This is a genomic window from Vibrio sp. HM8-C (assembly GCF_058630515.1).
The window spans coordinates 173,015-259,662 of sequence record NZ_JBMMKS010000005.1 but is presented as its reverse complement, the minus strand read 5'-3'; the positions used below and the strand labels follow the sequence as shown (position 1 = coordinate 259,662).

The 86,648-nt window shown below is 42.1% G+C and carries 83 protein-coding genes (1 of these 83 cut by a window edge); 43 read left to right on the top strand and 40 right to left on the bottom strand.

Annotated features, from left to right (window positions below):
* The 6 genes from ACOSVQ_RS08845 to ACOSVQ_RS08820 form a co-directional block, all read left to right on the top strand.
* Positions 1-912: virulence factor TspB C-terminal domain-related protein (locus tag ACOSVQ_RS08845; protein ID WP_491982178.1), on the top strand; the 912-nt coding region annotated here is incomplete at its 5' end.
* Between the two features lies 1 nt (position 913).
* Entirely contained in the window at positions 914-1,243 is a 330-nt protein-coding gene (locus ACOSVQ_RS08840) for a DUF2523 domain-containing protein (RefSeq protein ID WP_491982177.1), read from the top strand.
* 12 nt (positions 1,244-1,255) lie between these two features.
* Entirely contained in the window at positions 1,256-2,584 is a 1,329-nt protein-coding gene (locus ACOSVQ_RS08835) for a zonular occludens toxin domain-containing protein (RefSeq protein WP_491982176.1), read from the top strand.
* Positions 2,584-3,771 (top strand): type II secretion system protein GspD, encoded by a 1,188-nt coding sequence (locus ACOSVQ_RS08830; protein ID WP_491982175.1) that lies wholly within the window; start codon positions 2,584-2,586, stop codon positions 3,769-3,771. The genes ACOSVQ_RS08835 and ACOSVQ_RS08830 overlap by 1 nt, the downstream gene beginning before the upstream one ends.
* Before the next feature lie 51 nt (positions 3,772-3,822).
* Entirely contained in the window at positions 3,823-4,986 is a 1,164-nt protein-coding gene (locus ACOSVQ_RS08825; RefSeq protein WP_491982174.1) for a hypothetical protein, read from the top strand.
* A 1-nt stretch (position 4,987) separates the two neighbouring features.
* Entirely contained in the window at positions 4,988-5,509 is a 522-nt protein-coding gene (locus tag ACOSVQ_RS08820) for a hypothetical protein (protein WP_491982173.1), read from the top strand.
* A gap of 329 nt (positions 5,510-5,838) precedes the next feature.
* Here ACOSVQ_RS08820 and ACOSVQ_RS08815 read toward each other — a convergent pair whose 3' ends face one another.
* The 11 genes from ACOSVQ_RS08815 to ACOSVQ_RS08765 form a co-directional block, all read right to left on the bottom strand.
* Entirely contained in the window at positions 5,839-6,087 is a 249-nt protein-coding gene (locus ACOSVQ_RS08815; protein ID WP_491982172.1) for a regulator, read from the bottom strand.
* A 295-nt stretch (positions 6,088-6,382) separates the two neighbouring features.
* Positions 6,383-6,670 (bottom strand): regulator, encoded by a 288-nt coding sequence (locus tag ACOSVQ_RS08810; RefSeq protein WP_491982171.1) that lies wholly within the window; start codon positions 6,668-6,670, stop codon positions 6,383-6,385.
* An 865-nt stretch (positions 6,671-7,535) separates the two neighbouring features.
* The gene (locus ACOSVQ_RS08805) at positions 7,536-7,694 is read right to left on the bottom strand and encodes a YoaH family protein (RefSeq protein WP_491982170.1); all 159 of its coding nucleotides are present in this window, start codon (positions 7,692-7,694) and stop codon (positions 7,536-7,538) included.
* A 42-nt stretch (positions 7,695-7,736) separates the two neighbouring features.
* Entirely contained in the window at positions 7,737-8,906 is a 1,170-nt protein-coding gene (locus ACOSVQ_RS08800; RefSeq protein ID WP_491982169.1) for a conjugal transfer protein TraF, read from the bottom strand.
* A gap of 59 nt (positions 8,907-8,965) precedes the next feature.
* On the bottom strand, positions 8,966-9,844 hold the full coding sequence (locus tag ACOSVQ_RS08795) for a DUF2861 family protein (protein WP_491982168.1): 879 nt from the start codon (positions 9,842-9,844) through the stop codon (positions 8,966-8,968).
* A gap of 3 nt (positions 9,845-9,847) precedes the next feature.
* Complete coding sequence (vxrB, locus tag ACOSVQ_RS08790) at positions 9,848-10,507, bottom strand: response regulator transcription factor VxrB (protein ID WP_491982167.1); 660 nt, start codon at positions 10,505-10,507, stop codon at positions 9,848-9,850.
* Positions 10,482-11,936, bottom strand: a complete 1,455-nt coding sequence (vxrA, locus tag ACOSVQ_RS08785) for a sensor histidine kinase VxrA (protein WP_491982166.1) — start codon at positions 11,934-11,936, stop codon at positions 10,482-10,484. The genes vxrB and vxrA overlap by 26 nt, the downstream gene beginning before the upstream one ends.
* 219 nt (positions 11,937-12,155) lie before the next feature.
* Positions 12,156-13,532 (bottom strand): Re/Si-specific NAD(P)(+) transhydrogenase subunit beta, encoded by a 1,377-nt coding sequence (pntB, locus tag ACOSVQ_RS08780; protein WP_491982165.1) that lies wholly within the window; start codon positions 13,530-13,532, stop codon positions 12,156-12,158.
* An 11-nt stretch (positions 13,533-13,543) separates the two neighbouring features.
* Positions 13,544-15,088: a Re/Si-specific NAD(P)(+) transhydrogenase subunit alpha gene (locus ACOSVQ_RS08775; RefSeq protein WP_491982164.1), complete on the bottom strand. Its 1,545-nt coding sequence runs from the start codon at positions 15,086-15,088 to the stop codon at positions 13,544-13,546.
* A 281-nt stretch (positions 15,089-15,369) separates the two neighbouring features.
* Positions 15,370-15,645 carry an HlyU family transcriptional regulator gene (locus ACOSVQ_RS08770; RefSeq protein WP_491982163.1) on the bottom strand — a complete coding sequence of 92 codons (276 nt, stop codon included), beginning with the start codon at positions 15,643-15,645 and terminating at the stop codon, positions 15,370-15,372.
* A 9-nt stretch (positions 15,646-15,654) separates the two neighbouring features.
* Positions 15,655-16,032 carry a late competence development ComFB family protein gene (locus tag ACOSVQ_RS08765; protein WP_491982162.1) on the bottom strand — a complete coding sequence of 126 codons (378 nt, stop codon included), beginning with the start codon at positions 16,030-16,032 and terminating at the stop codon, positions 15,655-15,657.
* 227 nt (positions 16,033-16,259) lie between these two features.
* Between ACOSVQ_RS08765 and ACOSVQ_RS08760 the strand changes: the two genes are divergently transcribed.
* The gene (locus ACOSVQ_RS08760) at positions 16,260-17,495 is read left to right on the top strand and encodes a GGDEF domain-containing protein (protein WP_491982161.1); all 1,236 of its coding nucleotides are present in this window, start codon (positions 16,260-16,262) and stop codon (positions 17,493-17,495) included.
* On the opposite strand, the gene ACOSVQ_RS08755 is transcribed toward ACOSVQ_RS08760, so the two are convergent.
* Positions 17,492-18,466 (bottom strand): Solitary outer membrane autotransporter beta-barrel domain, encoded by a 975-nt coding sequence (locus ACOSVQ_RS08755; RefSeq protein WP_491982183.1) that lies wholly within the window; start codon positions 18,464-18,466, stop codon positions 17,492-17,494. The two genes, ACOSVQ_RS08760 and ACOSVQ_RS08755, sit on opposite strands and share 4 nt — an antisense overlap.
* 249 nt (positions 18,467-18,715) lie before the next feature.
* Between ACOSVQ_RS08755 and ACOSVQ_RS08750 the strand changes: the two genes are divergently transcribed.
* The gene (locus ACOSVQ_RS08750) at positions 18,716-20,176 is read left to right on the top strand and encodes a sensor domain-containing diguanylate cyclase (protein ID WP_491982160.1); all 1,461 of its coding nucleotides are present in this window, start codon (positions 18,716-18,718) and stop codon (positions 20,174-20,176) included.
* Between the two features lie 53 nt (positions 20,177-20,229).
* Here the strand turns inward: ACOSVQ_RS08750 and ACOSVQ_RS08745 are convergent, their stop codons facing one another.
* The 5 genes from ACOSVQ_RS08745 to ACOSVQ_RS08725 form a co-directional block, all read right to left on the bottom strand.
* A complete protein-coding gene (locus ACOSVQ_RS08745; RefSeq protein WP_491982159.1) occupies positions 20,230-20,463 on the bottom strand; it encodes a thioredoxin family protein in 234 nt (77 codons plus the stop codon).
* Positions 20,464-20,474: 11 nt separating this feature from the next.
* The gene (locus tag ACOSVQ_RS08740; protein WP_491982158.1) at positions 20,475-21,470 is read right to left on the bottom strand and encodes a permease; all 996 of its coding nucleotides are present in this window, start codon (positions 21,468-21,470) and stop codon (positions 20,475-20,477) included.
* Between the two features lie 123 nt (positions 21,471-21,593).
* A complete protein-coding gene (locus ACOSVQ_RS08735) occupies positions 21,594-22,151 on the bottom strand; it encodes a sigma-70 family RNA polymerase sigma factor (RefSeq protein ID WP_491982157.1) in 558 nt (185 codons plus the stop codon).
* Between the two features lie 176 nt (positions 22,152-22,327).
* Positions 22,328-22,750: a DoxX family protein gene (locus ACOSVQ_RS08730; protein ID WP_491982156.1), complete on the bottom strand. Its 423-nt coding sequence runs from the start codon at positions 22,748-22,750 to the stop codon at positions 22,328-22,330.
* 174 nt (positions 22,751-22,924) lie between these two features.
* A complete protein-coding gene (locus ACOSVQ_RS08725; protein ID WP_491982155.1) occupies positions 22,925-23,803 on the bottom strand; it encodes a LysR family transcriptional regulator in 879 nt (292 codons plus the stop codon).
* Positions 23,804-23,897: 94 nt separating this feature from the next.
* Here ACOSVQ_RS08725 and ACOSVQ_RS08720 point away from each other — a divergent pair, with 94 nt between their 5' ends.
* Both ACOSVQ_RS08720 and ACOSVQ_RS08715 read left to right on the top strand, forming a co-directional pair.
* The gene (locus tag ACOSVQ_RS08720) at positions 23,898-24,215 is read left to right on the top strand and encodes a DMT family transporter (protein ID WP_491982154.1); all 318 of its coding nucleotides are present in this window, start codon (positions 23,898-23,900) and stop codon (positions 24,213-24,215) included.
* A gap of 307 nt (positions 24,216-24,522) precedes the next feature.
* Entirely contained in the window at positions 24,523-25,722 is a 1,200-nt protein-coding gene (locus ACOSVQ_RS08715; protein ID WP_491982153.1) for a type III PLP-dependent enzyme, read from the top strand.
* Between the two features lie 80 nt (positions 25,723-25,802).
* On the opposite strand, the gene ACOSVQ_RS08710 is transcribed toward ACOSVQ_RS08715, so the two are convergent.
* Positions 25,803-26,462 (bottom strand): pyridoxamine 5'-phosphate oxidase family protein, encoded by a 660-nt coding sequence (locus ACOSVQ_RS08710; RefSeq protein ID WP_491982152.1) that lies wholly within the window; start codon positions 26,460-26,462, stop codon positions 25,803-25,805.
* A 95-nt stretch (positions 26,463-26,557) separates the two neighbouring features.
* On the opposite strand from ACOSVQ_RS08710, the gene pdxR reads away from it, so the two are divergent.
* A complete protein-coding gene (pdxR, locus tag ACOSVQ_RS08705; RefSeq protein ID WP_491982151.1) occupies positions 26,558-28,012 on the top strand; it encodes a MocR-like pyridoxine biosynthesis transcription factor PdxR in 1,455 nt (484 codons plus the stop codon).
* Positions 28,013-28,062: 50 nt separating this feature from the next.
* Positions 28,063-29,094 carry a Mal regulon transcriptional regulator MalI gene (malI, locus tag ACOSVQ_RS08700; RefSeq protein ID WP_491982150.1) on the top strand — a complete coding sequence of 344 codons (1,032 nt, stop codon included), beginning with the start codon at positions 28,063-28,065 and terminating at the stop codon, positions 29,092-29,094.
* A gap of 48 nt (positions 29,095-29,142) precedes the next feature.
* Here malI and ACOSVQ_RS08695 read toward each other — a convergent pair whose 3' ends face one another.
* The 3 genes from ACOSVQ_RS08695 to mtgA form a co-directional block, all read right to left on the bottom strand.
* Positions 29,143-30,651, bottom strand: coding sequence for a PTS transporter subunit EIIC (locus tag ACOSVQ_RS08695; RefSeq protein ID WP_491982149.1), 1,509 nt, complete (start codon positions 30,649-30,651; stop codon positions 29,143-29,145).
* Between the two features lie 343 nt (positions 30,652-30,994).
* On the bottom strand, positions 30,995-32,296 hold the full coding sequence (locus ACOSVQ_RS08690; RefSeq protein WP_491982148.1) for a methyl-accepting chemotaxis protein: 1,302 nt from the start codon (positions 32,294-32,296) through the stop codon (positions 30,995-30,997).
* Between the two features lie 159 nt (positions 32,297-32,455).
* The gene (mtgA, locus tag ACOSVQ_RS08685; protein WP_491982182.1) at positions 32,456-33,133 is read right to left on the bottom strand and encodes a monofunctional biosynthetic peptidoglycan transglycosylase; all 678 of its coding nucleotides are present in this window, start codon (positions 33,131-33,133) and stop codon (positions 32,456-32,458) included.
* 300 nt (positions 33,134-33,433) lie between these two features.
* On the opposite strand from mtgA, the gene ACOSVQ_RS08680 reads away from it, so the two are divergent.
* A complete protein-coding gene (locus tag ACOSVQ_RS08680) occupies positions 33,434-34,324 on the top strand; it encodes a CPBP family intramembrane glutamic endopeptidase (protein ID WP_491982147.1) in 891 nt (296 codons plus the stop codon).
* A 154-nt stretch (positions 34,325-34,478) separates the two neighbouring features.
* The gene (locus ACOSVQ_RS08675; RefSeq protein WP_491982146.1) at positions 34,479-35,285 is read left to right on the top strand and encodes a Cof-type HAD-IIB family hydrolase; all 807 of its coding nucleotides are present in this window, start codon (positions 34,479-34,481) and stop codon (positions 35,283-35,285) included.
* Here the strand turns inward: ACOSVQ_RS08675 and ACOSVQ_RS08670 are convergent.
* Positions 35,282-35,689, bottom strand: a complete 408-nt coding sequence (locus ACOSVQ_RS08670) for a ribosome recycling factor family protein (RefSeq protein ID WP_491982145.1) — start codon at positions 35,687-35,689, stop codon at positions 35,282-35,284. The two genes, ACOSVQ_RS08675 and ACOSVQ_RS08670, sit on opposite strands and share 4 nt — an antisense overlap.
* 221 nt (positions 35,690-35,910) lie before the next feature.
* Here ACOSVQ_RS08670 and ACOSVQ_RS08665 point away from each other — a divergent pair, with 221 nt between their 5' ends.
* The 5 genes from ACOSVQ_RS08665 to rhaD all read left to right on the top strand — a co-directional run bounded on the left by ACOSVQ_RS08665 (position 35,911) and on the right by rhaD (position 41,753).
* Positions 35,911-37,038 (top strand): PfkB family carbohydrate kinase, encoded by a 1,128-nt coding sequence (locus ACOSVQ_RS08665; RefSeq protein ID WP_491982144.1) that lies wholly within the window; start codon positions 35,911-35,913, stop codon positions 37,036-37,038.
* Positions 37,028-37,942, top strand: a complete 915-nt coding sequence (locus ACOSVQ_RS08660; RefSeq protein WP_491982143.1) for a pseudouridine-5'-phosphate glycosidase — start codon at positions 37,028-37,030, stop codon at positions 37,940-37,942. Before ACOSVQ_RS08665 ends, ACOSVQ_RS08660 begins: the two co-directional genes overlap by 11 nt.
* 224 nt (positions 37,943-38,166) lie before the next feature.
* A complete protein-coding gene (gene rhaB / locus ACOSVQ_RS08655; RefSeq protein ID WP_491982142.1) occupies positions 38,167-39,609 on the top strand; it encodes a rhamnulokinase in 1,443 nt (480 codons plus the stop codon).
* 11 nt (positions 39,610-39,620) lie between these two features.
* Positions 39,621-40,880: an L-rhamnose isomerase gene (locus ACOSVQ_RS08650; protein ID WP_491982141.1), complete on the top strand. Its 1,260-nt coding sequence runs from the start codon at positions 39,621-39,623 to the stop codon at positions 40,878-40,880.
* Positions 40,881-40,952: 72 nt separating this feature from the next.
* Positions 40,953-41,753: a rhamnulose-1-phosphate aldolase gene (rhaD, locus tag ACOSVQ_RS08645; protein ID WP_491982140.1), complete on the top strand. Its 801-nt coding sequence runs from the start codon at positions 40,953-40,955 to the stop codon at positions 41,751-41,753.
* Between the two features lie 66 nt (positions 41,754-41,819).
* Here the strand turns inward: rhaD and ACOSVQ_RS08640 are convergent, their stop codons facing one another.
* Entirely contained in the window at positions 41,820-42,971 is a 1,152-nt protein-coding gene (locus ACOSVQ_RS08640; protein ID WP_491982139.1) for a hypothetical protein, read from the bottom strand.
* A 104-nt stretch (positions 42,972-43,075) separates the two neighbouring features.
* Here ACOSVQ_RS08640 and ACOSVQ_RS08635 point away from each other — a divergent pair, with 104 nt between their 5' ends.
* Both ACOSVQ_RS08635 and ACOSVQ_RS08630 read left to right on the top strand, forming a co-directional pair.
* The gene (locus ACOSVQ_RS08635; RefSeq protein WP_491982138.1) at positions 43,076-43,723 is read left to right on the top strand and encodes a hypothetical protein; all 648 of its coding nucleotides are present in this window, start codon (positions 43,076-43,078) and stop codon (positions 43,721-43,723) included.
* Positions 43,724-43,922: 199 nt separating this feature from the next.
* On the top strand, positions 43,923-44,990 hold the full coding sequence (locus ACOSVQ_RS08630) for an aldo/keto reductase (protein ID WP_491982137.1): 1,068 nt from the start codon (positions 43,923-43,925) through the stop codon (positions 44,988-44,990).
* A gap of 82 nt (positions 44,991-45,072) precedes the next feature.
* Here the strand turns inward: ACOSVQ_RS08630 and ACOSVQ_RS08625 are convergent, their stop codons facing one another.
* From ACOSVQ_RS08625 to ACOSVQ_RS08610, 4 genes are all read right to left on the bottom strand, one after another.
* Positions 45,073-45,672, bottom strand: a complete 600-nt coding sequence (locus ACOSVQ_RS08625; protein ID WP_491982136.1) for a sugar O-acetyltransferase — start codon at positions 45,670-45,672, stop codon at positions 45,073-45,075.
* A 98-nt stretch (positions 45,673-45,770) separates the two neighbouring features.
* Entirely contained in the window at positions 45,771-46,772 is a 1,002-nt protein-coding gene (locus tag ACOSVQ_RS08620; RefSeq protein ID WP_491982135.1) for an HD domain-containing phosphohydrolase, read from the bottom strand.
* Between the two features lie 3 nt (positions 46,773-46,775).
* Positions 46,776-50,129: a PAS domain S-box protein gene (locus ACOSVQ_RS08615; RefSeq protein WP_491982134.1), complete on the bottom strand. Its 3,354-nt coding sequence runs from the start codon at positions 50,127-50,129 to the stop codon at positions 46,776-46,778.
* 272 nt (positions 50,130-50,401) lie between these two features.
* The gene (locus ACOSVQ_RS08610; RefSeq protein WP_491982133.1) at positions 50,402-50,983 is read right to left on the bottom strand and encodes a TetR/AcrR family transcriptional regulator; all 582 of its coding nucleotides are present in this window, start codon (positions 50,981-50,983) and stop codon (positions 50,402-50,404) included.
* Between the two features lie 161 nt (positions 50,984-51,144).
* Here ACOSVQ_RS08610 and ACOSVQ_RS08605 point away from each other — a divergent pair, with 161 nt between their 5' ends.
* From ACOSVQ_RS08605 to ACOSVQ_RS08580, 6 genes are all read left to right on the top strand, one after another.
* Positions 51,145-52,188, top strand: coding sequence for an alkene reductase (locus ACOSVQ_RS08605; protein ID WP_491982132.1), 1,044 nt, complete (start codon positions 51,145-51,147; stop codon positions 52,186-52,188).
* A gap of 124 nt (positions 52,189-52,312) precedes the next feature.
* Entirely contained in the window at positions 52,313-53,236 is a 924-nt protein-coding gene (locus ACOSVQ_RS08600; RefSeq protein ID WP_491982131.1) for a LysR family transcriptional regulator, read from the top strand.
* Between the two features lie 318 nt (positions 53,237-53,554).
* The gene (locus ACOSVQ_RS08595; RefSeq protein ID WP_491982130.1) at positions 53,555-53,893 is read left to right on the top strand and encodes a DUF3316 domain-containing protein; all 339 of its coding nucleotides are present in this window, start codon (positions 53,555-53,557) and stop codon (positions 53,891-53,893) included.
* 49 nt (positions 53,894-53,942) lie between these two features.
* Entirely contained in the window at positions 53,943-54,281 is a 339-nt protein-coding gene (locus ACOSVQ_RS08590) for a DUF3316 domain-containing protein (RefSeq protein WP_491982129.1), read from the top strand.
* Positions 54,282-54,579: 298 nt separating this feature from the next.
* Positions 54,580-55,200, top strand: coding sequence for a TorD/DmsD family molecular chaperone (locus tag ACOSVQ_RS08585; protein WP_491982128.1), 621 nt, complete (start codon positions 54,580-54,582; stop codon positions 55,198-55,200).
* 11 nt (positions 55,201-55,211) lie between these two features.
* Positions 55,212-55,706, top strand: coding sequence for a peptide-methionine (S)-S-oxide reductase (locus ACOSVQ_RS08580; RefSeq protein WP_491982127.1), 495 nt, complete (start codon positions 55,212-55,214; stop codon positions 55,704-55,706).
* Between the two features lie 62 nt (positions 55,707-55,768).
* On the opposite strand, the gene ACOSVQ_RS08575 is transcribed toward ACOSVQ_RS08580, so the two are convergent.
* The gene (locus ACOSVQ_RS08575; RefSeq protein WP_491982126.1) at positions 55,769-56,152 is read right to left on the bottom strand and encodes a VOC family protein; all 384 of its coding nucleotides are present in this window, start codon (positions 56,150-56,152) and stop codon (positions 55,769-55,771) included.
* A 592-nt stretch (positions 56,153-56,744) separates the two neighbouring features.
* On the opposite strand from ACOSVQ_RS08575, the gene mqo reads away from it, so the two are divergent.
* From mqo to ACOSVQ_RS08550, 5 genes are all read left to right on the top strand, one after another.
* Positions 56,745-58,349 carry a malate dehydrogenase (quinone) gene (gene mqo, locus ACOSVQ_RS08570; protein ID WP_491982125.1) on the top strand — a complete coding sequence of 535 codons (1,605 nt, stop codon included), beginning with the start codon at positions 56,745-56,747 and terminating at the stop codon, positions 58,347-58,349.
* 244 nt (positions 58,350-58,593) lie between these two features.
* Positions 58,594-59,493: an alpha/beta hydrolase gene (locus ACOSVQ_RS08565; RefSeq protein ID WP_491982124.1), complete on the top strand. Its 900-nt coding sequence runs from the start codon at positions 58,594-58,596 to the stop codon at positions 59,491-59,493.
* Positions 59,494-59,535: 42 nt separating this feature from the next.
* Entirely contained in the window at positions 59,536-60,366 is an 831-nt protein-coding gene (locus ACOSVQ_RS08560; protein ID WP_491982123.1) for an alpha/beta hydrolase, read from the top strand.
* Positions 60,367-60,755: 389 nt separating this feature from the next.
* The gene (gene amt, locus ACOSVQ_RS08555; protein WP_491982122.1) at positions 60,756-63,818 is read left to right on the top strand and encodes an ammonium transporter; all 3,063 of its coding nucleotides are present in this window, start codon (positions 60,756-60,758) and stop codon (positions 63,816-63,818) included.
* 177 nt (positions 63,819-63,995) lie between these two features.
* Positions 63,996-65,174, top strand: a complete 1,179-nt coding sequence (locus ACOSVQ_RS08550; RefSeq protein ID WP_491982121.1) for a dienelactone hydrolase family protein — start codon at positions 63,996-63,998, stop codon at positions 65,172-65,174.
* Between the two features lie 67 nt (positions 65,175-65,241).
* Here the strand turns inward: ACOSVQ_RS08550 and ACOSVQ_RS08545 are convergent, their stop codons facing one another.
* From ACOSVQ_RS08545 to ACOSVQ_RS08490, 12 genes are all read right to left on the bottom strand, one after another.
* Positions 65,242-65,679 carry a GNAT family N-acetyltransferase gene (locus ACOSVQ_RS08545; RefSeq protein ID WP_491982120.1) on the bottom strand — a complete coding sequence of 146 codons (438 nt, stop codon included), beginning with the start codon at positions 65,677-65,679 and terminating at the stop codon, positions 65,242-65,244.
* 195 nt (positions 65,680-65,874) lie between these two features.
* The gene (locus ACOSVQ_RS08540) at positions 65,875-66,972 is read right to left on the bottom strand and encodes an alkene reductase (RefSeq protein ID WP_491982119.1); all 1,098 of its coding nucleotides are present in this window, start codon (positions 66,970-66,972) and stop codon (positions 65,875-65,877) included.
* Positions 66,973-67,104: 132 nt separating this feature from the next.
* Positions 67,105-67,986 (bottom strand): LysR substrate-binding domain-containing protein, encoded by an 882-nt coding sequence (locus tag ACOSVQ_RS08535; protein WP_491982118.1) that lies wholly within the window; start codon positions 67,984-67,986, stop codon positions 67,105-67,107.
* 167 nt (positions 67,987-68,153) lie between these two features.
* Positions 68,154-68,579, bottom strand: coding sequence for a hypothetical protein (locus ACOSVQ_RS08530; protein WP_491982117.1), 426 nt, complete (start codon positions 68,577-68,579; stop codon positions 68,154-68,156).
* Positions 68,580-68,700: 121 nt separating this feature from the next.
* A complete protein-coding gene (locus ACOSVQ_RS08525; RefSeq protein ID WP_491982116.1) occupies positions 68,701-69,240 on the bottom strand; it encodes a hydrolase in 540 nt (179 codons plus the stop codon).
* A gap of 84 nt (positions 69,241-69,324) precedes the next feature.
* The gene (locus ACOSVQ_RS08520) at positions 69,325-70,074 is read right to left on the bottom strand and encodes a sulfite exporter TauE/SafE family protein (RefSeq protein WP_491982115.1); all 750 of its coding nucleotides are present in this window, start codon (positions 70,072-70,074) and stop codon (positions 69,325-69,327) included.
* Positions 70,075-70,082: 8 nt separating this feature from the next.
* Positions 70,083-70,916 (bottom strand): class III extradiol dioxygenase family protein, encoded by an 834-nt coding sequence (locus tag ACOSVQ_RS08515; RefSeq protein ID WP_165313930.1) that lies wholly within the window; start codon positions 70,914-70,916, stop codon positions 70,083-70,085.
* Between the two features lie 4 nt (positions 70,917-70,920).
* Complete coding sequence (locus tag ACOSVQ_RS08510; RefSeq protein WP_491982114.1) at positions 70,921-71,274, bottom strand: protocatechuate 4,5-dioxygenase subunit alpha; 354 nt, start codon at positions 71,272-71,274, stop codon at positions 70,921-70,923.
* A gap of 9 nt (positions 71,275-71,283) precedes the next feature.
* A complete protein-coding gene (locus ACOSVQ_RS08505; RefSeq protein WP_491982113.1) occupies positions 71,284-72,153 on the bottom strand; it encodes an amidohydrolase family protein in 870 nt (289 codons plus the stop codon).
* 79 nt (positions 72,154-72,232) lie between these two features.
* The gene (locus ACOSVQ_RS08500; RefSeq protein ID WP_491982112.1) at positions 72,233-73,318 is read right to left on the bottom strand and encodes a 4-oxalomesaconate tautomerase; all 1,086 of its coding nucleotides are present in this window, start codon (positions 73,316-73,318) and stop codon (positions 72,233-72,235) included.
* On the bottom strand, positions 73,311-73,985 hold the full coding sequence (locus tag ACOSVQ_RS08495) for a 4-carboxy-4-hydroxy-2-oxoadipate aldolase/oxaloacetate decarboxylase (RefSeq protein ID WP_491982111.1): 675 nt from the start codon (positions 73,983-73,985) through the stop codon (positions 73,311-73,313). The genes ACOSVQ_RS08500 and ACOSVQ_RS08495 overlap by 8 nt, the downstream gene beginning before the upstream one ends.
* Before the next feature lie 16 nt (positions 73,986-74,001).
* Positions 74,002-75,027: an amidohydrolase family protein gene (locus tag ACOSVQ_RS08490; RefSeq protein WP_491982110.1), complete on the bottom strand. Its 1,026-nt coding sequence runs from the start codon at positions 75,025-75,027 to the stop codon at positions 74,002-74,004.
* Between the two features lie 97 nt (positions 75,028-75,124).
* Here ACOSVQ_RS08490 and ACOSVQ_RS08485 point away from each other — a divergent pair, with 97 nt between their 5' ends.
* The 11 genes from ACOSVQ_RS08485 to ACOSVQ_RS08435 form a co-directional block, all read left to right on the top strand.
* Positions 75,125-76,402 carry a LysR family transcriptional regulator gene (locus tag ACOSVQ_RS08485; protein ID WP_491982181.1) on the top strand — a complete coding sequence of 426 codons (1,278 nt, stop codon included), beginning with the start codon at positions 75,125-75,127 and terminating at the stop codon, positions 76,400-76,402.
* Between the two features lie 146 nt (positions 76,403-76,548).
* The gene (locus tag ACOSVQ_RS08480; RefSeq protein ID WP_491982109.1) at positions 76,549-77,043 is read left to right on the top strand and encodes a hypothetical protein; all 495 of its coding nucleotides are present in this window, start codon (positions 76,549-76,551) and stop codon (positions 77,041-77,043) included.
* Between the two features lie 42 nt (positions 77,044-77,085).
* Positions 77,086-78,036, top strand: coding sequence for a Gfo/Idh/MocA family oxidoreductase (locus ACOSVQ_RS08475; protein WP_491982108.1), 951 nt, complete (start codon positions 77,086-77,088; stop codon positions 78,034-78,036).
* Positions 78,037-78,275: 239 nt separating this feature from the next.
* Positions 78,276-79,310, top strand: a complete 1,035-nt coding sequence (locus tag ACOSVQ_RS08470) for a TRAP transporter substrate-binding protein (RefSeq protein ID WP_491982107.1) — start codon at positions 78,276-78,278, stop codon at positions 79,308-79,310.
* Positions 79,311-79,334: 24 nt separating this feature from the next.
* Positions 79,335-79,928: a TRAP transporter small permease gene (locus ACOSVQ_RS08465; RefSeq protein WP_491982106.1), complete on the top strand. Its 594-nt coding sequence runs from the start codon at positions 79,335-79,337 to the stop codon at positions 79,926-79,928.
* Positions 79,928-81,223 carry a TRAP transporter large permease gene (locus tag ACOSVQ_RS08460; RefSeq protein WP_165313941.1) on the top strand — a complete coding sequence of 432 codons (1,296 nt, stop codon included), beginning with the start codon at positions 79,928-79,930 and terminating at the stop codon, positions 81,221-81,223. The genes ACOSVQ_RS08465 and ACOSVQ_RS08460 overlap by 1 nt, the downstream gene beginning before the upstream one ends.
* Before the next feature lie 12 nt (positions 81,224-81,235).
* Positions 81,236-82,501: a 4-hydroxybenzoate 3-monooxygenase gene (pobA, locus tag ACOSVQ_RS08455; RefSeq protein WP_491982105.1), complete on the top strand. Its 1,266-nt coding sequence runs from the start codon at positions 81,236-81,238 to the stop codon at positions 82,499-82,501.
* Between the two features lie 31 nt (positions 82,502-82,532).
* Positions 82,533-83,792 (top strand): gallate dioxygenase, encoded by a 1,260-nt coding sequence (locus ACOSVQ_RS08450; RefSeq protein ID WP_491982104.1) that lies wholly within the window; start codon positions 82,533-82,535, stop codon positions 83,790-83,792.
* 168 nt (positions 83,793-83,960) lie between these two features.
* The gene (locus ACOSVQ_RS08445; RefSeq protein WP_491982103.1) at positions 83,961-84,662 is read left to right on the top strand and encodes a response regulator transcription factor; all 702 of its coding nucleotides are present in this window, start codon (positions 83,961-83,963) and stop codon (positions 84,660-84,662) included.
* Positions 84,655-86,064: a sensor histidine kinase gene (locus ACOSVQ_RS08440; RefSeq protein WP_491982102.1), complete on the top strand. Its 1,410-nt coding sequence runs from the start codon at positions 84,655-84,657 to the stop codon at positions 86,062-86,064. Before ACOSVQ_RS08445 ends, ACOSVQ_RS08440 begins: the two co-directional genes overlap by 8 nt.
* Positions 86,064-86,648 carry the 5' portion of an ABC transporter substrate-binding protein gene (locus tag ACOSVQ_RS08435; RefSeq protein WP_491982101.1) on the top strand. 528 nt of this gene lie beyond the right edge of the window, so only the first 585 of its 1,113 coding nucleotides appear in the window; its start codon is at positions 86,064-86,066; its stop codon lies beyond the right edge, outside the window. The genes ACOSVQ_RS08440 and ACOSVQ_RS08435 overlap by 1 nt, the downstream gene beginning before the upstream one ends.

Sequence of the window (86,648 nt, the reverse complement as noted above, 5' to 3'; positions counted from 1 at the left end):
TCCTGCGCCCTACCGCCACAAACCGAAAAGAAAGACGAGCCTATTCCTGAGCTGCCGCCACTCGATGGCTCAAAGAACGGAGCCGGTGATGGCACTGCCGGTACAGGTGCAGACATCCCAACAGAGAACCCCAACTTCTGCGATTTGAATCCGCAACTGTGTGAGAAACAAGAGCCGCCACAATCCCCACCCGAGCCGAATCCTACACCGATGGAAAAGCCCGACAATACAGAGCTGTCTGCCGGTGATAATGAGATTGTGCAAGAAGTCTCGCTCTCCAATCAGCACTTGGAAAACGTGAACAGCAACTTGAAAAGCCTTGGTGGTCAGCTGCTTGAACAGCTCTCACGGGGCAACGAATTCTCTCAGCATCAACTCGGCTTGATGCGTGAAATGTTGGAGCATCTTATCCAAGGCGATAGCAGTGCGCTCATTCCTAATGAAACCGGCAAAGAAGAAAAGCCCAAAGAAGAGGAAGAGGACGAAAAAACCGAGCAACCGATGGCAAGCGCCGATTGTGACAAATCGATTTTCGAGTGTCGCGGTGATGTCATTCAATGCGCCCTGCTCAAAGTCCAGTACGACAGCACGTGTACGGTCGATGAGTTCGCCCAACTTGAAGAAGCGTTTAAGGGCATCAAGTTACTCAACAACGAAACGCTACTGGTGCAAAACGATACCATTGATTACTCACGCATAAACAAAAAGTATCTGAGTGGCGGTGTCTCGTTTGGTGGCGGTGGTTGTCCTGCGCCTGAGCGCATTTCGTTTCGCGCTTTTGGCGAATCCAAATCCATTGAATTTAAGTTTGATCCCGCTTGTCGCTACGCCGAACTGTTAAGACCCCTACTTATTGCGTTCGCCTGGCTAACGGGATTGTTCATCATCGGTCGCACACAAGGAGCCGTTTAATATGCAGTACTTCATCGGATTTTTAGCCACGGTGTTAGTCCCTCTCATTCCAAGCCTTGCCAAAGGGCTTGCCACTTATGTGGCGCTGTCGGTCGGGTTCTCTCTTGTGGCTTACACCGGCGTATCGATGGCGATCGATACCGTTGCCGATTACATACAGACCAACATGAACGGCGTGACACCAAAACTCGCGGCGCTCATGGGCATGGCGGGTGTGGATACCTATATCAACGTGGTGCTCACCTGTGTGGTGTTCTCCTTTACCTTGAACGGCTTAATGTCGGCAACCGGTTATCGTCCATCGTGGCGCAAACCGGTTGACCCTGCGTAAGGAGCAAAAGCAATGTTGCACGGTTTCAGTGGCGGCATGGGAACAGGCAAAAGTCTCAATGCGATTAAGTTCATCATCGAGAACGACAACTTCGCGGAGCGTCCTGTGTACTATCACGGCATTCGCGTCATGCTGCTCGATTACAAAGTGTGTGACAGTTTCCAAGGGTGGCTGTATGGCGTCTATTTCCCTGCCAACAGTCACAACAAGGAGCTTGAGTCTAAACTGCTGCGCATTGAAACCGAGCAACGTCTGGCCACACTCGAAGACTTTCCCTATCTGGCGTTTCATTACAAGAAGCACGAGCCGTTCAAACAGTGGATGCACTGGTTTAAGAAACTCGCATCCCCTAAGCGCCTCGCTGCGTTTAAAGAAGCGTTAGCGGTGCTTGAACTCGATGAAGAATCCATCACCTATCAGGACATTGAACACTTGAACCTGTCTTGGACGGCGTTTGATGATCCCACCGAGATCCATACACTGCCTGCCGGTTCGGTGATTCTGGTTGATGAAGTGCAGAACATTTGGGGCAACAGAACGGCGGGTAAAGCCATGTCCCCTGATGTGAAGTTCGTGACCACGCACCGGCACAAAGGCATTGATTTGGTCTACATCTCCCAAGACTTCAAAGACGTTGACCAAGTGATTCGCCGGCGTATGCAGTATTACGTCCATTACGAATTCATCGGCGGTGATTGGCTGCATCGATATTTCCACATCGAGGGCTTTGACCCTGCCAACAAGACCGAACTCGCTAAGGCTGAGAAAGAGAAAGTTAAACGCGATAACAAATACTATGGCGTCTATCTCAGCTCCATCAAGCACACGCAAAAGGTCAAAATCGATCCACAGTTAAAGAAAGGCATCATCGGTTTAACTGTAGGCATTTTAGGTATCAGCGCGGCGGCGTTCTACCTCTATTCGTGGTTTCAAAAACAGGTCACACCGGCTGCCATTGAGGTGGTTCAGAGCGAGGTTTCCAACGTTGAAAGTGCCGAAAATACGGAAGAAGTAAAAATACTGGATATAAACACAGTATATATGGAAAAGTTTCTCCCTAGGCTCAATTCCCTGCCGTTCTCCGCGCCGGTGTATGACTCGCTCACGTTCGATGCAAACCAATATCCAGAACTCACTTGTGTGATTGTGAGAAAGCAATGCAGTTGTTTTACACAGCAAGGTTCAGCCTACGCACTGGAAACCAACGCCTGTTTTAACATTGCCCGCTATGGCTATTTTGACCCGTTCGAGGTCGAAACCGACAGCAATCAACGCCGCAAAACAGCCCAAAATCGCTCAAATGGTGACAATGTCACGCTTAACAAAGGTGGACTCTACTGATGAAACGCATCCTTGCCCTCGCCTTGCTGTGTCTTGCTTCCCGAGCTTTTGCCTTTGAAGCAAACCTCGCCGGTAAGACGCTCAACGAGTTCTTTATTATCTCCAGTAAGGTGTTTGATAAGACCATCATCGTTGACCCGTCTGTGAACGGTGATTTGAAGCTCTATCAAGCCTCGGGCGCGGCGAACTTTCGTGATGTATGGTTTAGCGTCATGCGCGCTCATAACCTCACTTACATTGAATCGGGTTCGGTCATTCGGGTAGACAAGCGCAACAAACTCACTGGCGGCAATGAAATCGTTACACGCACCTATAAGCTGCTCTATCTGACTGCTGATGATTTACTTGAACCACTGAGAAAGTCGCTCGTGGTGCAATCGTCCGTACTCGATGTGCCTGATGTGACCAATGTAGACAGTATCATTGCAGGCTCTGCGCTAATGATCACCGCGCCCAAATCGATGCACAGTGACATTGCCGAGTTCATTAATACGGTCGATAAACCACTCAAACAAGTGAAGATACGCGCTGTGATTGTGGAAACGGTAGACGGTGATTTACGAGATTTAACCGTGAATCTCGCTGCCGGTGCGGGTGCAATTAAGACGGCGTTCGATGGTTCAGCGATTGCGTTCTTGACCGGCTCTCCTAACTTTACCGCGACCAGTGATGATTTTAATGCGTTTGTGCGTTGGATTGAGTCCAATGACAAAACCGAGATATTGAGCCGCCCTGAAATCAGCATCCTGCACGGACACAGCGGATTGATTAGTGTTGGTCAGGAGCTTCCTATCATCACCGGCTCGTACACCACAGAGACAGATGGAAGTAGTAAACCGTTTCAGACTATCGAGCGTAAAGACGTGGGTTTATCGCTTTGGGTTCAGCCTATGATTGGTTTGAATGGCGATATTAAACTCAGGGTAAAACAAGAGCTTAGTCGTGTTGATAAATCCGTGGAAGCCAGTGACATTGTCACGAGTAAGCGACAAATCGATACCGTTCTGACAGTCAAATCCGGTCAAACCATCGCACTAGGCGGCATGATGGCAAGAGATTCACAAACCGTGACCATGAAAGTGCCGGTTCTTGGTGACATTCCCTACTTAGGCGTGTTGTTTCGGTCAGATTCTGAAAAAGCCACTAATCGCACTCTCGACGTAGTAATATATATAGAACAAGTATGACTTCACACTTTACAGAACACTGTCTTTAATAAGAATAATATATGAATATTATTGATTAATATTTATGTGTTTTTAAGAGATGAATTAATGAGTACTGGTTTAGTCACTTTCTTCAAATATACTCACCTTGGATTTTATCGTTATGGTAAAGATGAAGAGTATAACGAACCATTAGATATGGACGTCCTTCTCTCATCGCTTCACGCTTGGTTTCAAGATAGAATCTCTCTTGAAGATACTCTTTTGTGGGATGATGAAACCCCTGGATATGCCCATCGCAAAAAGGTGTACCTCAAAGCAATTGAAAAGGACGCGACTACTGGCGACTATATGATTGTTTTATGGCGGGCAATTGGTAGTGGTGATGGAGTGTATGGAATAAAAGCTGACGCTAGGCTTGACGACAATACGCTTTACGATGCAAATTCCGCTGCTGAAGGTGACCGAGTAATTTGGGGTGAAGCATCATACTATTGGTATATTCCGTCTAAAAATCTATTTGCCTCGATTCGATTTCCAAATTCGATTGCAGATACACATTTAATGAACTCGTATCTTAGAGATTTCATTTGGTTACATGCAGACATTAGAGAAAAGAACCGATCAGTTAAAGAAGGTAAAAATGGGTCCTATACTACCGTTTGCTTTCCTCCTCAAAAAGTTGGTGAGACAGGAAATCTCTGGCTGAAAATCTTATCTAAACAGTTTACCAAATTGACAACCCAAGCTGACTTAGGTGCAATTGCTCGCGATATTACGCATTTCGTAAAGAGAGATGTCATAGCTGCAAGAGCTGAGAATCAGCCCGATTGGACTCGCCTATTTGGTGGTCTTCCTTTTGTGTCTGCTGAAATCACTAAAGATACTCGTAAAGTTGAAGTTAACATCGAAGCTAAACCAACCGCAGCAGAATTGCAGCAAATCTTTGAGCAATACAATCAAGATTATGATGGTGGCTTAGATGGTTGGCGCAATATTGGATTTAGAAAAGAAGGTGTTGGGGGCATTTGCTGGTTAAACAGCTTTGTAGTAAAAAGTGTTCTACCAATTGACGATACTACAGGTGGTGGTGTTGACGAAACTGGTCATTATACGGCTCGACGTTTACTTACCGCACTTGAATTTAGGCGAGATGGTTTGCTTGCACCTTTTGGTGGTGAAGCTGAAACGCCACAAGACACATTTGTAGATCCTGCGTTGCTACGGATAATCTAAAATGAAAACGATTTTGGGTCATGGTCTAGTGATCACGGCTTTAGCATTAATTAGTTACTGCTTTAGGTTCAACATTAGATTTAGCGATGTTGAGCCGCTGTTTACTATTTTGCAAAACACATCAGTGATGATTTTTACAATAATGGGTATATGGATTGCGTATGTATATCCCAACGCAGTGTTGAGTATTGTTCAGCCATCGAAAGTATCTGCTTTGTTCTCAAATGAAGATCTAAAGCGAGTTAAGCTTCTTGTAGGTGTAGTTGTTATTTCTGCAACTGTACTGGCTTTGCTTTTACTAGGTATTGCCACTAGAACACTGATCGTCAAAACATCTATTTATATACAATACAAGGCCTTATTTAATGGTTTTGGTGTTTTTGGGCTACTAGCATTAACCTATGCTCAACTACTATGTATATACGCAGTTATAGCATCTAGTGTGAACTTTATTATCGATTTAAAGAATCTAGAAGCGAAAGCTAAACTATCACAAAAACTTGATGGTAAGCCTGAAAATTAATTACCCGAAGGGATAAGGGAGCGTGTTACGCGACCGAGGCACCAAGCCCACACAAATGCTGAGTGTCTCGCGTCGTTAAGTGGCGCGGAGCTTCCCTATTCTTCTGATGGAATCAAATTCCCCCTTCCTGCCAAGCCCAACGACCTAATAACCTACAGCATCAAAAGTTGCTCATAGCTTTGCAGCATACGAATAGCGGCTTTCCGTCTGACTAATAAAGCGCAATTACGATTGAGTGTGTGCTCGGAACGAGCGCACGCACAAGCGTGATGCGCTTGAAGGAAAGGCAAAACCCCCGAATCTGTATTACGGGGGTAAATTCCACCGAACTATCGGCGTTCTCTGTTTTGGGGACTGAAATCGCTTCGCAGAACTAGAATATTTGCCAACGCTCTAGCCGTTTTCATTAAGTATAAAGATGTCTTTCTTGTGGATTCAGATCCTTCAGTGATTAATGCAGCACCTAAAAGGATCTGTTGCGGTGTGATAAGTAAACCTGTGGGCAGTTCTAGCAGTCCGTTAGTAATCTTAAACTGATGCCAGTTTGCTTCTTTTGACGCATCGCGCGTTCGATACATTCGCATAAGTCTTTTGCATTCAGGTGGTATTGCTCTGCCTTTATCCCACTCTTTAACCGTTTTTATGTGCTTAAAGCAAAGCTCTGCCGTTTCTTCGACTGTTAACCCGCACTCGAACTCGCGGAATATATAATTTTTAGTATGCCTGTGACGTTTCATTTTTTACATGCTTAAACAAAAGCATGCGTTATATATGAAGCGTTTATCATAGTGTAATTAAAGTCTTAGAAAGGTGTTTTGCAATGCGACACATATCACCTTGTTAGTGACGCATTACAATAGTTAGTAAATTCATTTACTTAGAGATTTTTGATTCAACAAGCATTCGGGCTAACGATCTAGAGTACTTAATGAGTTTGGAGGTTGTTTTAAGTTCCAGTTCTGATTGGATGCTTAACAATGCTATACCAATTAAAATTTGTTGTGGTGCAACCAACTGACCTGTCGGTAATTCCAATTTATCTTTGATCATAGTGAATTGATCCCACGACTTATGATCACTGATTTGGCGCTTTTTCGCGTAGCGCATGAGCCGTTTACATTCCGGTGGAATAGGTTTTCCATTATCCCACAGTGTGACCATTCTCGAACTTTTAAAACACAATTCTGCCGTTTCTTCGATACTCAGATTGCACACAAACTCTCTGAATATCTTATTTTTATGCATTTCGTGACAATCTTGGGGATTTAGTATATAAATACAACATATGGTAAGTTATTGTTAAATAACGACTATTTGTCATAATCCAATATAATGCGCACTGGTTATTAATCTGTAAACTCATAACACTTCCTATCATAATAGTTCCGTAACTCATTGATAACCTGCTTACATTCCTGCATTTTCCTACATCAAGATTGCTCATAAATTTAAATCGTTAATTGATTTTTTGCCATCCCAATTATGCCAATAAAACTTATTTGTTTCTTTCAATGATTAATCTTAATTGTACATGACAATGTAACTGTTGGTCATTGGTATCTGATAAGTAGTGAATTGCTCCAAGTATCGGTTTGCACTATCCAACACCATCATCATGAAATCGTAAATGATATACACATGGTTAGGCGTCATACCTATAACAATAATCCAACTCCCTTTATAAATAGGCTCCCAATGGTTAGTAAGCGATCACACCGTAACAGAACAGGATTATCTACTACCTGATTTTTACCTCTGAAAGTCCTGTGTAATAAAATTACAAACGCAAACTAATTAAAGAGGTTGCTAGATGATTATACTGTCATAAGTTAATGATATATAATACTTAATATGATTTTTGTACGGTTTTTTTACGTTCACATGAGATTGAAGGTGTGTAACTTTTTCAGAAGAGTGGATATCTTAGTTAGATGTTTGAGCTTTGCCGCTTGTATGAGAATGATATTAAAGTAGTAATAATTACACGGGTAAAAATTGCAGATAACAAAAAAGGCACTCTCGTGCCCTATTTGTTTTTTTGTTCTTCTTGTTTTGTTTGCCTAATTTGTTCGGCAACTATTTTTATCGCTTGTGCAGTACTAATACCTTGAGACATTAAACTCTGTATCTTTTCGACTGCTTCTTGTTGCTCTGCATGGGATAGTGGTGGGAAATCATCAAACATAAAAAAGGCTCCAATTAAAGGAGCCTTACTATAATGACTTGATCAATAACTCGCAAGGAAGTTAATGTAAGCCCCCATTGCGTTTTCATTGGTATAACTAGCAGCAAGATCAAGCTGGAAAAGATTGAGTGGTGAAATACCAATACCTGCAGTTACAGTACCTTCGCTGTTATCGTAGGCTAGGTTCTTATAGTAGCCAGCACGGAATTTAAGCTGTCTTAGAATATCTATTTCGCCACCTACTCTAATCATTTGAGTATTGTCATCAAAATCTACATATCGTTCTTTTTCATTGAGATCGTAGTCAACACTTAGAGTAAAGTAATCAGCAACAATACCCGCACCTACAGTGTATTGAGGACGCATTTCATATTGATAGCTAATCGATGGATTTCCTGAAACTGCAGATGGAATTGTCAATGTTTGTACATCTCGACTAACCATATCACTAGCCGCGATACCGATTCTAAAAGGTCCATAAAACCATAATGCGCCGGCATCGATATTAAACATCGTTTCGCCGTTTCCATTGTCTGCAACATCAGCTAAATCATAGTTTGACATACTAGCTTCATATACATAGGTATAGATACGTTGTAACTTTGGTGTAATACCAAAAGCTACATGTTGTCCTAGGAATGTTTGATATTTGGCTAATGTAATTCCGACCTCAGTTACAGCAACTGATACTGCGTTTACTGTACTATTTTGTGCTTTCTCTAATGTACACGCCGTCGCATCTGAAGGTGTAGAACAAGTTGTCGCTATTTGTGGATTTGAAAACGTCTCTGTATATGCTTTCCCGTAAACGTTAGCAGCAATAAATTGGTTCGGAATTGCAAATGCGACTACACCACCTAATTCAGCATTAAGTATGCTGCCATCTATATGATCTAATGTAGTGTTTAGCTCATCTATACGCGAAGCGTCTGGGTTATCGAGAATATCCGAAATAGTGTCTAAATCATCCACCATTCCATCTTGGTCGTTATATGAAAATCCAATACTAGGAAGGATCATGCCAACATCGTCATTACGGCGATATATTGCAACTAAAGCTGGGTTGTAAAATGGTCCAGTTAAAAAACTGCCTGATACAACGCCTACTCCACCCATCGCATCACCACGGGCTTCAATTGCATAGTTAGCTGCAAACGCTGTTGGAGCGCTTAGCACTATAGAAAGTGTGAGAAGTTTAATTTTATTTTTCATGACGATATAAAGCGTTAGTTCCTTTTCGTTTATAACGGCATATTGTGTACTAACTTTAGTTATTCCTCTACGGAAATATCGTATGTCTTGCTGATAACCTGAGATTGCTCAATAGATATAGCTCCCTGCCAACGTAAATGAGTCATCGAAACAGCAAGGATATATCTATCAGGTTGAAGGTCTGTAGCCTCTAAAGTGGTCGGATAATCAGATTCAAATTCTTTAGACCATACTTCTTTGTACTTACCATCGATATAGTCATATACGTTGATACCGAGTTTAGGTAGTGGGCAGAAGCGATTGAGAAGCGCGTTTTTGTCTACCGTCCATTGATCTTTTGATGCCCAACGTACAGTCTGCTTCGCTTTACTCTCTGTAAAGATAACCCAAGTGCTCCACGACTCTTTGTCTGCTGTTGATATATCTAAGCGGTAGAGTCCCATATCAGGCTTACTGTTAAGGTTGTATCTTTTAATAAAAGAAGTAGAACTGTTAGTGACATTGTCACGATTGATTTTATTGAAAGTCGTATCACTAGACAAAGGCTTATCGACCCATTGAGTCAGTTGGATAGAGTTGATTTCTTTTTGGCTTTTTGCGTCAACCAAGACTTGGTAAGCGTCTCTACCAGGGCTACGGATATCAAGGCGGCGGATATTAATGGAGGTTATCCAGCTAGGAAGTGGGTTTGCATCTAGTCCCTTGCCGCAATCAACGGTAAGAGCTTGTAGCAATAGATCATTAAGATGATTTTTAATGTTCTTGTTATGTTCCAGTTGCCACACTTCAACAAGTGATACAAACATATTTTCAAGATCATTATTCAAAAGTCGTTGATGTGCTTGTGTTAGAGGGGAATTACTTTCAAACCACTCTACACTATTGGCAGTTAATGGCACGCTACATAGCGTGCCAAATATAAGTGCTAATTTTCGCATTGATTACGCTTTCATCTTGTACCCTACACCGCGCAATGTTTCGATCTCGAGACCTGGCAATTTTTGGCGTAGCTGAAGAACGTGCGTATCTACTGTACGTGTTGTTGGGAAATGGTTGTAACCCCAAACATGATCTAACAGTTCATCACGTGTAAATACTCGGCCTAAGTTACTCGCTAAGAAAAGTAATAAATCGAACTCAGTGCGTGTCAGTGTTACTGAATCACCTTTATAAAATACATCACGAGTTGCTTTATCAATTGTTAGCTCAGGTAACACAACTTTTGTATCGTCTTGACCATCTGATTCTGGAGAACGTAACTGAGCTCGAATACGTGCAAACAATTCTGCTTCAGCAAAAGGTTTTGTCAGATAATCATTAGCTCCAGCGTCTAAGCCTGCTACTTTATCTTTTACTGTTACTAACGCTGTTAACAAGATGACTGGTACATCTTTTAACTTTTTCCAATCTGGCAAATGTTGAACAGAATCACCATCTGGAAGCTGGCGATCTAGGATCACTAGGTCAGCACTATCCCAATGCTGTTTAACATCTGCGATTGTCTCTGCATGTAAACAGTCATAACCGGCTTGCTCTAAGCTTACTAAAAGACCATCAGCTAGGTTTTTGTCATCTTCAACAAGAAGCAACGTCTGTTTCACAGGGTATCTCCAATATAAAAGTAGTAGGTGGGCCGATTAGGGTCATCTTTCCGCCCATTCTATCGACCATCGATTCTACTATAGTTAAGCCAAGTCCTAAGCCACTTTTACTTACAAATGGCTTGCGTAAGTGACGCCAATCCTTGTTTGTTAATGTTCCTTGGTCGGTGACTTTAATCGTGACAGAGTCAGATTTTGTTATCACTTCTAACGTCACCGGAGCAACGCCGTATTTCACTGCGTTGCGAATTAAATTGTCTATGCATGTGCCTAGCCAATATACGTTTAGTTTTGCTGCAATATCGTTATTTATCACAAGGTCGATATTGTTGTTAAACTCTTCTTCAACTTTAAACTGAAGCCATTCTTCTACTGATGGAACCCAGTCAGTAGCAAGCGGTTTATTGTCTGACTGTAAATAGTCTTTACTTGCTTCAGCTAGTTGTCTTAAACGACGAGAGTCTTCACACAAACGTCGAAACTCATCGTATAAGGAATTGGGTAAGTGTTCAAATTCTCGTCTAAATCCCTCTACAGTTAGAGATAAACTTGCAATTGGAGTTCTCAACTCATGTGTCAGAATTTGTAACACTAACATACGACTCTTCATCTCTTGCCGTTTGCTGTTCCAACGATAGATAGACCAACCTATAACCAGCAAGATGTTGGCAATGACCAAAGCGATCATACTCATACGCAAGAGATCTGAATGATCTTCGATATTCCAACAAATATTCCCTCGTTGAACAAAACATGTGTTGTCAACCGAAGCGATACTGTAGGTTAATCCTGCTTGGGTTGAGTTAGTATCCCATGTATCTTTATCAAAAATATAATACTCATCGCCCTTTCTTAACCACAGTTCATCACCTTCAGCAAACATCATTGCGCCTGAAATCAAAGCTGTAATGGAATCTTCATCCATAGCTTGAAGGCGTCCCAATAGCGTATTTGGTAATGCTTTTACTCTTTCCTGAATATGCATGTATTGCTCAAGTTCACTGAGTTTGTCTGGGTATTTCTTCACATAGCGTTCAGCGTATGTACCACCACCGGGGTGTATCAAGCCACTACGAGCAAACCATCGAGACGAAAGTTGCGTTCCTTTACAGGTAGCTCTGGTAAAAACGAGAGGTTCTGTGACAAGTGGATTTAGAGGAAGGTTTCCAGCGCAATTTAGAGCTAGCTTGTACAGCATTTGAATATCCTTAATTGGGTATTCTGCTGTTTGAGGTAGCATGCTTTCAGGAGTTAGGAGACGGGTTGGGTAATCGGTTTGTATTCCTCGAATATCATAAAAATCTACAGCTGAATCATAATCAAAAAGCGACACAAACAGATCAATACGCTCTGGGAGCGAATCTGCCAATGTAGTTGCCGAAAAAGTCGTTGCAATTAGGGCGAATGTTAATTTTATCGCTTTTATCAATTTGATTATTCGTTAAATCATACGTTTAAAAAACTATAACGTATTATGCTCAAAATGAACATCGGCCATGTTATATCGATGTCAATAATACTTATTTGCGGTTTTATTGATTGTAATGTGTACGAAATGGATGAATTTAGTTCTAGGTGACAATGTCACATTAATTAGATGAAAAAAGAGCAACCGTAGTTGCTCTTATATAGATTTTCTTAAATTAGTTTAGATGTGACTCAGAATATCATTACAGCTTTGCTTTGCATCACCGAATAACATTTGCGTATTTTCTTTGAAGAACAGCGGGTTTTGAACACCAGCATAACCGGTATTCATTGAACGTTTAAATACGATTACATTTTGTGCATTCCAAACTTCAAGTACTGGCATACCAGCGATTGGACTGTTTGGATCTTCTAAAGCAGCAGGGTTAACTGTGTCGTTAGCACCAATGACGAGCACTGTATCTGTATCTGAGAAGTCATCGTTAATCTCATCCATTTCAAGAACTATATCATACGGTACTTTCGCCTCAGCCAGCAGTACGTTCATGTGACCAGGTAAGCGACCAGCTACTGGGTGAATACCAAAACGAACGGTTACACCTAAAGACCTTAACTTCTCTGTAATTTCATACACTGGGTACTGAGCTTGCGCTACCGCCATACCATATCCAGGAGTGATGATGACTGACTTAGAGTTTTTAAGCATATCAGCGACATCTTCGGCATTTGTTTCGCGGTGTTCACCCTGCTCTGCATCTTCGCTGATAATCACCTCTTGCCCGAATCCACCTGCAATCACACTAATGAAAGAGCGGTTCATTGCTTTACACATGATGTACGAAAGAATTGCACCTGAAGAACCTACCAATGCCCCTGTGACAATTAGCAGATCGTTCGCTAGCATGAAACCAGCAGCAGCGGCGGCCCAACCTGAATATGAGTTCAACATTGACACAACAACTGGCATATCCGCACCGCCGATTGAAGCCACTAAGTGGTAGCCAAAAGCAAAAGCAATTAGCGTCATCACAATCATTGCGAACATGCTGCCATCAGCATTAATGAAATGGAACATTAGTAACGTTGAAACAACGATCGCAGCCAAATTCATTTTGTGCTTATGAGGTAAGTTTAGCGGCGATGATTTAATGATCCCGCGTAGCTTACCAAAAGCAACGATTGAACCTGTAAAGGTTACAGCGCCGATGAATACACCAACAAACACTTCTACTAGGTGAATAACATGTTCGGCATGCGTCGCAACTTCAGGCGCAGCCAAATAGCTATTGTAACCAACAAGAACGGCTGCCATACCTACGAAGCTGTGAAGTATTGCAACTAGCTCCGGCATTTCTGTCATTTCTACTTTTTTAGCGAAATGAATACCAATTCCGCCACCAATCACCATCGCAATGATAATCCAAGTAAACCCTTCAGCATTTGGGCTAAAAATGGTCGCAATAAGTGCGATCGCCATCCCCGTAATACCGTAGTAGTTACCTGCTCTAGCCGATTGTTGCTTCGATAATCCAGCCAAACTCATGATAAAGAATAAAGCAGCAACAATATAAGCTGCTTGTACTAATCCTGCAGACATTGCTTACTCCCTTAGTCTTTACGGAACATTTCAAGCATACGTTTGGTCACAGTGAAGCCACCAAAGATGTTTATGCTTGCGATAAGAATGGCGATAAATGCCAAGAAGCTTACAAAGCCATGACCTTGACCGATTTGTAGCAACGCACCTACCACGATAATGCCAGAAATAGCGTTGGTTACTGACATCAACGGTGTATGCAGTGAATGCGTTACGTTCCATACAACGTAATAGCCAACAACACATGCTAGGACAAACACAGTGAAGTGTCCTAAGAATGCAGCAGGAGCAACACTTGCTACCCATGCAAATGCGCCAACACCAACAGCCAAACCAATGATCTTCTTAGCTGGTGAAGTAGGCTCTTCGACTTTTTTAGCCTTAGGTTCTACTTTTGGTTTTGCTTGAGGTTGAGCTGAAACTTGAATTGGTGGTGCTGGCCAAGTGATCTCACCTTCTTTCACCACAGTGACACCGCGCAATACCACATCATCAAAATCGATATTGATGTTGCCGTCTTTTTCTTTACACAATAGTTTTAACAAGTTAACTAAGTTTGTTGCGTAAAGCTGTGAGGATTGTGTTGGTAGGCGTCCGACCATGTCGGTATAACCAATTATTTTTACCCCGTTTGGTGTCGTTACGACCTGATCTTTAACGGTATATTCACAGTTACCGCCGTTAGCTGCCGCTAGATCGACAATCACACTACCCGCCTTCATCGAGTCGACCATTTCTTTGGTGACTAATTTAGGCGCTGGTCGCCCCGGAATGAGAGCAGTTGTAATAATAATGTCGACGTCTTTTGCTTGGTCAGCGTAAAGTTCGGCTGCTTTTTTATTAAACTCGTCAGACATTTCTTTTGCATAACCGTCACCTGAACCTGAATTCTCTTGGTAATCAACTTCCAAGAACTCAGCGCCCATTGACTGTACTTGCTCTTTTACTTCTGGACGAACATCGAATGCGCGCACGATGGCACCTAGGCTTCCTGCAGCGCCGATAGCAGCAAGACCTGCAACACCCGCCCCAGCAACAAATACTTTGGCTGGCGGAACTTTACCTGCAGCAGTAATTTGACCAGTAAAGAAACGACCAAATTCATGAGCTGCTTCTACGACTGCACGGTAACCTGCGATATTAGCCATTGATGACAAAGCATCTAAAGCTTGGGCGCGAGAAATTCGAGGTACAGAATCCATTGCTAACACGTTAATGTTTTTTGTGGATAGCTTTTCCATCAATTCTGGATTCTGAGCAGGCCAAATAAAACTAACTAATGTTGCTCCTTCTTTTATTAGGGCAATTTCATCGGTTTCATCGTTAGAAATTGGAGCATTAACTTTTAAGATTAAATCGGAGCTCCAAACGTCGTCTTTTGAAACGATGGTTGCTCCAACTTGTTCATAAGAAGCGTTATCGAAACTGGCGAGAGCACCAGCTTGAGACTCGATAGTGACCTCAAAACCGAGTTTAATTAACTGCTGAACCGATGACGGAGAAGCAGCGACTCGCGTTTCTCCCGCGAGTATTTCTTTTGGTACACCAATCTGCATAGCGATTCCTTGACTATTGGCACTGTGGATATTCTTTTTTTATCTAACGCCTAATTTAAACTCAAGATATTTATAATAATATTTTAGGTTTATTGGTTATAACGTTAACTAGCGACTGTTTATCAATTCTACTTAAATTACAAAGCGTTTATTTCAAGTAAGAGCTCAAACCAGTATAGGCAAGTATTGAATTTACGTAGTGCCAAAATAAATAAAGAGCTACAAGATTATCCACTTATAGCTCTTAAATTTATGATTTCTGTCAACGACTTGAAGGGTTGTTAAAAGATCCGACCAGACATTTGATCTATGAACATTTGTGCTTTCTTCAACATCAGCTCTTCCGCATCGGCTTTATTTGAAAGCACGTCTGAACGGATGAAGCGATGCGTTTTCAATTCTCCGTCTTCTTCTTTGGTTATACGTCCAGCAACACGATACTGTCCACCTTCAGAAATGACTTCTTGATAAATTAGAAATTCTTTGTACTCAACAGGTTCAACGACTGCTTGTTTGGTTTCTGTTTTACCACCAAATAAACGAGAAAAAAGTCCCACATTAACTCCTTATGGTAAGTTGTGCTGCTTGTGCCCAAGAATAGGTTTTTCATACCATTCAAGTTCGGCATCTTCATCAAATTGTGTCTGAGACATAACAATTGGTATATCGAAGTCGCGATTTTTGCGCCTGTCATCGGCAATCATACTCTCGGCTGCTTCAACAGCGGTTAAAGCATGCTCTTTTAAGATAACCAGACGCTCTTCCGGCAATGCAGAGAGAAAATCTATATCAAAGCGGATATAGATTGGACGAAGTTGACTTAAAGCTAAGCACGCTAGATCTGCTAATTGGTCGTGATTATATGTCATAGCATATTTATCTTGTGCTATCACTTGCCCAACGAGTGTTTCCATATAGTTGTGTACTTCAACATTCAGTTGCATTCGAATTCTCCTAAACCGACTAATCGGTGTGATACGTTCAAACAAAGTTATTGCATCAATGATCTTTTATCAAACTAAGATCGAGCCATCTTGAACAATCTTTGCTCAAGCGCGCGCTTTTATAACTAAAGTTTAGCAAAAAGCTTGGAAATTCATTAAATAAAGTTATTCTTAGTTCATGAATCATAATCACAATTAGTATTTATTCTGTTGGCTATTTTACAAGCATGTCGCCGAGTTTAGTTACTTCTCCTTGGTTTCGTTTTGCATTCCCTTTGATGCTTCTTGCAGCTATGTGGTATGGAATGAACAACGTCATTGTTCTAACCCGAGCTAATATTGGACTAGCGGGTGGTTTACCTTACGCGTTATTTCTCAGTTCTATAGCGATAGCCTACATATTTAAGCAAAGTAGAATGGCGATGGTTGCATGCGCTATGTTGATTAGCTATTGGGTTATTCAGAATCGACTTCAGACTCCCCTTTATTCTGGGTCAACGCTGTTAGAGCTATCAATCCTCAGTTTCTTGTTACCAGTCGCCTGTTTACTCAGCTATGCGTTTAAAAACGGTGACTTAATTAGCCGCGCTTTTTTTGTTTACTTAATACTCTTGGCTCTCTTTGGTGTGTGGGCGTTTATCACCGTTGACTATTATGTGTCTGGTGATTTTGGCAGCCTTAAAGATACTTTCCTGTTTTCTGTACCAGAGATATCAAAGCTCCCATTTATATTAGTTCTATATTTGCTTGCCATGATTGGCATTACAGGCATCTTTGTTTTAACGAAAAACCGCCTCATGGATGTATTTATCTATACAGCGGTTTTAACATCAGCAACGACGTTTATCTTTTTTCAGCTTCAGTTTGTATCCAGTACTATGTTTTCACTGTCCGGTGCATTGATGATGCTTTACTTGATCTCAGCTAGCCATGAGATGGCTTTCAACGATCAGTTAACTCAGCTACCTGGGCGTCATGCTCTCGATATCGATATGAGAACGCCCGGACGCAAGTTTGCTATTGCTATGGTGGATATTGATCATTTCAAATCATTTAATGATTCTTATGGTCATGATACTGGTGATGATGTGTTAAAGCTGGTGGCGAGTCGTATTCGTTTAGTTAAAGGCAAAGCTAAGATATATCGCTACGGTGGTGAAGAATTTACGATTCTGTTCAAAGGTAAAACCGCGGCGCAAGCTCAAGAGTATCTCGAAGCTATCCGACAAGATATTGAACAATACGACTTAGTGATTCGAGATGCTGATAGCCGACCTAAAGATGACAAGTTCGGTGCAACAAAACGTTCTGATAAACGAAGCCATTCCGTGAACATAACAATTAGTGTTGGTGTTTGTGATAGCACATTAGAAAGAAACGCAAAAGAAGCAATTAAGCGAGCTGATGAAGCTCTGTATCAAGCGAAGAAAGCGGGTAGAAACCGAATAAAAGTTGCTGCTTAATCTTGATTGAAGAACAAGACAAGACTTCCACCTTTAAATGCGCTGCCATAGTTAAACGTCAGCCCCAACCCAATGTTATCAACAAAACTTATCTCAAATGGTGGAGTCATCAACCAGCCAACAGTTGCTTCATAATAAAAAGTTGTGCCCAACGGAACTGAGATGTCACTGCCAACATCAACTCTTCGAACTGTGCTGTAAACCGATTGAACGGACCTTCCAATTTGATCAATGTCATAAACAACTGTGGCACTGTTTACGATATACCAGCCCTCAGTATTACCTATTTCGCCCTCATTGGCTTCACCCCAACCATAACCATAAAAGTAATGCCCTGCTGAAGATACTTGCCATTTACCCCACTCTTCATTTTTTCTATAACTCAGCTTTAAGTGGGGTTCATAAATATTCGCCCAAGCAGTGGTATTGAAGATCAAACCGTCCAAAACGGGGGCATATGATTGTCCGGTAGCACTGTTGTAATCCATGGTATTTTGATAACGCATTAAATGAGCACCAATTCCCGGCGTTATCGTCCAGTGTTCGTCAAATTTGTATTCATAGCGGTAAGCGGTATAGATGTCAGCAATAACCTGACGAAAATCGTCATCAACGGTTTCATTCGCCCACCTAATTTTTTCATCGGTCGCAAGCCCTGAAAGACGGAAAAAGAGCTCGTGTTTGTTTTCCTCTTCCTCATCATTCAAACGAAATGACATAGGTAACGTTGAGATACCGTATTTTTTCCTGTTCGCAACTGAATCTTCAGTTCCTAACTCGGGATTGTCGGTATTGAATAACTCGTTTGGATTAAAATCCTTTATACCAACGGTGAAAACATCACTGTCACTCAATACAACTGTGTATGCAAAGCTTTGCTCTAAGAAATTTTGAATAAAATCATACCCTTTTGCTTGTACGTTGCAGGCAAAAGTAAGTGGGCAGATTGAAAGCAGCGTGATTTTTCTCATTGACACAGAAAACAGGTCCTTCGTGATTAGCTGTCTTATTGAATTTTAATGGAAATATGCATCTATAGTAATAATTTAGCAGTATTAATATTAAATGATGTCTCATACCTTAGGAAAATTGGAAATATTTCAAAGCTAAAGCTAATCTAGGAATGTATACATCAAAATAATTAATAATATCGTTAAAATTTAAAACAATAGAGTGCTTTCCCTAAAGGAACTAAAAGCAAGTATAAAGGAAGTCTAGGGATGGAAGGATCATGCCAAGAAGAACATTCGATGTTTGTTAGTAAATGGTTTGGCGTAATATCAAGGTCGGTACTGATTACTCTCGCGTGGGTAGCTCTGTGGCGTGCCGCAGCTTTGATGGAATATGCTCCTCACGCCAGTATCTGGTTCCCACCATCAGGCGTTACTTACGCCATATTTCTCATTTTGGGGTGGCGAGCATTTCCCATAGTATTAGTCGCTTCAGTCAGTACGACATTTTGGGAAAATAGCATCTATGAGGGACAACAGAGTTTTTCGACTTTGCTTCTCACGGGATTACTGTTTGCTACCGTGCACTGCTTATCTTATTGGAGCGGTGCTGCGATATTACGAAAGCTCAGCAATACAGGAAAAACTTACCGCATTCCCTATTTGATTTTGCTTTTTCTGATTATCGCTGCAAGTTCATCACTTGTTGCTGCTATTGGTGGAGCCAACGGCTTGGCTATCACAGGCATTATTTCACCAAATGAAGTGATGTCGATATGGGGACCTTGGTGGGTTGGAGATCTCGTAGGTGTTGTTGTTATCACACCTATTATGGTGGTAATTCTTTCCCGATTTTACCCAGATGAAAGCCAATGGCTGATTGAAAATTTTTCATCCGTATATGAACAGACCCCAATTCAGAATTACATCTACAAGCAAACTATAGCCATTGTATTGTTGGCTCTAATTAGCGTTTTAGTCGCTATATATCCATCTTCAAGCATTGTTTTTTGTGTGTTTTTCTTGGGTATTGCTCAGATGTGGATAGTCTTTACTGAAAGTGCAGGTCGCGCCTTTTTAAGCCTTGCACTCTTAAGTACCTCTACGGCTATTTTGGTGTCATGGTTACAGCTAGGCAACCATGCGATGGTATACCAATTTACCATTTCATTATTGGCTGCAAACACATACTTTGGCTTGTGGGTTCCGCACATTCTTATTGATAACCGAAACTTAAGAGTCTTAGCGGAAAGAGATGTCTTAACCGGAGCTCAGACACGTCAATTTTTCATTAAAAATGTGAAAAACGAGATAAACCGTTGTCGTCGTTTTGGACAGCCACTTTCGTTGACCTTGTTTGATATCGATGGTTTTAAGCATATCAACGATACCTTTGGTCATACAATTGGCGATAAAGTCCTTACGGTCGTTGCACAAAATGTGGCAAAGGAAATTCGACCAGCCGATCTTATTGGTAGATTCGGTGGCGATGAATTTATGTTGTTATTGCCGGGAGACGATTTATCCCATGCAATGCAAGCAGCTGAAAGAATTAGAGTGAGTATTGAAGCGCTGAAGTTTCCCTCATTAGAAAAAAGCATAACGTGCAGTTTTGGGGTTGTAGAAATTGGACCACAAGATACCTTTGTATCAGCGTTTGAAAGAGCAGATAACTTTCTATTAGAAGCTAAGAAAAATGGTAAGAATCAGGTAAACCCTTCTCCTCTATGATTATATAGGGCTTTATTTGTTGCGTTGTAATAAATAAAGCCCAGCGTAAAACTTTAATCAAACCAGCTCCTTACCTTATCTTGAGAAGGTACTCCCCCTGCGTGTATCACTTCTTCATTCAAAACCACTGCCGGCGTAGACATAACACCGTAGTCCATTATCGATTCAACATCCGTGACCTTTTCAACCTTAACATCGATACCTGCCTTTTTTGCCGTATCTTCAATCAGTTTTGCCGTATTAACGCAATTAGCACATCCAGAACCGAGTACTTTAAAAATCTTCATTGATGACTCCTTCAAATTTGCACAGTAATAATATTGAACATCCAACCAATTATGGTGAATGCAGAAAGTAAAAGAGCGAACAGTATTCCTAATAAACGCCACTGCATAACCTGCTTGAGCATGACAAACTCGGGAATGCTTGCAGCGACGGTGCTCATGCAAAACGCCAGTGTCGTTCCTGCAGGGAGCCCATTGGTTAACAGGCTTTCCATAATTGGGATCACGCCTGTTGCATTGGAATACAAAGGAATACCAATCAATACTGAAGCGGGAACAGACCACCACTGCTTACTTCCTAGGTTGCTTTCTATCCATCCATCAGGTACATAACCATGCAGTGCTGCCCCTACTCCTACACCAATCAACACCCACTTCCAAACACGCACAAATATCTCGCGAGTTTCATTTTTGGCAAACGTATTGCGCTCAGAAAATGACATTGTTGTATCAGTTTGTTTGATGCGGTTGATTGACGACGATTGATTGGCTCTACTCAATGCTTTTGCAGCAAAAGGTTGCAGCCACCGCTCGGCTTTGATCATATCGAGAAACCAACCACTGATGATTCCGATAACCATACCTGCAACCACATAAAGAAAGGTAAATTTCCAACCTAGTAAGCTAATTAGCAATAAAACAGCAATCTCATTAACTAATGGTGAAGTAATGAGAAATGCCATGGTGATACCCAAGGGAATTCCAGCAGTGGTAAAGCCTAGAAAGACGGGAATGCTTGAACATGAACAAAAAGGTGTAACGGCACCGAAGACACTACCCATTATGTAGCCTACAAACCGCTTTTTGCCTGAAAGATAATCTCTTACTTTCTCGACATTAAGTGAGGCTCTAACCAAAGCAATCAGATAGATCATTACCACTAGTAAAACGAGTATCTTACTGGTGTCTTCAACAAAGAAATGAATCGCTTGACCGATTTTCGATTCACTGTCTAAGCCCAATATCTGATATGTAACCCAATTGGCTAATGAAGTGAAAATCCAGAACATTTTGATGACTCCTAATATACGACTCAAATTACAACGCTCTATACTCGTAGTAACTTAAGACGAACTAGGTGTTAAAAAGACGCAGAAAATTTCTTAAATTGACGCAATAACTATTCTGGATCTCTATATAGATTTAGGGGTGAAACAGCATACTTTATGGTGCTCATCAAATTTAATGTGACAATTGACTTTTAGCTGTTCACGTAATTTTGGGCGAGCTCTTTGAATCCTTGATTTTACAGCGGTGACGGTAAGGCGATGCCTTTTAGCAAATTCTTGTTGGCTATGACCTTGTAAATCGCAAAATTCAATGACGGAACGATCATCTTCACTTAAACACGCGAGCGCTTTAGGTAAGCATCGTGCCATGCTTTCAATTGGTTCGCGTTCAGTTTCCTTTAACTGTTGATTATTGACGTCACATAGGCTTTCTAATCTGCCTGATTTACGCCATTCATCAATGAGTAAGTTTTTTGCAACGCTAAACAACCATGCTCTCTGATTCTCTATGTCACAAAACGCTCTTTCTCTCTGTAAAGCTCTTAGAAACGTTTCTTGAAGTAAATCGTGTGCCAAGTCATGACACGAGCAATGCTGGGTCAACCATCGGTAGAGAGCATTCTCTGTGGCAGACCAAGTATCCAACAAACAAGGGACTGGTAATGATTGAGTTGAATTCATAGTTCAAAAGTACTCCCAAAGCAGTTGAAAAGGCTCAAGCGTCTCAAGCAACAGCTAAATGATAGGCTCAATTTTTGTACTATTTTGAGATCTGAGGTTTGTTCTGATAATTAGCTTTGGGAATAAAAAAGCCGGATGAGAAATATCATCCGGCTTAAATCGAAACCTAGTTCATTTTATGCGTCAGGCTTAAGGGCATATTTCCCTGAACCTAAGAACATCGTTGCTAAAGCAGCAAACAGATAAACGGCTACACCTTCAACAGCCCAAGCGCCAACTTTATTTAACGTAAAGAAGTTGTCCATGTGCATCAAGTACACAACCATTAGACAGGTACCAATTACGACAATTGAAGACAAGCGTGTGAATACACCAGCGATAATAAGAATTGGAGCAACAACTTCACCTAAATAAACTCCATAAGCGACAAAAGCTGGTAAACCATTTTTTACAAGCATACCTTGGATAAATTCAGTTCCGCCATGTATCTTATGAATTCCGTGTAACAGGAACATTACCGCGAAACTGACACGTAAAATCAATTTCCCAAGATCGGGTTTTGCTAATAGTTTATCGACTTGATTTAAAATTTCGTTCATGACAACCATCCTTTTAGGTCTAATAATCATTACTATAGAGCTCTATAACGTACAGTATCACCTAAAAGTATTAATCATCTTCATCAATTTTTCCGAATAATATCATTGATGCAAATCAAGCTCTATTTTCTACTCCTACGGTATGTACAAATGGTTACATATCACATTATCGTGCTAGTTGAAGATCATCTTTAGTTCATCAAATAACCATTGGAACACAGGTCCTTTGTCTTTTCCTTTATTGCAGACCAAATCTACAGGCACGTTCCAAGCCTTATGGTCAAAAGCAATGCTGATTTTGATCAGTTGACCTTGTGACACTAATTCGTCAACAAGTGATAGAGGTAAATAAGCCCAGCCAACTTGTTGTTTGACCAGTTCTAACACATTGTAGTGGCTAGAACTCCACCAAACCTTCGGAGAAATGCTGGTTAAGTTGTGTGATTCTTGCTTGAGCTTGCCTCTAACAGCTATCTGGCGATATGCAGAGAGATCTGATGGGAGCTCTATATCCATTTTCGATAGTGGATATAGAGGATGACAAACTGCGATGTAGTCCACGCTCCCGACATAGCAAAAATCCACTTCTTTTGTCATATCTAGTTCAGTGAACATCACTCCGAGATCAACTGTGTTTGACGTAATTTCTTGGCAAATATCAGTCGATGCCATAGTTAAAACATCGATTTGAGTTGAAGGAAACTGCTCATCTAACCTTTTAAACAATTCACCCAGTTTGCCGTTCATTACTCCATCATCAATAGCTATGGTCAAAGAGCTTTCTTCTTTTTTTTCAATTGATTGTGCAATTTTTTCAAATTCGTCTGCTTGGGCAATTAAGTTTCTTGCACTACGAATCAACCTTTCGCCTGCAACGGTCAATTTAGGATTACGTGAAGTACGATCAAAAAGCTCGACGCCTAAATCGATTTCCAAAGTGCTGATGCCATGGCTAACAGCTGACTGAACTTTTCCCATTTTTCGAGCACAAGCGGAAAAAGAACCAAGCTCGGCTGCAATTACCATCATTTTTACTTGTTCGAGACTCAACATATGAATTTTTTAGATAGATACCAACTTTTATCCATCATAGATATAGATACCATTAGTCGCAAATCAAGTTTACTTATATGAGGATGTATCACTAATGAGTTGGTTGTATTTGGTTTTAGCTGGGATAACCGAAATCGGTTGGCCTGTAGGTTTAAAGCTTGCACAAAGTGGGCAATACAAATGGTTAGGAATAGCGATTGCTATTAGTTTTATGGCGCTTAGCGGAACACTCCTATTTATGGCTCAAAAAGTGATTCCAATGGGAACTGCCTACGCTGTATGGACAGGTATTGGTGCAGCAGGAACATTTCTAGTCGGTGTACTTGTTTACGGAGATGCGTCTTCACTGGTTAGATATATTGGTGTATTTCTGATTTTGTCTGGTGTTGTTCTACTTAAAGTAGGTCATTAACTCGTGTTAAAGAGCCTAATGGAGTAGGTTCTAGCCAGTGAATAATAATGCATCATATTTAATTATCTTTTCGATAAAAAATTTTTAGTTTCATTGGGACATTTTTTATTGCGTGAGAAAAAGTATGACCTTATTATCGCCCTGCTTCTTGATGATAGCCAATCCGAGTACATCACAGTAGTTTTGTGGCAAGGCGATAGAGCAACTATCCAAGAGTGACTTTGACGGCGCAAACGCGCTTTTATTGACGCTCCACTTTTCATCATCCAAGACCATGAAAAGTGCCTTGTTATATTGGAGAATTGCTATGGCTAATTCAGCTTCTGTATTGGATTTTCAATCTTTTTCTTCTCAAGCTCTATCAGCAGAAACCATCGATCTAATCGAAACTTCTGTTGCACAGTTTGGTGCTCCTTTACTTATGCTTGATTGCGATATTATTCGCTCTCAGTACCGTGCACTAAGCAATGCACTACCGAATGTAGCTCTTCACTTTGCTCTTAAGCCGCTACCTCATCCAAATGTAGTTAAAACACTTTTGGAAGAAGGCGCATGCTTTGACTTAGCTACTACTGGTGAAGTTGAATTAGTGCAACAACAAGGCGTACCTGCAGAACGTACAATCCACACTCACCCAATTAAGCGTGACCGTGACATTCGTGACGCATTGGCGTATGGCTGTAACGTGTTTGTGGTTGATAACCTAAATGAGTTAGAAAAATTCAAACCTTATAAAGATGAAGTTGAATTACTCGTTCGTTTGAGCTTCCGTAACTCTGAAGCCTTCGCTGACTTATCGAAAAAATTTGGTTGTTCTTCAGAGCAAGCATTAGTGATTATCGAAACAGCGAAAGATTGGAACATTCACATTAAAGGTCTGTCATTCCATGTGGGTTCTCAAACAACTAACCCACAAAAATACGTGGATGCAATTCGTAGCTGTAAAGAAGTGATGGATGAAGTGTTTGTACGTGGTTTACCAGCGTTGAGCACACTGGATATTGGTGGTGGTTTCCCTGTTACTTACACTAAACAAGTGATGCCAATTGACCAATTCTGTATGCCGATTAACGAAGCGCTAAACGAGTTACCAGAAACTGTTCAAGTGATTGCAGAACCTGGTCGCTTCATTGTTGCTCCTGCAGTAACAAGTGTTGCTTCAGTAATGGGTCAAGCAGAGCGTGAAGGCCAAATTTGGTACTACTTAGACGACGGTGTATATGGCTCTTTCAGTGGTTTGATCTTCGACCATTCTGAATACCCTATTGTGACATTGAAACAAGACGGCGAGTTCGTACCAAGTGTACTGTCAGGACCAACATGTGACAGTATTGATGTGATTGCAGAAAACATTATGCTGCCTAAACTTGAAAACGGCGATTTGGTTATCGGTCGAGTGATGGGCGCTTACACTAGTGCAACCGCAACAGATTTTAACTTCTTCAAACGTGCTCAAACTATTGTGATTAATGAGTTTGAAGAAAATAGCCAACGCATGATTGGCTAATAAATTGCTAATATTGGCAAATAGATTGCTAATAGTTGAAGCTCCCTAATTAGGGAGCTTTTTTGTTTCATACCGTTCAATTAGTTTTTATTCCACCGTTCGCCATATGCTGAGCTGTAATCTGGGGTTGGAATAACACCACTCATTTCTTCAACAGGTTTTAGTGGCCCAACGACTGTTCTATACGGCATATAACCGGCCCATACAGGCAAATCTAAATCCTCTTTATCATCGTTGACGATACCATTACTGACTTTTACAGAAGCCTCTGTTAGCGGAATACGCAGTAGCATAGTCGCAGTTAGCTCTTTTTCATTGCTCAAACGAACATCTTGAGTTCTTCCCGGTGCGATATGTTCAACGAAGTGATTCAACAAACGGTCTTTATCCCTATTGTCTTCAACAATTGAGAAACTACCAAACACAACTGCTGAGCGATAATGAGCACTGTGATGAAAAGCTGAACGAGCCAAAATCCAGCCGTCAAACAGGGTAAAGGTCAAACAGGTTTGAGCGCCATTTTTCAACGAGCGTAGCAATCGACTATTATTTGCACCATGGATATAGACGTGATCATCTACCCTCCAAGCCAGCATTGGGATTACAACAGGTCCTTGTTCGTTATTAATCGCTATATGAGCGATTAGGCTTTCATCAATGATCTGGTGAAGTATCTCAAGTTCAAATTGCGCCTTGTGCACTGCTTTTTTTATTTGTGTTCTTGGTGTATTTGAAAGCATTGTCTATCCCTATTTAAATCGTTCTTTATGGTTGCAATGTAACAACACACTGGTACCTTAATAAGAACCAGTTTTGGATTAAGGATAGATCCACTTTGCAGCCTATCGATTCTGGTGATTTGGTTCTCAATGATGACAAATCACCCAAACAGGAAAGCTTATTTCACGCTATACGCGAAAAAATTGTCAAACAACTTTGGCATAAAGGCGGTAAGCTGCCATCAACTCGTAAGTTAGCTGAAGAGTTAAAACTAGGCAGAAATACAGTCACTGCCGCTTATGAACAATTAGTGGCAGAAGGCTATCTAGAGTCTCGAACTGGTTCTGGTTTTTATGTTGCTGTCGAGCTACCTGATCACTACTTACCAACGTCTAAGCCTACGAAACACAAAGAGCAAACACTGACAGTACAAATACAAAAAGTAGAACCGAATAACACTGCATTCGCACCGGGCGTTCCCGATCTTCAACAGTTTCCTATCGCTAAATGGAATAAACACGTACAGGTTCACTCAACAAGGCATTCTCTGCTTGGTAATAAAGGGACTCAAGGTGATGCCGAGCTACGACTTGCTTTGAGCGACTATCTCGCAACAAGCCGTTCTGTGCACTGCGACGCTGATCGAATCATTATCACCTCTGGAGCTCAGCAAGCATTGATGATCGCACTGATGGCGGTTATGGAACCCAATGACTCTGTATTAATGGAGCAACCGGGCTACTCCAAGATGAGAAAAATTATTGAGCTACTCAAATATCAATTTGAACCCGTTCATGTGAATGAATATGTGGGTTTCGACATAGAAAGCATATTCGAAAGTAAAGCGCGTGCACTCTATATAACACCGAGTAATCAGTATCCGATGGGAACTACATTAAACACTGATCAAAGGCTAAAGCTTATTGAATGGGCTAATCAAGGGAATCACTGGATTATTGAAGACGACTACGACAGCGAATTCCAATTTGCTCATCGTCCCTATACCAGTTTGCAAGGCTTATCTGCTGAAATTCACGCGGACTCACGGGTTATCTACGTAGGTTCGTTTAGCAAAACCATGTTTAACAGCTTACGCATGGGATACCTGATCGTTCCACAAGCTTTAGTTGATAGATGTTTAGCGATTAAAGATGCATTGACGGGCGATTCACCAGCTCATATCCAGTCAGCTTTGGCTGACTTTATAAAATCCGGCGACTTTCTTCGCCACATTAGAAAAATGCGTAGGCTGTATAAAGACAAACATCAACAAATGTTGAGCTCAATTCAGAAGCATTTTAATAAAGATGTAGAGATAATCAGCCAAGCCGCCGGACTTCATGTAACGCTAAAATGGGTTGAAGGTATTGATGAGGTGACATTGTCACAGAAAACACTTGAAGAAGGCATAGTGATTCGCGCATTGAGTTACTACGAAAACCCTGCATTTAGGCAACGTGATTGGCAAGGAGCAGTACTTGGATACGGCAATATCTCAATTGATAAGATTGACGAAAAGATTAAACAAATAGCTGATCTGTTTTACGATTCGAATACCAAAACATGGTGAGATAACATCTATTTGTTAAACTCAATTTAATCGAAATACTTAAGATTTTTATGTCAAATACCAATAAGAAAATAACGATTACGGATGTTGCTCAGCATGCGAATGTCTCGGTTACTACCGTGTCATTGGTTTTAAGCCAAAAAGGCCGTATTTCTCCACAAACTAAGGCTCGAGTGCAGCAGGCCATAGAAGAACTTGGATTTGTACGTAATCAAACCGCCGCAAATCTGCGAACTCAATCCACAAAGACTATTGGTCTTATGGTGAACAATATTAACGACTTTGCAACGTATCGCATGGTTGCTGGTATTAGTGAAGTTCTCGAACTCCACGGTTATATGTTGTATCTAACGCAAAGTGGTAAAAATATAGAGGTGTTTGAACAAAAGCTAATGTCTTTATACCAACAAGGCGTTGAAGGCGTAATATTCTCTCCTGTCGATGATGAACACTTATCATCCCTCAAGAAGCCAGAAGGTTATCAAATTCCATTGATCTGTCTTTCATCAGCAAAACTAAACTGTGACATCGACTATATCAGCCCAGACAATACACATAGTGCTAAGCTCGCAACGGAATACTTAGTGCGACAAGGGCATCGCCGAATTGCTTATATCGGTGGTAGAAACGGTTCACCTTGTAAGGATGAACGTGTAGCCAGCTACCGTTATACTCTTAGCCAGTATGGTTTACCTTTTAGGCAAGAGTGGGTTATTGATGGTAATTTCAATTCAGCGGCTTTTACTCAATCCATCACCTCTTTACTCACCGAACATACTCAAATTACAGCAGTCCTTTGTCATGACACGACTAGTGCCTTAACTTGCTCTAATGGCATAAGAAAAGCGGGTAGAGATATTGGTAAAGAGATGTTCATTGATGATCAAGTGGCCTTGATCTGCTTCGATGATTCAGAACAAATTATGTTAAGCCATCCTTCGATCTCTAGTGTTTGTACCGATCCGTATAGTGTTGGAGAATCAGCGGCTTTACGTCTTCTTGATAACATAAGAAAACCTGAAGAGATTGCGCATACAAGCATCATTTTGCCAGCAAGATTTGTTCATCGTAACTCTGCATAAAAAAAGCGATGGGATACCCCATCGCTTCATTTAAAGAAGTTATTTTTGCTAGGCCATTTGCTGTTGTAGTGATTCAATTTGGTTTGATAAAAACTGAGCTCGTGCACCAAAGATGATCTGAATGCCGACATCACCTACGTAAACGACCCCTTTCGCTCCCAAATCACTTAATGCATCCCTATTAACTTTGCTTTTATCTTTAACCTGAAGACGCAGACGCGTGATACACGCCGTTGAGCTTGCAATATTGTCCATGCCACCAATTGCTAACAGTATTTGGGTAGTTAGTTCTTCATCTGTTATTTCATCCAGATTGTTTGAAACGTCAGTGCGCCCTGGTGTTTTAACATCTAGCCTGCGAATCACAACTCGGAATACACCATAGTAGATCATTGCCATCGGTATACCAATGATGATCACTTTTACCCAGTTCGTTTCAAAACCACTTAGTGAAGGCATAATTCCAAAGGAAATATAGTCGATCAAACCAGCAGAAAAAGACTTAGCGATGTGTGCATCTAACGCATACATAGTCATGTATGACAAACCCGCCATTACTGCATTAAATACATACAAGATGGGTGCAACAAAAATGAACGTAAATTCAACTGGTTCGGTAATTCCGGTAATAAAACAGGTCAGTGCTGCAGAAAACAATATACCAGCTGCAATCTTTTTGTTTTTAGTGTGCGCTTCGTGGTACATGGCCAAACACGCTGCAGGAAGAGCAAATAACATGAGCGGGAACTCCCCTTGCATAAATTTACCCGCATCGTTATATGTGTCAGTACTAAATGATTTCACTCCGTCGGTTAGCATTTTAAACCAGATGGTTTGATCGCCATTTATCACTGATCCAGTCGGCGTCACATATTCGCCGAAAGTAAACCAGAATGATGGATACCATACATGGTGTAATCCAAGAGGAATAAGCGCTCTTTCAGTAAGACCAAAGATAAAAGTGGATAACATTTGGTTATCGCCGTTCACTATAGTGGATAGTGCATCAATGCCATTTTGAACGTATTGCCAAACGTAAGGTAAAAGCAGGCCTAAAAGGAAAGAGTAGAATGCGCAGGAAATAGCAACAAAACGCTTTCCTGAGAAAAACCCCAAAAATTCAGGCAACTTTATATCGTGATAGCGTTTATAACAGTACGCCGCCAAGATCCCAGAAATAAGTCCACCAAATACACCCATTTGTAACGACGGTATACCTAGCACTAACGCATATTTTCCCCCTTCGCTTGCCATCTCTGGAGTAATGCCAAGTAGAGCACTTATGGTAGAGTTAATAATAAGTATCGAAACCGCCGCAGATAAAGCTGCAATGCCCGATTCAGATGCCAACCCTACGGCTGAACCAATCGCAAATAACAACGGTAAGTTATCAAATACAACACCACCAGCATGCATCATTAGTGGCATACCAAACTTATCACCAAATGCGAGTAATAAACCAGCAGCTGGCAGTAGCGAAATTGGCAACATCAGTGCTCGCCCTATGAGCGATAGCTGCGATAATGGGGATGCCAAAGCCCGCAAATATTTAGTCATATTCCATCCTTAAAATTTAAAATACTAAAAGAAAACACCATGTTTCAAATACAATATGACTTGCTAATAGACTGATATACAAAACAATATATTCAAGTAAATCGTTTTACCTCGCAAACAATAGTTATAGATAAAACGTTTTACTAACACAAATGGTTATATGTCGATGGATATAAAAGATTGTTTCGAATATACCTGGCAAAGTTTAAAAGTCGTTTCCTTCGTATACGTTTTATCATTCTTAATTAACAACAAACACGCAATAGAAGAGTTACGATGTATAGAAAAACAAAAAAGAGATGGCTGAGCATCTCTTTTCAAAGTAAGACTAACGAAAGCTTTTCTAAAGCGATAGATCTTTCACTGATTCTGAAACCAAATTTGCTTCTAATACAATTTCATCAATAACCGCTTTAATTTCGATGGCTTGTGTTTCGCCATAGTTGGTTTTTTCTAGTGCCGCTTGAATATGTGTATCTATGCTTTGAGTAATTGTGGTGTTCTTAGCAATAACTTCTGCAATTTCAGCGGTTGATTGAGAGGTTCGTGCAGCCAATTGGCGTACTTCATCAGCAACAACAGCAAAACCCCTACCCTGATCGCCGGCCCTAGCGGCTTCAATCGCCGCATTAAGTGCTAGCAAATTAGTCTGCTCTGCAATCGCTGTAATGGTTGAAACAATCGCATTTACACTCTTCGCTTGTTCATTAAGTTGAGCTATCAAAGCTCCAACGCCTTGAACTGAGCCGTTAATATCCTCAGAGTTTGAAAGAAGAATCTCAACTCGCTCTTTACCCTTCTCTGAAATATCAACGGTTTCCTGAGCGGTATTACACGCAATCAAAGCTGCTTCTTGAACTTTCATTGCCTTTTCTACTCGTTCAGTTATATCACTCGCGAGCTTGATGATTTTAACAACTTGATTGGCATGGTTATAAATGGGGTTATATGTGGCTTCTAGCCAAATGGTGCGACCATGCTTGTCTTTACGTTTAAAAAGACCGCTTTGAATTTTTCCCGTAGTCAGATCCTTCCAGAACCTAGGATTGTCTCGATAGAACTCTTCTTCACAAAATTGCCTATGATGTTTACCCACGACTTCATTTAACGAGTAGCCAAAGCAGTTTAGAAAATTTTTGTTCGCTCTTAACACTGTGCCATCAGGTGAAAAATCAATAACAGCAAGTGACTTGTCCATTGCCTTTAATAAAGCTTGGTTTCTCTCAAGTTCAGTTTGTTCAGTTGTTACATCTGACGCCACTTTCGCAACAGACTCTACCTTACCATTTTTCACAATTGGGAAATACGTTGCTTCTAACCAGACTGCATTGCCAGCCTTATCTTTACGTATAAACGTTCCATTGGTTGGCTCACCTTTGGTTAATGACTGCCAAAGTTCCTTATATTCTCTTTTTTCTACGTCTTCAGGAAAGCACAGTACGCTATGGTGTTTATTTAATACTTCATCTAAATGGTAGCCGAACACGGTTAGTAAAAGGTCATTTGCATAGAGAACATTACCTGTTGGCGTAAATTCGATATAAGGTACCGTTCTTTTAAGAGAATCTCTAAAAGCACTCGCTGATGCTGATTTTTCCTCTAAATCGGAAACGATTTTTTTGTGGAAACTTTTTGAGACAAACATTGTTCACTCCTGTTAAACAATACATCGTTAGGTTTAGTCTAAAGTTCACAGAGTAGCAATGTTAGTTCAATCTTTTTCGTGACTTACGAGCAACTTGCAAAATGAATTTTGAAATTGAGCCAGAAAATCCATCTGCAAAATGACAACTCTCAATCATATTTAATATGAAAATGTACCTAGATTTCCCATTTGTCGTAATACCCAGTTCACGCGCTTTTGGACATACTGAGTCATAGGTACTGGTTGGATCTTATAAGGGTTGGGTAATACCACGGCTAATTGTGCTGCTTGATACGAACTAATCTGACTTGCAGAAACACCAAAGTAATGATGACTAGCAGCTTGTACCCCATAAATGCCAGGTCCAAATTCCACAACGTTTAAGTACATTTCCATGATTCGCTCTTTGCCCCAAATCATTTCAATCAGCAATGCAATATATAATTCGTACGCTTTACGCAAATAAGTATGACTAGGAAATAGAAATACATTCTTAGCTGTTTGCTGAGTAATTGTGCTAGCTCCGCGTTGGGGGCCTTGGTCACCACTACTTTGTAACACAGCCAAAAGTGCAGAAAGATCGACTCCCCAATGATGTGGAAAGCGTTGATCTTCTGAAGCTATGATTGCTAGTGGAATAGTTGGCGAGGTTGAGTCAAGGCTCACCCACTGATGCTGAGACGTTTCTGGATAACCTTTAGGCGGAAAAAGCGTGCGTGAAATTTGCCATCCCCATATTGGTGGGTTAACAAATTTCAAGATAATGACGAGTACAACTGGTAAACCCAAAGCCAATACCATCAATGTGACTAACGATTTCTTAATGCTGCTTATCAATTTTCGGGCTGTACTTTTCAAACGGGTTGTCTCATTGGTAGTGTTTCAATAGAAATAAGATCTTTATGTTCGTCCATTTCAACTTGTGAAACTGGTTTGCAATCCTATCGCGGGCGCAAGGTTACGCGAAAAAGCCAACACGATTGTTCAGCCTATGTAAAATCAGCTATTGATATGAATCTTGAATACTTTGATTTATTGACGGTACAACACATGGTGCAGTGCTAGACACATTTACTAGTCTCTTTTTAGTGTTATTCTCGTTTTCCTGAAAAGCTAATGATAGATAAGGAAAGTTTGATGGTCTTAGACCCGACCGTTTGGGTATGGTTACCACTTATAGCTTCGATCCTTTTGGGATTCTCGTCTCACAAACCAATCACCATTATATTGCTTGCGCTTTCAATCTTATCGGCGTTTGTTGTTGAGCGTATTGACGTGTTTGCATTTGCCACTACTGTTGTTCTTCTTAGTGTTGCGTACTCTATCCCTAAATTGGCAAATGCACATCAACACCAGATACCTGTTAACCTAATTGTGTTCAACAAAAAGGCTATTTTCAAAGCAATAGCTTATATCGCTTGGTCGATCGTTTTGCTTTTGTCTGCACTTCTGTTCATTCACAAAATACCTGGGTTCAATAACCTATTGGTTTTAAGTGAGGTTTATGCGGGACCTAACAGTTTGCCATTTTCCATGTATTTGAATTTAGACAAGCCCATAGCATTTTTCGCTCTTCTGTTTGCATACCCCACGATGTTAGGAAATAAATCTCGTCCCAATGTTAAATGGCTTTTTATTGCTGTTGCGCTACTCGCTAGCTTACTGCCAGTTGCTTCTTTAATTGGTGCGTTACAAATTGAAGTTGGTTTACCTGATTGGTGGTGGATATTTGCTATCAATAACCTAATGATTACGTGTGTTGCTGAGGAGGCTCTATTTCGAGGTCTCATTCAAAAATCACTATCAGAGCGCTATGTATGGTGGATCGGTTTATTAGTGGCAAGTCTATTGTTTGGATTAGCTCACTTTGCTGGTGGGCCTTTGTTGGTGTTGTTCGCGACATTCGCAGGTATTGGCTACGGACTGGTTTTTCATTTTACCGGACGCCTTTGGTGCTCGGTCATTGCTCACTTTGCATTTAATTTTGCCCATTTAGTTTTATTCACTTATCCAGTAGCCGCACAGTAAGATTTTGGTGATCATGGATTAAATCAAAGTGTATGAGGATATGTTTACTTGGCGCTTATCATTTGTACCGATACGTTGTATGGTACGCACTCTCGACTGGAAATAGCCCCAAATTCCTCAACCGTGCGCATTCACAAATAAGAGTATTCACTATATGTCACAACGTAACATAAAATTTATAGCTACCGATATGGACGGTACACTTTTAGACGGACACGGACAGCTCGACCCTGAATTTTTCACTCTTCATCCACAGCTCGTGGATAAAGAAATCCTATTTGCAGCAGCTTCTGGTCGTCAGTATTACAGCTTGTTGGACACCTTTTCAAAGGTAAAAGATCAAATCATGTTCATCGCCGAGAATGGCACTTTAGTGATGTATAAAGGCGAAGAGCTGTATAGCCTTCCTCTCGAATCAGACGTCATTAATGGTTTGATTGAAACCGCTCGCACTATCGAAGGCGCACATATTGTTTTATGTGGTAAACGTTCTGCTTACATTGAAACTGAAGATCAACGTGCTCGAGACGAAGTTCAAAAATACTATCACCGCTGCGAAATTGTCGAAGACTTAACAGCCATAGAAGACGATTTCTTAAAAGTGGCAATTTGCCATTTTGATGGTTCAGAAAAGCATATTTACCCAGTGATCAATCCAGCTTTTGGTGATTCACAAAAAGTGGTGGTGAGTGCAAAAATTTGGTTGGATGTTATGAACCCAGCCGCTTCAAAAGGCGATGCAATTGAGCACTTGCAACAACAGCTTGGTTTTACGCACGAGCAGACCATGAGCTTTGGTGACTATTTCAATGACGTGGAGATGTTGCAGGCAAGTTATCACTCTTACGCCGTAGAAAACGCGCACGATGGAGTTAAAGCTTATGCCCGCTTCCGAGCTCCGAGTAACGATGACAGTGGCGTATTAGTTGTGCTTAAAGAATTGTTGGCTGAATTGAATTAATCACTGAATTCGGCATCTTCTCTCGCTAAACGGGCTTGTGCGACAGTACAGCCCGTTTTTTCCATCAGTTCCGCTAAAGTAATATTTTCGTTCCTAGCAATCAATTCAGCCAAACGTGCAGGTAACGATGCTTGTTCAAACGGCAATATTGCTTCAGCAATTTTTAGCTCAATAAATGGGTAATCGCTAACTATTTGACTGTCTTTAATTTGTTGATGAAATGAAGACAGTTGCTCAACAAAGCCTGAAATTTGCCAGTTCCTCGAACGACGAATTCTTTTTAGTTCACACTGGTGTCCTAAAGCGATTGCTTTTAACTCTTTCGCCTTTTCACCGCCTATACGCCTCACTAAAGAGGGAAAGTGAATAGTCAATTTTTCGCGATCGGTATTTTTTTTAATCAAAGTTGAAGCCGATGTTTTCTAATTTAATGCCCGGATTATCAGTTCCCCTATCGCTAAACACAACCTATTCCCCCGATAACCAGTATCTAGATGGTGTCTGATTTCCAAAATTCGTGCATCAGGTTAATTTAACAGCAAATAATTTATCTAAATCACATTTCAATATGCAACTAATGAAACATTAATCTATTCAATCGCACAAACAGATCCACTAAGTTAGTATGAACATATGTTTGATATACGGACATTTGTTTGTGACACCTAGAGAGCAACAGATACTCGCCCTATTACGCGAGAACCCCATGATTCAACAGCAGGAACTGGCTGACCAACTTATGATCAGTCGTAGCGCTGTTGCTGGGCATATCATGAACCTAACAAGTAAAGGACTCATTAAAGGCAAAGGCTATATTCTTACATCGCAGAAAACCGCGATTGTCGTTGGTGGCGCAAATATGGATCTTTGCGGTAAAGCATCGGTTCCACTACTTTCTGGCGACTCCAACCCTGGAACTCTGCATTACAGCCCAGGCGGCGTTGCACGAAATATTGCTGACAACCTTGCTCGTCTCGGAAGCAAAGTTGAACTTATCTCCAGCATTGGCAACGACCAATGGGGTGAACAACTGATTTCAGCCTGTATTGATGCTGGTGTTGGCGTCGGACACATTCTCCGTTGCCAACAAGGCAGAACGGCGACTTATCTTTCTATCCACGATAACGAAGGTGAGATGCAAATCGCTCTGAACGATATGAAAGTGTTAGAGCAATTAAATGCTGATCAACTTACCAAACACAAGTCACTGATTTCTCATAGTGATTTAGTGGTTATAGACGCCAATTTAAGCGACGATGCTTTAGCCTATCTATTCAACTGCATAGACAATACTCGCATCTATGTCGATCCCGTTTCAGCGAATAAAGCGATAAGACTCAAACCTTACTTGGCTCAGATCGATTTGTTAAAACCTAACCTCATTGAAGCCGAATTACTTTCGGGTATCAAAGTATCTTCAGATGATGACTTACCTAGAGTTTGTGACGCTTTACACGCTCAAGGAGTTAAAGAAGTCGTATTGAGTCTTGGTTCAAAAGGCATATTTGCCAGCAACCAATCAGAAACCGTACGTCTTAAGCCACGTACCACCAGTGTAACGAACGTAACAGGCGCTGGAGATGCACTTATGGCTGGATTAGCACACGCCACATTAGAAATGTGGCCTTGGAAAAAGAGCATTGAATTTGCTTTTAGTTGCGCAGAGCTCGCAACGCAATCTTATGACACTATCAACCCGCGCATGTCAGATCGCGCTGTCCACCGTTTAATGGAGATGAACCATGTTGAATGATTTTCTTGATATCCACCCTGAAGTACGTGCTGCATTAGATAATAATCAGCCTGTGGTTGCCCTCGAATCAACCATCATCTCTCATGGTATGCCTTATCCGCAAAACGTAGAAACTGCTCTCAAAGTTTCGAATACTGTCCGTGAAGCAGGCGCAACACCAGCAACTATCGCGATCATTAACGGGCGTCTTAAAGTTGGTTTAACACCAGAAGAGATCGAACTGTTAGGCAAAGCAGGTCAAAGTGTAACTAAAGTTAGCCGCCGAGATATTCCATTTATCGTGGCTTCGGGTAAACACGGCGCAACAACCGTAGCGGCGACAATGATTTTGGCTGATATGGCTGGTGTGCGTGTATTTGCAACAGGCGGTATCGGTGGTGTTCATCGTGGCGCCGAAACCACATTTGACGTTTCAGCAGACCTTCAAGAATTAGCACAAACCAATGTAGCTGTTGTTTGCGCCGGCGCTAAATCGATTCTTGATCTTGGTTTGACGCTTGAATATTTAGAAACTCATGGTGTACCTGTTATCGGTTACCAAACAGAAAGCCTTCCTGCTTTTTATACTCAATCGAGCGACTTTAACGTTGACTACCGATTAGATTCTGCCGAAGAAATTGCAGCAGTACTAAAAGCTAAGACACAGCTCGGACTAAAAGGCGGCTCTGTCATCGCTAACCCAATTCCAACTGAATATGCTATGCCAAAAGATGTAATTGATAGTGCAATCGAACAAGCCCTACGTGAAGCTGATGAACAAGGCATCCATGGTAAGGCATCAACACCTTTCCTTCTTGCGCGTGTTTGTGAGTTAACTGGTGGTGATAGCTTAAGCAGCAACATTCAGTTGGTTCTTAATAATGCAAGATTGGCTTCAGCGATAGCCATTGCTTATTGCGAATAATCGCTTCAAATATCTCTCCTTATGGCCCACTACAACTGTGGGCTTTTTCATGTCTAAGCCGTCCCAAAATCTGCTTATCGCATCAAGCAATTTGAAAATTTTGAATTAAAACTTCTTTTTCTTTGTAAAAACTCCCTAGCCCATTTTTCTATGGCTGAATTTTGAAGTTATTTTGATTTGAAAACCGCTTTAATACTTCTAAATATTCAGAGGTGTTAAGCATTATGAAAGCAGTGATTGCTATAGACCTCGGCGCGTCAAGTGGTCGTGTCATGGTCGGATATCTGGAACATGGAAAAATTCATTTAGAAGAATTTCACCGCTTCCAAAACCAGCAAGTTATGCGTGGCAACGAGTCTTGCTGGGATCTTTATTCAATCTTAGAAGAGATCAAAGTTGGTATTAATAAAGTCGTCGCTTCAGGCGTTGAGGTCACTTCATTAGGCATTGATACTTGGGGTGTTGATTTCGTTCTCCTTGATAAATTCGGTAAGCATCTCGGCGAATTTGTGAGTTACCGTGATGTACGTACCGAAGGTGTTCAAGAGAAACTTCTCGCTGATAACCAGCTCACTTTAAAAGATATCTACTGTGCAACTGGTATCCAGTTCATGCCGTTTAACACCATCAATCAATTGAAGGCGATTAGCGATCAAAACCCTGAATGGTTTGGTGACATCGATACTCTTTTGTTCATTCCAGATTACTTAAATTACAAACTTTCAGGAGTGAAACATTGTGAGTACACCAATGCTTCTACTAGCCAGCTATTAGATTGTAAAGACAAAGTATGGAGCCAAACGCTAATCAAAGCCTGTGGTGCAAAGATGGATTGGTTCTTACCGCCTACCATGCCAAACCGCATCATCGGTGAATACCACATCGGCAATACACAAATACCTGTTTGTTCAGTTGCAAGCCATGATACAGCGTCCGCAGTAGCAGCAACGCCGATTGTTCACGAAAACATGGCTTATTTGAGTTCAGGTACATGGTCACTCGTTGGTATTGAAAGTTTTGATCCCTACACAAGTGAACTTGCGTACAAATACAACTTAACCAATGAAGGTGGTGTTGATGGTCGCTATCGTGTCCTAAAGAACATCATGGGATTATGGTTAATTCAACGCATCAAAGCGGAGAATCCATCTCTAACCTTCCCAGACATCGCCATGTTAGCGCGCCAAGCTGAACCGTTTAAATTCATCGTTAATCCGAATGACAACGATTTCTTAAATCCATCGTCAATGACGCAAGCGATTAAGAACTGGTTCAAAAAGCGTGATCTCGAAGCTCCAGAAACTCTGTCACAAGTGGTTCGCTGTATTTATGACAGCCTCGTACTGGCTTACGACAATGTGTTGACTGAGCTTACCGAAGTCACCGGCAAGGAAATCACAGAGCTACGTATCGTAGGCGGAGGTACTCAAGACCAGTTCCTTAATCAACTGTGCGCCGATGTTTGCCAGATTAAAGTTACAACTGAACCAACAGAAGCTTCCGCTTTAGGCAATGTAATTAACCAATTTATCGCTTCAGACATTATTAAATCTCTAGAAGAAGGTCGCCAAATTATTGATGCCTCTTCAGATGTTAAGCAGTTTTCAGCCAAACCAATAGCGGGATTAGAACAAATCAAGTCCCAGTTCCAACAGATTATTAAGTAAGGTATATAAAGATGAGTAAAGATCAGATCACTTCAGCTTACGAGCAAGCAAAAGCCGTATTCAAAAAATTCGGTGTCGATACAGACAAGGCATTGGCACTACTAAATCAAACTCCGATTTCTATGCACTGCTGGCAAGGCGATGATGTTCGTGGTTTCGAGTCTCCAGACACCGCTTTAAGTGGCGGTATTCAAGCTACGGGAAATTATCCTGGTGCAGCTAAAACACCTGCTCAGTTGCGTGCAGATATGGAAAAAGCGTTCTCACTTATTCCAGGGAAGAAACGCGTGAATCTACATGCAATCTATATCGATGCAGATGAACATGTTGAGCGTGACCAAATCAAACCAGAACATTTTGACCGCTGGGTTCAATGGGCGAAAGAGAAAGGTTTAGGATTGGACTTTAACCCTACGCTGTTTTCACACCCGAAAGCGGATGACGGTTTAACACTGTCTCACCCAAATGAAGAGATTCGTCAATTCTGGATCGACCACGTGAAAGCGAGCCGCAAGATTTCTGAATACTTTGGCCGTGAGCTAGGTTCTGCATCGTTCATGAACATCTGGATTCCAGATGGAATGAAAGATCAACCTGTAGATCGTCTGTCTCCTCGTGCTCGTCTAGCTGACTCTCTTGATAAAGCACTCGCAGAGAAGATCGATACGGCTTACCACAAAGATGCGGTTGAAAGTAAGTTATTCGGCATAGGTGCAGAAGCATTTACGGTGGGTAGCAACGAGTTTTACCTAGCTTACGCAGCAACGCGCGGTACTGCTCTGTGTCTTGACGCTGGTCACTTCCACCCAACGGAAGTCATCAGTGACAAAATCAGTGCATGTTCTATCTACGTAAAAGATCTACAACTTCACGTGACTCGTCCAGTTCGTTGGGACTCAGACCACGTAGTATCTTTTGACGATGAAACTCAAGCAATCATGCGTGAAATCGTACGCAATAACCTGCTAGAGCGTGTAGCGATTGGTTTGGACTTCTTTGATGCGTCTATCAACCGTATTGCAGCTTGGGTTATCGGCACTCGCAACGCACAAAAAGCGCTACTTAAAGCGTTACTAGAACCTGTTGAAGCACTTAAAGCTGCTGAAGCATCGTTCGATTACACAACTCGTCTCGGTCTAATTGAAGAAACTCACTCGCTTCCATGGGCAGCAGTATGGGATTACCACTGTCAGCAACATGAAGTGCCTGTTGGTTTCGATTGGATCAAAGACGTAAAAGATTACGAAGCAACTGTACTAGCAACACGTTAATTTCACACATTCAATCTCATGCAAGTCAGATTACACAGTCTGACTTGTTGAGTTTATAAAAAGGCTAACATCATGATTAAACTAAACGACGCAGTAATGCTCGAAATCGAAAAAGTCAGCGAAGTTTCTCAATACCTATGGCAACGCGAGTGGGCAGAGCGTAACGGCGGTAACATTTCTGTCGATGTGACTGACCTATTTGATGAAATCCCAACAGTCGATGCACCTGTAAAAGCACTACCTATTCAATTACCTATGGAAAGTGCAAAACGCATTTACTACGTGAAAGGTACTGGCCAACGTATTCGCGAACTGCGTGACCCTGAATACGCTGGATGTGTATTGCAAATCAATGCAGAAGCGAACGGTTATCAAATTCTTTGGGGTGGCAAAGCGAGCCCTGATTTTGCACCAACTTCCGAATTCATCAGCCACATTAAAATTCTGGTCGACAAAATCAAAACCGGTTCTAACCACAGATCCGTTGTACACACGCACCCTCTTGAGCTTATTGCACTTTCGCACCATCCTGACATCTCTAAAAGCAGCGAATTGTTTACTCATACTTGTTGGAAAATGTTGCCAGAAGTTCGTGCATTCGTCCCTCGCGGTATTGCGATGATTCCATATTGTTTGCCATCTTCTGAAGAAATGGCAGACGGAACAACAGCAGCACTACTTGAACATGATGTTGCTATTTGGGAAAAACACGGTGCAACGGCCTCAGGCGCAGACGTTCTTCAAGCGTTTGATTACATAGATGTGGCTAACAAAGGCGCAAAATTGTACCTGATGTGTACAGCGTCAGGCTATGAGCCAGAAGGCGTGACCAAAGAAAACATGGATATTCTAAAACGAGTTTTTAACCTATAAATTACAAGGTTACATTGTCACTAAAACGCCTCAATATGAGGCGTTTTTTATACATTCAAACTGTTTTCAGTCAGGATTATTAGTTGGCTTTGGAATATATCGGTTTAAGCGATCAGCCTTACGATTCTTAGAAAAGAACGCTTCGAACTCAACAAAAATACCTGGGTTAAGTTTGTAGTCATACTCTCTTGGTATTTCTAGTTGTGGTGTCACGGTTAGAAACAACCAGTTTTTATAGAGCTTATGAATCCAAGACGCAGACAGCCACATGTTGCTCACTTCGTCTTCGTCATAGGGCAAAATACTAATACCCATCGAATACTGCATTAAATGTCTGTCGTTAATACGGTCAAAGTATTGCGCTTGGTGTAGAACTTCCCATTTGTCATCATCGTAAAGGTACTGAGCACTTGAACCAATTTTAAATATTTGCCCAGCAGCTTCATCGACGTCCCAATAGAAATTGAGAGCACTGAGCGAACCTAATCCTTTAGAATTGAAATAGAAAAATTCCTGACTTATCTGCCCTGTCCACTCTTCAGAAAGCTTACCCACACGAAATATTTCAGCTCGTGCAAAAGGATCAAATGGCAAGCGAATTTTAATCCCGATGTCAAAGCTCGTTTTCCAGTGACTTATTTGCTCATCTTGCAGACGAATACCACCAAACGCTCCCTTAGAATCAGGGCTAGAAGTATTAAGGCCACGTTGTTTGCTCTCTAAGTCATCGTAGTCGTCAGGATCCGTTTCAAAAATAATCTTCCAGTTGTGCTCAGTGTGTGGCAAATCAATGCGAACAGCGATGCTTTCGTCTGTATCTAAATTGCCTCTGTGTGAATACTTTCCTGCGGAAATGATTTTAATGTAGCTCTTGTTAGGAAATGGTTCTTCGTCCTCATCCTTAGCAAGGCCATGGTCAATAAACTCACTGAAATCCAGAACCAGCTCTGAAAGAAAGTCATTCGTTTCATCAACCCATGACGTATCTTCTTCAGTCAGCGGCACTGAATAACGCAAGTCTGAGTTCGAGCGTTCGAATTCAGTTGTATCTGGAACGGCTCCAGTAGGTATTGCTAGCGCATAAAATGGCAGAGCTGTAAGTATTGCAACATAAGCGTGTTGAGCTAACGTTTTGCAAAAATTTCTTCCCCAAAAAACCTGAACAATCTCTGAATTTTGATGCCTAATACCTGTACGTTTACAAATATTTATATGCAACATAAGTCCTTATTATTTTTGTTGTATCAGTTAGGACAATTTCATTAATTCGTATAGATTTATAAATATGGTTGTAGGTTAACCAGCCTTTAAATGTGGGTCTTATGATAATTAAACATTTATCTATTTTATTACTGCTTTCCTCCGTTGCTATGACTAGCAGAGCTCAAGCTATTGAGGGCGTGAATGGAGAATTTTCCGTTGATATTGGCCCTGTTAACTTAGGTCAGGTAGTCATGTCATCTACTTGTAAAGATAGCACCTGTTTTTACAAGTCGCGTGCTTATGGCGCTTTTTTATTTATTAAGGCGAATGTGATTGAACTAGGTTCATATCAACAACTTGACGGACAAATCATCCCTCTTTCTTCCAACTATTCTGAACGAATAGGCTCAGACAAAGAGGCGTATACCTATAATTTCGGCTCCCTAGAAATTACAGATCAAGAAAACAAAAATAAGGTTTCCGAGCTAGACAAAAACGCATACCCCTTCGTTCCTTTGCTTAACCAAGTTACGTTAGATCTGGCTCGTGGAGAGTTAAAAAAATCGTATCAATATGTGCTGAAGGAAAAAGTAAAAGACGTTGAAGTCTCATCATATTCAACTTCGCAAACTGATAGAGGAACACTTCACCGCATCGTTGTAAAAAACAAAAACCGAGATATGGAGTTTTTGTTTGTGAACAACGGAAATACTCTGCAATTTGAAGAATTTAACTATCGCGGTTTTAAAATGTCTCGCATTAGGTAAGTCGCCAGTTTTGCTCGTTGAATTCCTCTGAATCTATGCACAATTTCGTCAACTTGGCTTTATTGTGTTTAGGTTCACAGCGTTATTTTCCTGTGGTTTGATACGGTTAAACTTACCGCTCATTTTACACATCTGAGCGCATAGCTACTGAACCAAAGCTTCATAATCAAAGCTACTAAATCAAATAAGGATTCTGCTCATGGAATATCGTCAACTCGGCCATTCTGGTTTACGTGTATCGACACTCACTCTAGGCACAATGACGTTTGGTGGCCAAGGTAAGTTTGCCTACGTTGGAAACACTGGATTAGGTGTAGCCAAAGAACAAATCGCGTTATGCATGGATGCCGGAGTCAATCTGTTCGATACTGCGGATGTATATTCTGGCGGCATTTCAGAAGAAATTCTTGGTCAAGCGGTTAAGTCATACAGACAAGAGATTCTGCTTGCTACAAAAGCAAGGTTTCCTATGGGTAATGGTGTGAATCAAGCAGGAGCGTCACGTTACCACATTATCAACGCCTGTGAAGCGTCACTAAAACGTTTGGACACAGACTATATCGATCTCTATCAGATCCACGAATGGGATGGCATTACACCAGTTGATGAAACACTGGAGGCGATGGATTCATTGGTTCGTAGCGGCAAAGTACGTTATTACGGTGTTTCAAACTATACTGGCTGGCAACTTATGAAAGCGCTTGGTCAATGTGCTCAGAACCACTATCTTCGTCCTATATCTCAGCAAATTCATTACACGCTACAAGCGAGAGAAGCAGAATACGAACTTCTGCCTATCGCGCGTGACCAAAATGTTGGTGTACTTGTTTGGAGCCCTCTCGCTGGAGGACTGCTTTCTGGAAAATATCGACGCGACTTAAAGGATCCTGAAGGTTCTCGTCATCTGCTTGGCTGGACAGAGCCACCGGTTTACGACACAGAAAAACTCTACGATATTATTGATGTTTTAGTGGCAATTGCAGAAGAGCGACAAGTATCGGCGGCTCAAGTTGCTCTGGCTTGGTTACTGAGCCGTGATACTGTGAGTTCGGTAGTTATTGGTGCTCGTACTAACGAACAGCTAAAAGATAACCTGCTCGCGGCCAATCTTAAATTGAGTGAACAAGAGCTATCGATGCTAGAGAAAATAAGCCGACCACCACTGCTCTATCCTTATTGGCATCAAGCGACAACAGCCTCTGACCGATTGTCCCAAGACGATATGCAACTGCTTAAGCCATACATCGATGATCTGAAAAAGTCCTAGAGTGTTACGATAACTCTCTGATTAAAAATGATAAAAGCCGCTAACGTGAGCGGCTTTTATGTACGTAAACTCAAAAACAGAATTATTGTTCAAATCTTCTGTTTTTGAAGTAGTACTCTTTGTCGTGTTCACCAATTTCTCGCAATACTTTGCACGGATTTCCAACGGCGACCACATTGGCTGGAATGTCTTTCGTTACTACACTCCCTGCACCAATTACACTGTTTTCTCCGATGGTGATTCCGGGCAACACTACTGAGTTAGCACCAATCCAAACATTGTTACCAATATTCACTGGGATATTAAACTGAGCTACTTTTACGCGCTTTTCCGGATCAATCGGATGACCAGCAGTGGCGATAGTGACGTTTGGACCGATCATCACAGAGTCACCGATATAAATATGAGTGTCGTCCACCAGCGTTAAATTGAAATTGGCGTAAACATTTTTGCCTAAATGCGTGTGGATGCCCCAGTTTGCATGCAGTGGAGGTTCGATATAACAACCATCACCTACTTCAGCAAACAATTGTTCCATTAACGTTTTACGTTTGGTGATTTCACTGGGACGAGTGTTGTTGTAGTCATAGAGCACTTCAAGGCATTGCATCTGTGCGTTAGCTAAATCTTGATCATCACAGTAATAGACTTTCTGACTATGAATCTTGTGGGAATTATCCATCGGTGATCCTTAATAACGGCTTAAACATAAAACGCCTAACTTACTATTTTCATTGAAAGATTAATAAGAACGACTTCAATTTTTATAACTTGAGATGTTCAAGTAACAGTCTCATTAAATTTCTCTTTTACTTCCAAAATCGCTGGAAGCTGTTCGATAAATAACGTCACCAATTTCGGGTCAAAGTGTTTACCTGACTGACTTTTTAAAAACTCTATAGCTTCGTCAATCGGCCACGCTTTCTTATATGGTCTTTCACTGGTCAATGCATCAAACACATCTGCAATAGCCGCAATACGGCCTTCAGCTGGAATATCATCACCTACTAGACCATTAGGATAGCCTGAACCATCCCATTTCTCGTGGTGTGATATGGCAACAGTGTATGCAAGAGAAATCAGCGTAGAGCGTGGATTAGAAAGAATGTTACCGCCGATCTGGGCGTGTTTTTTCATTTCAATGAACTCTTGTTCATCCAACTTTCCCGGTTTTAACAAGATATGATCAGGGATACCGATCTTGCCTATGTCATGCATCGTTGTCGCCATTCTTAACTCTTCAGCTTGTTCTTCTGCCATACCCGCTGCCATGGCGAGTAATTTGGTGTAGTGACTCATGCGCTGAACATGCATACCCGTTTCGTTGTCTTTGTATTCCGCTGCACGCCCTAGCCTTTGAATAAGGTCAATTTGCATTTCACGCAAGGCTTCCACCTTCACTAGAGACAAATGTGTTTTAACCCGAGCACGAACAATTGCTGGAATGATCGGTTTAACGATGTAATCAACACCACCAATGGCAAAACCTTTCTCTTCATCAATCGAATCTCTAAGCGCGGTAACGAAAATGACGGGAATACATGAAGTGTTAGGGTTTTCTTTTAACAATTTACATAAGTCAAAACCCGTCATTTCAGGCATCATGACATCAAGCAAAATCAAATCGACACTCTCTTGTTCCAAACGAGTTAACGCTTCCAGCCCCGAACGAGCGAAAGTGAGTCGATAATTGTCTTGCAGAACTTGTCGCATGACTTTTAGGTTTGCAGGCTCATCATCGACAACAAGGATTCGAGGTAATTGTTGGGTAAACAAAGTCATTTTCTATCCTTCTTGCTTCAGTGTTTCAATCGCTTTGCGAATGGCTTGCTCTGCAGTTTCAAATTCAAACTCATCAATGCTATTAGCCGCATCGTTAATATACTTCTTAATGATATCTGGTGAGCCTTGCTGAAGTTTAACGATTGTCTCATCAAGCAGCTCACCTGATTGGGTTGCAGCTAACCACTCTTCAAGCAGTGCCAGCAACTCTCTATTTTCTAGCCTAGATTCAGGTACGTTCGTTTTAGACGCTGGATATTGAAGTTGCAGTTGCTTAATGTCTTCTAGCAGATCTGCCCAGTTCTTCTCAATCTGCATTAAAGACGACTGAATTTGCGCAGGCATATGTCCGTCAACTGCTCGCTCAAGATCGGCGAACGCATGGAACAAAGGAATTAGCGCCAGATTACCGGTTAAACCTTTTAATGCATGTGCTTGTTCGGCAAGCTCAGACCAGCTTTGCTTATTAGCTAATTGAGTAAGTGTGCCGACTAATGCTGAATGTCTATTACTCAAGCGAAGTAACTCAGCCAGATATAAATTTTCATCTCCCCACAGCTTAAGTGCTTTGTTGACGTTCACTACTTTGTATTTTGCGGGCGTACTGTGAACTGCTGTTCCTGCGTGAACATTTGCAGAACTCGTCTCTATGTTAAGTACTCGAGCCATCTCTTGAGTTAGATGAGCAAAATCTACAGGTTTGTTTGCAAAGCCATCCATACCTGACTCACGAGCTTCAACACGATCCTCAGCTAAAACACTCGCAGTTAAGGCGATGATAGGCGTACTGGACAGTTTGTTCTGCTTCTCCCACTCACGAATCTGTTTGCTCGCGCCCAAACCATCTAAGTTGGGCATTTGAATGTCCATTAAAATGATATCCGGTTGCACTGCTTTAAACTGTACAACAGCTTCAAGGCCATCCTGAGCAGTAAATACTTTGTGATTTTGCCGCTCAAGAAGAATTCTCAACAAGTTAATATTCTGCTCAATGTCGTCACACACCAATACTCGTAAACTTGGCAAATCAACCATCTGTGTAAAAGTTGTTACCGTAGTCGCTTCACTCTGTGGAAGTGGTAACTCGATAGTGAAACAACTGCCTTTGCCCAGTTCGCTGGTTGCTTGAATCGTCCCGCCCATTAGCTCGACTAACTGTTGAGAGATAGTCGTACCTAAACCAGTGCCACCGAATCGGCGACTCATTGATGCGTCTGCTTGAGTGAACGGATCGAATATCGATTTCAATCGAGAGGATTCGATACCGATCCCCGTATCAATCACGCTAAATCTTATCCAGTCTGGCTTCTGTTGTACTGGGGTAACTGTTAGTGATACACCGCCATTCTCGGTAAATTTTATACCGTTCCCAACGAGGTTCATCAGAACTTGGCGTATACGATCTTCCGCACCTAGAACTACTTGCGGTAAATCGTCAGCCATCTCTAAATTAAGTTCGATACCTTTATTCTTTGCCGTTAGCCATAAGGTAGAGATAACAGTGTCTACACATGCCGCAAGCTTGAATGGAACTTGTTCAATTTCCAGTTTGTTCTTTTCTAACTTAGCACTGTCGAGAATATCGTTTAGCAAATGGAGTAGAGATCGAGAAGATTGCGAGATAGTTTGTAGATGCTTGCGATCATCTCCTTTGATTTCAGAATCAAGCAGGATGTCGGTAAAGCCGATGATCGCATTCATTGGGGTACGAATTTCATGGCTCATATTCGCCAAGAACGACGCTTTGCTTTCTGCGGCATGTTCAGCGCGCTGTTTAGCCTCCACCAATTCCTGTTCCATGTGTTTACGGCTTGATATATCAACCATCACACCGTCTGCCCACAGGGCATTGTGCTGGTCATCTCTAACAACCATACCGTTTTCTAGAACCCAAACAGTGTGACCATCTTTGTGGTGAATTCGGTATTCAATTTCGTAAGTGTCTCGCTCGTCGATATTTGCGCGCATGTTTGAACATAAGTCGCGATCTTTACCTTCATAAACGCATTGCGCAAAAGCTACTTCACCAGATAAGAATTCCTCAGCGTTGTAGCCAGTGAGTTCGGCAATACCATCACTGAGAAATACAGGTGTCCAGTTGTGGTCTAGTAAACGTCTGAAAGATGCCCCAGGAATGTTTTGCATCAATGAGCTTAAACGCTGTTCGCTCTCTCTGAGTTTTTCTTCCATTGCCTTACGTTCGGAAATATCAGATACGAAGCCAACAAACAGAGTTTCGCCACTATCCAGATTGACGCGCCCCACAGCTAAACGAACAGGTATTAAGTCACCAAACCGATGTCGTGCATAAAGCTCGCGTGGCGAACCTATAATTTGGGCATTACCTGTTTTGAAATAGTTTTCAAGATAAGAATCGTGCTGCGTTTGGTGGTTAGAAGGCATCAACATCGACACATTTCGTCCAACCACTTCATGCTCTAACCAGCCAAAGATTTTGCAAGCAGCTCCGTTAATACCTCGGACAATACCTCGAGCATCAATAGTGATGACACCATCTGCAGCCGTATCGAGGATAGCTTGAAGTCTTGCTTCTCCTGCTGTTTTCTCTCTTAACAATTGGCGGTATCGAAGCTGTGAACTGACGTTAACCGCCAATGTTGAAATCAGCAGAGTGAAGATTGAAACGATGACCGCTAGCTGAGTGTTGTCTTGTTCCATATTGGTTGGCGTAACGCACTCCATTTCCTCTATGAAACGAGCCGCTTCCATACCGGTATAATGCATACCTGAAATGGCACTACCCATGATTGCCGCACTAATCAGCTTTACATGAACAGAACGTAGATATGGGAAAGCGAGCCTTAGCCTAGCTCGGGCTGTTAGCGCTATTGTCGCCAATCCGACAGAAACAAGAATAGATAGAGCGAACCAGTATGGATCGTAGCGAAGATCGAGATCCATAATCATCGCTTCCATACCTAAGTAGTGCATAGCACCAATGCCAGCGCCAACCACTAACCCGTTTCTTAAGGTAATTTTTAGAGAATCTGTTTCGTTGATGAGTGATTTGAGAACAAAATAACTGGCTAAAACAGCAGGCACAAAAGAGAGCGCAGTGATGTGGTGGTCGTATTCCATTTTGTGTGGCATAGCGAAAGCAAGCATTCCCACGAAATGCATACTCCATATACCACCTGCCATCACGAATGATCCAGAAAACAAAGCAATTTGTCTGTGGCTTGCAAACTGTATATGTCTAGCTGTTGCTGCTAATCGTAATGCGAAAAACGAAGCCATAGAGGCTAGAAAAATAGAGATCAGAACAAGCCAAGCATTGTACGTACCTGTAACAAGTTTATCTGGGCTAACTTCTGCAACGAAAAAGTGTTCAAACATATTCAATAACTCAATAAAACAAGCACAGGCATGCGGAAATTTCTCCACTTGAAGGTGCACGTTACTATTGATTACGCATAAAGTTAAGCAATACGTGGCTGTTTTAAAAATTACGTTAAGACCATAATTTTATTGCGGTTTATTCTATTTACGCCCAACCAAAAACAAGTAGTTGATGCAGATACAAAAACAGCCATCACTTGCGAATCAAATGATAGCTGTCGTCAATGAGGCAACTTGAGTAAGAAACGATAAATTATGGCTGTCTAACGTTAACTGTTCTTTAAGCTTTGAACGATTTTCTTAACTAGCTTTTCCAAACACTCTTTTGAAGGCTTTGTCGTGGCAAAAGATCGAAGACCATAGATGTTCATAACCAAAAAGTCACTGAGTAACTCACAATCGGTATCTTGCTGAATCTCGCCGTTTGCCTTTGCGATATCAAGTTTGTACTTAATGTTGGTTTTCCATTGGTTAAGCATGCCACAAATAATCTGTTCCACTTCTTCATCCTGCTGTTCAAGTTCACTTAATGACTTTTGCAGCAGACAACCTTTGTTTTCGTGACATTCTTTAAATTCAATGATGTCGTTCAGATAGAGTTCGAAACCTTTCAAAATGGCTTCGCCCTCAACAAAAAACTCTTCAAACGACTGGGATTTTGCCTCAGCGTAATGATTTAACGAAGCTAGTAATAAGCCACGTTTGTTTTCGAAAGCACAGTAAATCGACCCCGGATGCAAGCCCGTTGCTCTTTTCAAATCCTGCATACTGGTTTTGTTATAACCTTTGGCAATGAACTCATTCATTGCAGAGCGCAATACATACTCTCGGTCAAATTCTGCACTTCTCATTACACATTGCTCGATAACTTTAAGACCCACTAAGTGTACTGGTTTAAAAACTCATTAACAAGATACTTGAATGAACGTTCAAAAAATAACTTGAATGTTCATTCAAGAAAGAGTTAGCATGTGCACATAAAGTCCGACTAAGCCATGTAAGGAACATGCATATGACAACTAAATTATTTGAAAGTTATAAGCTCAACGACAAAATCACTCTTAAGAACCGCATTGCTATGGCACCGTTAACCCGCTGCATGGCTGATGCGAACCTAGTTCCGACCGATGCAATGGTTGAATACTATGCTAGACGAGCTGATGCAGGTTTGATCATTTCTGAAGCAACCATTATTCGTCCTGATGGACAAGGTTACCCAAATACTCCAGGGCTATATAGCGAAGCTCAAATTGAAGGTTGGAAAAAAGTCACCAGCGCTGTTCATGCTAGTGGCGGTAAGATTTTTGCTCAACTTTGGCATACTGGGCGTGTTGCTCACCCACACTTCTGGGGCGGTGAATATGTATTAGCGCCTTCAGCTGTTGCATTTGAAGGTACTGTTCCTCGTATGCGTGAATTGGTTTACACCGTACCTAAAGAAGCAACCAGCGAAGAAATTGCACAACTTGTTGAAGACTACGCACAAGCAGCACAAAACGCGATTGACGCAGGTTTTGATGGCGTAGAGATTCACGGTGCTAACGGATACCTAATCGATCAATTCCTACACTTCGATACCAACCACAGAACAGATGAATTTGGTCAGACTCCGCAAAACATGTCTCGTTTCCCTTTGGCGGTTATTGATGCTGTAATTGCACGTATAGGTGCAGAATTAACAGGTCTACGAGTATCACCTGCAGGCTATGCTCACATGACTACAGATGCACGAGATCGTCAGGTGTTTGATTACTTCTTAAAAGAAGTGGAAAAGCGCGATTTAGCTTACTTACACGAAGGTATGTTTGACGACAGCATGGAATTTGATTTCCTTGGCGGTAAAGTTTCAAAATACATGCGAGAAACCTACTCTAAAACACTGATGGCTGTAGGTGGATATGACGCGAAAACAGGTGCTCAAGCGATTGCAAATGACAAATTTGACCTACTTGCTATTGGTCGTCCATTCATTGCGAACCCTGATTACGTCAGTCGTGTACAACAAAACAAAGATCTTGTTGAATACGATGCTGCAATGTTAGAAACCTTAGTGTAAGGTTCTAAAAGTTCGAATATTTAACGGCCCTCTTTGGGCCGTTAAACTATCTTTAGAATATGAAAAATGAACTTCAAATTGAAAAAGTATTGAGTCAACACACCTTACTATCAGGACATTTAAGATGGATCTAGCGACCCGATTAGTCATGCTTTTGGAAGTGCACCAACAAGGCTCTTTTGCCAAGGCTGCTGATGCTCGAGGTCTTGATAGATCAGTACTTTCCAAACAGATAAAAAAGCTTGAAGATTCATTGGGCTTGCGACTTTTAAATCGTTCCACTCGCTCATTATCATTTACACCAGCTGGGCTTGAGATTGTTAAACAAGCACAAAAAATACGCGATACTCTCGACGAAACTCGTCATCTTGCCAACACATTTAACGACGAACCTAGAGGTATTTTAAGGCTTTCTAGCACGCAATTATTTGGTCGAACTTACCTAAAAAAAGCGGTCAACAACTTCCTTAAAAAATACTCCCAAGTCAGTGTTGAAGTGATACTCGATGATAGAAAAGTAGACCTTATCGGTGACCGATTTGATATCGCTTTTCGCATTGGTGTTCCTGATGATTCAAACCTTGTTGCCAAGAAGCTCGCTGATCATAAGATGGCTATTTTAGCGTCGAAAGCATTCATTGAAGAACACGGTTTTCCCGATACTCCAGAAGAACTTTCAACCCTACCGTCAGTCATTTATTCAAACCGATCTTTCACGTTAGATAAGGTAAAATTATTCTCCGAGTCAGAGGAGGAATCCTTTATCCTCAATGCCCAAGGGAGATACCATGTCAACGAAGTAGAACTGCTCATGGACGCTGCACAAGAAGGCTTAGGCTATGTGATCGTGGGTCAAATGATGCTAACCAAAAACATTAATGATTTGGGCTTAATAAAACTCTTACCTGATTTTCAAGTATCGTTAATTGGCGGCCTCTACGCTCTTTATTCGCATCGCAATCCACCACCTTTAGTAAAACTTTTCATTGAAACAGTTCAAGAGACTATTGGCACTCCGCCAGTATGGGAATCGTACCTCAACGACTAGTCGACAAGCCTCCCTCTCACCTTCAAATGACATCATTTTAATCAATGTGTTAACTCCATTGATCGCAATAACTCGTCTCTATAAAACTCAAAAGTACTTTATTCAGTAATTTTCTATTTTTTGTGAATTTCCTTTCACAGGCTAGTAGGACTTTTTATTAAATTTCAACCCCTACATTGGTGCTAAATTGTCCATAGTAAAATGCCACAAGTGATCTTCATCACACTAAATATTTCAACCATAATGCTCCCATCGGATGACAGATAAGTCTGACATCCAGTAAGAAACAATTAAGTCTATTCTTCAAAGGTGAATATTATGAACAAACTAATGACTGTAGCTGCAGGCCTACTTCTATCAACTTCTGCTTTTGCATCTAACGTTACGCTTCACAACGATACAACTGTGACTACTTCAAGCTTTGCGACTAAAGCGGAAGCAATGGATGCAGGTTTAAACGTTGCTCAAAACTTATCAGACATGAGCCAAAATGAACTACGCATCCAACTACCAGTAGATGCTTACCAAAACGTAAATGACATCGCTATTGATAACACTGAAGTCAAAATTGAAGAGTTCGCAGTAACGCGTGGTGAAGTGCAATACCGTGCTGTTGTAGATGTGGATTACCACTTCAACGCGAAAGAAACTCGTTAATCAAACACTTAAACAACTTATAAAGTCCATCATTCAAAAGGTACTAATCATGAAAAACACAATTATTCTTGCAACAGGTCTTCTACTTGCTTCATCTGCATTCGCTTCAACTACAACTGTAAGTGACAACGCAACTTTCAAAACTGACACTTTCAGCACCAAAGCAGAAGCTTATAACGCAGGTTTCGACCTTTCAGATTCTGTTAAAGCAATGGATCAAGCACAACTTCGCCACCAACTTCCAGTTTCATCATACACACTGGTTAAAAACATCAATGTTGGTCAATCAGAAGTAACAGTTGAAGAAATCGCAAACAACAACGGTGATATCCAATACCGTGCTATCGTTGATGTCGATTACAACTTCAACGCTAAAGAAACAAACTAATTGCTTCAAAGCCACGGGGATACGGATATCCCACGGCTTGTTCCTTCCAATTAATTCAACATTTCTTTGTTGTTACAAAACTAGTGCTCTCTCTGCTTTTGAAAATCAATTCACTACTTTCCATGCTTCTTTAATCCAAAGAACGAATCGCAAAATAAACCTTAGTACCAATTAATGTCACAACAAAATGAAACGTGTCGCAATAAAACGCCAAATAGTGCTATATTCGCCAAAGTTAATTACTGTTTAAAACTAATAGGGTAATTGACAGTAAAAGGAATTTGAAAAAGGTAATGCTGTGGAACTACAAAATCTCTCTCGACCTGAATTAGCTATTGTATGTAAGCTTTTTGGTGCACTTTTCTATTACCCTCCTAGAGATTTTAATCAATTTCCTTTTGGAACGTTCTTCGAGGAAGATGAAGTTGAAACTCCGATAAAAGAAGTGAATCAGGTTTTAAATAGTTTCAAATTTACCAATCAAAAAGCATTACAAAATGAGCACGATCGCTTATTCACACTTCAAGATGATATGCCTGCTCCACCTTGGTCATCTATGTACCTTGACCGCGAGTCAATTCAATTTGGTCAATCCCATCAGAAATATTGCGAATTCATTGAACATTGTGGACTTGGCTTACGAGAAGACGCGACTGACCCAGAAGACCATATTGGCCTGATGCTAATCATCTTGGGGATGCTAATAGAAGACCAGCAAGATCAGCATGTAAAAGAGATGCTTGGTGACTACCTTGTGACTTGGTCAGGCTATTATTTCTTTAACTTGAAGAAAGCAGCCCCTCAAAGTGTGTATTCTGACTTAGCGGAAAAAGTGAAGCGACTATTGGAGCTGCTGTGCACCAGCTATTCAGCTCAAGTTCTTATTAAAAACAATTACTTTCAACCAGTTCATGCCTAAATCATTTGAAAATGAATCATATCTACTTAGCGGGTGGCTGCCTTTGGGGCGTTCAGGAGTTTATTAAGTATGTTCCTGGAGTGATCGACACTGTAGCAGGCCGTGCTAACGGCACAACTCAGTCAACAAAGACAGAATACGATGGTTACGCAGAATGTGTACGTGTGGAATTTGATGATTCAGTTATATCGGTTACACAGCTTGTTGAACATCTCTTCGAGATCATTGCCCCATATAGCCTCAATCAACAGGGTCATGATGTTGGCCTAAAGTACCGTACTGGAATTTATAGCAATGAGCCTGCTCATTTAACTGAAGCTCAAGATTACATTTCTTCTCGAACCGACGCTGATAGAATCGCAGTAGAAGTTCTACCATTGACAAACTTCGTAGCCAGTGATGAAGAACATCAGCATCGCCTATCTCGGATTCAAGAAGACCATTATTTGTGTCATATCCCTTGGGACTTACTTCATAAGTACCGCACTTCTCATAGTGACAAATAAGTAACATTAAAAAAGGCTCATTATTTCACCATAACGAGCCTTTAAGTTTTACGAATTATTCTCTAAACCTGCAAATAGTGTGCAGCGCAAAGCTTGTTGCCGAAAGGATCTCTCAAATATGCGAGATAAAGTTTTCGTTCAGCACTTGCTCGTACACCCGGAGGATCCTCACAGGTCGTTCCACCATTTTCGATTCCAGCGGTGTGCCACGCATCCACAAGCTCTGGAGTTGCTACTTTAAAACCGATTGTCATGCCATTGCCATGTGTGGCTGTTTCGCCGTTAATTGGCTTTGTAACACCAAGAACGCCATGTGAATTGATGTACATGCAGCGCCCTTTACTATCGATAACACCTTCCGGATAGCCTAAAACTTTTAAGATTGCGTCATAAAACGCTTTAGATTTTTCAATATCGTCGGAGCCAACCATAATATGACTAAACATTGCCCTTCCTTAGTGATTCAATACGCGAAGTTGCTATGCATATAGTTACCTCATCTTGACCACATCAGCAACGAATTGTTGAGTTCAGTATCCTCAACCAAGTATCAATAACTATTGAACAAAGTAGTCTTAATGGCCTCATTTTTATAGGCATGGAACAGCTACTTTGATAAATCAGATCGTTCCTTCAAGATTACAAACTGCATCACAATTACAACATTTCATACCGTTGGATTATTACATCATTGTTAGATTGTTTTTATAACAAATGTTGCATAGAAAAAAGCCACACCGAACAGTTTGTAACCATAATGACCATACTAATTTCCTGAGTATTACTGTATTTCACAGTAAATATTTCTAGTTTAGATTAAATTGTTGTTAAAAATATCTTTAAAATTGTGTAACATTCAATCCTGTTTTGGTTGTTTACTTACTACTTTTGACAGCTATAAACAGGGGTTTTCTACAGGCAATGCTCATACACAAAACATAAATAAAATATTGAGCGTAAAAGTGTCGGTGGCTGTAGAAAATTAATCATAGATAAGCACTTGTAATGTTTGCGATTTAGAGAGATTTAGGCCCAAAAATGAGTAACGTAACTGGTCAAAAAGGATTCAACCAGCTTAGTACTAATGCTGCTGACAAACTGGTCGATGTGGTTTTAATCGGTGGTGGTATCATGAGCGCAACGCTCGGTACCTTTATCCAACAATTGGAACCTAATTGGTCTATTCAAATGTTTGAGCGACTAGATAAAGTCGCTGAAGAAAGCTCCAACGGATGGAATAATGCAGGTACTGGTCATTCTTCCCTAGCAGAATCGAACTACACTCCCCAAACTTCAGATGGTGAAGTTAAGATGGGTAAAGCGGTAGATATCTACGAACAATTCCAACTTTCTCGTCAATTTTGGGCTTACTTGGTTCAGGAAGGCCTTATCAAAGATCCGAGCACCTTTATCAATAGTGTGCCGCACATGAGCTTTGTGACTGGCGAGAACAACGTAGATTTCCTGCGTAAACGCTTTCAAGTGCTTCGTAGTTCGCCACTGTTCGATGGCATGATCTACTCTGAAGATAAAGAACAAATTAAGTCATGGGCTCCATTAATCATGGAAAATCGTGACGAAAACCAACCAATTGCTGCCACGCGCTCTCGTTTTGGTACAGATGTAAACTTCGGTGCCTTAACGCACCACATGATTGACATACTCAGCCAGAATGAAAACTTTTCGTTGAGCACTAAGCATGAAGTGAAAACACTGAATCGCCAGTCTGATGGTACTTGGAAGGTAACTGTTAAAGACTTGGTAAATAACACATCTCGCACTGTTCACACCAAGTACGTATTTATCGGTGCTGGCGGCGCATCGCTAACACTATTGCAGAAGTCTGGCATCCCAGAATCACGCAACTACGGCGGATTCCCTGTTGGTGGACAATTCCTCGTAACTGAGAACCCAGAGATTGTTAAACAGCACCGAGCAAAAGTGTACGGTAAAGCTGCGGTAGGTGCTCCACCAATGTCAGTTCCACATATGGATACTCGTTTCATTGATGGTAAAGAAGTCGTTCTTTTCGGCCCATTTGCAAGCTTCTCTAGTAAGTTCCTGAAAGAAGGATCACTGTTGGATCTATTCGGTTCTGTGACACCATCAAACTTACTTCCAATGACGCAGGTTGGCCTTAAGAGCTTCGATTTGATCAAGTATCTGGTTGGTGAACTGCTTCAAAGCAATGAAGATCGTATGAAAGCGCTTAGAGAGTTCTTCCCTAGCGCAAAATCTGAAGATTGGACGCTGTGGCAAGCAGGTCAACGTGTTCAAATTATTAAAAAAGTTCCAGGTAAAGGTGGTGAACTCCATCTAGGTTCAGAACTCGTGCACTCAGCTGATGGCAGCCTAACTGCATTACTTGGTGCTTCACCGGGCGCATCAGTATCAGCAGCAGTTATGATTGAGCTTTTACAACGCTGTTTTGCTGAACAAATGGCAACTGAAGAGTGGCAAGACAAAATCAAGCAAATGATTCCTTCTTATGGACTAACGCTTAACGAGCATCCAGAGTTGAACCAAGAAATCTTGCTCAATACCAGTAAAGTTCTGAAGCTGTCCCAAGACCTTGTTGAAGTCCGTTCTGCAAAAGAAGAGCTTGAAGACCAACAGCAGCAAGTGTTTGCAACGATCGCTTAAACACTAACGACATTGAAAAAAGCTAACCCTACTCCTCGTATGCGTTAGCTTTTTTATTGCCCTTAACCTTTTTATTATCCTCATCTTTCCAAACGCCTTTACGTTTATATTCTGTGAAGTAGTTTAAATCCGACATTGAAAAATGAATCGGTTTCGAGTCGAATTGGCTTAATTTCCAAGGTTACTCAATCTTTAAAATGGCAAGATTGCGCTTTCAGTTATGTTAGGTATTAAGGCTGTAGCAATGTCAATTTACACGTTTCGTTCTGTTAAGGAATGGTTCCCACAGTATTCTGTACTTTCCATTTGGCCACATGCTACCGCTTCACCTGCTATAAAACCTCAATTCACCTATAACAACTCTACAGATGCGCCTATGGAGCGTGAAATATCGAAAATCACCCATCCTGAAATCATGGTTGTACCGTCAACAACACCGAATGGTATAGGCGTACTGCTAATTCCCGGCGGAAGCTACAAAAGAGTGGCATTTGATAAAGAAGGCGTTGATACCGCCATTAAGCTCAGTTCAAAAGGCTACACCGTTTTTGTCATGACATATCGTATGCCTGCGGATGGGCACAAAGAAGGTAATCGCGTATCCCTTGCTGACGCTCAAAGAGCCATGAGAATCATACGTTCTCAGTCCGACAGTTGGGGCTTAAAACACCTTGGCGTGATTGGCTTTTCTGCTGGTGGGCACGTTACTTCGAGTTTGGCGACCTGCTTTGAAATGGAAACCTATGAAAGTGTCGACGAATTGGAATCGATCAGTGCTCGCCCTGACTTTTTCTCCTTGATGTATCCAGTTATTACTATGGATGAGACTATTGGTCACCCGGGCTCACGACTGCAACTACTGGGTTATTCTCCTGATGAACATGCTCTAACGGCTTTCTCAACAGAAACCAGAGTTTCGCCAAACACGCCACCGTGTTTCCTCGTCCACGCCAGCGATGATAAAGCGGTAAAAGTGGAAAACAGCATTGTCTTTTGGCAAGCATTGAAAACTCATCAAGTCCCTACTGAGATCCACATTTTTGAAAATGGTGGTCACGGCTTTGGTATTCGAGACACCATAGGTTTACCTGTTGAAGCCTGGCCACAGCTGTTCGACATTTGGGTCAAACGCCATTTTCACTAATAAGCCCTATTCAGACCAATACTAGCTATAAAAGGATTTGATATGCATTTTCCAGTTAACGAACCTATCTTACCCGAAGAAACTTTTGTGCTGTCAGACGGTGAACCCAATGAGCTTCTCGGCGATTGGCCGGATAGGTTTTATGCGCACATATCAAGACTAGAACTTCATTACTTTAAAGCCAAACATCCCGCTAAAGTTCAAGCTTTAGTGTTTGGTGGTGGAGGTTATCTGCAATTGGTTCATGACAAAGAAGGCGTCGAAATCGCGCATTGGCTTAACAATATAGGCATTGATGCTTATGTAGTTACCCATCGACTACCGGGCGCAGTCAACAAAGATGGAAGTATTAATAGCTTTGATATCGCCTTACGAGATGGGCTTACCTGCTTAGAATTGATTAAGCTGCGCTCCAGTCTTCCACTTATTCATGTTGGTCTTTCATCTGGCGGTCACATGGCTGGTGTTATGGCATGTCAAAAAGAGCCAGTGAGAGCAGTTGGCGCGATAATTACATACGCCCCTATCAATGCCAATCATCACAAGTATAAAGCACCAGCAGGTAAACCTGATTATCCACCAGTTGAGAAACAGAACTTCTACAACGCATGGCCAATCGGAATCGATGCAGAACCCCATGGCATACCCACAGTTCCTCTATTTGTTGCTTACGCTCTCCATGACCAAGCGGTACCCGTTGATCATGTTTTGAATCTCATTAAGACTGCACAAATCAATGGTAATGACGTTGAAGCTCATATCTATCCAGACGCGCCACATGGCTTCGCACTAAGAGAAACTTCAGGGACACATGCGCAATGGTATAAGCTTGCTGAGCAATGGATAAATAAAGTAATTGACGATAAATCATAACGTTAAAAAACGATTCGTAATTTTCGTTACATTGTCACGAAAGTTTGCAGCTATGTAGACCTTGCTTGCATCTAATATAAATATTTATTGCGGGTTTATTCGTACACTCCTAAGCCCCAAAGATTCAGAGGTTTCAACGTGTATTGATGCTATCTAATTTCTCTAAAATGTCTCATCGCAACACAATTTTCTGCCACCTAATTGTTCACTCAGGATACTGTTCTTAATGTAAATAAATCTCTGTTTTGATTATATTTGTGTTGCTAATACGTACATTGTTTTATATGTTATTGATAAATATGTGAAGTGTTGCTGCTCGCGATCGAATACTCACAAAACGCATGTAGCTTCATGCCATTGAACGATTAGCATTAGATGGAATAGTGGTTATGGATAACTACTTTTGGCTGCTAACTTCGGCATTACTCGTGTTTGTAATGCAAGCAGGTTTTCTATGTCTCGAAAGCGGCCGAATTCGCAGTAAAAACAGTATTAACGTTGCAGCAAAAAATATTGCTGACTTTATCATCTCAGTCATTATTTTCTGGCTGTTCGGCTTTTCGCTCATGTTTGGTGAAAGCTATTACGGCTTCATCAATCCTTTTCCATCCGTTTTCAATAACGTCGAAAATCCTTGGGATACTAGCTTTTTTCTCTTTCAAGTCATGTTCTGCGGTACAGCAACAACTATTATGTCTGGTGCGGTTGCTGAACGAATGTCTTTCAAAGGCTATTTACTTATCGCAACGGTGTTAAGTTCCCTCATCTATCCAGTGACGGGTCATTGGGCTTGGGCTGGTGCCTTTAACCCTGAGAACCCAGGCTGGTTACAATCTATAGGTTTTGTCGATTTCGCAGGCTCAATGGTAGTACATGGTGTTGGCGGTTGGCTCTCTTTAGTAATCATTATGATCATAGGACCACGTATTGGTCGGTTTGATCAGGGAGTGACACTTCCACAAGGTAGCAATCTCCCGCTTTCTGCTCTCGGAACTCTGCTACTTTGGTTTGGCTGGTTCGGTTTTAATGGCGGCAGTACCTTAATTTTTAATGCTCAAGTACCCATGGTTATTCTTAATACCTGTATTGCGGCTGCTTGGGGTGGCGTGACGGCTTCTGTCATTCATTACTATTACCACCGCCACTTTGATGTTTCGTTGATACTCAACGGTATTATTGGTGGCTTAGTCGGTATTACGGCAGGTTGCCATGTGGTTGACACCATTGGCGCTACGCTGATTGGTTTAGTTTCTGGCTGCATTGTGTTCTTCGGTGAAAAGTGGATTAACTCACTACGTTTAGATGACGCACTGGGTGTCGTTCCCGCTCACCTGTTCACTGGTATTTGGGGCGTTCTTGCAGTGGGCCTGATAGGTGATCTCGACAAAATAGGCACAGGTTTAACCCGTACTGAACAAATTGAAATTCAGCTACTCGGCATAGTGTGTATGAGTGCTTGGTGTGTGGTTATCGGATATATCGCAGCGAAAGTAATAAACCACATAAGCCCATTACGTGTTACTCAAGAAGATGAAGAGCAAGGTATGAACGTGGCGGAGCATCACGCCGCGACAGAGCTTTTAGACCTACTCACCTCTATGAAACATCAGCAAGATAAAGGCGACTTCTCCTCACCCGTTCCTGAGCACCCGTTTACCGAAGTTGGTCTCGTTGCTACTCAGTACAATAAAGTTATCAAACGGGTTCAGACTGAAATCTCTGCCCGGGATGAAGCAATCGATAATTACCAAACTAGCGAACTGCGTAAAAGTGCTATTTTGGATTCTTCGATGGACAGTATTGTCACCTTAGATTTGAAAGGAAACATCTTAGAATTCAACTCCTCGGCAGAACGAACTTTCGACAGCTCAGCATCACGAGCCAAAGGACAGAGTTTTATCCAAACTTTTGTTCCAGAGCAATCTCACTCGCGTTTTTCTGACAGTCTTGAGCACGGTTTTATGCTCCCAGAAGGCTTATTGCTGAACCGTCGTAACAATCTCAAGTTGAAGCGTACGGGAGGCAATGAGTTCCCCGCAGAGGTTTCGATTACCTACTCGAAACAACTGGATCAAACCAAAGGCGAATATGTGTTGAATATTCGTGATGTCACACGTCAACGTAAGTTAGAAGCCAAATTAAAACAACTTGCTTATAGTGACCCGTTGACTGGTCTCTACAACCGAACTTATCTCGTTGAGAAGATGAAAACCTATCTCAATAATTTAAGCGGTTCTGACCAAGCCATCATCGTATTCTTCTTGGATTTGGATAAATTCAAACGTATTAACGACACTATGGGCCACAAAGCTGGTGATGAGCTGCTGTGCGAAGTAGCAAGAAGGCTAAGTAGCGTTACTCGTCAGGCGGACATTATCACTCGTTGGGGTGGCGATGAATTTATTATCCTGATGCGCGGAGATATCAACCTGTCAATTGCTGACAATAAAGCTAGCGAAATTCTCAATGTCATGCGCCAGCCAATAGAACTTGCAGGCCAAACACTGAACATTCCGACCAGTATTGGCATCAGCATGACACACAATGCCGAAATCGAAGCAGACAAGCTCATTCAGCAAGCTGATATTGCTATGTATCAAGCCAAAATACTTGGGCGTGATAACTACCAGTTCTTTGATGACCAAATGGCGTTGCGCGCACGCCAAGATTTCCATTATGAACAGGCTCTAAAAGAAGACCTCAATTCAGAACGCTTCTATCTTGTCTACCAACCAAAAGTTACCGAGAAAGGCCACATCATCGGGCTGGAAGCACTCAGCCGCTGGGAACATGAAACCGATGGATTTATATCTCCGCCTGTATTCATAGGCATCGCAGAAGAATCAAGCTTGATCATTACTCTGGGCGAACGAGTCATTCAGACTGTCCTAAACTTTTTGCACAAGCTCAAAGCCGAAGGTTCAGAGTTAGTTCCAATCTCTATAAACATTTCCGGCAAACACCTGCTGAGCGATGAGTTCGTTCCAACACTACGCAGCCAATTAACCAAGTTCGGCATTGATGGTCGTTGGATTGAAATTGAGATTACCGAAGGTGTACTGGTAACCGATATTAACCGCTCAATTGAAGTAATGACGCAGCTAAAAGAATTGGGCATATCCATTTCAATTGACGACTTCGGTACAGGTTATTCGTCGTTGAACTATCTTAAACGTCTACCAATTAACATCCTTAAAATTGATAAGTCGTTTATTGATGAATGCCATACGATTCAGGAAGATGGAAAAATCTGTTCAACCATCATAAGTCTTGCGCATAACTTAGATCTTGTGACCATTGCAGAAGGTGTTGAAACTGCAGAGCAGCTTGATTTCCTTCTCAAAAATGGCTGCCAATATTTCCAAGGTTATTACTTCCATAAACCTCTGAGACAAAGCGATGTAGAAACCTTACTTGAAGGCAACTTACACCACGCCTTCATCAATGCTTGATCCTTCTCTCCCCTCTGCCGATCTACGCAGAGGGGTTTTCTCGTGTAAAAGTGAGATAAAGTTCCCCTTTTCAATGACTCCCATTAAGAATATGCACATTTGTGATTAATCTAACGATATAGAAATAGTGCTGCGTGTATTTTAAACCATTGTTTCATTTTAATAATAAGGATGGTTATGAAGCACGCTATTTTTGCTACTCTGCTAACCTCTGTTTTAGCTCTGTCACCACAATTGTCATATGCCGATGCTGCCAGCGGTCCAGATTATCAGACGCAAGCGTTTGATAGTGCTGAACGGACATTCCCACTGTTTTATGAAAAACTGAAAGAGCGCATGCCTTTCTCTATGGGCTGGGAAAAGAACCAACTCACTCCAGAACAATGGCGCACTCAAGGATTAGAAAAAGCACGAGAACTGCTTCTTCCGTATCAAGACAACACTCCATTTAATCCTTTGGTTATTGATGAAGTTGACCGTGGTTCATACGTTGCACAAAAAGTAGTATTCAATATCAGCGATGAAAGTCGAGTGTTAGCGTTAATGTTAGTGCCTAAAGGTGACGGTCCTTTCCCTGCTGCACTTTTCTTACACGATCACGGCAGTAAGTTTGATATCGGTAAGGAAAAGTTTGTTAAAACTTGGAATGACGAAGCTCGTCTTGCTTCATCACAAGCTTGGGCCGATAAATTCTTCTCTGGTAAATATCCGGGGGATGAACTCGCGAAACGTGGCTACGTTGTACTATCGATTGATGCATTGGGCTGGGGAGATCGTTCTGTACCAGAATTCGCCACCAACTCGCAACAAGCATTAGCATCGAACCTATTTAACTTAGGAACTTCATTTGCTGGCATTATCGCTTTGGAAGATGTTCGTGCTTCAGAGTTTCTCGCAAGCCAAGCAAAAGTCGATAAAACTCGCGTTGCGTCCATTGGCTTTTCTATGGGTGCATTTCGCTCTTGGCAATTAGCAGCTCTCTCCGACTCTATTACAGCCAGTATTGTGGATTGTTGGATGGGTACAATGAAAGGTTTAATGGTTCCAGGTAACAACCAGCTTAAAGGTCAATCCGCGTTTTCAATGCTTCACCCATACATAGCTCGATACTTAGATTACCCTGATATTGCGTCACTGGCTGCGCCAAAACCGATGCTGGTATACGCAGGTGGTCAAGACAAACTGTTCCCAGTAGATGCTGTTAACTCAGCATTTAGCACCATGCATTCGGTATGGAAAGCGAACAATGTTGAAGACAAATTGCAAACTAAAATCTGGGAAGATAAAGGACATACCTTCACTGAAGACATGCAAAAGGAATCGTTCGATTGGCTGGATAAACAGTTCGGCCTTTAACCTATTGTTGCATTAGATTTACATTCCATTTTAAAGAGCTAAAGATTCCCTTTAGCTCTTTTCTTGTTTAACGGCTTAAGTCTTTTACGTAAACGTGTGTCGTTTTACTTTTTTCGAAGCCAACCTTGGGATAAAACACGTGGGACTCTTTTCTTTCGATATTGGATCTTACGACGATCTTCTCTAGTCCTTGATTTACGGCCCACTCTTGAGCCTTCTCTACCAAAGCCTGTGCGATTCCTAACCGGCGATGATCATACCCTACCACCAAACCCGTAATTTCTGCTTTTAATCCAGATTCAAGGAACAAGCGTTTCTCTACCACTAACCATCCACAAACGCAGCTATCTTTGATTGCGATAAACACACCATGCATTGGCGACGCGGTAAGTTGTGCTAACCAATCTTCTGTTTCATCCGCGTTTGCAAAGTAGCCCAGTTCTGATGTTAACTGCGCAATCTGTTTTGAGTCTTCTCGGTTTGCAGTAGCAATTTCAAAATTCATTAACGTACCTTGTTTCGTCATGAGAGGCTTCAAACATGACAGCTTAGATAGGCCAAAGCAATAACGAACAAGGCTAGCAACAAATTTTAGGCAAAATAAAACCTCAATAAAGAGGTTCTATTTTTATTCGCATTGCCGTTATCCAATACACCGCTGTTTATTCAACAGACCTTGGTTTATTCAACATATTTTGGCTTATTCAGTAAACGTTGGGTAATCAGTTAATCCTTTCTCTGCACCACCAAACAAAGTGTTCGCATCGTGCGTAGCCCATTGCTGACCGTTTTTAATACGCTCAGGCAGATCTGGATTGGATACAAATGGGCGACCAAAGCCTATCATGTCCGCAACACCTGAACTCAGAGCTTGTATCGCCTTATCAACGTTGTATTTGCCCGCATAAATCAGTGTGCCAGTAAAAGCTTCACGTAACGCCTGTTTAAACGTCATCGGCATAAGAGGTGCATCATCCCAATCCGCTTCTGCGATATGTAAATACGCAATACCGTGTTTATTGAGCACTTTCGCGGCAGCTACATACGTCTCTACTGGGTTCGCATCGACTGTCCCATTGAGCGTAGTCAACGGAGCCAAACGTACACCAACACGGTCAGCACCAATCGCATCACAGAGTGTCTTAACCACTTCATCAAGAAAACGTAAGCGGTTTTCCAAACTACCACCGTACATATCTGTACGACTGTTCGATTCAGAATCAATAAACTGGTTCACCAAATAGCCGTTGGCAGCATGCAGTTCAATGCCATCAAAACCTGCCAACAGCGCATTTTTCGCTGCTTGGTGGAACTGCTTAATCACAAGATTGATATCGTCTTGTGTCATTTCTCGCGGCATAGCGGTATCAACGAAACCCGGTGCATCAGTGCCGTTATCGATAAACACTTTTACGCCAGCGGCTTTGATTGCAGAGGAAGAAATTGGCTGCTCACCATTAATGTTATCAGGGTGCGTAACACGACCCACATGCCAAAGCTGAGCGAAGATAACACCACCTTTCGCATGTACTGCATCGGTTACTTTCTTCCAACCTGCAATTTGTTCATCGCTGTAAATACCCGGAGTCCATGCATACCCTTTCGCATTGGGTGCGATTTGTGTACCTTCACCGATAATCAAACCCGCTCCAGCACGCTGGGCGTAATAAGTTGCCATAAGGTCATTTGCTACGTCGTTAGGTTGAGTTGCTCGTGAGCGAGTCATCGGTGGCATAACAATACGGTTTGCTAACTGAAAACGGCCTACTTGAAGTGGTTGAAATAATGAGTCAGTCATAATATCCCCAACTGGAAAGTGAATGCTTTATGTTGGTCAGATTCTATCAATGAACTTGGTGGTGATTAATCAACGAAAGGACAAAATATTTTTGCAATTTCTACAAAAATAATAGCTGGGTAAACCTTTATATCACAGCGTAAATCTTGGTTTGATAAAGTCGATAAATGCCGAAATACGTCGAGCCACTTGCGACGATTTGTAGTAAACCGCGTTAATCAATTCTCGGTCTGACGACTCTTTGCGATAGGAATCTAGTAACACTATTAAGCGCCCTTCAGCGATATCCTGCTTTACCATATAGCCAGATAAACAACTGATGCCATTACCTGCAAGTACAAGCTGACGCACGGTTTCACCACTGCTACAGGCAATCGTTGGTTCGATATGGTCAACGCCTTCAACTGGCCAAACATTCAGACTTCTTGGAGTCGTAAAACCAATAATGTCATGCTGTTTAAGTTCTTCTGGCGTAACGGGAATCCCTTTCCTTGCAAGGTATTCTGGCGCGGCGACAACAAATAAGCTGCTTTTACCTAAGAAACTAGAATGTAACGTAGAATCCGGCAAACGACCGATTCGGATCGCAACATCAGTGCGCTTTTCAAGCAAGTCAACATAGCCCTCATTTGAGGTTAGTTCTAATTCTATATCGGGATATGCTTCGCTAAACTCTCTAATCAGTGGCACTAACTGATTGAGCATGAAGGGACTGGCGGCATCAACCCGAAGTTTCCCTCTTGGCAGTTCGCGACCAAGAGAAAGATCTTCTTCTGCTTGTCGCAGGTGTTGCAAACCTGAACGAACAGAGTCAACAAAGCGCTTTCCTTCTTCAGTCAGCTCTAAACGTCTGGTGGTTCGATTGAGTATCGTAATACCCAGTTGCTTCTCTACCCGACTGACAGCGCGGGATACTTTAGCGACTTGCACCCCCATAGCATCGGCAGCCTGCGAAAAGCTGCCATTATCAACCACGTTAACTAGGATTTCTAAATCATCGGAGCGCGTAAGCATTAAATATCCGTTTATTGCAAATTTGACAAAATTAGTCTGGCGATAATAGCCAATTTAAGTTCAAAACAAAATGGAGTTTATGCAGTGAGAGGAGTGAAGATAACGAAACCCAACCTCTATTTATATTGCTCGACGCTGGGTTTGAAGAATTAGATATTTGTGCAACGTTAGATAACGCACTCTTTGATTGTGGAGGCTTTACCTACACCTTTTTCGATTATCGCCAACATCTGGTCGTTTTTTACAGAAGAGACAATCTTATCGAGCAGGTTTTCTGCCGTTGATTCTGATGAGGCTTCAACCAAACAGTAATAAGAGTTAGAGATCTGCTGCGTCACTTTTGAAATTGCTTCTTGGTCACCAAGCTCAGTGTTCATCAGATCATTAATGGATTGAGTGAACTCTATCGCTCTTTGCGTAGCATCACCTAATACGTCGAGATTCAAACTATTAAGATCAAACGATTCCGCTTTTGATTGCAAACCATCCACCGCTTTGTTCGCTGCTGCTTGTGCTTGATCAATCATTTTACTGGCATCATCACAACCCACTAAAGCGAACATAACCGTTAACGATATTAGCGACTTCTTCATTTTTTACCTCAAAGATATAAGTAACGCTTTGATAGTAAGTGAAGGTCAAAGTGTATAGAACAAAAATACCGTAACAAAATGCGTTAGATTTTTAATCCGTTTTGCAGAGAGTTGTAGTCAGCTACTTCACCAAACCGAGTATGGTTTTGAACTCTGGTGCGCGGCAGTCCTTAACAAGTTCATAAAGGCACATCTCAAGTGATGTGCGCTTTATGCCAGCGGAAGACATCTTTTCAATAGCGAGGGCTTTGTTAGCCGCTTCACGCGAAGAAATGCAATCCACCACCAGATGAACTTCGTGTCCCAATTCTTTCAGGCTCATAGCCGTTTGATAAACACAGATGTGAGCTTCTATACCACAAATCAGCCATGATTTTTTATCTGTAGCTTGAATGCGTTCTATGAAGCTTGGCTCACTGCAAGCATCAAATGTGAACTTGGAGATAGGAGTTTGACCGACGAGTAAGTCATTGAGCTTTTCGACCGTTCTGCCCAGTTTTTCAGGATTTTGCTCTAACCAAACTATTGGCAGTTCAAGGGCAAGCGCTCCAGAGAGCAACTTTGTACAGTTTGAAATCATCCGTTCACTGTCAGATACCAAACTGGCGAGCTTGCCCTGTACATCGACAATAATAAGTCCTGTATCTTGCTTGTTTAACACATCTTCTCCTTACGTAAAGTTAAGCCTTCTTAGAGCTTAACCGAAGAAGACTCTGTTGTGTTTGTTGGTTTGCTACGCTGCCAATTATGTAAATAAAGCCTGCCATAGCAGTCTTAACGCCAAGCAAGTAAGAACGATATTGAACGCTCGGTTGAAGTATACGTCGCTCATACGTTTTACAAATTTTAATCCCACCCATGTTCCTAAAGATCCTGAAACGATCATTAGAATCAGTAGTGGTAGCCAAGGCATAAACTCAAAACCTGCGACACCAAAGACCATAAGTTTGGTAACGTGCTGCAACGACATCGCTATCGCGAAAGTAGCAATTGTTGTTAAGCGTGCAATATGCACTTGCTTCACAAAGGCACCAACTAATGGACCAGAAGCGCCAACAAACAGTCCGACAAACGAAGTCACTAAACCTGCTACCAAAACGCCTGTTTTGCCCAAAGCTACCGAAGGAATTTTAGGCCCCCAGCATAGAAACAAGATAAACCCTGCGATGGAGAGATACATCACCTCCGGTGGCAGTGAGACCAGAACAAAGAAGCCAATTATTGCGCCAAGTACCACACCCGGCGCAAACATGGAGATCAGTTTCCAGTCGATGTGTTTCCAACTCATAATAGCTCGCCCGCTGTTCGAACCAAGTTGGATAAAACCATGCAAAGGTATGATGATTTGCGGTGGCACAACTTGAGCCATCACTCCTAGCATCATTACACCGCCACCCGCTCCAAAACTCGCAGTGAACATTGAGGTAAAGAAGGCGGTAACAGTGAGAAGCGTTACCACACCTTCAGGCATTCCATTAAACAAAACGGTAATCACACAGACCTTTACTCAAGCAATAGCAAGCCCGCACCAGTATTAGAGATTGGCACATGGTAGTTACTGTGTTTAACCTCTAAGGTTGGATTTAGCACACCGCGCATGCCTAACCACATAATGAGCTCAGGCCCTTGTGAACCCGCTTGTTCTACAAGGTCGCGAATCGATAACTTAGTCAATGCTTCAGGTTCATTTACGATTTTGTCCATGCAGTAAAGGTCAAACTCTTTATTAATAAAACCCGCACGCTCTCCATCCAACTGATGGGACAAACCACCTGTTCCTAAAACTACAACTTTTAAGTCTTTGTCATAGCTACGAACTGCATCACCAATCGCTTTACCCAAATCGTAACATCGCTTCGGCGATGGCATTGGATGCTGCTCTACGTTGATACAAACAGGAATGATCTTCATATGATCATAATGATTACCCGGCCACATAAGTTGCATAGGTACAGTTAAACCATGGTCGACCTTCATCTCTTGGCAGATAGTGATATCGAATTCGTTGTCCACCAACTCATTGCAGATATGCCATGCCATTTCAGATTCACCGTGAATGGTTGGAATAGGTTTAATACCCCAACCTTCATCAGAGTTGTGGTACTGCTCTGCAACACCAATAGCGAAGGTTGGCTTCTTATCGATGAAGAATTCTAAACCGTGGTCGTTGTAAAAGATGATCGCAACATCCGGTTGCTTCTCATTTAGCCACTGACGTACCGGAGGGTAAGCATCAAAAAACGGTTTCCAATAAGGGGTTTGTTCTAGCCCTTCATCAATTGCGCGACCAATTGCGGGTATGTGTGAAGTGGTGATACCACCAAGTATTTGCGCCATGGTCTTATCTCCCTGCATCAACCAGTTTTTGTTTAAATGCTTCTAAACTCATTCCAGTTTGTAGAGCACCAATGTCTTGCATGTTCATGCCAAGCAAACCTGCAAATTTCGCGAGGTAGTAGATGTTGCCACCTTCTTCAATTAGCTTTAGTACATCACGATCGTGTACCGCTTGCTTTTGCGCTTCTGTTAGTCCGAAACGATCGCAATACGCCATTTCATCTTTAAAAAACTCTTCACGAGCTGAGGCTTCGTTAAAGGTGTAACACATTTTGTTGAGACCATAGCCTTTACGAGCCATTGCGCCGTCGAAGAATGTGGTTCCGAATACCGGTACTTCGTTTTTTACGTAAGCCATAACTGCCTCCTACTCCCAGTAAAGTTTCATTGGGTTATCAATAAGCAAGGCTTGTTGCAGTGCTGGCGTCGTTGCAATCTGTGGAATTACATCCACAAGATGCCCATCATCCGGCATATGTGATTTCATGTTCGGATGCGGCCAGTCTGTTCCCCAAAGTACTTGGTTGGGGAATTTCTCGACCAACAACTTGGCGAAAGGAACCACATCGCTGTAATCCGGCGGCGTTTGAGTTAATCGTTCTGGGCAACTTACTTTTGTCCAAATCTGTGGATTATCCGCAAGCAGTTTTACAAATTTCTGGAAGTTAGGGTGATCAACACCTAGAGCAACATCAGGGCGCCCCATGTGGTCGATAACAATTTGTGTATCCAACTCGACAAGGAACGGTGCGATGTCATCAAAATCCTGCGCCTCGAAATACACCACAATGTGCCATCCAAACGGTTTAATTTTCTCAGCAATGCCTAAGAAAACGTCTTTTGGCGTTGCGTCAACTAAGCGTTTTACGAAGTTGAAACGAACCGCGCGAACACCCACATCGTGCATCTTTTGAAGTTCTTGCTCAGTAATATCAGGAGAGACCACCGCCACACCACGAGCAACTTCGCCTGCATATTCCAATGCATCAATCAGCGCTGCGTTATCTGTACCATGACAAGACGCCTGTACAATCACGTTACGGCTGAATCCTAGATGGTCACGCAGTGCAAACAACTGGTGTTTTGATGCGTCGCACGGTGTGTATTTTCGTTTAGGTGAATACGGAAATTGTTCGCCCGGACCAAATACATGGCAGTGCGCGTCAACAGCACCCGCAGGCACCGAGAATTTTGGCTTACTCGGCTGCGGATGAAAAGGTAGGTAATCTTTATCCATGTTCTAAATCCTTCAGTTTTATAATTTTTATATGTTGATAGCGTCTACTGCACTTGCTAACCGATAAGTACAGTCAGGCTTAATGCCCGAACACGACACCATCAAACAATTTGCGCGCCGTTCTAAGTATCGCCGCGCTTTTCACGTTATTGGTTTCATCTAACTGCATCACCACACTCAACTCTCCAGTCGGGTGTTCGATGCTTAAAGTCATTTTGTTTTCTGAAGAAAACGTAGATTCAGTTTGCAGATTGGCGATGCGTTCTGCAGGCGAACCTTTAAGTAAACATGCCGTCGCTACGCTGACTGCACCCAATACACCAATTGCGTCATGGCATCGGTGAGGAATAAAGGTGCGAGTATTCACTGTTCCGCCCTGCGTCGCTGTACTAACAATACTTAGCTTAGGTACAGACAAAGCGCTCACATCACCAAGGTTCATCATTGGCCCCGCTTTTAATCTCAAGGCTTCCAGTTGCGAACGTAACTCTTTGTTTTCTTCAAGTTGTTGCGGCGTTTCGTTACCGCGTAACCCAAATTCATCCGCAGCAATCACAATCACAGGCATACCGTTGTCAATCAGAGTGACATTAAGACCGTTAATCTCATCGACAGCGTTTCCAGTAGGGAGTAATGCCCCACAGCTAGAACCGGCAGTGTCTTTAAATTCAATTTCGATTCGACTCGCGCTACCTGGTACGCCATCAATACGAGCGTCACCACGATAATTCACTTTGCCATCTGGAGTTGGTACACGACAAACGGCGTATTGCCCAGTATTTTCCATGTAGACAGTGACATCGGTAACATCACCTGTAACTGACACTAAGCCTTTTTCAATCGCGAAAGGCGCAACGCCTGCAAGTATGTTTCCGCAGTTTTGCTTGTCGGTAACAATAGCTTGGTCGACAAACACCTGTAGAAACAGGTAATCCACATCTGCACCTTCACGTTCGGATGGTTTTACAACTGCGACTTTTGAAGTCAGGGGATTTGCCCCCCCCATCCCATCAATCTGTTTTACATCAGGCGAACCCATGATTTGCAGCAAGAATTCATCACGTTCGTTTTCTGCTCGTGGCAAATCAGACGCCAAGAAGTAACCACCTTTAGATGTGCCACCTCGCATCCACAAACAAGGTGCAGATAATGGATAATCAGACATATTTCAGACCTTCTTTTTCTAATCTGCCACGCATGTCGTATACATCAAGACCCAGTTCACCGTTGGCAAAACGAAGGCGTTTTTGCTCTTCAAAAGCTTCACGAGCACGCGCTGCTTTGAGCACTTCAACGGCTTCTTCACGGCGAACCACACACACGCCGTCATCATCTGCAACGATCACATCACCGGCATTGATTACTTCATCAGCGCAGACAATTGGCACATTCACAGAACCCAATGTGGCTTTGATTGTGCCTTGAGCAAAGATATGTTTTGACCACACAGGGAAGTTCATACCTTTTAGAACTCTTACATCACGCACACCACCATCGATGATCAAACCTACTACACCGCGTGCTTGAGCCGAAGTCGCTAGTAAGTCACCAAAGAAGCCATGATTCGAAGGAGAAGTAGGTGCGAAAACAAGGATGTCACCCGGTTTACACTGTTCAATGGCAACGTGAATCATCCAGTTGTCACCGGCAGCACCAGAAATAGTGATTGCAGAGCCAGCCACTGATACATCGCTATAAATTGGGCGCATGTAATCAGCAAGAAGACCTTTACGACCTTGAGCTTCATGAACCGTAGCAACACCACACTCAGCCAAACCGCGAATGGTTTCTTCGTCTACACGTTCAACGTTTTGTACAACTTCGTTTTTCATCGGATGTATCCCTTCGTTATGCTTTGTTGAGGATGGAATCTAAACGGCTAAATACACGGCGAGCGTTGCCTGAGAATATTTGCTCTTTCTCATCAAGGCTCAACTTGGTGTTTGCATCGATATAACGTTTAGTGTCATCAAAATAGTGACCTGTTTCTGGGTCTATACCACGCACTGCGCCAATCATTTCAGAGGCGAACAGAATGTTTTTCACTGGTAGAAGATCAAGCAGCAAATCGATACCTTTTTGATGGTATACACAGGTATCAAAGTAAATATTGTTCAACACAGATTCTTCTAACGGTGGCAAGCCCATGTCCTGAGCGATACCACGGAAACGTCCCCAGTGGTAAGGTACTGCACCGCCGCCGTGAGGAATGATAATTTTTAGTTCAGGGAAATCTTTGAATACGTCAGACATCAGCAATTGTGAGAACGCGGTAGTGTCTGCGCCTAGGTAGTGTGAACTTGTGGTGTGGAAACAGTTATTACAAGCCGCACTTACGTGGATCATCGCTGGAACGTCAAGTTCAACCAACTTCTCATATAAAGGATAGAAACTACGGTCAGCAAGCGATGCATCTTTCCAAAAGCCACCCGTTGTATCTGGGTTCAAGTTACAACCGATAAAACCCATCTCTTCTACACAACGAACGAGTTCTGGAATTGACTTACTTGGCGTTACACCTGGTGATTGAGGTAACTGAGCAACAGGAGCAAAGTTATTTGGGTATAAGTCACACACACGGCGAATCAACTCATTCTGATGTTCGGTCCAGTAACGGCTTGTGTGCTCGTTACCAATGTGGTGCCCCATCCAGCTCGCGCGTGGAGAGAAAATAGTTAGATCGGTGCCACGCTCACGTTGTAAACGCAGCTGGTTGCTATCGATACTTTCGCGGATTTCATCATCACTGATGTGCATCACGCCCTTTTCACCTTTATGAGTCGGGTCGCTTTTTAATGCCGCTTTTTGCTTGTCTCGATACTCTCCCACTTGTGGCGGAGTCGTAGTGTAATGTCCATGGCAGTCAATGATCATACTTTATTAGCTCCCTGTTTCTGATCCATGCAAACTTTAATGAGTAGGTTCACAGTATTTACACTGAGTTAACTTTTTGCCATTTCATTTTGAAACAATGCTATTGAGTTTTGATATAGTCACCTTAACCAATCCATATATAATTGCGCACGCCATGGAAAAAATACCCAACTTAAGACACCTCGTTGCTTTTATTGCAGTGGTTAAACATGGAAGCATTAATAAAGCGTCGGAGAGTATTTTTTTGTCTCAGCCAGCCATAACTCAAGCGCTGGCAAAAATCGAAAAACAATTGAAAACCGCTTTGTTTGAAAGAAAGACGGACGGCATGAGCCTAACCAAAGAAGGTGATATATTTCGCTTTCGCGTAGAACGAGCACTGGACATCTTAAGCCAAGCCATCAAACGCAGTTATCACCTTGATAAGAAAACCGCTTCTACGCAAACAGCCAGCCTATTTGCTGTTACAACCACCCAGCTAACAGCCTTAGTTGCGGTATCTGAAGCACAAAACTATTCAGCTGCTGGGCGCAATATAGGAATATCCCAGTCATCTCTTTACCGAGCTTGCAAAGATTTGGAAGATTATCTAGGTACGGTTCTGTTTGAAAAAACCAGTTTGGGCGTCAGTCCAAGTAAAACAGCACAAAACCTGAGTCGTGATGTAAAGCTGGCATTTAATGAGATATATCAAGGCATTGCAGACATCAACGCTAACAATAATATCAGCTCAGGCAGTATCATTGTTGGCAGTTTGCCTCTTGCTCGAACCTGTATTCTTCCACAAGCAATCAATCAATTTACTGAGCAATATCCAGACTTTAACGTCAGTGTGGTCGACGGTATTTACGAGGATTTACTCGACCACTTACGTCGAGGAGAAGTTGATATCATCGTAGGTGCGTTGCGCTTTCCCGTCCCTTCTTATGATGTTCATCAAGAAACATTGTTCTTTACTTCAAACGTGATCCTAGCGAGAAAAAATCATCCACTAAGCCTGAAGAAGGCGCCAATTACACTCGATGATTTGTGTGAATACGGCTGGGTAATATCAAGAACCAATACCCCAGGTAGAACTATGTTTGAACAGATATTCCAGCGTAAAGACCACGCACTACCAATTCAGATCATAGAAGCCAGTTCGCAAATGTTGGTACGAGAAATTCTCATGGGGAGTGACAAACTTACCATGTTGCCTAAACACCAAGTTCACCGAGAATTAAGCGACCAACTGTTTGATATTATTGACTACGACACAGAGCAGAACAAACGAGCAATCGGCATTACCATACGTAAGAGCTGGCAAGGCACAACACCGCAGGAAGCGTTTATTTCAACCATTAGACAAATAGGTCTTTCCCTTACTGACTTATAAGAAAAATAGATAGCCAATTCAATATTGGCTATTCAAAATTTGAATAGCCATTACTAATTTCCTATTTTCCCTCCCTCAATCCAATTGCTAATGTTTTGTTAATGAGAATTTACAGAATAAGAACCTACTCTTGATAAGGGACATGTATGCCAAAAATTTCACGACTAGCCTTCATCGGTTTTGGCCATACAGCAGAGTCGATGCTCAACCTTGGATTGAATAGACCAGACAGAGTAATCACAGCGTTTGATCCTTCCGCTTTGGAGTCAAAAACTTGTAAAGCACAATTAGAGCGATTCATTGTCTGTGGTGTTCAAGGTTGTTTCTCAGTATCGGATGCAGTGAGTAGCGCACATCTGGTTTTAGTATCAGACAGTAATGCCGATTTGAACCCTTGGGTTAGTGAACTGGAACAACATATTAAACCTGGGCAGATCGTCGCGGATTTAAGAGCGCCTTCTGAGCAAAAAAAACAGCTTAAGAGCGGTGTGGAAAACGTGAAAGGCATCTATATAGAAGGAGTGCTAAGCCAAGAGGACAATGCACTTGCTATTGATAGTCAGCAGATTTCTATGCTCAAGGATATATTCAAGTCACTTGAATTTTTCCCGAGCACTATGGTTTTAAACCAATCGAATTAACCACTTAATGTTTAACTCAACAAGTAAATACAAGGAAACGTTATGAATATTTGTGTAGTCGGAGCAACTGGCGCATTTGGTAGTAAACACCTTGATGCTCTAAAGCAGATTGATGACGTAAAAATCAGCGCTCTAGTAGGTACAGAAGCCGACAAAATGGCTGCGTTAGGTGAGCAATATCCTGATGCGGCGATCTGCCATAACCTAACAGAAGCTCTACAACTTAATACTGTTGATGCTGTCATTCTTGCAACACCAACACAATTACATGCAAGCCAAGCAATAGAGTGTTTAGAAGCAGGTAAACATGTTTTGGTTGAAATACCTATGGCTGACAACGTTGAAGATTCACGTCGCCTAGTTGAAACGCAAAAACGCACAGGGCTTGTCGCAATGGCCGGTCATACACGTCGTTTCAACCCAAGCCATCAATGGATTCATAACAAAATCAAAGCCGGTGAACTGCACATTCAACAAATGGATGTACAAACCTACTTTTTCCGCAGAACCAATACCAACGCTAAAGGCGAGCCAAGAACTTGGACCGACCATCTTCTATGGCATCACGCTTGCCACACAGTAGATCTTTTCCAATACCAAACCGGTGAAGAGTCGAGTCGCTTACAAGCAATGCAAGGCCCTGTTCACCCTGAACTGGGTATCGCGATGGACATGAGTATTGGTATGAAAGTGCCATCGGGTGCGATTTGTACTCTTTCTCTTTCATTTAATAACGATGGTCCATTTGGCACTTTCTTCCGTTACATCTGTGAAGAAGGCACTTATATCGCTCGTTACGACGATCTTTACGACGGCTACGACAAACAAATTGATCTGTCAGGTGTGGATGTATCAAACAACGGTATTGAACTTATTGACCGTGAGTTCATCTCGGCAATTAAAGAGGGACGCGAACCAAATTCTTCAGTCGCACAGTGCTTAGGCGCTATGGAAACACTACATAAATTAGAACAACTATTACAAAACGACTGATAAATAAAATTCATACGCCAGCGTATCCATATAAGGATTGAGCTAGCTCCCCCTAGCTTTCTTCATCTAAGGGCACGCTGGCTATGAATAACAAATTTGCTCTTAGTGCTAATCCAACAAGAGATTAAGCCAATAAGAGATTGAACCAAAAACAGAAACAAAGAGTCAGCCAACCGAAAACCGGTATAACGCCTGTCTAGGTTGTAAAAATACACCAATAACAAAGTATGGATACGAACATGAATAAGATAACTACCCTAACCTACGCTTGCGCACTGGGTGCGATGTTGTCAGCTGGTACTGCTTCAGCTGCTGACGTAACACTTCGTTTTGGTCACTTCTGGCCAGCGGTTTCTGCTGCGCAAAAAGACATCTTCGAAAACTGGGCGAACCAAGTAAAAGAAGATTCTAAAGGTCGCATCAATGTGGAAATTTACGCCAGCGCTATGCTTGCTAAGCCACCAGCGCAATACGATGCAGTAAGTCACCAAATCATTGACGTAACTGCGACAGTACAAGGTTACACAGCTAACCGTTTCCCACTTACTCAAGTTGTTGAACTCCCAGGTGTTGTGAAAAATGCTGCGCAAGGTTCTTGTGTGATTCAAACCCTTTATAACGAAGGTTTGATCTCGTCTGAATACAAAGATACCAAGCCGCTATTCCTGTTCACTCACGGTCCAGGCATGCTGCACACTAAAGGTAAAAAAGTTGAAAAGCCTGAAGATCTAGCAAACCTACGTATTCGCCGTCCAACTTCTGTAGTCGCAAGCTTACTTGAGAAATCAAAAGCACTACCTGTAGGTATGCCTGCACCTGAATCGTACCAATCAATGCAACGTGGCGTGATCGATGGTGTAGCACTTCCATGGGAAGGCGCAACAGTATTCAAACTCAACGAACTTGCTGACAACCACACCGACATCGGTGGTCTTTACTCTCTATCTTTCATCGTGACGATGAACAAAGACGTGTACAACCGTCTGGATTCAGAGCTTAAAGCGGTTATCGACAAAAACTCTGGCATGGAATGGTCAATCAAATCTGGGCAATCTTTCGACCGTCTTGATGAAAAAGGTCGTATGGAAGCTGAGAAAATGGGCGACAACATCGTAACAATCAGTGACGCGCAAATGAAAGCAGACTGGAAACCAATGTTGGATTCAGTGACTCAAGAGTACATCCGCGATCTAGAAGCTAAAGGGTTGCCTGCACAAAAAGTTTACGACCGTGCTCTAGAGCTATCTAGCTCTAGCTGTGCAAACCCTGCTTAAACGATTGATGTTGGGAGTTACCTCATGACTGTACTCAAAAACTTCATCAATCGAATTGCATACGCCATGCACACGTGCAGCGGAGTACTGCTGATTGGAATGATGTTAGTCACTTTAGTAGATGTAGTGACACGTACACTATATGGTTTGAGTGATGGCAGCATAGCCCTCACATTTATAGGTGGTGTAGAACTGATTAAGTATGGCTTGTTGTTTACCGTACTCTTCACTCTACCCCAGTCTGTTGGTGACTCTCAGGTTATCGTTGACCTCTTTACAGAGCAAATGTCTGAGAGAACCAAAGTCTACTTAGAGTCTTTTTATCTACTTGGCTTTGCTCTGTTAGGAGCTGGTATGACTTACCGCTTTTACCTCGCCATTGAAGGCGCAGTTTTAAGCGGAGAAACAACTCAAGATCTGATGATTCCTATGCCTTGGATTTATCGTGTTGTCGTTGTTGCTACCACCGTTCTAACACTTCGTTGTTTGATCATTACTTGGGATCTTATCCAAAATCATCACCACAACACTGAAGAAGGCAAATCACAGAAAGCTTCTTCTCAAGAAAAAACTTCTTCTCAGGAAAAATCCCATCATCAACATAAAGAGGTGTTGTAATGGACGCATCAATGATCGGCTTCATCTGTATTGCAATCATGCTGATTTTGATTGCATTTAGAGCTCCAATTGCTCTTTCAATGGCAGTGACTGGCTTCGTTGGCTTTACTTCAATCGTCGCATTCCAACCTGCGGTTGCGATTTTAGATAGTGCACCTTTCGATGCGCTATCCAACTACAGCTTCAGCCCAATTCCAATGTTTATTCTTATGGGCGTTTTTGCATCCAAAGCGCGTATGTCTCAAGAGCTATTTAATGGCGCGAAAACCATGTTTGGCTCATGGCGCGGTGGTATGGCTTTAGCGGCTGTAACTTCGTGCGGCATTTTCTCTGCGATTTCTGGCTCTTCATTGGCAACAGCAGCAAGTATGTCTCGCGTAGCATTGCCTGAAATGAAAAAGAACGGTTATTCCCCAGCGTTAGCTGCTGGCACACTCGCTGCCGGTGGTACGTTAGGCATTATGATCCCACCTTCAATTGCATTGCTACTTTACGCATTGATTACTGAACAATCCGTTGGTGACATGTTTATCGCTGGCGTAATTCCGGGGTTGCTGGGTTTGGCACTTTACTGTGTGGCGGTTGCTGTAACCGTATGGTTATTCCCTCAGTTAGCGACACCGGGAGAGAAAACCACACTAATGCAAAAGATCGTTGGTTTGAAAGGTCTGCTGCCATTTAGCTTAATTTTCGCATCAATCATCACAGGTATTTACGCTGGTTTCTTTACCCCAACAGAAGCTGCGGCAATTGGCGCGGCACTCACCATGGTTATCGCCTTTGTTCGTGGCATGACTTGGGAAATGTTTAAAGATGCGGTCAATGAAACCCTATCTATCTCAGCAATGATTTTCTTCATGATCATCGGCGCAGAAATCTTTGGTTTCTTCCTATCGGTTTCGCGTATCTCTTACTCGCTAGTCGACTACGTAAACAGCATGAATTTGTCTCCTTATATGGTGCTGTTTGCTGTACTTATGCTGTTCATCCTGTTGGGTTGTGTTATGGACAGTATCGCAATGCTGTTATTGACTGTGCCAGTGGTATTCCCGCTGATTCAAGCAGCAGGTTTCGACCCAATTTGGTTTGGTATCGTCGCCGTTATTACGGTTGAAGTAGGTCTGATTACACCGCCCGTTGGCATGAACGTATTCGTTATTAAATCCTTAGACAAAGAGCTCAACATCGGTGACATCTTCAAAGGCGTTATTCCGTTTGTTATCTCAGACATAGTTCGCCTTGGCTTGTTGATCGGCTTCCCTTCACTGGCTTTAGCACTAATCCCGCATCTATAAATGGAGTTGGACATGAAAACCTTAACTACTAAAGTTGCCATCATCGGTGCAGGTCCTTCCGGTTTATTACTGGGTCAGTTGCTAGCGAAACAAGGGATAGACAACATTATTGTGGAGCGCACCTCTGAAGAACACGTTCTAGGACGCATTCGTGCAGGCATATTAGAGCAAGGCTTTGTTGATCTGCTGCGTGAATCTGGTTGTAGCCAACGCTTAGATGACGAAGGCATTGTTCACCACGGTTTTTACATCAGTGTCGAAGGTCGTAAAACTTACATCGATATTAAAAACCTTACCGACGGTAAAGTGGTGACCTGCTACGGTCAAACCGAAGTAACACGTGACTTAATGCAAGCTCGTAAAGATTCACAACAAATGAGTTTTTACTCCTCGCCAGTAACCAGCATTGATAACCCTGAGCAAGGCAAAGCGACTGTCTATTTTGAACACCAAGGTGAACCTTATCAGATCGAATGTGATTTCGTTGCAGGTTGTGATGGTTTCCATGGAGTGTCTCGTCCAAGCATTCCTACGGAAATACGCACCGAATACGAACGTGTTTATCCGTTCGGCTGGCTAGGATTACTCGCAGACACACCACCTGTCTGTGATGAACTGATTTACTGTAAACATTCACGTGGTTTTGCGCTTGCAAGCCAACGTTCTGAAACTCGCTCACGATACTATCTGCAAGTTCCTAACACCGAAAAGGTAGAAAACTGGAGCGATGAGCAATTCTGGGGAGAGTTAAAACGTCGCTTACCAGAACATGAAGCGCAGAAACTGGTTACAGGACCAAGCCTAGAGAAAAGCATTGCCCCACTTCGCTCTTTTGTATGTGAACCGATGCAGTACAACCAATTGTTCCTTGTCGGCGATTCTGCTCATATTGTACCGCCTACAGGCGCAAAAGGTTTGAACCTTGCAGCTTCAGATGTTGCGGCACTGTATCAAGCTCTAACCGCTTATTATTCGGGTCAACCACGTGAAATATTAAACCAATATTCCGAAGTGTGTCTTCGTCGCATTTGGAACGCAGAGCGTTTTTCATGGTGGATGACGAACATGCTTCATCACTTTGATGGCGACCAAAAGTTCCAACGTGCTTTCGTTGAGAAGATGGCAGATTCCGAGCTTGAGTTTTACTTACAAAATGAAGCGGGAATGAAGCTCATCGCAGAACAATACGTAGGCTTACCCTACGAACAAATAAAACCTGTACCTCAGCCCAACGCATCTATTGATGCAAATATAAAACAAGAAAAAATAAAACAATAAGGACCTTGCTACTAACAAGGAAATAGCAAATATGGCCAAACTTATCGGAGGCATTGGTGCCTCACATTCGCCGACTATCGGCTATGCCAAGGACAATAACAAAGACAACGATCCTGGTTGGAAACCGATTTTTACTGGTTTCCAAGTGGTTCAAGAGTGGGTAGAAAAGCAGAATATTGATGTGTTGTTTATGATCTTTAACGACCATATCACATCGTTCTTTTTTGACCATTACTCGCCTTTTGTACTGGGTGTTGATGATGAATACCGCCCTGCCGATGAAGGTGGTGGCGCTCGTAACTATCCAGCGGTTAAAGGTCACGTTGAACTCTCTCGCCACATTGCACAATCGCTTGTTGCAGATGAATTTGATCTATCAGTGTTCCAGAAAAAGCCTCTTGATCACGGCTGTTTCTCACCACTTTCGATGATTTCGCCTCAAGTAGATGGTTGGAAAGGTCACATCGTCCCGCTGCAAGTCGGTGTACTTCAATTTCCTATTCCTAATGCGAAGCGTTGCTACAAGTTAGGTAAGAGTTTACGTAAAGCGATTGAAAGCTTTCCAGATCCTGATCTACGTGTTGCTGTTGTGGCGACGGGTGGCTTATCACACCAAGTGCACGGTGAACGCTGTGGGTTTAACAACGTCGAATGGGATCAACGCTTCCTTGAGTTGTTGGAACATGCGCCTGAAGAGTTAGTACAAATGCGTTTGGCTGAGTACGCAGAGCTAGGTGGTATGGAAGGCTCGGAAGTCATTATGTGGCTTATCATGCGTGGTGCGCTGTCTGACAAAGTTAAAAATGTTCATAGCTCCACTTACCTTCCTTCAATGACTAACATTGCAACGGTTATCTTTGAAGATTTAGGTACAAACCCTACAGAGAAAGAACTGGAAGCGCATCGCGAGCACATAATTCACGAATTAGAGGGTGTGGAAAAACTAGAAGGTACTTACCCATTTGATCTTGCTCGTGCTCATAGTGCTTACCGTCTAAACGATTTCTTACATCGCTTGATTGAACCGCAGCACAGACAACGTTTCAAGTCAGAACCCCAAGCGCTGTTTGAAGAATACGGTTTGACTACCCAAGAGCAAACTATGCTGACCGAACTGCAGTGGATTGAAATGATTCGCTATGGTGTGAGCTTCTTTATGCTGGAAAAACTTGGTGCGGTTGCTGGTGTTCCAAACCCTCATATTTACGCTTCAATGCGTGGTGAGGATATCGAAACTTTCCAAAAATCTCGTAATGTTTCGATGAACTATTCAGTGTCTGGCGGTAAATAGGATCTGAATAAAACAAAGCGCAGGTCACAATCCACCTGCGCTTTGTGATTCAAGCTAAATTTCAATAGCTTGTCTAATCTTTGAATTTGTTCTTGTGTCAGCATCATATTAACCTTGCACTACAACGTTATATGGCTCCATCAAAAACAAATAGAAAGTGAGTTTTATATGCGCATATTAGTAATTGAGGACGACTCCGTACTAAGTGAAGCGATTACCTACCGAGTAAAGCGCCTTGGGCATGCTGTCGACCTTGCAACGACGGGTTCAAGTGCAGAAACGATGTTGCAACAACAACCTTACGACCTGATTCTGTTAGATTTAAACCTGCCTGATGCCAATGGGGCTACTATTCTAAACCACCTGCGCCAGCGGAAAGTTAACACCCCTGTTTTGGTGGTAACTGCTCGTGATCAAGTCGACGACCGCATTCAACTGCTCGATCTCGGCGCCGATGATTACATTACTAAGCCTTTTGATTTTGGTGAGTTAGAAGCACGCATCCGAGCCTTGTTACGACGCAGCCAAGGACAAGCTCAAGATGTACTTGAATTTGGTAATGTCTGCTTTAACCACAAAAAGTGCGTCATTCGCATTGATGACCAAGAGTTTGAGCTAAAACAACGTGAGTTTAGATTGCTGGAAATCTTTATGGGTCATCCAACTCAGGTGCTCAGCAAAGAAGTGTTAATGGATCACCTCTATAGCTTTGATGAAAACCCTAGCCCTAACGTCATAGAGATTTACGTTGCACGTTTACGTAAACTGTTATGCCAGAGCAATATCCAGATTCGAACCATTCGAGGTTTAGGCTACTTGTTGGAAAAACAGGTGCTAGAAAAGCAACTGCTGGAAAAACAGGATGGCTAAACGCAACACCTCTATTCGCCGCCAACTCTTTGTAATGACGTTTCTTGTTCTAACGCTTATTAATGGAATCGCGATATGGACAGCTACACTTTATGCAAAAAAGGCGGCGAACGTTTCTTATGATCGTTTGATTCACGGTGCCGCATTACAAATCATCGAGAACATAAACTTACTAAATAGCCAGATAGTGGTTGATTTGCCCGTTTCTGCGTTTAAAACATTGGCGTTAGCGCCAAACGATCGTGCCTTCTATGCGGTTACCACCTTAGATGGTCGATTTCTCACTGGTTATAAAGATCTTCCTCAACCCTCTGAATTACCTTCTCCGATTGCCGTACAAAACAGTGCGCTACTTACACCCAAATATTACAACGCAGAATACAAAGGTAATGAGGTTCGCTTCATCACGCTGTCCAAACAGCTAATTGAGGCTGACAACAGTGAAAACGTTCTGGTAACACTAGGACAGACGACTCTTGCCCGAAGTCAGCTTGCGAATGAAATGGGTAGCTTCGTTATACAGTTTCTGATCGTGTTTTTTTGTGTCACCTTCTCATTGTTGATGTTCGGAATTTGGCGCGTTTTACGTCCGCTAAAATCGTTAAAGAAAGCTATCGATTCACGCCACTCAACGGAGCTGACTCCATTGAATACGGATGTTCCGGTTGAAATTCGCCCATTATTGGAAACCATTAACTTCTTTATGTCTCAGCTCAATACCACCTTAGAGCGTCTTAAACGTTTCACGTCAGAAGCTGCACATCAGTTACGGACACCATTAGCGGGTTTAAATCTACAGGCACAAAACGCCTTAGTGGAAAAAGACGAACAAATTAGACAAAAGCAACTGTTAGACATCATTCAAAGTAGCGCATTGCTTTCAGAAACCGTGCATCACTTACTGAATGAAGCATCCGTTACACACAGACTAAGAAGCGAAGCCTTCACCATGATCTCTTTAGACAAGATCACCAAAGATGTGTGTCGAAGCCTAGTCATTTGGGCATTGGAATCCAAAGTTGAAATTGAGTATCTGGGCGAGATTGAAGCGCACATTTTGGGTGATGAAGTGGCACTGACACAAATGCTACGCAACGTAATAGAAAATGCGGTTAAATACAGCCCGCAAGACAGCTTAGTGAAAGTCAGTTTATACAAAGATGAAGGTCGAATTTGTTTGAGTGTGGCAGACCAAGGTATCGGCATTTCCGATGACGATAAACAGCACGTATTTGAGCGTTTTTATCGCAGTAAGCATAATCAAACAGCAGGTACGGGAATCGGTTTGAGTATTGCCAAAGAGGTGGCGAACCACCACCACGCTCTATTCCTGCTTGAAGACAATCAGCCAACGGGCTTGATTATTAAAGTGCTTTTCCCCCAAGCGGAGGAACAAAGCTAATGGGTCATACTTCATTATTTTCTTATGTTTCTCGTGTTTGCCTATCACTAAGTATCGTGGCATCCAGCCTAACGGTTGCATCTGAAAAACACATTCTTAAACCAATTTTGGAGACAGGCCGCTTAGAGACCAGTAATAGAGTCATCAACATCTGGGGTGTAGCAAATTATCCAGCTATCGAACCAGTATTATTGGACTTTCAAAAGCATACCCCCGAGGTTGCCGTTCATTACACAGAGTTCAATACCAATGATCTCTACCAACAAGTATCAAATCTTCACTCGGGTAGCGTTGACGTTCCCGATCTTGTGATGAGCTCTGCGATGGACTTGCAATTTAAGTTGGTTAACGACGGTTATGCCCAGCCCTATGATTCACCGCAAACACTTGCATTGCCTAGTTGGGCTAAGTGGCACAATGAAGTGTTTGGTTTTACTTTCGAACCAATAGTTATCGTCGTCAACACCGATATTTTAGGCAGTGAAGAGTTACCGCGCAGTCGAGAACAATTGCTTTCTTTGATTAGAACTAAAGGGCCATTAGTGGATGGAAAAATTGGTTTAAGTGACATTGAAACCGTAGGA

What these genes read in the sequence shown, in the direction of transcription:
- ACOSVQ_RS08815 (WP_491982172.1), bottom strand. Translation starts at nt 6,087, where the DNA reads ATGTATCGAACGCGCGATGCGTCAAAAGAAGCAAACTGGCATCAGTTT.
- ACOSVQ_RS08530 (WP_491982117.1), bottom strand. Translation starts at nt 68,579, where the DNA reads ATGAAGAAGTCGCTAATATCGTTAACGGTTATGTTCGCTTTAGTGGGT.
- ACOSVQ_RS08830 (WP_491982175.1), top strand. Translation starts at nt 2,584, where the DNA reads ATGAAACGCATCCTTGCCCTCGCCTTGCTGTGTCTTGCTTCCCGAGCT.
- ACOSVQ_RS08650 (WP_491982141.1), top strand. Translation starts at nt 39,621, where the DNA reads ATGAGTAAAGATCAGATCACTTCAGCTTACGAGCAAGCAAAAGCCGTA.
- ACOSVQ_RS08615 (WP_491982134.1), bottom strand. Translation starts at nt 50,129, where the DNA reads ATGTTTGAACACTTTTTCGTTGCAGAAGTTAGCCCAGATAAACTTGTT.
- rhaD (WP_491982140.1), top strand. Translation starts at nt 40,953, where the DNA reads ATGATTAAACTAAACGACGCAGTAATGCTCGAAATCGAAAAAGTCAGC.
- ACOSVQ_RS08750 (WP_491982160.1), top strand. Translation starts at nt 18,716, where the DNA reads ATGGAAGGATCATGCCAAGAAGAACATTCGATGTTTGTTAGTAAATGG.
- ACOSVQ_RS08470 (WP_491982107.1), top strand. Translation starts at nt 78,276, where the DNA reads ATGAATAAGATAACTACCCTAACCTACGCTTGCGCACTGGGTGCGATG.
- ACOSVQ_RS08625 (WP_491982136.1), bottom strand. Translation starts at nt 45,672, where the DNA reads ATGGATAATTCCCACAAGATTCATAGTCAGAAAGTCTATTACTGTGAT.
- ACOSVQ_RS08765 (WP_491982162.1), bottom strand. Translation starts at nt 16,032, where the DNA reads ATGCAACTGAATGTTGAAGTACACAACTATATGGAAACACTCGTTGGG.
- ACOSVQ_RS08505 (WP_491982113.1), bottom strand. Translation starts at nt 72,153, where the DNA reads ATGGATAAAGATTACCTACCTTTTCATCCGCAGCCGAGTAAGCCAAAA.
- malI (WP_491982150.1), top strand. Translation starts at nt 28,063, where the DNA reads ATGTCAAATACCAATAAGAAAATAACGATTACGGATGTTGCTCAGCAT.
- ACOSVQ_RS08590 (WP_491982129.1), top strand. Translation starts at nt 53,943, where the DNA reads ATGAAAAACACAATTATTCTTGCAACAGGTCTTCTACTTGCTTCATCT.
- ACOSVQ_RS08660 (WP_491982143.1), top strand. Translation starts at nt 37,028, where the DNA reads ATGTTGAATGATTTTCTTGATATCCACCCTGAAGTACGTGCTGCATTA.
- ACOSVQ_RS08620 (WP_491982135.1), bottom strand. Translation starts at nt 46,772, where the DNA reads ATGACTTTGTTTACCCAACAATTACCTCGAATCCTTGTTGTCGATGAT.
- ACOSVQ_RS08510 (WP_491982114.1), bottom strand. Translation starts at nt 71,274, where the DNA reads ATGGCTTACGTAAAAAACGAAGTACCGGTATTCGGAACCACATTCTTC.
- ACOSVQ_RS08795 (WP_491982168.1), bottom strand. Translation starts at nt 9,844, where the DNA reads ATGCGAAAATTAGCACTTATATTTGGCACGCTATGTAGCGTGCCATTA.
- ACOSVQ_RS08775 (WP_491982164.1), bottom strand. Translation starts at nt 15,088, where the DNA reads ATGCAGATTGGTGTACCAAAAGAAATACTCGCGGGAGAAACGCGAGTC.
- ACOSVQ_RS08630 (WP_491982137.1), top strand. Translation starts at nt 43,923, where the DNA reads ATGGAATATCGTCAACTCGGCCATTCTGGTTTACGTGTATCGACACTC.
- ACOSVQ_RS08610 (WP_491982133.1), bottom strand. Translation starts at nt 50,983, where the DNA reads ATGAGAAGTGCAGAATTTGACCGAGAGTATGTATTGCGCTCTGCAATG.
- ACOSVQ_RS08445 (WP_491982103.1), top strand. Translation starts at nt 83,961, where the DNA reads ATGCGCATATTAGTAATTGAGGACGACTCCGTACTAAGTGAAGCGATT.
- amt (WP_491982122.1), top strand. Translation starts at nt 60,756, where the DNA reads ATGGATAACTACTTTTGGCTGCTAACTTCGGCATTACTCGTGTTTGTA.
- ACOSVQ_RS08800 (WP_491982169.1), bottom strand. Translation starts at nt 8,906, where the DNA reads ATGAAAAATAAAATTAAACTTCTCACACTTTCTATAGTGCTAAGCGCT.
- ACOSVQ_RS08495 (WP_491982111.1), bottom strand. Translation starts at nt 73,985, where the DNA reads ATGAAAAACGAAGTTGTACAAAACGTTGAACGTGTAGACGAAGAAACC.
- ACOSVQ_RS08515 (WP_165313930.1), bottom strand. Translation starts at nt 70,916, where the DNA reads ATGGCGCAAATACTTGGTGGTATCACCACTTCACACATACCCGCAATT.
- rhaB (WP_491982142.1), top strand. Translation starts at nt 38,167, where the DNA reads ATGAAAGCAGTGATTGCTATAGACCTCGGCGCGTCAAGTGGTCGTGTC.
- ACOSVQ_RS08735 (WP_491982157.1), bottom strand. Translation starts at nt 22,151, where the DNA reads ATGAATTCAACTCAATCATTACCAGTCCCTTGTTTGTTGGATACTTGG.
- ACOSVQ_RS08490 (WP_491982110.1), bottom strand. Translation starts at nt 75,027, where the DNA reads ATGATCATTGACTGCCATGGACATTACACTACGACTCCGCCACAAGTG.
- ACOSVQ_RS08720 (WP_491982154.1), top strand. Translation starts at nt 23,898, where the DNA reads ATGAGTTGGTTGTATTTGGTTTTAGCTGGGATAACCGAAATCGGTTGG.
- ACOSVQ_RS08540 (WP_491982119.1), bottom strand. Translation starts at nt 66,972, where the DNA reads ATGACTGACTCATTATTTCAACCACTTCAAGTAGGCCGTTTTCAGTTA.
- ACOSVQ_RS08475 (WP_491982108.1), top strand. Translation starts at nt 77,086, where the DNA reads ATGAATATTTGTGTAGTCGGAGCAACTGGCGCATTTGGTAGTAAACAC.
- ACOSVQ_RS08840 (WP_491982177.1), top strand. Translation starts at nt 914, where the DNA reads ATGCAGTACTTCATCGGATTTTTAGCCACGGTGTTAGTCCCTCTCATT.
- ACOSVQ_RS08635 (WP_491982138.1), top strand. Translation starts at nt 43,076, where the DNA reads ATGATAATTAAACATTTATCTATTTTATTACTGCTTTCCTCCGTTGCT.
- ACOSVQ_RS08535 (WP_491982118.1), bottom strand. Translation starts at nt 67,986, where the DNA reads ATGCTTACGCGCTCCGATGATTTAGAAATCCTAGTTAACGTGGTTGAT.
- ACOSVQ_RS08595 (WP_491982130.1), top strand. Translation starts at nt 53,555, where the DNA reads ATGAACAAACTAATGACTGTAGCTGCAGGCCTACTTCTATCAACTTCT.
- pobA (WP_491982105.1), top strand. Translation starts at nt 81,236, where the DNA reads ATGAAAACCTTAACTACTAAAGTTGCCATCATCGGTGCAGGTCCTTCC.
- ACOSVQ_RS08500 (WP_491982112.1), bottom strand. Translation starts at nt 73,318, where the DNA reads ATGTCTGATTATCCATTATCTGCACCTTGTTTGTGGATGCGAGGTGGC.
- pntB (WP_491982165.1), bottom strand. Translation starts at nt 13,532, where the DNA reads ATGTCTGCAGGATTAGTACAAGCAGCTTATATTGTTGCTGCTTTATTC.
- ACOSVQ_RS08695 (WP_491982149.1), bottom strand. Translation starts at nt 30,651, where the DNA reads ATGACTAAATATTTGCGGGCTTTGGCATCCCCATTATCGCAGCTATCG.
- ACOSVQ_RS08485 (WP_491982181.1), top strand. Translation starts at nt 75,125, where the DNA reads ATGCTATTGAGTTTTGATATAGTCACCTTAACCAATCCATATATAATT.
- ACOSVQ_RS08665 (WP_491982144.1), top strand. Translation starts at nt 35,911, where the DNA reads ATGAACATATGTTTGATATACGGACATTTGTTTGTGACACCTAGAGAG.
- ACOSVQ_RS08480 (WP_491982109.1), top strand. Translation starts at nt 76,549, where the DNA reads ATGCCAAAAATTTCACGACTAGCCTTCATCGGTTTTGGCCATACAGCA.
- ACOSVQ_RS08745 (WP_491982159.1), bottom strand. Translation starts at nt 20,463, where the DNA reads ATGAAGATTTTTAAAGTACTCGGTTCTGGATGTGCTAATTGCGTTAAT.
- ACOSVQ_RS08465 (WP_491982106.1), top strand. Translation starts at nt 79,335, where the DNA reads ATGACTGTACTCAAAAACTTCATCAATCGAATTGCATACGCCATGCAC.
- ACOSVQ_RS08760 (WP_491982161.1), top strand. Translation starts at nt 16,260, where the DNA reads ATGTCGCCGAGTTTAGTTACTTCTCCTTGGTTTCGTTTTGCATTCCCT.
- mqo (WP_491982125.1), top strand. Translation starts at nt 56,745, where the DNA reads ATGAGTAACGTAACTGGTCAAAAAGGATTCAACCAGCTTAGTACTAAT.
- ACOSVQ_RS08560 (WP_491982123.1), top strand. Translation starts at nt 59,536, where the DNA reads ATGCATTTTCCAGTTAACGAACCTATCTTACCCGAAGAAACTTTTGTG.
- ACOSVQ_RS08725 (WP_491982155.1), bottom strand. Translation starts at nt 23,803, where the DNA reads ATGTTGAGTCTCGAACAAGTAAAAATGATGGTAATTGCAGCCGAGCTT.
- ACOSVQ_RS08605 (WP_491982132.1), top strand. Translation starts at nt 51,145, where the DNA reads ATGACAACTAAATTATTTGAAAGTTATAAGCTCAACGACAAAATCACT.
- ACOSVQ_RS08835 (WP_491982176.1), top strand. Translation starts at nt 1,256, where the DNA reads ATGTTGCACGGTTTCAGTGGCGGCATGGGAACAGGCAAAAGTCTCAAT.
- ACOSVQ_RS08440 (WP_491982102.1), top strand. Translation starts at nt 84,655, where the DNA reads ATGGCTAAACGCAACACCTCTATTCGCCGCCAACTCTTTGTAATGACG.
- ACOSVQ_RS08575 (WP_491982126.1), bottom strand. Translation starts at nt 56,152, where the DNA reads ATGTTTAGTCATATTATGGTTGGCTCCGACGATATTGAAAAATCTAAA.
- ACOSVQ_RS08810 (WP_491982171.1), bottom strand. Translation starts at nt 6,670, where the DNA reads ATGGTCACACTGTGGGATAATGGAAAACCTATTCCACCGGAATGTAAA.
- ACOSVQ_RS08715 (WP_491982153.1), top strand. Translation starts at nt 24,523, where the DNA reads ATGGCTAATTCAGCTTCTGTATTGGATTTTCAATCTTTTTCTTCTCAA.
- ACOSVQ_RS08460 (WP_165313941.1), top strand. Translation starts at nt 79,928, where the DNA reads ATGGACGCATCAATGATCGGCTTCATCTGTATTGCAATCATGCTGATT.
- ACOSVQ_RS08680 (WP_491982147.1), top strand. Translation starts at nt 33,434, where the DNA reads ATGGTCTTAGACCCGACCGTTTGGGTATGGTTACCACTTATAGCTTCG.
- ACOSVQ_RS08730 (WP_491982156.1), bottom strand. Translation starts at nt 22,750, where the DNA reads ATGAACGAAATTTTAAATCAAGTCGATAAACTATTAGCAAAACCCGAT.
- ACOSVQ_RS08820 (WP_491982173.1), top strand. Translation starts at nt 4,988, where the DNA reads ATGAAAACGATTTTGGGTCATGGTCTAGTGATCACGGCTTTAGCATTA.
- ACOSVQ_RS08690 (WP_491982148.1), bottom strand. Translation starts at nt 32,296, where the DNA reads ATGTTTGTCTCAAAAAGTTTCCACAAAAAAATCGTTTCCGATTTAGAG.
- ACOSVQ_RS08565 (WP_491982124.1), top strand. Translation starts at nt 58,594, where the DNA reads ATGTCAATTTACACGTTTCGTTCTGTTAAGGAATGGTTCCCACAGTAT.
- ACOSVQ_RS08580 (WP_491982127.1), top strand. Translation starts at nt 55,212, where the DNA reads ATGAATCATATCTACTTAGCGGGTGGCTGCCTTTGGGGCGTTCAGGAG.
- ACOSVQ_RS08740 (WP_491982158.1), bottom strand. Translation starts at nt 21,470, where the DNA reads ATGTTCTGGATTTTCACTTCATTAGCCAATTGGGTTACATATCAGATA.
- ACOSVQ_RS08450 (WP_491982104.1), top strand. Translation starts at nt 82,533, where the DNA reads ATGGCCAAACTTATCGGAGGCATTGGTGCCTCACATTCGCCGACTATC.
- ACOSVQ_RS08805 (WP_491982170.1), bottom strand. Translation starts at nt 7,694, where the DNA reads ATGTTTGATGATTTCCCACCACTATCCCATGCAGAGCAACAAGAAGCA.
- ACOSVQ_RS08755 (WP_491982183.1), bottom strand. Translation starts at nt 18,466, where the DNA reads ATGAGAAAAATCACGCTGCTTTCAATCTGCCCACTTACTTTTGCCTGC.
- ACOSVQ_RS08545 (WP_491982120.1), bottom strand. Translation starts at nt 65,679, where the DNA reads ATGAATTTTGAAATTGCTACTGCAAACCGAGAAGACTCAAAACAGATT.
- ACOSVQ_RS08550 (WP_491982121.1), top strand. Translation starts at nt 63,996, where the DNA reads ATGAAGCACGCTATTTTTGCTACTCTGCTAACCTCTGTTTTAGCTCTG.
- ACOSVQ_RS08600 (WP_491982131.1), top strand. Translation starts at nt 52,313, where the DNA reads ATGGATCTAGCGACCCGATTAGTCATGCTTTTGGAAGTGCACCAACAA.
- ACOSVQ_RS08710 (WP_491982152.1), bottom strand. Translation starts at nt 26,462, where the DNA reads ATGCTTTCAAATACACCAAGAACACAAATAAAAAAAGCAGTGCACAAG.
- ACOSVQ_RS08675 (WP_491982146.1), top strand. Translation starts at nt 34,479, where the DNA reads ATGTCACAACGTAACATAAAATTTATAGCTACCGATATGGACGGTACA.